Source organism: Micromonospora sp. NPDC049204 (assembly GCF_040647935.1).
Classification (GTDB): domain Bacteria; phylum Actinomycetota; class Actinomycetes; order Mycobacteriales; family Micromonosporaceae; genus Micromonospora.
The window spans coordinates 1-111,268 of the sequence record NZ_JBEZDC010000001.1; the positions used below are offsets into that span (position 1 = coordinate 1).

General features: G+C 71.2%; 114 protein-coding genes (1 of these 114 cut by a window edge). 51 read left to right on the plus strand and 63 right to left on the minus strand.

The window, feature by feature from the left end; all coding sequences use genetic code 11:
• Positions 1–101: 101 nt before the first annotated feature.
• The 5 genes from AB0A90_RS00005 to AB0A90_RS00025 all read left to right on the plus strand — a co-directional run bounded on the left by AB0A90_RS00005 (position 102) and on the right by AB0A90_RS00025 (position 2,565).
• Positions 102–818, plus strand: coding sequence for a DUF899 family protein (locus tag AB0A90_RS00005; protein ID WP_357238992.1), 717 nt, complete (start codon positions 102–104; stop codon positions 816–818).
• A gap of 113 nt (positions 819–931) precedes the next feature.
• Positions 932–1,339, plus strand: coding sequence for a hypothetical protein (locus AB0A90_RS00010; protein WP_357238997.1), 408 nt, complete (start codon positions 932–934; stop codon positions 1,337–1,339).
• Positions 1,340–1,496: 157 nt separating this feature from the next.
• Positions 1,497–1,874 carry a DUF2089 domain-containing protein gene (locus AB0A90_RS00015; protein WP_357239000.1) on the plus strand — a complete coding sequence of 126 codons (378 nt, stop codon included), beginning with the start codon at positions 1,497–1,499 and terminating at the stop codon, positions 1,872–1,874.
• Positions 1,874–2,131 (plus strand): hypothetical protein, encoded by a 258-nt coding sequence (locus AB0A90_RS00020; RefSeq protein ID WP_357239003.1) that lies wholly within the window; start codon positions 1,874–1,876, stop codon positions 2,129–2,131. Before AB0A90_RS00015 ends, AB0A90_RS00020 begins: the two co-directional genes overlap by 1 nt.
• 11 nt (positions 2,132–2,142) lie before the next feature.
• A complete protein-coding gene (locus AB0A90_RS00025) occupies positions 2,143–2,565 on the plus strand; it encodes a hypothetical protein (protein WP_357239006.1) in 423 nt (140 codons plus the stop codon).
• A 56-nt stretch (positions 2,566–2,621) separates the two neighbouring features.
• On the opposite strand, the gene AB0A90_RS00030 is transcribed toward AB0A90_RS00025, so the two are convergent.
• The 3 genes from AB0A90_RS00030 to AB0A90_RS00040 form a co-directional block, all read right to left on the minus strand.
• Positions 2,622–2,963 (minus strand): GlsB/YeaQ/YmgE family stress response membrane protein, encoded by a 342-nt coding sequence (locus AB0A90_RS00030; protein ID WP_357239009.1) that lies wholly within the window; start codon positions 2,961–2,963, stop codon positions 2,622–2,624.
• A gap of 165 nt (positions 2,964–3,128) precedes the next feature.
• Positions 3,129–3,791: a tetratricopeptide repeat protein gene (locus tag AB0A90_RS00035; protein WP_357239012.1), complete on the minus strand. Its 663-nt coding sequence runs from the start codon at positions 3,789–3,791 to the stop codon at positions 3,129–3,131.
• A gap of 95 nt (positions 3,792–3,886) precedes the next feature.
• Positions 3,887–4,015 (minus strand): RICIN domain-containing protein, encoded by a 129-nt coding sequence (locus tag AB0A90_RS00040; protein WP_357239015.1) that lies wholly within the window; start codon positions 4,013–4,015, stop codon positions 3,887–3,889.
• Between the two features lie 71 nt (positions 4,016–4,086).
• Between AB0A90_RS00040 and AB0A90_RS00045 the strand changes: the two genes are divergently transcribed.
• Positions 4,087–4,740 carry a hypothetical protein gene (locus AB0A90_RS00045; protein WP_357239018.1) on the plus strand — a complete coding sequence of 218 codons (654 nt, stop codon included), beginning with the start codon at positions 4,087–4,089 and terminating at the stop codon, positions 4,738–4,740.
• A 3-nt stretch (positions 4,741–4,743) separates the two neighbouring features.
• Positions 4,744–5,997: a DUF6357 family protein gene (locus AB0A90_RS00050; RefSeq protein ID WP_357239021.1), complete on the plus strand. Its 1,254-nt coding sequence runs from the start codon at positions 4,744–4,746 to the stop codon at positions 5,995–5,997.
• Here AB0A90_RS00050 and AB0A90_RS00055 read toward each other — a convergent pair.
• The 3 genes from AB0A90_RS00055 to AB0A90_RS00065 all read right to left on the minus strand — a co-directional run bounded on the left by AB0A90_RS00055 (position 5,947) and on the right by AB0A90_RS00065 (position 7,556).
• Positions 5,947–6,660: a GDSL-type esterase/lipase family protein gene (locus AB0A90_RS00055; RefSeq protein WP_357239024.1), complete on the minus strand. Its 714-nt coding sequence runs from the start codon at positions 6,658–6,660 to the stop codon at positions 5,947–5,949. The two genes, AB0A90_RS00050 and AB0A90_RS00055, sit on opposite strands and share 51 nt — an antisense overlap.
• Positions 6,661–6,701: 41 nt before the next feature.
• A complete protein-coding gene (locus AB0A90_RS00060) occupies positions 6,702–6,902 on the minus strand; it encodes a hypothetical protein (protein WP_357239027.1) in 201 nt (66 codons plus the stop codon).
• A 102-nt stretch (positions 6,903–7,004) separates the two neighbouring features.
• Positions 7,005–7,556, minus strand: a complete 552-nt coding sequence (locus AB0A90_RS00065; protein WP_357239030.1) for a helix-turn-helix domain-containing protein — start codon at positions 7,554–7,556, stop codon at positions 7,005–7,007.
• Positions 7,557–7,648: 92 nt separating this feature from the next.
• Here AB0A90_RS00065 and AB0A90_RS00070 point away from each other — a divergent pair, with 92 nt between their 5' ends.
• From AB0A90_RS00070 to AB0A90_RS00085, 4 genes are all read left to right on the plus strand, one after another.
• A complete protein-coding gene (locus tag AB0A90_RS00070) occupies positions 7,649–8,662 on the plus strand; it encodes an aldo/keto reductase (protein ID WP_357239033.1) in 1,014 nt (337 codons plus the stop codon).
• Positions 8,663–9,040: 378 nt separating this feature from the next.
• Positions 9,041–12,175, plus strand: coding sequence for an RICIN domain-containing protein (locus tag AB0A90_RS00075; RefSeq protein ID WP_357239037.1), 3,135 nt, complete (start codon positions 9,041–9,043; stop codon positions 12,173–12,175).
• Between the two features lie 114 nt (positions 12,176–12,289).
• Complete coding sequence (locus AB0A90_RS00080) at positions 12,290–13,765, plus strand: RICIN domain-containing protein (RefSeq protein ID WP_357239040.1); 1,476 nt, start codon at positions 12,290–12,292, stop codon at positions 13,763–13,765.
• 739 nt (positions 13,766–14,504) lie between these two features.
• A complete protein-coding gene (locus AB0A90_RS00085) occupies positions 14,505–15,296 on the plus strand; it encodes an SDR family oxidoreductase (RefSeq protein WP_357239043.1) in 792 nt (263 codons plus the stop codon).
• 189 nt (positions 15,297–15,485) lie between these two features.
• On the opposite strand, the gene AB0A90_RS00090 is transcribed toward AB0A90_RS00085, so the two are convergent.
• Both AB0A90_RS00090 and AB0A90_RS00095 read right to left on the minus strand, forming a co-directional pair.
• Positions 15,486–16,724, minus strand: a complete 1,239-nt coding sequence (locus AB0A90_RS00090; protein ID WP_357239046.1) for a helix-turn-helix domain-containing protein — start codon at positions 16,722–16,724, stop codon at positions 15,486–15,488.
• Positions 16,711–16,869: a hypothetical protein gene (locus tag AB0A90_RS00095; protein ID WP_357239049.1), complete on the minus strand. Its 159-nt coding sequence runs from the start codon at positions 16,867–16,869 to the stop codon at positions 16,711–16,713. The genes AB0A90_RS00090 and AB0A90_RS00095 overlap by 14 nt, the downstream gene beginning before the upstream one ends.
• 215 nt (positions 16,870–17,084) lie before the next feature.
• Here AB0A90_RS00095 and AB0A90_RS00100 point away from each other — a divergent pair, with 215 nt between their 5' ends.
• From AB0A90_RS00100 to AB0A90_RS00110, 3 genes are all read left to right on the plus strand, one after another.
• Positions 17,085–18,443 (plus strand): hypothetical protein, encoded by a 1,359-nt coding sequence (locus AB0A90_RS00100; RefSeq protein WP_357239052.1) that lies wholly within the window; start codon positions 17,085–17,087, stop codon positions 18,441–18,443.
• Positions 18,444–18,483: 40 nt separating this feature from the next.
• Complete coding sequence (locus AB0A90_RS00105; RefSeq protein WP_357239055.1) at positions 18,484–18,978, plus strand: NUDIX hydrolase; 495 nt, start codon at positions 18,484–18,486, stop codon at positions 18,976–18,978.
• 311 nt (positions 18,979–19,289) lie between these two features.
• Positions 19,290–21,293 (plus strand): hypothetical protein, encoded by a 2,004-nt coding sequence (locus tag AB0A90_RS00110; protein ID WP_357239058.1) that lies wholly within the window; start codon positions 19,290–19,292, stop codon positions 21,291–21,293.
• A gap of 88 nt (positions 21,294–21,381) precedes the next feature.
• On the opposite strand, the gene treZ is transcribed toward AB0A90_RS00110, so the two are convergent.
• Genes treZ through glgX form a run of 3 tightly spaced genes read right to left on the minus strand, consistent with a single transcriptional unit; the run spans position 21,382 to position 27,528 of the window.
• The gene (treZ, locus tag AB0A90_RS00115) at positions 21,382–23,106 is read right to left on the minus strand and encodes a malto-oligosyltrehalose trehalohydrolase (protein WP_357239061.1); all 1,725 of its coding nucleotides are present in this window, start codon (positions 23,104–23,106) and stop codon (positions 21,382–21,384) included.
• Positions 23,103–25,409 carry a malto-oligosyltrehalose synthase gene (treY, locus tag AB0A90_RS00120; RefSeq protein WP_357239064.1) on the minus strand — a complete coding sequence of 769 codons (2,307 nt, stop codon included), beginning with the start codon at positions 25,407–25,409 and terminating at the stop codon, positions 23,103–23,105. Before treY ends, treZ begins: the two co-directional genes overlap by 4 nt.
• A gap of 1 nt (position 25,410) precedes the next feature.
• Positions 25,411–27,528 (minus strand): glycogen debranching protein GlgX, encoded by a 2,118-nt coding sequence (gene glgX, locus AB0A90_RS00125; RefSeq protein ID WP_357239067.1) that lies wholly within the window; start codon positions 27,526–27,528, stop codon positions 25,411–25,413.
• Between the two features lie 484 nt (positions 27,529–28,012).
• On the opposite strand from glgX, the gene AB0A90_RS00130 reads away from it, so the two are divergent.
• From AB0A90_RS00130 to AB0A90_RS00140, 3 genes are all read left to right on the plus strand, one after another.
• On the plus strand, positions 28,013–29,284 hold the full coding sequence (locus tag AB0A90_RS00130; RefSeq protein ID WP_357240622.1) for a glycosyltransferase family 4 protein: 1,272 nt from the start codon (positions 28,013–28,015) through the stop codon (positions 29,282–29,284).
• Between the two features lie 216 nt (positions 29,285–29,500).
• Positions 29,501–30,145: a maleylpyruvate isomerase N-terminal domain-containing protein gene (locus tag AB0A90_RS00135; protein WP_357239070.1), complete on the plus strand. Its 645-nt coding sequence runs from the start codon at positions 29,501–29,503 to the stop codon at positions 30,143–30,145.
• Positions 30,146–30,231: 86 nt separating this feature from the next.
• Positions 30,232–31,011, plus strand: a complete 780-nt coding sequence (locus AB0A90_RS00140) for an SDR family oxidoreductase (protein WP_357239073.1) — start codon at positions 30,232–30,234, stop codon at positions 31,009–31,011.
• Positions 31,012–31,019: 8 nt separating this feature from the next.
• Here the strand turns inward: AB0A90_RS00140 and AB0A90_RS00145 are convergent, their stop codons facing one another.
• The 5 genes from AB0A90_RS00145 to AB0A90_RS00165 all read right to left on the minus strand — a co-directional run bounded on the left by AB0A90_RS00145 (position 31,020) and on the right by AB0A90_RS00165 (position 36,402).
• Complete coding sequence (locus AB0A90_RS00145; RefSeq protein WP_357239076.1) at positions 31,020–31,205, minus strand: hypothetical protein; 186 nt, start codon at positions 31,203–31,205, stop codon at positions 31,020–31,022.
• A 105-nt stretch (positions 31,206–31,310) separates the two neighbouring features.
• A complete protein-coding gene (locus AB0A90_RS00150; RefSeq protein ID WP_357239079.1) occupies positions 31,311–32,594 on the minus strand; it encodes a citrate synthase in 1,284 nt (427 codons plus the stop codon).
• A gap of 166 nt (positions 32,595–32,760) precedes the next feature.
• Positions 32,761–34,812 (minus strand): sulfatase-like hydrolase/transferase, encoded by a 2,052-nt coding sequence (locus AB0A90_RS00155; RefSeq protein ID WP_357239082.1) that lies wholly within the window; start codon positions 34,810–34,812, stop codon positions 32,761–32,763.
• Positions 34,805–36,235: a class I SAM-dependent methyltransferase gene (locus tag AB0A90_RS00160; protein WP_357240625.1), complete on the minus strand. Its 1,431-nt coding sequence runs from the start codon at positions 36,233–36,235 to the stop codon at positions 34,805–34,807. Before AB0A90_RS00160 ends, AB0A90_RS00155 begins: the two co-directional genes overlap by 8 nt.
• Positions 36,236–36,252: 17 nt before the next feature.
• Positions 36,253–36,402, minus strand: a complete 150-nt coding sequence (locus AB0A90_RS00165) for a hypothetical protein (RefSeq protein ID WP_007459587.1) — start codon at positions 36,400–36,402, stop codon at positions 36,253–36,255.
• 201 nt (positions 36,403–36,603) lie between these two features.
• Here AB0A90_RS00165 and AB0A90_RS00170 point away from each other — a divergent pair, with 201 nt between their 5' ends.
• A complete protein-coding gene (locus AB0A90_RS00170) occupies positions 36,604–37,452 on the plus strand; it encodes an arginase family protein (RefSeq protein ID WP_357240628.1) in 849 nt (282 codons plus the stop codon).
• Positions 37,453–37,475: 23 nt separating this feature from the next.
• Here AB0A90_RS00170 and AB0A90_RS00175 read toward each other — a convergent pair whose 3' ends face one another.
• The 3 genes from AB0A90_RS00175 to AB0A90_RS00185 all read right to left on the minus strand — a co-directional run bounded on the left by AB0A90_RS00175 (position 37,476) and on the right by AB0A90_RS00185 (position 40,048).
• Positions 37,476–38,927, minus strand: coding sequence for a HAMP domain-containing sensor histidine kinase (locus AB0A90_RS00175; protein WP_357240631.1), 1,452 nt, complete (start codon positions 38,925–38,927; stop codon positions 37,476–37,478).
• 31 nt (positions 38,928–38,958) lie between these two features.
• Positions 38,959–39,705, minus strand: coding sequence for a response regulator transcription factor (locus AB0A90_RS00180; protein ID WP_357239085.1), 747 nt, complete (start codon positions 39,703–39,705; stop codon positions 38,959–38,961).
• A gap of 112 nt (positions 39,706–39,817) precedes the next feature.
• A complete protein-coding gene (locus tag AB0A90_RS00185) occupies positions 39,818–40,048 on the minus strand; it encodes a hypothetical protein (RefSeq protein WP_357239088.1) in 231 nt (76 codons plus the stop codon).
• A gap of 188 nt (positions 40,049–40,236) precedes the next feature.
• Between AB0A90_RS00185 and AB0A90_RS00190 the strand changes: the two genes are divergently transcribed.
• From AB0A90_RS00190 to AB0A90_RS00200, 3 genes are all read left to right on the plus strand, one after another.
• Positions 40,237–41,202: a serine/threonine-protein kinase gene (locus tag AB0A90_RS00190; protein WP_357239091.1), complete on the plus strand. Its 966-nt coding sequence runs from the start codon at positions 40,237–40,239 to the stop codon at positions 41,200–41,202.
• 70 nt (positions 41,203–41,272) lie between these two features.
• Positions 41,273–41,698 carry an OsmC family protein gene (locus AB0A90_RS00195; protein ID WP_357239095.1) on the plus strand — a complete coding sequence of 142 codons (426 nt, stop codon included), beginning with the start codon at positions 41,273–41,275 and terminating at the stop codon, positions 41,696–41,698.
• A 326-nt stretch (positions 41,699–42,024) separates the two neighbouring features.
• Positions 42,025–42,876, plus strand: a complete 852-nt coding sequence (locus AB0A90_RS00200; protein ID WP_357239098.1) for a hypothetical protein — start codon at positions 42,025–42,027, stop codon at positions 42,874–42,876.
• A gap of 30 nt (positions 42,877–42,906) precedes the next feature.
• Here the strand turns inward: AB0A90_RS00200 and AB0A90_RS00205 are convergent, their stop codons facing one another.
• From AB0A90_RS00205 to AB0A90_RS00225, 5 genes are all read right to left on the minus strand, one after another.
• Positions 42,907–43,428: an ATPase gene (locus AB0A90_RS00205; RefSeq protein ID WP_357239101.1), complete on the minus strand. Its 522-nt coding sequence runs from the start codon at positions 43,426–43,428 to the stop codon at positions 42,907–42,909.
• A 111-nt stretch (positions 43,429–43,539) separates the two neighbouring features.
• Positions 43,540–43,986, minus strand: coding sequence for a response regulator (locus tag AB0A90_RS00210; RefSeq protein WP_357239103.1), 447 nt, complete (start codon positions 43,984–43,986; stop codon positions 43,540–43,542).
• A gap of 68 nt (positions 43,987–44,054) precedes the next feature.
• A complete protein-coding gene (locus AB0A90_RS00215; protein WP_357239106.1) occupies positions 44,055–44,402 on the minus strand; it encodes an STAS domain-containing protein in 348 nt (115 codons plus the stop codon).
• 115 nt (positions 44,403–44,517) lie between these two features.
• Positions 44,518–45,582, minus strand: coding sequence for a cobalamin-dependent protein (locus tag AB0A90_RS00220; protein WP_357239109.1), 1,065 nt, complete (start codon positions 45,580–45,582; stop codon positions 44,518–44,520).
• Positions 45,579–47,369 (minus strand): PP2C family protein-serine/threonine phosphatase, encoded by a 1,791-nt coding sequence (locus AB0A90_RS00225; RefSeq protein WP_357239111.1) that lies wholly within the window; start codon positions 47,367–47,369, stop codon positions 45,579–45,581. Before AB0A90_RS00225 ends, AB0A90_RS00220 begins: the two co-directional genes overlap by 4 nt.
• Before the next feature lie 210 nt (positions 47,370–47,579).
• Here AB0A90_RS00225 and AB0A90_RS00230 point away from each other — a divergent pair, with 210 nt between their 5' ends.
• A complete protein-coding gene (locus AB0A90_RS00230) occupies positions 47,580–47,912 on the plus strand; it encodes an STAS domain-containing protein (protein WP_357239114.1) in 333 nt (110 codons plus the stop codon).
• 73 nt (positions 47,913–47,985) lie between these two features.
• On the opposite strand, the gene AB0A90_RS00235 is transcribed toward AB0A90_RS00230, so the two are convergent.
• On the minus strand, positions 47,986–48,300 hold the full coding sequence (locus AB0A90_RS00235; RefSeq protein ID WP_357239117.1) for a hypothetical protein: 315 nt from the start codon (positions 48,298–48,300) through the stop codon (positions 47,986–47,988).
• Positions 48,301–48,502: 202 nt separating this feature from the next.
• Between AB0A90_RS00235 and AB0A90_RS00240 the strand changes: the two genes are divergently transcribed.
• From AB0A90_RS00240 to AB0A90_RS00250, 3 genes are all read left to right on the plus strand, one after another.
• The gene (locus tag AB0A90_RS00240; RefSeq protein ID WP_357239120.1) at positions 48,503–49,480 is read left to right on the plus strand and encodes a DUF2267 domain-containing protein; all 978 of its coding nucleotides are present in this window, start codon (positions 48,503–48,505) and stop codon (positions 49,478–49,480) included.
• Positions 49,481–49,595: 115 nt separating this feature from the next.
• Positions 49,596–50,384: a fused MFS/spermidine synthase gene (locus AB0A90_RS00245; RefSeq protein WP_357239123.1), complete on the plus strand. Its 789-nt coding sequence runs from the start codon at positions 49,596–49,598 to the stop codon at positions 50,382–50,384.
• A gap of 86 nt (positions 50,385–50,470) precedes the next feature.
• Complete coding sequence (locus AB0A90_RS00250) at positions 50,471–51,565, plus strand: AI-2E family transporter (protein WP_357239126.1); 1,095 nt, start codon at positions 50,471–50,473, stop codon at positions 51,563–51,565.
• A gap of 24 nt (positions 51,566–51,589) precedes the next feature.
• Here the strand turns inward: AB0A90_RS00250 and AB0A90_RS00255 are convergent, their stop codons facing one another.
• Positions 51,590–52,891, minus strand: a complete 1,302-nt coding sequence (locus AB0A90_RS00255; protein ID WP_357239129.1) for an NAD(P)/FAD-dependent oxidoreductase — start codon at positions 52,889–52,891, stop codon at positions 51,590–51,592.
• 120 nt (positions 52,892–53,011) lie between these two features.
• Between AB0A90_RS00255 and AB0A90_RS00260 the strand changes: the two genes are divergently transcribed.
• Positions 53,012–54,460: a M20/M25/M40 family metallo-hydrolase gene (locus AB0A90_RS00260; RefSeq protein WP_357239132.1), complete on the plus strand. Its 1,449-nt coding sequence runs from the start codon at positions 53,012–53,014 to the stop codon at positions 54,458–54,460.
• 57 nt (positions 54,461–54,517) lie between these two features.
• Here AB0A90_RS00260 and AB0A90_RS00265 read toward each other — a convergent pair whose 3' ends face one another.
• The 8 genes from AB0A90_RS00265 to AB0A90_RS00300 are packed head-to-tail and all read right to left on the minus strand — an operon-like array spanning position 54,518 to position 63,799.
• A complete protein-coding gene (locus AB0A90_RS00265) occupies positions 54,518–54,880 on the minus strand; it encodes a CU044_2847 family protein (protein WP_357239135.1) in 363 nt (120 codons plus the stop codon).
• A 15-nt stretch (positions 54,881–54,895) separates the two neighbouring features.
• Positions 54,896–56,296, minus strand: a complete 1,401-nt coding sequence (locus AB0A90_RS00270) for an extracellular solute-binding protein (protein ID WP_357239139.1) — start codon at positions 56,294–56,296, stop codon at positions 54,896–54,898.
• Positions 56,297–56,298: 2 nt separating this feature from the next.
• The gene (locus AB0A90_RS00275; RefSeq protein ID WP_357239142.1) at positions 56,299–57,453 is read right to left on the minus strand and encodes a hypothetical protein; all 1,155 of its coding nucleotides are present in this window, start codon (positions 57,451–57,453) and stop codon (positions 56,299–56,301) included.
• Entirely contained in the window at positions 57,450–58,874 is a 1,425-nt protein-coding gene (locus AB0A90_RS00280) for a VWA domain-containing protein (protein WP_357239145.1), read from the minus strand. The genes AB0A90_RS00275 and AB0A90_RS00280 overlap by 4 nt, the downstream gene beginning before the upstream one ends.
• 30 nt (positions 58,875–58,904) lie before the next feature.
• Complete coding sequence (locus AB0A90_RS00285; RefSeq protein ID WP_357239148.1) at positions 58,905–61,181, minus strand: tetratricopeptide repeat protein; 2,277 nt, start codon at positions 61,179–61,181, stop codon at positions 58,905–58,907.
• Positions 61,178–62,848, minus strand: a complete 1,671-nt coding sequence (locus tag AB0A90_RS00290; protein WP_357239151.1) for a serine protease — start codon at positions 62,846–62,848, stop codon at positions 61,178–61,180. Before AB0A90_RS00290 ends, AB0A90_RS00285 begins: the two co-directional genes overlap by 4 nt.
• 43 nt (positions 62,849–62,891) lie before the next feature.
• Positions 62,892–63,413 carry a GNAT family protein gene (locus AB0A90_RS00295; protein ID WP_357239154.1) on the minus strand — a complete coding sequence of 174 codons (522 nt, stop codon included), beginning with the start codon at positions 63,411–63,413 and terminating at the stop codon, positions 62,892–62,894.
• Positions 63,410–63,799 carry a helix-turn-helix domain-containing protein gene (locus AB0A90_RS00300; RefSeq protein WP_357239157.1) on the minus strand — a complete coding sequence of 130 codons (390 nt, stop codon included), beginning with the start codon at positions 63,797–63,799 and terminating at the stop codon, positions 63,410–63,412. Before AB0A90_RS00300 ends, AB0A90_RS00295 begins: the two co-directional genes overlap by 4 nt.
• A 97-nt stretch (positions 63,800–63,896) precedes the next feature.
• Between AB0A90_RS00300 and AB0A90_RS00305 the strand changes: the two genes are divergently transcribed.
• Positions 63,897–64,571 carry an NAD(P)H-binding protein gene (locus AB0A90_RS00305; protein WP_357239160.1) on the plus strand — a complete coding sequence of 225 codons (675 nt, stop codon included), beginning with the start codon at positions 63,897–63,899 and terminating at the stop codon, positions 64,569–64,571.
• Between the two features lie 52 nt (positions 64,572–64,623).
• Here the strand turns inward: AB0A90_RS00305 and AB0A90_RS00310 are convergent, their stop codons facing one another.
• Together AB0A90_RS00310 and AB0A90_RS00315 are read right to left on the minus strand one after the other, a co-directional pair.
• Positions 64,624–65,349, minus strand: a complete 726-nt coding sequence (locus AB0A90_RS00310; RefSeq protein ID WP_357239163.1) for a VOC family protein — start codon at positions 65,347–65,349, stop codon at positions 64,624–64,626.
• A gap of 121 nt (positions 65,350–65,470) precedes the next feature.
• Positions 65,471–66,079: a TetR/AcrR family transcriptional regulator gene (locus AB0A90_RS00315; RefSeq protein WP_357239166.1), complete on the minus strand. Its 609-nt coding sequence runs from the start codon at positions 66,077–66,079 to the stop codon at positions 65,471–65,473.
• Positions 66,080–66,211: 132 nt separating this feature from the next.
• Between AB0A90_RS00315 and AB0A90_RS00320 the strand changes: the two genes are divergently transcribed.
• On the plus strand, positions 66,212–67,129 hold the full coding sequence (locus tag AB0A90_RS00320) for a TIGR03620 family F420-dependent LLM class oxidoreductase (RefSeq protein ID WP_357239169.1): 918 nt from the start codon (positions 66,212–66,214) through the stop codon (positions 67,127–67,129).
• Positions 67,130–67,167: 38 nt separating this feature from the next.
• Entirely contained in the window at positions 67,168–67,917 is a 750-nt protein-coding gene (locus AB0A90_RS00325; RefSeq protein ID WP_357239172.1) for an SDR family oxidoreductase, read from the plus strand.
• A 68-nt stretch (positions 67,918–67,985) separates the two neighbouring features.
• On the opposite strand, the gene AB0A90_RS00330 is transcribed toward AB0A90_RS00325, so the two are convergent.
• Positions 67,986–68,540 carry a WHG domain-containing protein gene (locus tag AB0A90_RS00330; RefSeq protein WP_357239174.1) on the minus strand — a complete coding sequence of 185 codons (555 nt, stop codon included), beginning with the start codon at positions 68,538–68,540 and terminating at the stop codon, positions 67,986–67,988.
• A gap of 110 nt (positions 68,541–68,650) precedes the next feature.
• On the opposite strand from AB0A90_RS00330, the gene AB0A90_RS00335 reads away from it, so the two are divergent.
• Positions 68,651–69,367: an MBL fold metallo-hydrolase gene (locus tag AB0A90_RS00335; protein WP_357239176.1), complete on the plus strand. Its 717-nt coding sequence runs from the start codon at positions 68,651–68,653 to the stop codon at positions 69,365–69,367.
• An 18-nt stretch (positions 69,368–69,385) separates the two neighbouring features.
• Here the strand turns inward: AB0A90_RS00335 and AB0A90_RS00340 are convergent, their stop codons facing one another.
• From AB0A90_RS00340 to AB0A90_RS00360, 5 genes are all read right to left on the minus strand, one after another.
• Complete coding sequence (locus AB0A90_RS00340) at positions 69,386–69,679, minus strand: DUF6510 family protein (protein ID WP_357239179.1); 294 nt, start codon at positions 69,677–69,679, stop codon at positions 69,386–69,388.
• 35 nt (positions 69,680–69,714) lie between these two features.
• Positions 69,715–70,479, minus strand: a complete 765-nt coding sequence (locus AB0A90_RS00345) for a ferredoxin reductase (protein ID WP_357240634.1) — start codon at positions 70,477–70,479, stop codon at positions 69,715–69,717.
• Positions 70,480–70,486: 7 nt separating this feature from the next.
• Positions 70,487–71,086: a sulfite oxidase-like oxidoreductase gene (locus tag AB0A90_RS00350; protein WP_357239182.1), complete on the minus strand. Its 600-nt coding sequence runs from the start codon at positions 71,084–71,086 to the stop codon at positions 70,487–70,489.
• 76 nt (positions 71,087–71,162) lie between these two features.
• Positions 71,163–72,188 carry a TerC/Alx family metal homeostasis membrane protein gene (locus AB0A90_RS00355; protein WP_357239185.1) on the minus strand — a complete coding sequence of 342 codons (1,026 nt, stop codon included), beginning with the start codon at positions 72,186–72,188 and terminating at the stop codon, positions 71,163–71,165.
• 204 nt (positions 72,189–72,392) lie between these two features.
• Entirely contained in the window at positions 72,393–72,803 is a 411-nt protein-coding gene (locus AB0A90_RS00360) for a DUF2267 domain-containing protein (RefSeq protein ID WP_357239188.1), read from the minus strand.
• Positions 72,804–72,960: 157 nt separating this feature from the next.
• Here AB0A90_RS00360 and AB0A90_RS00365 point away from each other — a divergent pair, with 157 nt between their 5' ends.
• Complete coding sequence (locus AB0A90_RS00365; protein WP_328654669.1) at positions 72,961–73,233, plus strand: DUF2795 domain-containing protein; 273 nt, start codon at positions 72,961–72,963, stop codon at positions 73,231–73,233.
• A 42-nt stretch (positions 73,234–73,275) separates the two neighbouring features.
• Positions 73,276–73,956: a DUF1345 domain-containing protein gene (locus AB0A90_RS00370; protein WP_357239192.1), complete on the plus strand. Its 681-nt coding sequence runs from the start codon at positions 73,276–73,278 to the stop codon at positions 73,954–73,956.
• A gap of 271 nt (positions 73,957–74,227) precedes the next feature.
• Here AB0A90_RS00370 and AB0A90_RS00375 read toward each other — a convergent pair whose 3' ends face one another.
• From AB0A90_RS00375 to AB0A90_RS00390, 4 genes are all read right to left on the minus strand, one after another.
• Positions 74,228–74,893, minus strand: a complete 666-nt coding sequence (locus AB0A90_RS00375) for a hypothetical protein (RefSeq protein WP_357239195.1) — start codon at positions 74,891–74,893, stop codon at positions 74,228–74,230.
• 53 nt (positions 74,894–74,946) lie between these two features.
• The gene (locus AB0A90_RS00380; protein ID WP_357239198.1) at positions 74,947–75,921 is read right to left on the minus strand and encodes a pirin family protein; all 975 of its coding nucleotides are present in this window, start codon (positions 75,919–75,921) and stop codon (positions 74,947–74,949) included.
• Positions 75,922–76,421: 500 nt separating this feature from the next.
• The gene (locus AB0A90_RS00385; RefSeq protein ID WP_357239201.1) at positions 76,422–76,985 is read right to left on the minus strand and encodes a hypothetical protein; all 564 of its coding nucleotides are present in this window, start codon (positions 76,983–76,985) and stop codon (positions 76,422–76,424) included.
• Between the two features lie 623 nt (positions 76,986–77,608).
• Complete coding sequence (locus tag AB0A90_RS00390) at positions 77,609–77,920, minus strand: MazG-like family protein (RefSeq protein ID WP_357239204.1); 312 nt, start codon at positions 77,918–77,920, stop codon at positions 77,609–77,611.
• Between the two features lie 214 nt (positions 77,921–78,134).
• Between AB0A90_RS00390 and AB0A90_RS00395 the strand changes: the two genes are divergently transcribed.
• Positions 78,135–79,505 (plus strand): hypothetical protein, encoded by a 1,371-nt coding sequence (locus tag AB0A90_RS00395; protein ID WP_357239207.1) that lies wholly within the window; start codon positions 78,135–78,137, stop codon positions 79,503–79,505.
• Positions 79,506–79,599: 94 nt separating this feature from the next.
• Positions 79,600–81,228, plus strand: a complete 1,629-nt coding sequence (locus AB0A90_RS00400) for an alkaline phosphatase D family protein (RefSeq protein ID WP_357239210.1) — start codon at positions 79,600–79,602, stop codon at positions 81,226–81,228.
• Between the two features lie 65 nt (positions 81,229–81,293).
• On the opposite strand, the gene AB0A90_RS00405 is transcribed toward AB0A90_RS00400, so the two are convergent.
• The 3 genes from AB0A90_RS00405 to AB0A90_RS00415 all read right to left on the minus strand — a co-directional run bounded on the left by AB0A90_RS00405 (position 81,294) and on the right by AB0A90_RS00415 (position 83,797).
• Positions 81,294–82,013 carry a hypothetical protein gene (locus tag AB0A90_RS00405; protein WP_357239212.1) on the minus strand — a complete coding sequence of 240 codons (720 nt, stop codon included), beginning with the start codon at positions 82,011–82,013 and terminating at the stop codon, positions 81,294–81,296.
• Positions 82,014–82,245: 232 nt separating this feature from the next.
• The gene (locus tag AB0A90_RS00410) at positions 82,246–83,358 is read right to left on the minus strand and encodes a DUF3626 domain-containing protein (RefSeq protein ID WP_357239215.1); all 1,113 of its coding nucleotides are present in this window, start codon (positions 83,356–83,358) and stop codon (positions 82,246–82,248) included.
• Positions 83,342–83,797, minus strand: a complete 456-nt coding sequence (locus tag AB0A90_RS00415; RefSeq protein WP_357239218.1) for a VOC family protein — start codon at positions 83,795–83,797, stop codon at positions 83,342–83,344. Before AB0A90_RS00415 ends, AB0A90_RS00410 begins: the two co-directional genes overlap by 17 nt.
• 58 nt (positions 83,798–83,855) lie before the next feature.
• Between AB0A90_RS00415 and tsaA the strand changes: the two genes are divergently transcribed.
• The gene (tsaA, locus tag AB0A90_RS00420) at positions 83,856–84,284 is read left to right on the plus strand and encodes a tRNA (N6-threonylcarbamoyladenosine(37)-N6)-methyltransferase TrmO (protein ID WP_357239221.1); all 429 of its coding nucleotides are present in this window, start codon (positions 83,856–83,858) and stop codon (positions 84,282–84,284) included.
• A 27-nt stretch (positions 84,285–84,311) separates the two neighbouring features.
• On the opposite strand, the gene AB0A90_RS00425 is transcribed toward tsaA, so the two are convergent.
• Together AB0A90_RS00425 and AB0A90_RS00430 are read right to left on the minus strand one after the other, a co-directional pair.
• A complete protein-coding gene (locus AB0A90_RS00425) occupies positions 84,312–84,941 on the minus strand; it encodes an MBL fold metallo-hydrolase (protein WP_357239224.1) in 630 nt (209 codons plus the stop codon).
• On the minus strand, positions 84,941–86,026 hold the full coding sequence (locus tag AB0A90_RS00430; RefSeq protein ID WP_357239227.1) for an S-(hydroxymethyl)mycothiol dehydrogenase: 1,086 nt from the start codon (positions 86,024–86,026) through the stop codon (positions 84,941–84,943). The genes AB0A90_RS00425 and AB0A90_RS00430 overlap by 1 nt, the downstream gene beginning before the upstream one ends.
• Before the next feature lie 185 nt (positions 86,027–86,211).
• Here AB0A90_RS00430 and AB0A90_RS00435 point away from each other — a divergent pair, with 185 nt between their 5' ends.
• The 3 genes from AB0A90_RS00435 (at position 86,212) to AB0A90_RS00445 (ending at position 89,360) form a co-directional block, all read left to right on the plus strand.
• A complete protein-coding gene (locus tag AB0A90_RS00435; protein ID WP_357239231.1) occupies positions 86,212–86,631 on the plus strand; it encodes a hypothetical protein in 420 nt (139 codons plus the stop codon).
• Positions 86,632–86,651: 20 nt separating this feature from the next.
• Positions 86,652–87,830 carry a low temperature requirement protein A gene (locus tag AB0A90_RS00440; protein WP_357239234.1) on the plus strand — a complete coding sequence of 393 codons (1,179 nt, stop codon included), beginning with the start codon at positions 86,652–86,654 and terminating at the stop codon, positions 87,828–87,830.
• A gap of 78 nt (positions 87,831–87,908) precedes the next feature.
• The gene (locus AB0A90_RS00445; protein ID WP_357239237.1) at positions 87,909–89,360 is read left to right on the plus strand and encodes a cryptochrome/photolyase family protein; all 1,452 of its coding nucleotides are present in this window, start codon (positions 87,909–87,911) and stop codon (positions 89,358–89,360) included.
• A 12-nt stretch (positions 89,361–89,372) separates the two neighbouring features.
• On the opposite strand, the gene AB0A90_RS00450 is transcribed toward AB0A90_RS00445, so the two are convergent.
• The 4 genes from AB0A90_RS00450 to AB0A90_RS00465 all read right to left on the minus strand — a co-directional run bounded on the left by AB0A90_RS00450 (position 89,373) and on the right by AB0A90_RS00465 (position 92,815).
• Positions 89,373–90,278 (minus strand): SDR family NAD(P)-dependent oxidoreductase, encoded by a 906-nt coding sequence (locus AB0A90_RS00450; RefSeq protein ID WP_357239240.1) that lies wholly within the window; start codon positions 90,276–90,278, stop codon positions 89,373–89,375.
• 23 nt (positions 90,279–90,301) lie between these two features.
• Entirely contained in the window at positions 90,302–91,804 is a 1,503-nt protein-coding gene (locus AB0A90_RS00455; protein ID WP_357239243.1) for an NAD(P)/FAD-dependent oxidoreductase, read from the minus strand.
• A 67-nt stretch (positions 91,805–91,871) separates the two neighbouring features.
• Positions 91,872–92,336 carry a hypothetical protein gene (locus AB0A90_RS00460; RefSeq protein ID WP_357239246.1) on the minus strand — a complete coding sequence of 155 codons (465 nt, stop codon included), beginning with the start codon at positions 92,334–92,336 and terminating at the stop codon, positions 91,872–91,874.
• The gene (locus tag AB0A90_RS00465; RefSeq protein ID WP_357239249.1) at positions 92,336–92,815 is read right to left on the minus strand and encodes a hypothetical protein; all 480 of its coding nucleotides are present in this window, start codon (positions 92,813–92,815) and stop codon (positions 92,336–92,338) included. Before AB0A90_RS00465 ends, AB0A90_RS00460 begins: the two co-directional genes overlap by 1 nt.
• Before the next feature lie 44 nt (positions 92,816–92,859).
• Here AB0A90_RS00465 and AB0A90_RS00470 point away from each other — a divergent pair, with 44 nt between their 5' ends.
• From AB0A90_RS00470 to AB0A90_RS00480, 3 genes are read left to right on the plus strand one after another with little or no spacing between them, the layout of a single operon-like run.
• Positions 92,860–93,867: a WYL domain-containing protein gene (locus AB0A90_RS00470; RefSeq protein ID WP_357239252.1), complete on the plus strand. Its 1,008-nt coding sequence runs from the start codon at positions 92,860–92,862 to the stop codon at positions 93,865–93,867.
• A gap of 46 nt (positions 93,868–93,913) precedes the next feature.
• Complete coding sequence (locus tag AB0A90_RS00475; RefSeq protein WP_357239255.1) at positions 93,914–94,531, plus strand: ABC transporter ATP-binding protein; 618 nt, start codon at positions 93,914–93,916, stop codon at positions 94,529–94,531.
• Positions 94,528–95,949, plus strand: a complete 1,422-nt coding sequence (locus AB0A90_RS00480) for a DUF6297 family protein (RefSeq protein ID WP_357239258.1) — start codon at positions 94,528–94,530, stop codon at positions 95,947–95,949. The genes AB0A90_RS00475 and AB0A90_RS00480 overlap by 4 nt, the downstream gene beginning before the upstream one ends.
• Positions 95,950–96,049: 100 nt before the next feature.
• On the opposite strand, the gene AB0A90_RS00485 is transcribed toward AB0A90_RS00480, so the two are convergent.
• The 3 genes from AB0A90_RS00485 to AB0A90_RS00495 form a co-directional block, all read right to left on the minus strand.
• Positions 96,050–96,958 carry an LLM class flavin-dependent oxidoreductase gene (locus tag AB0A90_RS00485; protein ID WP_357239261.1) on the minus strand — a complete coding sequence of 303 codons (909 nt, stop codon included), beginning with the start codon at positions 96,956–96,958 and terminating at the stop codon, positions 96,050–96,052.
• 153 nt (positions 96,959–97,111) lie between these two features.
• Positions 97,112–97,594 carry a MarR family transcriptional regulator gene (locus AB0A90_RS00490; RefSeq protein ID WP_357239264.1) on the minus strand — a complete coding sequence of 161 codons (483 nt, stop codon included), beginning with the start codon at positions 97,592–97,594 and terminating at the stop codon, positions 97,112–97,114.
• Between the two features lie 14 nt (positions 97,595–97,608).
• Positions 97,609–99,159, minus strand: coding sequence for a PLP-dependent aminotransferase family protein (locus AB0A90_RS00495; protein ID WP_357239267.1), 1,551 nt, complete (start codon positions 99,157–99,159; stop codon positions 97,609–97,611).
• A 64-nt stretch (positions 99,160–99,223) separates the two neighbouring features.
• Here AB0A90_RS00495 and AB0A90_RS00500 point away from each other — a divergent pair, with 64 nt between their 5' ends.
• Entirely contained in the window at positions 99,224–99,835 is a 612-nt protein-coding gene (locus AB0A90_RS00500; protein WP_357239270.1) for a LysE family translocator, read from the plus strand.
• Between the two features lie 7 nt (positions 99,836–99,842).
• Complete coding sequence (locus AB0A90_RS00505) at positions 99,843–100,583, plus strand: phenylalanine--tRNA ligase beta subunit-related protein (protein ID WP_357239274.1); 741 nt, start codon at positions 99,843–99,845, stop codon at positions 100,581–100,583.
• Here the strand turns inward: AB0A90_RS00505 and AB0A90_RS00510 are convergent.
• Entirely contained in the window at positions 100,556–101,158 is a 603-nt protein-coding gene (locus AB0A90_RS00510) for an MBL fold metallo-hydrolase (protein WP_357239277.1), read from the minus strand. The genes AB0A90_RS00505 and AB0A90_RS00510 overlap by 28 nt on opposite strands.
• Before the next feature lie 79 nt (positions 101,159–101,237).
• Here AB0A90_RS00510 and AB0A90_RS00515 point away from each other — a divergent pair, with 79 nt between their 5' ends.
• Entirely contained in the window at positions 101,238–102,044 is an 807-nt protein-coding gene (locus AB0A90_RS00515) for an SDR family oxidoreductase (RefSeq protein WP_357239280.1), read from the plus strand.
• Positions 102,045–102,062: 18 nt separating this feature from the next.
• On the opposite strand, the gene AB0A90_RS00520 is transcribed toward AB0A90_RS00515, so the two are convergent.
• Entirely contained in the window at positions 102,063–102,671 is a 609-nt protein-coding gene (locus tag AB0A90_RS00520) for a hypothetical protein (RefSeq protein WP_357239283.1), read from the minus strand.
• Positions 102,672–102,850: 179 nt separating this feature from the next.
• On the opposite strand from AB0A90_RS00520, the gene AB0A90_RS00525 reads away from it, so the two are divergent.
• From AB0A90_RS00525 to AB0A90_RS00535, 3 genes are all read left to right on the plus strand, one after another.
• A complete protein-coding gene (locus AB0A90_RS00525; protein ID WP_357239286.1) occupies positions 102,851–103,948 on the plus strand; it encodes a DUF5919 domain-containing protein in 1,098 nt (365 codons plus the stop codon).
• 73 nt (positions 103,949–104,021) lie between these two features.
• Positions 104,022–104,906: a pentapeptide repeat-containing protein gene (locus AB0A90_RS00530; RefSeq protein WP_357239289.1), complete on the plus strand. Its 885-nt coding sequence runs from the start codon at positions 104,022–104,024 to the stop codon at positions 104,904–104,906.
• A 72-nt stretch (positions 104,907–104,978) separates the two neighbouring features.
• The gene (locus tag AB0A90_RS00535; RefSeq protein ID WP_357239292.1) at positions 104,979–105,215 is read left to right on the plus strand and encodes a preprotein translocase YidC; all 237 of its coding nucleotides are present in this window, start codon (positions 104,979–104,981) and stop codon (positions 105,213–105,215) included.
• Between the two features lie 7 nt (positions 105,216–105,222).
• Here the strand turns inward: AB0A90_RS00535 and rnhA are convergent, their stop codons facing one another.
• From rnhA to AB0A90_RS00550, 3 genes are read right to left on the minus strand one after another with little or no spacing between them, the layout of a single operon-like run.
• Positions 105,223–105,696 carry a ribonuclease HI gene (rnhA, locus tag AB0A90_RS00540; protein WP_030491933.1) on the minus strand — a complete coding sequence of 158 codons (474 nt, stop codon included), beginning with the start codon at positions 105,694–105,696 and terminating at the stop codon, positions 105,223–105,225.
• A gap of 10 nt (positions 105,697–105,706) precedes the next feature.
• A complete protein-coding gene (locus AB0A90_RS00545) occupies positions 105,707–106,987 on the minus strand; it encodes a lycopene cyclase family protein (RefSeq protein ID WP_357239296.1) in 1,281 nt (426 codons plus the stop codon).
• Positions 106,988–107,041: 54 nt separating this feature from the next.
• A complete protein-coding gene (locus AB0A90_RS00550; RefSeq protein ID WP_357239299.1) occupies positions 107,042–108,313 on the minus strand; it encodes an MFS transporter in 1,272 nt (423 codons plus the stop codon).
• 139 nt (positions 108,314–108,452) lie between these two features.
• On the opposite strand from AB0A90_RS00550, the gene AB0A90_RS00555 reads away from it, so the two are divergent.
• The 4 genes from AB0A90_RS00555 to AB0A90_RS00570 form a co-directional block, all read left to right on the plus strand.
• Positions 108,453–109,280 (plus strand): metalloregulator ArsR/SmtB family transcription factor, encoded by an 828-nt coding sequence (locus AB0A90_RS00555; protein WP_357239302.1) that lies wholly within the window; start codon positions 108,453–108,455, stop codon positions 109,278–109,280.
• Positions 109,281–109,581: 301 nt separating this feature from the next.
• On the plus strand, positions 109,582–110,067 hold the full coding sequence (locus AB0A90_RS00560) for a hypothetical protein (protein WP_357239305.1): 486 nt from the start codon (positions 109,582–109,584) through the stop codon (positions 110,065–110,067).
• Positions 110,068–110,183: 116 nt separating this feature from the next.
• Entirely contained in the window at positions 110,184–110,768 is a 585-nt protein-coding gene (locus AB0A90_RS00565) for a class F sortase (protein WP_357239308.1), read from the plus strand.
• Between the two features lie 110 nt (positions 110,769–110,878).
• Positions 110,879–111,268, plus strand: the beginning of a protein-coding gene (locus tag AB0A90_RS00570; RefSeq protein ID WP_357239311.1) for a magnesium and cobalt transport protein CorA. It continues 711 nt past the right edge of the window; only the first 390 of its 1,101 coding nucleotides appear in the window; its start codon is at positions 110,879–110,881; its stop codon lies beyond the right edge, outside the window.

Consider the following 111,268-nt stretch of genomic DNA (forward strand, 5'->3'; position numbering starts at 1 on the left):
TCCTTCGGAACCACCACGGGCAAGCAGCCATCAGCCACACCCCACCGCTCCGGGCATCCGAGACATCGATCCCGGACATCAACAATCTTATGGAGACAGCCATGACGGCAACCCCCGCGTCCAGCGCAGCCACGCCCCCGGTCGTCGACCGGGAGACCTGGCTGCGCGAGCGCAACGAACTGCTGGTCCGGGAGAAGGCCCATACCCGCGAAGGAGACGCGATCGCAGCCGCTCGTCGTCAGCTGCCGATGACGTTGATGCCGACGGTGACGGTCCAGGGCCCCGGCGGGGACACCCCGCTGGTGGAGGTTTTCGAGGGCCGCCGGATGCTCATCGCCTACTTCCACATGTGGCACGACGGCAAGCCGCACGAGCATCAGTGTGAGGGGTGCACCTTCTCGACCTGTCACATGCAGACGCTGGACTACCTGCATGCCCGGGACGTCACCTACGCCGTGTTCTGCCAGGGCCCCTACGACGAAAGTGCCCCGTTCGCGGAGTTCATGGGCTACCCGTTCCCCTGGTATTCGGCGAAAGACTCCGACCCGGCTCTGGCCGACGGTCGTGACTTCGGGTTCATCGCCTGCTACCTGCGCGACGGCGACCAGGTCTACGAGACCTACTGGACCACCGGGCGGGGCGTGGAGGCGCTGATGACCAGCTACCACGCCCTGGACCTCACCGTGTACGGCCGGCAAGAGGACTGGGAGAACTCACCCCAAGGTTGGCCGCGGGTCAGTGGTCACCCGTGGCGGCTCAACGGCCGCCCCACCGCCCAATGGTCACGCCCCGGCGTTACCTCGGCGGTGACGTCCTGACACTCGAGATGATCATGCTCGGGTCGGCCGCGGTGTCGGCCTGCTGCTGCGTCGCGCCGCGGGCGGGCGCGTGCCGCAGGGCCCGGATGCTCGCGGGTGCGATGGTGGCTGTCATGGTCGCGGTGACCCTCGACGCCGCACCGGTTGTGCAGTACGCGGGCGCGCTGCTGCTCCTCGCCTTCGCGGTCGCACTCGTCACCAGCGGTCCGACCGAGCGCGGCCCGGAGGTGGAGTGGCACCGTACGGCCGGGGCCGTGCTCATGGCGCTCGCCGTGCTGATGCATCAACACGGCGGGTCGATGGCCATCCACCACCTGGCCGCCGGGCCCCGGATGGACCACGGCACCGTCACCGGCCATGACGGGGCGCTCGTGTTGCTACGCGCCGCCACGGCGGCTTACCTCTGCTGGATGGCGGCCGCACTCGTCCGGCTGCGCAATCGACCGATCACGGACCTGCTCCGTTGGGAGCACCTGGCCATGGGGGCAAGCCTCGCGGCCATGATCTTCTTCATGAGCTAGCCGAGTAAGCCAGCCGGCAGATCACGTGACGTTGGAGTATCAGGCCGTGCTCACGAGCCTCGCGCTTCGGACCGTCGTGGCGCAGCTCGCGGCCCTGCTTAAGAAAATTAAGATCAACCTCTTGGAAGTTGAGGATTTCTGAGCTAGAACTTCAGGTATGACAGATCAGGCGATGGATTGGCAGGACCTCACCAGCCTGACGCGAGGGCAGCCGTTCGTCGTCGAGCGGGTGCGCCTGGCGAGCAACGGCGTCGCGATCGAGGGCGAGTTCGAGCCGCCGCAACTGGCTCAGCTCAACGTCGAGGATCAGGTCTTCGTCACGGCGTTCGTGCGCTGCCACGGTTCGATCAAGGAGATGGAACGCATCTTCGGGGTGAGCTACCCGACGATCAAGTCACGACTCAACCGGATCACGCAGATGCTCGACTTCGTCGAGACCGACCCGGCGCCCTCGCGGGCCGACATCATCGACCGGCTGCGCCGCGGTGAGATCACCGCACAGCAGGCGTTGGCCGAGCTGGACGGCCGGACGTGATGCCGCAGCTGGTGACCGTCAAGGTCAACCGCCCGGACCGCCGACCCGTCCGCGTCTGGGTTCCGGTGCTTCCCGTGGCGCTCGTGCTCTTCCCGGTCGTGGTCCTGGTCGTACTGGCGGCGATCGTGGCCTGCCTTGTGTTCCGCATCGGTGTGGTGCGGGCACTCGGCGCCGCCTGGCGTGTCATCTGCGCGCTACCCGGCGCCCGCTTCGACATCGAGCAGGGCCGCACGGCCGTGCTCGTGGCTATCCGATAGGAGACGTTCGCGTGACCGAACAACGCAAGGACATCCTCGACCTGCTGGCCGCCGGCAAGATCACCGCCGAGGAGGCGGAGCAGCTCATCGCCGCCCTCGAACGCGACCAGGCACCGGCGACAGCGGGTCACGACACCCGACCGAAGGGCAAGGTGAAGTACCTGCGGGTGCTGGTGGACGCCACCGACAACGGCGAGCCGTCGCGGGTCAACGTGCGGGTGCCACTGCAACTGCTGCGCGCCGGCGTACGGCTGGCGGCTTTGGTCCCGCCGCAGGCCCTGGTCAAGGCCAACGCCTCACTCAGCGACTCGGGTGTGCCGATCGACCTGACGCAGCTCAAGCCCGAGCAGTTGGAGGCGCTCGTGGAGCACCTCGACGAGGTGACCGTGGAGGTGGACTCACCCGATGCCACCGTGCGGGTCTTCTGCGAGTAGGCGCGGCTACGACGTCCCGCGGTGTTCCAGCCCGCCACCTGGACGGGTGTCCTCAGTCAGCCCTTGGCCGGCCTGCGACGAGCCCGCCGACGGGGGTTGTCGTCGCCGCCGGCAAGCCTGGTGAAGGTGAGCATGTTCGCCAGCGCCACCACGACGATCGCGACGCCGACCTGGATCGCGAGCACGACCCAGTCCCACCGCAGCACCCACACCCGCATGCTGGCTCCGTCGTCGATGTCGAGCGCCCTGGCGACCACTGTGCCCAGCACCGCCGAGCCGACGCCGATGACGAACGTGGCGAAGAGGCCGATCCGCTGCCTCCCCGGCAGGATGAGTCGGCCGAGCAGGCCGACGAGGGCACCGATGAGCACCGCGCCGAGATAACCAGTCACCAGCATTGCTGTCTCTCCCCTCCAGCAGTGCCGAAGTACATGCCCGGATCTCACGTTCCCGGAAACCCCGCTCCCGGCCGTCGCCGGACGCGGGTGGTTCGCGGTGGCCTCGGGTGGCGGTCGTGGTCGGGCCTGGGTCGGCAGGTCGGGTTACCTGGCGTCATCGCGTGCCTAGATCTGCGTCCGTGCGTGCTCGATCTGCCGCACGATGGCGTGGGCGCCGTTCGCCTGGGCGAGGGCGTCCGCGCGGTCGAGTGTCGCGAGCGCGTCCTCGTGGCGGTCCTGGGCGGCGGCGACGTAGGCCAGGCCGACCATGTTGGCGGCCACGCTGCCCAGCGCTCCCTGCTCTCGGCGCAGCCGCGACGACTCCTCCAGCCGCTCGCGTGCCTCGTCCAGTCGACTCGCAGCGTGCGCCGCGATGCCCAGGTGTCGCAGTGCCTCGGCCTGGGTCGTCTTGTCGCCGACCTGCGCCGCCATCTCGCGGGATCTTTCCAGGTGTGGAACCGCGGTCTCGTTGTCACCTCGGATGACCTGATGCAGGCAGCCGATCCAGAACGACGTCTCGGCCTGGCCGCGGACGTCGCCCAACGCCTCGTACAGCTCGATCGCACGCTCGAACAACGGCAGCTCAGCCGGGTCCTCGACGGCAGGCGAGCCGCTACTGGCGCGTGCGATGAGAAACCGCGCGTGCAGGATCCGCCCACGGGCCAGCGCAGTGTCGGCCTCCACCCCGTCCAGGTCCCGATCGGCGTCGGCCAGCGCGCTCGCATCGCCACCCAACACGGCTTGGTCGTAGAGCGTCCTGGTTCGTTCGATGCGATCTTCGGCGTTCATCGCCGCCCCCGTCCTGGCATCACCACCGAGTACTGGGGCAGCAGTTTAGTGGTGCAGCACCGGACCGCGTGGTTCCCAGTGCCCGCCGATCGGTTCTACCAACCGCGCAGGTTCCACTGCTGGGCGGCGGTGCTGTTGCAGGTCCACTGCTTGTTGGCCGTGCCATCGGCGGTGCTGGCGTACGACACGTCGATACACAAGCTGCCGTACGGCTGCACGCTCATGATCAGGCCGTGGGCGTGTCAGCTCGATCCACTACGCTGGCGGAGCTGTCACACGTGAACGAAGGACACACATGGCCCGCCCCTACAGTCCCGGACCGAAGCTGTTCGTCTTCACTGCCGGTGCTGGCAACGATCAACACGTCTCGGTGGGCGACCCGCAGGAGGCGTACGTGGCGTTCTCTGCGTTCTTCCGAGGTCGAGAGTCTGACACCTACACCATCAGGGACGAAGCGGCGAAGCAGAGTGTGGTGCTCAGGCCCGGTCGCGGTGCGATCTCCCGGATCAAGGATGCGGACCAACCTCGGTCCGAACATCTCCTGGTCGACAGGGGCAACCGCTACCTTCCGAGCGCGATGCTGTTCTTCGAGAACGGATACGCCGGCCTCGACCACTTCGGCCAGTGGTTTCCCGACCTCTCCGATCTCGACGCGTCACCGGAGACCCGCGGTGCCGCCCGCGCCGCCACGTTCACGACGGAAGCGGCGGCAGTCGAAGAAGTCGCCCGGATCTGGGCAGATTCCGGCATCGTCGACCCGAGCGACAGGTACTACGTCTTCTTCGACTCGCATGATGTCGACGAGGACCGAGCCGAACGAGCCGAACTGCTCCAGTTGATCGGTTTCCTCGGCCTCGAACAGGTCGACGCCCCGGCCGACGCCGCCGGGGGCGAAGTCTGGGTGCGGACGGACCCACGCCTCGACGTCGAATGTGCACGGTGGTCGTGAGCCGTGCGGGACATCGTCTTCACGCGTAGCGGCAGCGGCTGGATCCCGACGGTGATCCGCGAGGACGGCGAACTGAGACTGATGCTCGCCGCCGGGGCCGACGCCAACCACGACCCTCGTACGTTCGCGTTCCCGATCGGGGAAGCCCACCTCGCGGTGATCCGGGACGACCTGGCCAGACACCTGCTGCTGTGGAGTGCGGTCCTCCCACTGTGCGACGCCGCCGGCACTCGGGGCCAGCTCGACGAGGACGCTGCCGTCGCGCTCCTGGATCCGGTCCTGCTCTCCCCACCCGCGGACGTCGACGCGCTCTTTCGGCGCATCCGGTGGGACCGGAGCCGACTCGTTGCCCATGGTGCCGACATCGCGCTACTTGGGCGCGGTCAGGTCTGCGCGGCGATGCGCACGGCGACGGAGGGGTCGGATGAGAAACGTGCGCAGGAGTATCACGCGCACCGCCGTCGCGCCGAGCGCGGAGTGGTCCTCGGGCCACTCGATGCGGAGATCCTGAGGTACACGGGCCGGTACCTGCATGGCGCGACGGTGCCACGGCGCAGCCCCGACGCCGTCGCCCCCGCGCTGCTGCCCCAGGTCATGCGTGTGATCGCCACCGCGGAGCAGGCGTGCGCCGGGATGCGGATCGACCTCGATCCGCGGCGGGGAAACCGGGCCACGGACAAGCGCGACTGGGATCGGATGGCGGCGACGGTTGACGCGGCCGTGCGCCGCGCACACCCCGAACTCGTCGATGACGCGGTCCGTACGGTGAGCTTCCTGATGTGCTCGGAGGCGGCGGACCGCTCCCGGAGCACCCCTGCGGACGATGACGAGGAGGCCGCCGACGTCGGTGCGAGTGCGGGAAAGGCGGCCCTGTCGTTCACCGATGACAAGGGCGGCGAGAAGACGTGGGTACGGGACGGTTCTCGCACCGCCTCCGCCGAGTTCTGGGAGTTCGTCGCCGATCGCTCCGCCGGGGACAACGAAGTGTTCACCATCGAGGACGAGGAACTGGGCGAGGGGATTCAACTGCACTTCTACGCGGACTCCATCGCCCGGATCACGACGGTGCGGCACGGGGCAGCCGGGTCGGATCCGCAGTACCAGGTCGAGTACCGCCTGGTCGACGGGATCGGCGAGTATCGAAGTCTGGTGACCGCCTTCGTGCGTGGCGGCTGTGCCGCACTCGAACAGCACGGTCCCTGGATGTCAGATGTCGCCGAATTCGAGCGCGCGCGTCGTCGGCGCGACGCCCGCTAGTCCCAGAGAGTGCCTCAGGTCGGCCTGCATGCCGGCCAGCCACCGCAGGAAACCCGGCTCTACCAGGGCGGCGAGGCGGGTATAACCAGCCGCGAACGGATGATAGGCATCACCCGCAGCGATTTCCTGGCACCAGACCGGGTCCGCGGAGAGCTCCGTGACATCGACGAATGGCACGCTTCGGGTGGTACAAACCCGCGCCATCGCGGCGGCGAGATCGGCTGCCCGTTTGCTTGCCTGCGGGTCCAGCACCGGCGGCGGCCCCACGACAAGCGTGTGCCACCGTGCGGCGTGGGCGTCGTCGAGCATCGCGGCGAGCAGCGCGAGTGATCGGCCCGGCGGGACACGAACCTGGTCGAGCTGCATGTCCACGTCGTTGGTCCCGAACGCGAACACGACCCCGAAAGCCTGCCCGTCCTTGAGGCGGACACGGGCTTCAGGAAGCCAGCGTTGGGCCACGTCCAGGGATGTGTCCCGGCGAACCCCCATGTTGTAGACGGTCAGATCATGGCCTTGCGCGCGGGCGGCAGCAGCCACGTGCCCCACCCAGCCCACACCGGACGGATCGCCAACCCCCGTCGTGAACGAGTCACCGAAGAAGCACACCCGCAGGTCGCACCGCGATCCCGTCGCGCCGGGCTCCTCCGAATAGGCGGATAACATACCTCCAGCATATCCATTCACTTGAACGCATCACAATGCGTTCAAGTGTCGATCTCCCTGACCTCAGACTGCGGATTCTGCTGGCCGGTGCGGCGCGGTGACGTCTCCAGGTCAGTGAGCATCGCCGCGGCCTGCGCAAGCTGTCCCTGGTGGAACACCGGCATGCCGTGACGGAGCAGTTCCTCTGCGGCTACTCCCCGTCCGGGCACGGTACGGCCGGTGAACGAGCCGTCATAGATCACGCTGCTGCCGTTGTACCGCAGCGCCTGCCCCTGCAAGCATCCGCTGACAAGTACCTTCAGCCCGGGCCGAACCGTAGCACCGCCGATGGCTGCGTTATGCCGTTAATGCGGGCGCAGGCCGTCGAACAGAACGGCGAGGGTCCGGTCGATGACGGGGCCGGAGTAGTCACCGGTTTCGGCCGCCATGCTGGCGCCCCTTAGCAAGGCGAGTATCTCGGGCAGGCCGACGTCGGGGCGTACGGCGCCGACGTGTTGGGCGTCGCGCAGAAGCTCTGCCAACGCTTCACGCATCCGCGTACGCTGGCCCGCCTGCTCTGCTTTGACGTCGATCCCCGCGCTGCGCAACGCGTCCGTCAGGGTCTTCTTGCCCGCCGCGTCCGCGACGACCTGCGCGAAGAATCGGAAGAACCCGGTCTGTGGCTCCGCGGCGGCGCGCAACCGGGCGGCCTCGTCGAGCAGCAGGTCCACACGCGCCGAGACGATCGCCGCGTAGAGGGCTTCCTTGGTCGCGAAGTGCCGGTACAGGGTGCCGACACCCACTCCGGCTCGGCGTGCGATCTCGTCCATGCGGGCGGTCGGTCCCTGCTCGTCGAGCACGATCTCGGCCGCTTCGAGCACCTTCGCGCGGTTGCGCGCCGCATCCGAGCGGATCATGCCGGCCTCCTCCGATCGAATACCGTTGACAATCGGAATCCAGATTCCGTATGTTGAAGCGGAATGCTAATTCCGATTGTACGAGGGGTGGCATGCGGTACGCGACACTGGGCCGATCCGGCCTCCACGTCTCCCGGGCATGCCTGGGCACGATGAACTTCGGCACCGATCCGCAGGCACCGACGCCGGCCACCGAGGCCCGCCGCGTCATCGGCGAGTTCCTCGACGCCGGCCACAACTTCATCGACACCGCGGACACCTACCGGGGTGGCACCAGCGAAGAGGTCGTCGGCCGAGCCATCGCCCACCGCCGCTCCGAGGTCGTCCTCGCCACCAAGGGGGCGGCACCGCAAGGCGCCGGACCCAACAACCGGGGCCTGTCCCGCGCCCACCTGACTCGCGCCCTGGAGGCGAGCCTGCGCCGACTGGGCACCGACTACGTCGACCTGTACCAGTGCCACGTGCCCGACCCGGACACCCCGATCGACGAAACCATGGCAGCGCTCGACGGCTTCGTACGCTCCGGCAAGGTCCGCTACGTCGGCTGCTCCAACTTCACCGCCGCCGGAATCGTCAGCGCCCAATGGGCAGCGCAACGCCTGGGCGGCACACCCTTCATCAGCCTGCAAGCCAACTATTCGCTGATCGCGCGCGCGATCGAGGCCGAGATCGTGCCCACCTGCCAGCAATACGGGCTCGGCATCCTCGCCTACAGCCCGCTCGGCAGCGGTCTGCTCGCCGGTCGATACCAGCGCGGCACCGCGCCGGCCGCCGGATCCCGACTCGCCGAGTGGGCGGCCATGCCCAGCCCGATGGCACGCGCATTCGTGACCGGCCTCCTCGCCGAGCGGCATTTCGACATCGTCGACGAGGTCACCACCGTCGCCGCCGAACTGGCAACGACCACGCCAACCGTGGCGCTCGCCTGGCTCGGCAGCCGCCCCGAGATCAGCTCGGTGGTCCTCGGCCCTCGCTCCGCCGATCAACTGAACGCCAACCTGGCCGGCCTCGCATTCGAACTGCCGGAAAGCGTGTCCGCCCGGCTGGATGCGGCGAGCCGGTGCACCATCAGCCCTCCGGTCAACGGCCAGCACAACGCCGCCTGATCCAGCGACGAGCCGCTCCCTCGTCGTCCGCGTCCACAAGCGCGAGACCTTGTCCCCAGCGTGGCCCCCGACCGCTGGGTGGATAAATCGCGGCCCTCCAGCATGACGGCCGAATGATCGAGTCTGAACGTTCTTGAACGCCTCGGTCCGTTTCATGGCATCTCTTGATCCGGATCGTATAAATATGATTCGATGCGATCAGACGATGGCGTGCCACCTCTGGACACCGCAGGCCGGCGAGCCCGAGGCGTCGCCTGCCACCACCACCCTGACCGGTTGACTGGAGATCTCATGACCAGCCCTCGATCCGCTCCGCCTCGGCAGACTCCGGGAGTAGCCCGCCCGCGCCGTGCCCGCGTCAGACCCACCGCGCTGAGCATGCTGTCGATCGCAGCGCTTGCCCTGGCGTACGTGGTAGCCATGCCGGCCGCATCCACCCCAGTGGGCCTGACCATGGAAGTAGCCGCCACCTACGTCAAACTGGGCAACCGGACCACCGGCAAGTTCATCGACGGCATGGGCCGGACCACCAACGGCGCCGCAGTCGGCCAGTACTCCTCGTCGTCCAGCGACAACCAGCAGTGGACGATCGATGCCGTCGGCGACTACGTCCGGATCAGGAATCGGGCCACCGGCCTGTACCTGGACGGGATGGGCCGCACCACGGGCGGATCCATCTGCGGCCAGTGGAGTGACAGCGGCAGCACCAACCAGCAGTGGACCCGGGAGGACTCCGGCGGCTACGCCAAGTTCAGGAACCGGGCCAACGGGCTGTACCTGGATGGCGGGGGCAGCACGTCCGACGGCGCCAACCTCGTCCAGTACGCGAACAGCGGCAGCACCAACCAGCAGTGGATCGTCACTGACGTGTCGACTCCGGGATCGGGCACGATCACGGTGGACGGCAACAACATCCGCGCCGGCAACGTCAACGGCCTGACGTTCAAGGGCTTCGGTGCGCTCAGCGCCAACAGCACCAGCGAGTTGCTGATGGATTACAAGGCCCAGAGCCCGACCGCGTACGCGCAGCTGCTGCGGGTCCTCTTCGGCGGGGAGAGTCCGGTCTTCACCAACGTGAAGATCGAGATGGGCAACGACCGCAACAACTCCACCGGACCGGACCCCTCGACCATGCGTTGGGAGTCCGAGACCCCCAACGTCAAGCGTGCGCAGGGCTTCCAACTCGCGGCCGACGCGAAGAAGGTCAACCCCAACGTCAAGGTGTCCCTGCTGCGCTGGAACTCCCCCGGCTGGGCGAACAGCAACGACAAGGTCTACACCTGGTTCAAGAAGACCATCCTGAGCGCGTACCGGACCTACGGGTTCATGGTCGACTACGTCAACCCGGGTCTCAACGAGCGCGGGGCGGACCTGAACTGGACCAAGACCTATGCCAACCGGGTCAGGACCGACAGTGCCGACTTCGCCAACTCGACTGAGCAATCCCGGTACAACCAGCTCAAGGTCGTCATCTCCGACGAGGTCGGTGTCGGGTCGTTCGGCGGCAGCATGATCAGCGACGCCGGCCTGCGCGACCTGGTGGCGGCGGCCGGCTACCACTACAGCCCCGACGACGACAGCGCCGGCAACTTCAAGCGCCTGGCGATGGACTACGACAAGGAGATCTGGAACAGCGAAGCACAGGCGACCTTCGGCAACTCCGCCTTGCGCCCCAACAACAACATGCGGTCCCCGTCGGTGGTCGGAACCGGCATCGGCGGCACCAACAGCGCCCTGGAGATGGGAAACACCATCATCAAGGGATTCGTCAACTCGCGCCGGACCAACTTCATCTACCAACCGGCCATCGGGTCCTTCTACGAGGGTGGGCAGTACTCCTACAAGGAGGTCGTCAGCGCCCGTGATCCCTGGTCGGGCTGGCTGCACTACGACGCCGCCATCGACGTGCTGCGGCACTTCAGCTGGTTCGCCAAGACCGGCTGGGAGAACTCCAGCAACACGGCCGGCATCTGGCGCGCCGTCCCCGAATCCAGCTACACCGGAGCGACCGGGACGAACCCGGTGGTCGGACGCAACGGCACGCCCAGCTATCTCACGCTCGCCGCGCCCGACCGGCGCAACTTCTCCACGGTCTTCATGAACGACAGCGAGTACACCCAGTCGTACCGCCTCCAGCCGGTGAACATGGCCTACTCCGGCACTCCGGCCCTACAGCTGTGGGAAACCCGCGCGGCCGACCCCGGCCAGCCGTTCAACGCCAACTACCTGAAGCACCTCGGCAGCGTCCCGGCCGGTGACGGCGGGGTGTACACCGTGACGGTCAGGCCGAACTCGGTCGTCACCGTGACGACGCTGGCCAACCACACCAAGCCCGAGTACCTGGAACCCCTGCCGGTGGAGGGCCAGCGCACCGTGCTGGACACCGACATCTCCGGCGACGTGCAGAGCACCGGCGACAACATCCTCTACGCCGACGGCTTCGACTACACCGGCAAGACGGTCCCGGTGATCGGCAGCGGCGGCACCATCACGGGCACCGAGGACTTCATCACGTCGCGGGGCGGCGCCAAGAGCGTCATCCCGCGCTACGCCAGCGACCGCAACGGCGCCTTCGAGGCATACCAGCCGGACGGATCGACCAATTACGTGCTGCGCCAGCAGCTGGACAGCCCGAGCCAGGGCCTGGGCGGTGCGTGGAACGGGGGGGACGCGGTCACCAGGATCGGTGACAGCCGGTGGCTCAACTACAAGGCCAGTGTCGACGTCTCCTTCGAGAACAGCAGCACCCAGAACGGCGCCAACCACGCCCGGCTGAGCATCCGCGAGCAGCACGGTGACAACGGTGCGCCGTACTCGGTGAGGTTCACCTTCGACGGGGGCTGGCAGTTGCTGGTCAACAACAACGCGGTCGCCAGCGGCAACGTGGTCAGCGGCGCCGGCGGCGTGCGGATCAGTGGGTTCAACACCGCTCACAACGCGTGGCACAACATCGCGCTGAAGGGCGTCGGAAGCACGGTGACCGCCTACCTCGACGGCGTCACACTGGCCACCTACACCGACCCGAATCCCAAGCTGTCCGGCCGGATCACGCTGGGCAGCGGCTACTACTTCACCCGGTTTGACAACCTCAAGGTGGAGACGGTCGACGGAAGCCCGCCGTACTACTCCGAGGTGCTGGACAACCTGGAGATGTCCGACCTGGCCAACCCGCCCGCCCGGAAGCTGGTGTACGGCGGGTCCTGGGCGCACGAGAACGGTAAGGGTATGTACAACGTTCAGCGGAGCCTGTCGACCAGCCAGGGCAGCGGCTCGACGCTTACCTACACGTTCGCCGGCACCGGACTGGACATCATCGGGCCGAACAACGGCTCGGCCGTCCTGCAGGTCACGGTGGACGGCACGGTGGTCAATTCCGCAGCGAGCACCCTCGCCTCTCCCGAGTTCTCTCAGACGTACGCCCTGCGCAACCTCGGCGCCGGCACGCACACCGTGCAGATCATGGTGCGCAGCGGCAGTCTCGTCGTGGATGCCGTCGGGGTCGTCCGGCCGTGATGCCGCTCGCGCCGGACGACCAGTAGGACCCGCATCGTCCCGTCCCCGTCCCCGTCCCCCAACAGAAAGGACGACGCAATGCGACCTGCCATGTTCAGCCGCCCCCTGTCGCGAATGGCCAGGCTCGTGGCCACCAGTGCGGTGATGGCGACCACGGCTGCCGCGGCGGCAATCGCCATCACCGCTACCGCCGGCCCAGCCGCTGCCGCCACCAGCCAGTTCAGAGGCATGAACTGGGCTCAGCTGGGTGACAACTTCAGCACCAGCCCGCTCGTCGTGCAGGGCCTGAGCCAATCCGACAGCTACGCGACGGTGCAGGCCAAGGCCAACGCCCTCTACGACGACATGGCCTCCACCATGGGGATCAACACCGTCCGGCTGCCCATCAACACTCAGACGGTGGCCAACACCACCTGGTGGAACGCCTACCGGGGCGCCATTGACGCCGCCACCGCCCGTGGATTCAAGGTCATCCTCGCCTTCTGGACGGACCACAACTCCGGCGCGAGGATCGCGAACCTCGCCGCGTGGAACACGATGTGGTCCAGCGTGACCAGCGCCTACGGCTCGAACACCAACGTGTACTTCGAGCCAATGAACGAGCCGGGCGGTTACAGCTCGGCACAGTGGCGCGACATCGCAGCCACCTGGCTCAGCACCCACTACTCGGCCGTGCCCAGCCGGGTGCTCATCGGCGGCACTGGCGCAAGCCAGGACCTGCGCGACGTCTGCAACGACAGCCGCTTCAACGGCACGCTGCTGTCCTTCCACCACTACGCCTTCTTCTACGGCTCGATGACCTACGACGCCTGGCGAAGTCACATGCAGACGCGTCTGGGCAACTGTGCCTCCCGGGCGGTCGCGACCGAGTTCGGCGGTCCCATGGACAACGGCCTCAACTACGCCGACGCGAACAGCACCGACAACTTCGTGCGCCACATCCGTGCCATGGCTCAGGTCATGCGTGACAACCAGATGGGCGGCACCTACTGGCCCGCCCTCGGCGGCAAGAACTCCGGCTCCGGCCACGACTGGTATTCGATGTTCGCCCTCAGTGGCAGCGGCACCAATCTCAACCTGACCATCCGCAACACATCTGGCGCCGACCGGATCCGCTATGCCTTCGGCGACACCATCGGCGGCGGCGACCCGACGACACCTCCGCCATCGGGGACCCATTACCGGATCAACAACGTCAACAGCGGCAAGGCGATGGACGTGATCGGGCAGTCCACGGCCGACAGCGCCGAGATCAAGCAATGGAGCTACCTGGGCGGCAGCAACCAGAAATGGCGCTTCGAGGACGCCGGTAGCGGCTACTTCCGCATCGTGAACCAGAACAGCGGCAAGTGCCTCGACGTCGCCTCCGCCTCCACCGCAGACGGCGCGAACATCGTCCAGTGGACGTGCGGCAGCGGCCAGAACCAGCAGTGGCAATGGCAGTCCCAGGGCAGCAACTTCCGGCTCGTGGCCCGGCACAGCGGCAAGTGCCTGGACGTGTACCAGTCGGGAACCGCAGACGGCGCGGACATCCAGCAGTGGACCTGCGGAAGCGCCAACAACCAGCGCTGGACAAGAACCGCGGTCTGACCGGGGCTCAGCAAGGCGGGGTGGCAGACCGTGCGGCACGGTCTGCCACCCCCGTTTGTTGACAACCGTGACCGCACAGGCGTGGGAAGGCGAGCCCGGAGGACGGTCACCGCGTTGATCATCGGTGGTTTGTGAGGACAACCGAAGATCGTGCGGTGGCCGCGTGCCACAGCGTGGACCCGACCGGGTGGCGGGTCGTCCTGGACGAGGCCGCAGCCGCACCACCGGCGAGCTGGCTTTCTACCTGTGCTGGTCACCCGGCCCGGTGCCGCTGCACACAATCGTCACCGTCGCCGGCTCCCGCTGGAGCATCGAGGAACTGTTCCGTCGCCAGTCGCGCCACACCGGCCGGCGCCGGCTGCGCGCGGGCGACCTCGACGTCCGCGGTACGCCCCAACGACCGGCACCGAACCTCAGCCGGCGCGACGCTGCCCGCGTCGACCAGCGGCCGTCGCCCGGTCGGGGGCCAGCGATGATCGATCCGGCCAAACCGTCGTCGTGCACAACGGCTCCGACCCACACTGTGGGGTGCGGAGGCGGTATCGGCAGCTGACGTGCGGATCGTCCGGTTGGGGTGGCCGCAGGCGCCAACGGTCCCGACCACACCAGCGTCCGCCACTGACGCGGTGCTCATCAGATGCTCATCGGTCTGCGGCAAGGTCGAGAGGAACGCCGGCCGACGTCCGGCAGGTGCAGCGTTCTGGCACCAATCGGCGACCACTCACGAGGAGAACAGCACGTGGACCTGCAGCTCAGCGGCAAGACCGCATTCATCAGCGGATCCAGTCAAGGCATCGGTTACGCAACCGCGAAGGCCCTGGCCGGCGAGGGTGTCAACGTGGTCCTCAACGGCCGCGACCCGGCAAAGCTGGCCGAGGCTGTCGACGTGTTGCGTCGGGAAGCGCCCGGCGTATCCGTCACTGGTATCCAAGCCGACTTCTCGGTTGTCGAGGACGTCGACAGGCTGTGCGACGAACTGCCCAGCGTCGACATTCTCATCAACAACGTCGGGCTCTTCGAGCTCAAACCCTTCGACCTCATCTCCGACGAGGAGTGGCGGCTCTACTTCGAGGTGAACGTACTCAGCGGGGTCCGGCTTGCGCGGCACCTCATGCCGGGAATGCTCGATCGGGGGTGGGGCCGGGTCGTGTTCGTGAGCAGCGAGTCGGGCGTCAACATTCCCGCCGACATGATTCATTACGGCACGTCCAAGACGGCGATGCTCGCAGTGGGCAACGGCCTGGCGAAGCTGACGAAGGGCACTGCGGTGACCGTCAACTCGGTGCTGGGCGGCCCCACCTATTCCACTGGCGTCGCCGAAACGGTCAGGTCGCTGGCCGATGCCCAATCCCTCCTTGAGGATGACCTGAAGGTGGCGATCATTGGCGCCAACCAGACCTCCCTACTGGGACGCTTCATCGAACCGAGTGAGATCGCAAACACCGTGACCTTCCTCGCCAGTCCCGCCGCGTCCGCAATCAACGGATCGGCGGTACGCGTCGATGGCGGTGTGCTGACGACGATTCTGTGAGTCCGCTGCGGGGTTACCCCGCCGAAGCCGGTACCGGTGGCTGGGGCGGCGCAGCTGCTTCCGTCGCGGGTCGAGCAGGCCCCGGGCTGCGGTCCTGATCGCGATGCCGGGCATCGGGGTCAGGACCGCGCGTCCTGACGCCCCGGCGTGGTCACGCGCCATCGTCCTGGGCCCGGAGCAGCCGGCCAGTCAGCGGGTGAGGCCGACGAGCGTGGCCAAGCGCGCCACGCCGGCCGGTGCCGGCTGTGCGCGGGCGACATCGGCGATCACGGTACGCGCCAGGGGCCGGCACCGAACCTCGGCCGGCGCGACACTGTCCGCGTCCACCAGGGCGCGGGCAGCCCCGCGCAGGTCACCAACCTGGAGGTACGCCCGCGCGACGTCCACCAGGTACGCGCCCCGATACTCGGCCGGCAACCGCCGCCACGCCTCCCGCCGCACCACGGCCGAGTGCCGCCGGAGCGCCTCCTCGGCGTCACCCCGCTGCGCCGCCAGCACCACCCGAGCCACCTCGACGACAACCGGAGCGAAGCCGGTGCGGTGCTGATCGTCGTACCCCCGAAGGTGTGCGGCGACCCCCGCGGCCCGGTCGGTCAGCTCCCCGGCGCGGTGGTGGTCGCCGCAGCCGGCGGCGGCCAGCGCGGCCTGGACCAGCAGCGTCCCGCCCACAGCCCACTCCGCCGCCGACCACCCCCGCCCCACGCCCTCGTGATCAAGAGGTTTGCGGGCGGTTTGATCTCCAACAGTCCCGCAAACCTCTTGATCACCTAGGCCGGGCAGGGAGGGGAGGATGCGGTTCGCGGCCGTTAGGGCCGCTGTTAGGGCCAGGTGGTCGCGGTTGGACGCGCGGAGCGCCTGGGCTACCGCGATGGTTGCCGTTGCCGCCAGGATCTGGTTGTCTCCGGCGGCGGCCATCGCCCGGTCGGCCGCCAGCCAGGCCAGGTCGGCCTCGCCGAGCTTCACCAGCAGCGACGAGGTGATCCGGTACGCCGGCACCAGCACCTCCGCCGACCGCGCGCCCTGGACAGCGTCCAGCAGACCCGGCAACACCCGCACCAACTGCCCGTAGTGCGCGTGCTGGTAGGACAACCAGGCGTACCCGATCTGCCTTCGCAGCTCCTCCGGCGTCTGCGCCGGGGCCTGCGGGACGTCGTAGCGGGCGAGCGCGGCCCGGATGTCGTCCACCCCGTCCGGCGTGCCCGCCGGAGTGCTCGGCTGCTGCCCGAGCAGCACCTCCGGATCGACCCGCAGGACGTGGGCGAGTTCCTGGATCACCGAGTACCGGTCCAGGGCGCGCACGCCCCGCTCCACCTTGTCCACCCAGCTCTTCGACCTGCGCAGCCGGTCGGCAAGCATCTGCTGCGTCATCGACCGCCGCACGCGCCAGCGGGCAACCCGGCGGCCGATCGGGAGGTCATCGTTGGTCACGCCGCCACCGCCGGTCCGGGACCGCGCGGGTCGTGTCGTCCACGGGTACGCGCTCCGCCTCGGCCTGGGCGAGGAGACGCTGTTTGGCAGCCTCCCGCTCGGCCGCCTCCAACTGCTCGCCCTTGTTCGCTGACTCGCCCTGCATCGACACCTCCGCTGGCCGGGGGTGACGTTTGCCGTCACTCAGGACCCCTGCGATCAGCGAAGCGGGCTGCCGGTCGACGGACCAGATGGCAAGCAATGCGCCCAGTTGCGCTGCTCAGGACGTGGGTTGCGCAGGGTTGCGCGGGTCCCCATAGGACTTCGACAACCCATAGGCTCGTCACTGTTGGTAGCTGACCGATGCCTGGAGGCGGAGCGATGGCGCGACCGGTGACGAACGCGGCATTCGAAGGACTTCTGCTGACTGCTGGTTACGCCAACTCCCACGCTGCCTTCGCCCGACAGCTCAATCACACCGGCCGCAACGAGGGCGCCTGGCGCTACGACGCCGCCAGCGTCTACTGGTGGTTACGCGGTCGCCGGCCTGGCGAGCACGTCCAGGCCGCGATGGCCGAGACCCTGGCCCGCAAGCTTGGTCGCCCGGTCGCCATTGCCGAGTTGGGCTTCGGCGCGGGCGACAGCATTGGTATGTGTGTCTATCCTGCGACCGTTGATGGCGCGATCGAGACCGCCGAGCAGGTCTGGACGAGGCTGGCCAAGCGCCTCAACCAACAGGACACTGGGGCGTTCGACAGCGGCAAAGCGCTTGAGGCGGCGCTTGGCTGGCGGTATGACCTGCCCGACGAGGCGGTCAGCCGGAACGGCCGGCAACAGGTCACCTCCACCGATGTTCAATCGCTGTACGCGCTGGCGGACCATTTCACCGACCTTGACCGACGTCATGGCAGTGGCTCTCCGCGTACCCGTGCTGTCATGGCCGACTTCCTGGTGCGTCAGGTCGCGCCGATGCTGAAAGGCACCTACACCGATGCCGTTGGACGCGATCTCATGCGCGCAGCGGCAACGCTCTCCGGCCAACTCGCCTTTATGTCATACGACGCGGGCGAACATGCCGTGGCCCAACATCATGTGACGCTCGGTCTGCGGCTTGCCAAGGCCGCTGACGATCGCCTCTATGGCGCTCACCTGCTGGCCAACCTTGCCACCCAGGCGGTGTTCCTAGGCCATGGTCGGGAGGCGGCCCGGCTCATCGAAGCAGCCATCGACGGCGCCGGCCGGGCACCCGCCGCAGTCCTCGCTCGGCTGTATGCCACCGCCGCTACCGCGTACGGACAGTCGGGCGAGAGACGTGCCTGCCAGCTCGCTCTAACTAAGGCTGAGCGTGCTCTCGACCGGACGGGCACTGACCCCGGCCCGCGCTGGGTTGACTACTTCAGCGCTGCCCACCTGGCCGGGGCTTCAATGAGGTGCCTGGGTGACCTACATCTGTACTCACAGGCCCTTCGACACGCCCCCGAAGCGCTCACCCTCGAAAGCCAAAACACTCGAACGCGTGCCCTGCACACCGCCCTAGTCGCCATGACTTATGCACGTACTGGGGACACCGACGCCGCCTGTGAATGGGCCAACAAACTCGGGCAGCATGCTGCGGGCATCCACTCGGCGCGTGTCCGACAGCGCGTCCGCGAACTCGCTACCACGTTCAGCCCGCAGCAAGCATCACCCCAGGTCAACGAGGTTTTGCATACCCTCGCGGCCACGGCGGGAGCCATCTAGAGCAAGAGCGCACCTAGACACATCCGCTAGCGTCACCGAGGTGACCTGGACGGAGCCCGCCACGTGGTACGCGAACTTGGCTTCCTTCTACGCCGCCGCCGCGGCCTTCATTACCGACCCGACGGGCAACGTGCTGCTCGTCAAGCCCACGTACCGCGACCACTGGGCCTTCCCCGGCGGTTACGTGGACGAGGGCGAATACCCGCACGCGGCCTGCGCCCGCGAAATCCATGAGGAGTTGGGGATGCCTGTGGTCGTCGGGGATCTTCTCGTGGTGGACTGGGCACCACCCGCTGGGCACCGCCCGCGTGCCATCGTCAGCTTCACGTTTGACTGCGGATCCATTGCCAGCCTTGACGGCTTCGCGCTGCCCAGACAGGAACTGGAGGACGTCGCTTTCTTTCCAATCAAAGAGGCTGTACAGCATCTTCCCGAAAATGTCGCCATACGAGTTCAAGCGGCGATTCGCGCCCGTGACCGGAGCGCCCCGGTCTACCTCCCTAGCAGCTCGGCCTATCCATCGTCCGCTGCATGAGCAAGCCGATCAAAGCGCTAGGCTTACATAGGAGAGTGAGACCGTAGCCTGACATGCGGTTGCTCGTCGGTCCCCTACCAGGTCAGCTGTCCGTGTCGGTCACTGGCTCGTCGCGTCTCGGGTGCGGCAGGGTCCGCCCTGGGTGCCCCTCAGCCGGCCCACTGACGGCCTAGACGGCCCATGGAGGTGCCCGACCACGCGCCAGTGTTCGTCGTTCAGCGGATGGCCAAAGGGACGATCCCTGGAAGACTCTCGCAGCCCACCGCCACAGCAACGCACCGTTGTGGATGCGTACGTCTATCGTAATGGTGATGCCCTTTGATCTCACCAGACTGCGCCGCGACCATCGCTGGCCGTGGCGAGGGCTCGCGTTTCTAGCCATACTCGGACTATCTGGGTGGTGGTGGACACCCACCGTAGTCGATGCCATTGCCAGCTTCACGGACGCCGACCTGGCCGTTAAGGACAGTGTTAGCAGCGTCGTGAGCGTAGCAATCGGACTTCTGTCCTTCCTGACGTCGACTTACCTCGGCTGGCTCCAGCTTTCCAACAAGCGCCAGATGGCGATCACGGCGGAAGCAACCTCGGACGAGCAGCGCGATAGCCACACCTATAACCGGTTGAAGAACCACGTCGGAAGAATCGGCAGCCTTCCTCGAATGGATGCTGCCGATGCGCTTTCTCTACGGGTACATCCAGCGATCAGCCTTGTATCGGCTAGGCCGAGGGACAACGAGCCTGAAACGGAATCTGCAGGAAGGCTAGGTTGGCTGCGCAAGAGGGCGATGAGCGAACCATTTAGCATCGACCCTGATCTGCCGCTGTTCGTGCCCCGTGAGAAATTCGATATAGTTTGCCGCGCCCTGATCAACTCAGCGAAGGACGGCGGGTTCCTGCTGTTAGTGGGAAACTCAAGCGTGGGGAAGACGCGCCTTCTTTATGAGGCTAGCCGCAAGACACTTCCTGACTTCTCACTTCTAGCACCGGACTTGGGCGACGGAGAATTAGTTAATCGGATTGCTAACGCGGACTTCAAGTTACCACCCATCATCATTTGGCTCGACGAGTTTCAGCGCTTTTTGGAGGGACCATACCTAACTCCAGGACATACCACGATTACGGCGGCTGCCATCCGGAAGCTGCTGGAAGCACCGAGCCCCGTAGTCATCGTGGCAACACTATGGCCGGAATACGCTAATCAGCTTCGTAGTACTGAATTCGACGTGACCCATGGACTTCACCGTCCACGGTATCCGTCGGCCCTCGACATCCTCGATGACCGACGCTTAACGGAAATATCCCTAGACAGTTTTACGCCGGAAGAGCGCTGGGAGGCTGCCCGCCTCGCGCCGGCCGACCCCCGACTTATGCTCGCATTGGAGAATGCTGATTATAACCTCACGGAAGTTCTTTCAGGCGCACTGGAGATCGTTCGGCGCTACGAGCGAGGAACGAAGGAGCAGCGCGCAATTGTCGACGCCGCCGTCGATGCCCGCCGCCTCGGGATTCAAGGCCCGCTGGATTCCGCTCTCCTGCTGGGCGCGTCTCGAGCCTATTTGACGGGCTACTATCCGGACGACTCTTGGTTTCAATCCAACCTTGACGAGTTAACTTCTACGGATCGACCCCAGGATCGAGGAACCGCACCCGTAATTGTCATCACTAGCTCTGATCGTCGGACAGTCCTCGGATACTCGGTAACCGACTTCCTCCTGCAACGACTGAGCAAAATGCGTACAAGCCATACGGTGCCAAACCTCGCGTGGGCGGCCCTAACGGCCAGAACTGTGAGTCCACATGATCAGCTGCGACTAGCCGATACCGCCTACGAGAAAGGGATGGCACATCACGCTGAATCGCTTTACCGGAAGCTGGTAGAAGCCGATTCCGATAATTGGCAGGCGGCTAGGAGGCTTTCTTTCGTGCTGGTAGCACTGGGACATATCGATGAGCTTAGTATGCGAGCCGATAATGGCGACACGATCGCAGCCGAGGCATTGGTGGGACTTCTGGTGTCGACAAATCGCATTGGTGATGCGCTCGAAAAATTGCGGTTATATGCGCAGACTGGCGAAACTCAAGCCCTGCAGAGACTCGCTGCATTCCTGGAGCTTGGCAGGAAAGAGCATGAAGCGATAGAGGTTTTAAGGAAGCTGACCAGCAGAGGGGACCTCTACGCCGAGCGACGCTTACTCCAGTTGTTAGTGGCTAATGGCCGGATGGATGAGGCTGCTCTGATTGTCAAAGCGGACAAGAGCTGGAGTTGGCTCGGGGCTTACGGCCTAGGACACTTGAAGGCAGCGGTTGATGATTAGGGGTCCAATTCCTTCGTCAGGGCTGACGGCTGCGGCAAGACGGCAGCTCGTCAAGAGCACAAGCAGCCGGGCCTAAAGTACGTGCACTTTATAGAGCAACAATCGCCGCAGTCTCCGCCGGCAACTGGATCCGGTCCCGCATCACGGTGACCCCCTCCCCGGTAGCCAGCAGCACCCGTCGAGCCACCCCAGGCAGCGACACCCCCTGCCCCCGCCCAGCCAGGTTGGCGACAACCAGCGTGTCCCCCCGCCGCATCACCAAAAACTGATCCCCATGCTGCACAGACACCGCCTGCAGTCGAGGATCCGACAGATCAGGGCAGGACCGCCGCAGCTCAATCAACCGCTGGTAAAACGCCAGCATCGAAGCATGCTCCGGCTTGTCCAGCTCCGCCCAGTCCAACCGCGACCGCGTGAACGTCTCCGGGTCCTGCGGGTCCGGCACATCCCCCTCCGGCCACCCGTGCGACGCGAACTCCCGCCGCCGCCCGGTCCGCACCGCAGACGCCAACTCCGGCTCCGGATGCGAGGTGAAGAACTGCCAAGGCGTAGAGGCAGCCCACTCCTCCCCCATGAACAGCATGGGAGTGAACGGAGCCGTCAACAGCAACGTAGCCCCAACACGGAGCAGCGAAGGCGACAGCGAAGCCGAGATCCGATCCCCGGTAGCCCGATTCCCGATCTGATCGTGGTTCTGCAAGTACGCCACGAGCCGATGACCCGGGACGCGGGAATCCAGAGGCCGCCCATGATGACGGTTACGGAAGCTCGACCAGGTCCCCGCGTGGAAGAACCCACCCGTCAGCACGTCAGACAGCGTCTCCAAGGAGCCGAAGTCCCCGTAGTACCCCTGCCGCTCCCCGGTAAGGAGAGTGTGCAGCGCGTGGTGCGCGTCGTCGTTCCACTGCGCGTGCAGCCCGAACCCGCCCGCCTCCCGGGGCGTGATGAGCCGCGGGTCGTTGAGGTCGGACTCGGCGATCAGCGACAACGGCCGCCCCACGTGCGTCGACAGCGACTCGACGGCAATGGCCAGCTCTTCCAGGATGGGCACCGCCCGTGAGTCGGGCAGCGCGTGCACGGCGTCCAGGCGGAGGCCGTCGACGTGGTAGTCGCGCAGCCACATGAGCACGCTGTCGATGATGTAGCGGCGTACCTCGTCGGAGTGCGGGCCGTCCAGGTTGATCGAGCGGCCCCAACTGTTGCTCTGCTCGGCCAGGTAGGGGCCGAACTGCGGCGCGTAGGCCCCGGAGGGCCCGAAATGGTTGTAGACAACGTCGAGGATCACCCCCAACCCCTTGGCGTGGGCGGCGTCGACGAACCGTTTCAGGCCGTCGGGGCCGCCGTAGGGCTGGTGGGGGGCGTACCAGCAGACGCCGTCGTACCCCCAGTTGTGTTCGCCGTTGAAGGCGTTGACCGGGAGCAGCTCGATCAGGTCGACGCCCAGCGACACCAGGTGGTCGAGGCGGTCGATGGCCCCGTCGAAGGTGCCTTCCGGGGTGAAGGTGCCGATGTGCAGCTCGTAGAGGATGCTGCCGGGCAGTTGCCGGCCGGTCCACGAGGTGTCGGACCACGCGAAGGCCGAGTGGTCGTAGCGGCGGCTGGGACCGTGCACACCAGCAGGCTGCCACGGTGACCGGGGGTCGGGCAGCGGGGTCTCGTCGTCGTTCAGCAGAAAGGAGTAGTCGAGGCCGGCGTTGGGGACGTCGACGCGCCACCAGCCGTCGGCGGCGGCGCGCATCTCGTGGTCGGCGTCACCGGTCAGGCGCAGCCGCACGCGGGTGGCGTCCGGTGCCCACACGGAGAATTCGGTCATGACGCAGCCTCCACGGCAGCGGTGGGTGGAGCCAGCAGTGCGACGGGATAGTCGGACAGAAGGTCGTCCAGAGGGGTCTCCCCACCACTGTAGACCCGGCCGGTGAACAGGTCCTTCATCTCGTGAACGGGAAGTGACAGGGCCGTGTCGCACCAGCCGCCGGCGCGGGCCAGGCCCAGCGGCAGGCGGGTGGCGACGGTGATCGCGCCGCCCCGGTCGAACGCCACCGCGTGCCGGCCCAGCCGCCCGTGCGCCGGCACCGGCCGGTAGCCGGTGAACAGCTCCGGGTGCGCCCGCCGCAGCCGCAGGGTCCGCGACACGACGAGCAGCTTCGCCGCTCCGTCGGTGTCGATCGGGGGACGCCAGCCGGCGTCGAGGCGTGCCAGCAGCTCTCGGCGTACGTCGAAGTCGACCGGGCGCCGATTGTCCGGGTCGACGAGGGAGTTGTCCCACAGCTCGGTGCCCTGGTAGGTGTCCGGGACGCCGGGCATGGTCAGTTGCACGAGTTTCTGCCCGAGGGAGTTGCTCCAGCCGGCGGGGGTGATGGCGGCGGCGAGTTCGGTCAGCTCGTCGTGCAGGCTCGGGTCGTCGTACATCCGGTCGATGAGCGCGTGCATGGCTTGTTCGAAGGCCGGGTCGGGGTCCGCCCAACTGGTCGAGGCCGCGGCCTCCCGGGCGGCCTTCTCAGCGTACGCGTGCAGCCGTTCCCGTTCGATCGGCCACGCGCCGACGGCGGTCTGCCACAGCAGGTGGGCGAACGCCGGGTCGGGCAGCGGCGCGTACTCCGTCCAGGTCTTGACCTGCTCGGCCCAGCGGCCCGGCAGCTCGCTGAGCACGGCGAGTCGGGCGCGGACGTCCTCGCCGCGTTTGGTGTCGTGGGTCGAGAGGGTGGTCATGGTGGCGGGCCAGCGGACCTGCTGGGCGGCGGCGAAGCGGTGGAACTCCGCCGGCGGCACCCCGAAGTGGGCGGGGCTGTCGCCGACCTCGTTGAGCGCCACGAACCGGGTCCACCGGTAGAACGCGGTGTCCTCCACACCCTTGGCCATCACCGCGCCGGTGAGCTGCGGGAACCGTTGCGCCAGTTCGTCGTCGGGGTCGCGCAGTCGGCGGGTGATCGCGTCCAGGGCGCCGGCCAGGTCAGGGCGGCGGCGGCCGGCCTCGGAGCGGGCGGCGGCGAGGTGCCGGGCGCCGTGCGGCGGGTAGCCCCGGTAGACCTCGAACGCGGCGGCCAGCTCGGCGAGCGCCACGCGGGCCTGCTCGGTGGGCACCTCGGGGGCGAGCGCGGCCAGCCGGGTCAGCTCGGCGGCGAGCAGCCCGGTGGCGGCGGCCAGCTTGGTGGCGTGGGTCAGGTCCTCCCAGGAGGTGTGGCGCCCGACGAGCTGGGTGTCCAGCACCGTGAAGTCGCCCTCGGCGTCGGTGTCGACGAACAGCCCGCCGACCGCGGCCAGCGCCTCGTAACCGGTGGTGCCGTCCACCGGCCAGTCCGGCAGCTCCTCGCCGTACTCCAGGATCTTCTCCACCACGAGCCAGGCGTCCGGCGCGGCGGCCCGCAACCGGGTCAGGTAGCCGCCGGGGTCGCGCAGGCCGTCCGGGTGGTCGACGCGGATGCCGTCGACCTCCCCGGCGGCGGCCCAGCGCAGGATCAGCTCGTGGGTGGCGGCGAACACCGCCGGGTCCTCCACGCGCAGGCCGGCCAGGCCCGCGATGGCGAAGAACCGGCGGTACGTCAGCTCGGCGTCACCGCGCCGCCAGGAGACCAGCTCGTAGCGCTGCCGGTCGTGCACCTGGCGGGCGGTGCCGTCGCCGGTGCCGTCGGCGATCGGGAAGCGGTGCTCGTGGTAGCGCAGCTCGTCGTCGACCACCTTGAGGTCGTCCAGGGCGGCCGGGTCGTCGGCGAGCACCGGCAGCAGCAGCCGGCCCCGGTCCCAGTCGATGTCGAACCAGTCGGCGTACGACGAGTCGCGCCCCCGGCGCAGCACGTCCCACCAGGCCGGGTTGGCCGGTGGTACGGCGACACCGGCGTGGTTGGGCACGATGTCGACGACCAGGCCGAGCTGCTTGGCGCGCAGCGCGCCCAGCAGTCGCTGCCGGGCGGCCTCGCCGCCGAGCTCCGGGTTGACCGCCCGGTGGTCGACCACGTCGTAGCCGTGCTGCGAACCGGGGGTGGCGGTCAGCAGCGGGGCGGTGTAGAGGTGGCTGACGCCCAGGTCGGCGAGGTAGTCGAGGATCGCGGCGGTGGCGTCCAGGTCGAAGCCGGGGCGGACCTGGATGCGGTAGGTGGCCTTCGGAGGGGTGGCCGGCATGTCAGATCGTCCTCTCCAGCACGACGAGGGAGCGGTCCGGCACCCGGATGGTGCCGCCCGCGCTGATCACCGTGGCGTCGCCCGGCTCGGGTTCGGCCGTGCTGATCACCCGTTCCCACTTCTGGCCGTACTCGCTGCCGGGCATGGTGAAGTCCAGCGGCGCGTCGTGGGCGTTGAAACAGAGGAGGAACGAGGCGTCGTGGTGTTTCTGGCCGTACTGGCCGCGCTCGCGGATGCCCTCGCCGTTGACGAACAGCGCCACCGAACGGCCGAAGTCGTTGCCCCAGTCCTCGCCGGTCATCTCCCGCCCGTCCGGGGTGTGCCAGGCCAGGTCGGGCAGCGGCTCGTCGATTCCGCGCCCGTTCACCGGCAGGCCGGTGAAGAACCGGCGACGGCGGAACACCTGGTGCCGTTTGCGGAACGCGGTCAACGTCTGGACGAACTCCAGCAGCTGCTCGTCGACGTTGTCCCAGTCGACCCAGGCCAGCTCGCTGTCCTGGCAGTAGACGTTGTTGTTGCCGTGCTGGGTGCGGCCCAACTCGTCGCCGTGGCCGATCATCGGCACGCCCTGCGACAGCATCAGGGTGGCCAGGAAGTTGCGCCGCTGCTTGGCGCGCAGGGCGAGCACCGCCTCGTCGTCGGTGTCGCCCTCGACGCCGCAGTTCCACGAGCGGTTGTGGCTCTCGCCGTCGCGGTTGTCCTCGCCGTTGGCCTCGTTGTGCTTGTCGTTGTACGACACCAGGTCGTTGAGGGTGAATCCGTCGTGCACGGTGACGAAGTTGATGCTGTGGAACGGGCGGCGGCCGTCGTCCTGGTAGAGGTCTGCGGAACCGGAGATCCGCGACGCGAACTCGGCGAGGGTGGCCGGCTCACCACGCCAGAAGTCCCGCACGGTGTCGCGGTACTTGCCGTTCCACTCCGTCCACAGCGGCGGGAAGTTGCCCACCTGGTAGCCGCCGGGGCCGACGTCCCACGGTTCGGCGATCAGCTTCACCTGGCTGACCACCGGGTCCTGCTGCACCACCTCGAAGAACGTGGAGAGTCGGTCCACCTCGTAGAACTCGCGGGCCAGGGTGGCCGCCAGGTCGAAGCGGAAACCGTCGACGTGCATCTCGGTCACCCAGTAGCGCAGCGAATCCATGATCAGTTGCAGGGAGTGCGGGCTGCGCACGTTGAGGCTGTTGCCGGTGCCGGTGTAGTCGACGAAGTAGCGGCGGTCCTCCTCGCTGAGCCGGTAGTAGCTGGGGGCGTCCACGCCCTTGAAGCTCAGCGTCGGGCCGAGGTGGTTGCCCTCGGCGGTGTGGTTGTAGACCACGTCGAGGATGACCTCGATGCCGGCCGCGTGCAGCGCCTTGACCATGCCCCGGAACTCCTGCACCTGCTGGCCGGTGCGGCCCAGCGCCGAGTAGCCGTGGTGCGGGGCGAAGAACCCGATGGTGTTGTAACCCCAGTAGTTGCGCAGCCCGAGGTCGACGAGGCGGTTGTCGTGGATGAACTGGTGCACCGGCATCAGCTCGATCGCCGTCACCCCGAGCCGGGTCAGATAGTCGATCATCGGCGGGGAGGCGATGCCCGCGTACGTGCCGCGCAGTTCCTCCGGGATGTCCGGGTGGCGCATGGTCAGCCCGCGCACGTGCGCCTCGTAGATCACCGAGTGGTGGTAAGGGGTGCGCGGCGGCTTGTCGTTGCCCCAGTCGAAGTACGGGTTGACCACCACCGACTTCGGCATGAACGGCGCCGAGTCGGTCTCGGACATCGTCTCCGGCTCGTTCATGTCGTAGTCGTAGACCGCCGGGTCCCACTGGACGTCACCGTCGATGGCCTTCGCGTACGGGTCGAGGAGCAGCTTGTGCGGGTTGCAGCGCAGCCCGTTGGCCGGGTCGTACGGGCCGTGCACCCGGTAGCCGTAGCGCTGCCCCGGCTCGATGCCCGGCAGGTACGCGTGCCACACGTAGGCGTCCACCTCACGCAGCTCGACGCGGCGTTCCGCGCCGGTGTCCCACTCGTCGAAAAGGCAGAGCTCGATCCTGTCGGCCACCTCGGAGAAGATGGCGAAGTTGGTGCCCATCCCGTCGTAGGTGGCGCCCAGGGGGTACCGCTCGCCCGGCCAGACCTGCATGTTGCTCCTTAGACCATGGTTGTGCCCGCACCGGCCGACGCATGCCCGCGCGCACGCAGGTATTGCCCCCCGCCCGGCAGCGCCAATCCATCCTTTCAGGCGGTGACGGAAATCCGCCCGTCTGATGCGGGCAACACCCTCAGGTGTCCTCCGTCACGATGACCCTTTTTGAGGTGCGTTCTCGGGCGCGATGCCCTTTCCTTGATCGGGGACAAGCGTTCGCGCGTGTTCCGCCAGGCCACTCGGCCACCCCTTACACCTCACTCCGCCGCCACTGACGCCGGCGTACCACCATGCATGGACGGAGATTGATGTGACCCTGCGGGTCGACGAGCAGCACACAGCCACCAAGGACCGGGCCCACCGGCCCACCCTGACCTCCCGGTCCCCGCTCCCGACCCAGCCCGGTCTCACCGCGCAGCCCGGCGCGGCCGTGCCGGCGCAGCCCGGCGCCGGGGTGCCCCCGCAGACCCAGCGCATCCTGATGCTGTCCTGGGAGTACCCGCCGGTGCTCGTCGGCGGCCTCGGCCGGCACGTGCACGCGCTCTCCGTCGCCCTCGCCGCCGCCGGCCACGAGGTCACCGTCGTCACCCGCCACACCGAGGGCGCGCCCATGGAGGAGTACGCCGACGGCGTCCGCGTCCTGCGCGCCCCCGAGGACCCGGTCACCTTCCCCCTCGCCACCGACTCGCTGCTGGCCTGGACCATGGCCTTCAACCACACCCTCACCCGCACCGCGCTGCGTGCCACCCAGGCCGGCTCGTACGACGTCATCCACGCCCACGACTGGCTCGTCGCCCACACCGCGATGACATTGCGCGACCACCTGGACATCCCGCTGGTCAGCACGATCCACGCCACCGAGGCCGGGCGGCACCAGGGCTGGCTGCCGGAGGAGATGAACCGCACCATCCACGGCGTCGAGCAGTGGCTCACCAGTGAGTCCGGCCGGGTGATCGTCTGCTCCGGGTACATGCGTGAGCAGGTGAACGCCCTGTTCGACGTACCGACCGCCCGGGTCGACGTGGTCGCCAACGGCGTGGAGCCGCACCGCTGGCGGGTGCCGGCCCGCGCGGTGGCCGCCGCCCGCGCCCGGTTCGCCGGGGACGGCCCGCTCATCACCTTCGCCGGCCGCCTCGTCTACGAGAAGGGCGTCCAGCACCTGATCGCCGCGCTGCCCCGGCTGCGCGAGCGGCACCCCGGGCTGCGCGCCGTGATCGCCGGCGACGGCCCGTACCGCGCCGAGTTGGAGGCCGAGGTGCACCGCCGCGGCCTCGGCGGGATGGTCACCATGCCGGGCTTCCTGGGCGGCACCGACCTGCCGGCGTTGATGGCCGCGTCCGACTGCTTCGCCGTGCCGAGCATCTACGAGCCGTTCGGCATGGTGGCCCTGGAGGGCGCGGCAGCCGGCGCACCGCTGGCCGTCGCCGCCACCGGTGGCCTCGGCGAGATCGTGGAGCCGGGCGTGACCGGGATGACCTTCCGCCCGCACGACCCCGACGGACTCACCGACGCAATCGACGCGCTGCTGTCCGACCCCGACCGGGCGCGCGTCATGGCCCGCCGCGCCCGCCGGATGGTCCACGACCAGTACGGCTGGTCGGCGATCGCCCAGCGCACCGCCGCCAGCTACGCCGCCGCCATCGCCACCGACGCCGCGTTCACCTCCCAACGCGCCGAGCAGCGCATGTCCCAGGGCCGGGCGCTTCCGGCGCTGCCCGAGGGCAACCTGCTCGCCGCCGCCGGCCTGCGCTGACGCTGCGTGATCGGCGGCCTGGCCCGTTTGCGCGTGATCGACGGCCTGGCGCTTGATCGACTCGGTTTCCTTGACGTGGGGGTGTCCCAGCGCCCGCGACACCCCGACGTCCCGGAAGCCGAGTCGATCACGCCGCGCCAGCCGGCACCGCGCCGCTCGGCACCGGTCGGTCGGCGCACGCCAGCCCGACCGGCCGGCGCCTGTCAGAATGTGCGGATGTCTCGCCCTGTCGACGCCCTGGACGCCAGCTTTCCGATCGCCGCCTCGATCGCGCTGGACCTGATCCACCGTGCCGAGGTGACCGGGCGGTGGTCGAGCCCGAGCGCCCTGCCGCACCTGTCCGTGGGTGGTCTGGCGTGCCACCTGGGACGTCAGGCGGTCCGTGCGGCGGAGCTGCTGCCGATGCCGACCGACCTGCCCGTGTTGCAGTCGGCCGACAACCATTACGAGCGGGCCTCCTGGGTCTCCGAGGGGTCCCCGGACAAGGGCACCGTCGCCTCCAGCAACGACGAGGCCGACGCCGTCCGCGGGCCGGAGGACCTGCACGGCCGTTCCGCGCAGGCGGTGGAGGAGGTCGGCGATCTGCTCTCCGGAGGTGGCGCTCGTGACGTCGTGCCGATCCCGTGGCAGGGCTGGGCGCTGCGTCGCGGCGACTTCCTGCTCACCCGCCAGTTGGAGATCGTGGTCCACTCCGATGACCTGGCGGTGAGCGTCGGCGTACCCACGCCAGTTTTCCCCGCGGAGGTCTTCGATCCGGTACGCGACCTGCTGGTGCGCCTGGCCGTACGCCGCCGGGGTCAGTCCGCGTTGATCAGCGCCCTGAGCCGCAGCGAGCGCGCACAGGACATCTCCGCCTTCTGACGCCTGGGCTTGGGCGCGGCCGCCGTGGGTGCGCCGTTCTGAGGCATCGGCCCGAATCCGGAATTTTGTCCATTACGGTGAACCGTATGTACAGGACCGTCACCTCACCCGACTCCACTGAGTTCGCCGGCAAGCGCGCGATCGTCACGGGAGGCAGTCGTGGGATCGGCGCGGCCATCGTCCAGCGGCTGCTCGACGGTGGCGCGACAGTCGTCACCACGGCGCGCAACGCCTCCGACGAGACACCGAAGGCCGCCACCTTCATTCAGGGCGACATCGGCACGCTCGCGGGCGTGCAGGCCTTCACCGCGGCGGCGCTCGACACACTCGGCGGCGTCGACATCGTGGTCAACAACGCGGCGGCGGCACGTGCTCACCTCGGGGGCATCTCATCCATCCCCGATGAGGAATGGCTCGACGCGCTCTACCTCAACTACCTGTCCGCCGTGCGCGTCAACAACGCGGTGCTGCCGGCGCTGCGCGAGGCCGGGGCGGGCGCCGCGATCGTCAACATCTCCTCCGGAGCGGCGCTCACGCCGGCGCCGCCGCTGGCGCACTACGGTGCCGCCAAGGCCGCCCTCAACACCTACGGCAAAGCGCTCGCCAGCGAGCTCGCGCCTGCCGGAATCCGCGTCAACACGATCATCCCCGGCAACGTGCTCACCCCGGGCGCCGACGCGATCCGCCAGAACTTCGCCGACGCGATGAACGTCGCGCTCGCCGCCACCACGGCGGGCATCCCCCTGGGTCGTCCCGGAGACCCACGCGACATCGCCGAGGCGGTCGCCTACCTCGTGTCGGACCGGGCGCAGTGGGTCACCGGAACAAGCCTGGCAGTCGACGGCGGTGAACTCCCCGTCGTCTAGCGCCTTCCTCAGCTGCTCCCCCGCAGCTGCTGGCGTAGGTCGGTGTGTCGGACCGTGTCCACGACGATCAGCGCCGCGACGATCAGCACCAGCAGCGCGAGCGCGGCCAGCGGCGGCACCAGGGCCGCGAGCGGGATGCCGGCCAGCAGCACGCCCACGGCGACCAGCCGTACGCCGTTGAGCGCCATGTGCATGCGCTGGACGAACAGCAACTGCCCGGCCCGATCAGCGCCGGGAAAGGCCGCAGGCCGCCGACCCGAAAGGGGTCGACGGCCTGCTGGTGAAGCGAGGAGCGGGTGTCAGCGCTCGGCGAAGGGGACGTAGTCCCGCTCGGGCGCGCCGACGTAGACCTGCCGAGGACGGCCGATCTTGGTCTCCGGGTCGCTGATCATCTCGCGCCACTGGGCGATCCAGCCGGGGAGCCGGCCGAGCGCGAAGAGCACCGTGAACATCTTCGTCGGGAAGCCCATGGCCTTGTAGATCAGGCCGGTGTAGAAGTCCACGTTCGGGTAGAGCCGACGGGAGACGAAGAAGTCGTCGGCGAGGGCGATCTCCTCCAGCTCCATGGCGATGTCCAGCAGCGGGTCGGGCTTGGCCATCCGGCCCAGCACGTCCTGCGCGGCCTTCTTGACGATCGCCGCCCGCGGGTCGTAGTTCTTGTAGACCCGGTGGCCGAAGCCCATCAGCTTGACGCCGTCCTCCTTGTTCTTCACCTTGCGGACGAAGGAGCGGACGTCGTCGTCGCCGGCGTGGATCTTCTGGAGCATCTCCAGCACCGCCTGGTTGGCACCGCCGTGCAGCGGGCCGAACAGCGCGTTCACGCCGGCGGAGACCGAGGCGAACAGGTTGGCGTTGCTGGAGCCGACCAGGCGGACGGTCGAGGTGGAGCAGTTCTGCTCGTGGTCGGCGTGCAGGACGAACAGCATGTCCAGCACCTTCGACATCACCGGGTCGACCTCGTACGGCTCCGCCGGCACGCCGAAGGTCATCCGCAGCAGGTTGTCCACGTACCCCAGCGAGTTGTCCGGGTACAGCAGCGGCTGCCCGATGGACTTCTTGTACGCGTACGAGGCGATGGTGGGGACCTTCGCCATCAGCCGGACCGTGGAGATCTCCACGTGCTCGGAGTCGAACGGGTCCAGGCTGTCCTGGTAGAACGTCGACAGGGCGCTCACCGCGGACGACAGCACCGCCATCGGGTGGGCGTCCCGGGGGAAGCCGTCGAAGAAGCGGCGCATCTCCTCGTGCAGCAGCGAGTGCCGCCGGATCCACTCGGTGAACTCGGTCAGCTGCTGCTCGGTCGGCAGCTCACCGTAGATGAGCAGGTACGAGACCTCCAGGAAGGAGGACTTCTCGGCCAGCTGCTCGATCGGGTATCCCCGGTACCGCAGGATCCCCGCGTCGCCGTCGATGTAGGTGATCGCCGATGAGGCGGCCGCGGTGTTGACGAAACCGGGGTCGTATGTCGTCATCCCGGTTTCCTTCAGCAGCTTGCTCACCCCGATACCGGCGGGGCCGTCGACCGCTGGGTGTACCGGCATCGACAGCTGCCCACCGGGGTGATCGAGCTTGACTTCCGTCATGTGGTTCCTCGCTTCGCCGGCAGATCTACGTTGAATTGCCTTCGCTTCTACCGTAATTGCGGCTCGGGGGACAACGCCCGCCGTGGTTCGGCGGTGAGGTATGCGTCACCCGATTCCCGACCGGGCCACCGGGAAACCCGGCTTCCCGGTGGGCGGGACGACCGGTTCAGGACAGTGCGAGGCGTCGCAGCGTACCGTCCGTCGCGACCTGGTAGACGTCGAGCTGGTTGCTACCGGCGTGGAACAGCTTGTCGTCGGTGAGCAACGCGGCGAACCGACGACCGCCGGGGTCGGGCGGCACCACCGGGACGACCGCCCCGATCCGGCCGTTGACGGCCACCGCCAGCAGCGTGCCGTCCGGGATCCGGTCCGGGACGTCGCCCCAGACGAGCGCCGGGAGGGTGCCGGTGTCCGGGTCCATGGCCGTGAACGCGGCCAGGTCGGCCACCCGGGCGTTGCCGCCGGCCGGTCCGGCGCGCACCTCGGTGCCGACCAGGGGGTGCGGTGTCGGCGGCGGCGGTGGGGCGGGCACCCCGCCGGGGAAGGTGACCGGAACGCCCGGGCGGTCGTAGAAGTGTTTCGTGCCGTCGGCGCGGGGGGCCTGCCGGGCGGAGCGGCCGTCGACCGGCCAGGGCAGCCGGAGGTTGGCCTCGTCGGCGACGGTCGGCAGCAGGTCGACGTGTTCCCAGTTGCGGTCGTCCACCCGCCCGGTCCGCTGCCGCGGCTCCTTGACGAACGTCGGCACCCAGGCGACCTCACCGGCGGCGGCCTTGATCGCGTCCATGCCCCGGCCCTGCGCGCCGGGGCGGAAGCTGACGCCGTGGTCGGCGGTGACCACGACGAGGGCCTGGTCGTAGAGGCCGCTGGCGCGCAGCGTCCGCAGGGTCTCGCCGATCAGCCGGTCGGTGTAGCCGAGTTGGGCGAGGTGGCGTTGCCGGGCGAGGTCGATCCAGCCGGCGCCGTCGTTGGGCAGGTCCTCGGGGGCGTCGTAGCGCGCCCCGGAGGGCAGGTAGGCCCACGGTGAGTGCGGCATCAGCAGGTGCAGGAAGTGCAGGGTGGGCCGGGACGTCGGTTTCAGCCCGGCCAGGAAGGTGGTGAACCGGGCCGGTTGGTTGTCGTCCAGGCTGTCCCAGCGGAACGTCGGGTCGGCCGGCACCGGCTCGGCGGCGTCCAGGCCGGCCTCGGCCCGGGTCTGCTCCCGGTAGGAGTCCTCCGGGTCGACGGCGCTCTCCGTCGGCCCGGCGAGCTGGCCGAGCAGCCTGCCGGTCTGCCGGGCCAGCACGCCGAGCCCCTGTTCGGGGGCGACCGCCTGTTCGCAGCGACTGGGCGGGCACAGTCGGGTGATGCTCTCCTCGGCGCGGATGTCGTACAGGCCGCCGAAGGCGGTGAAGATGTTGTCCGGGTACTGCGAGTAGTGCGGGGCGACGGGCTTCGCCGGGTACCGGCCGGTGAGCATGGCGGGCAGCGCGTTGGGCGTCCAGCCGCTGACCCCGGTGGCGTTGCGGTACCAGGTCGAGCCGGCGGCCAGCTCGGCGAAGTGCGGGTACCGCGTGGCGTCGATCCGTCCGTCCGTCCCGAGCAGGCTGACCAGCGGCAGCTCGTCGAGGATCAGCATGACCACCGGCGGGTGTACGCCGGTGCCCTGCGCGGTGCCGGCCGCGCCGCCGTCGCCGCGCGGCAGCACCACCGCCGAGGTGGGTGAGACGAGCAGGAACAGCGCCACGAACGCCACCGGCCCGGCGGCGGCCAGTCGCAGCGCCCGGCCCGGCGCCCGCCACCGCCGGTGCGCGGCCGCGCCGCCGGCACCGGCCAGCACGGCCACCAGCAGCAGGGGTACGCCCCGAAGCGGCGTCACGTGCCGGCCCACCTGCACGGCGAGGGCGGCGAGCAGCAGCCCGACCAGGCCGGTGTGGGTGAGGGCGCGGGCGGTCCGGCCGGCCAGTCGACTGAGCGCGCCGAGCAGGGCCACCGCAGTCGTGGGCAGCACCGCGACCAGGGCGGTCAGCAGCAGGATCTGGGCCGGGTCGGCACGGTGGAACAGGAAGAAGTCGGGGCTGCGCCCGAGTACGTCCAGCAGGGGCTGGGTGACGACCAGCCCGACCAGGGCGACCACCTCCAGCAGCCGGCCCAGCTCGCCCCGCCAGCCCCGGTACCAGCGGGTGGCGGCCGGTCGCGACCGGGCGTCCGGGGCTGGTGGGTGGGCGGCCGGGTCAGCCACCCACCACCGTCCGGTAGAGCGTGCGGGTGCCCGAGGGCAGTTCCAGCCGGTCGGTGATCCGGCCCCGGGCGGCGAGCAACGCCTCGAACGTGTCGCGTCGGTAGTCCGGGAAGAGGCCGGCGGGTTTGTTGGCGAGCAGTCGGGTCGCCATCGGGTCCTGCGGGTCGACGAACTCCACCACGACCGCGCCGCCGGGCGCGGTCAGCCCGGTCAGCCAGTCGACGACCTCCGGCAGCGGCACGTTGCGCCCGATCGCCAGGTGGTGCACCACGGCCAGGGCGAGCACCACGTCGGCGGACGCCCGTTCGGCGAAGCCGGCCCGCTCGACGCCCCGCCAGCCGCCGCCGGGCGACGGGTCGGCGAGGTCCAGCACCAGCGGCAGGATCCGGCGCTGCCCCTCGGCGCGCAGGGTCCGGTACAACTGGTCGACCACCGCCGGGTCCTGCTCGACGGCGACCACGTAGTCGGCGTGCCCGGCGGCGAGTCGGGAGTACCGGCCGTCGTTGGCGCCGAGGTCGAGCACCAGGCGGGGGCGGGCGCCGGCGGCCACCGCGGCGGCGACGAACTGTTCCTTCGCCACGCGGTCGCGGGCCGAGTAGCCGCAGGTCTGCTGGTAGTCCGACCAGTGGGTCTCCGCCGGACGGTGGTCCAGCTTACGGACCAGTTTCCGCATGCCGCGTACGGTGGCCAGCAGCAACTCCCGGGAGAAGCCGGCGGCCCGGAGCTGGTCGCGGACGTCGGTGGTGCTGGCGGCGGCGTTGCGGCGCTGCATGGCGCCGTGCAGGTGCAGGTGGGTCAGCACGCCGGGGCGCAGCCGACGGGTCCCGCCGAACAGGGGCCGTAGTTCGTCGGCCTCGATGCCGTCGACCCGGGCGCGCAGCCAGGGCTGGAAGTCGACGCCCAGGTGGGCGGTGAGCATCAGCGGGTAGAGCACGGTCTGGCAGAACTGCCGGTAACCGGCCCACGGCTCGCCGTCGTGGACCGGCTCGAAGGAGCCGATGTCGATGAAGACCGGCTCGGCGCCGCGCCACTGCAGGTTGTACGCCGAGCCGTCCTTGGTGGTGAAGCCGTCGGTGAGCGCGGCGTGCAGAATCTCCAGGTGCAGCAGGGCGGCGTCGCGCAGCATGCCGAACGACCACTCGTACGGGTGGGAGACGAACGGGATGCGCTCGTGGCGCAGCACGGCGGCCCACGGCGCGCCGGTCGCGGCGGGCACCAGTGTCGACGGGGCGTCCTCGGTGGCGCAGACCTTGCGGGCGGCGACCAGGGCCGGGAAGAACGTGCTGCCGGTGAGGGCACGCCAGTGCTCGGCGGCCTGCGGGTCCAGCCCGCGCAGCACCTCGTCGCCGACGTGGAAGACGCGGTTGGCGGGGTCGCGGAAGGAGGCCGGCTCGGGTCGTACCTCGGTGGGTGAGATCGCCATCGTCGGGACCGGTCCGCTCACCGCTGGTCGGTCGGTTGCCGGCGGAACCGGTCGACGAGGCGTCGCCAGTAGAGCTTGGCGGCGACCGCTGCGCCGGCCACCCCGCCGACGACCGCCTGCACGATCAGGCTGCCGGATCCCGCGTCCAGGTAGGCCAGATGTATCACCGATCGCTCCTTGCGCTCGCCGTTTCGACACCGGCGTCCCGGCCGCAATACCGGTGAGGCTTTTGACCCAGAAAGCCGGACTTGTCCCACACCGTACGCCGCTCGTCATCGCCGTCGCGGGCACATCGGCGTACTCCCAGCCTCGCCACAGAATGTGGTCGAAACGCCCGACCGCACCGGTACGCTGCGGACGTGCGCTGGATGATCGTGGACGCGCCGCTGGACTCCTCCGGCGCTGGGCGCGGCGAGGAACGGGCCCCCGCCGCGCTGCGCCGGGCCGGCCTGATCGACGCCCTGTCCGCCGACGACGACGGGCAGATCGACGATGCCCGGTTGCGCGACCCGGTCCGGGACCCGGCCAGCGGGGTGATCGGCGCCGCGGGCCTGGTCCGGGCCGGTGGCGCGATCGCCGCGCGGGTCGGCGCGCTCCTGGCGGACGGCCACCGACCGCTGGTGCTCGGCGGGGACTGCGCGATCCTGCCCGGCATCTGCCGTGCCCTGCCGCCGGGAACCGAGCTGTGGTTCGTCGACGCCCACCCGGACTTCCTCGACGGCGCGACCTCCCCCACCGGCGAGGCCGCCGACATGGACCTCTCGGCGGTCACCGGGCACGGCCCGGCCGCCGCCGTCGGCCCGGACGGCACGCTGATCGCGCCGAGCCGCGTCTGTCTGCTCGGGCACCGCCCGGCCACCGACGAGAGCAGCCGGGTCGAGGCGGCCCGGATCGACCCGGCGATCCGCCAGGTGAACGCCGCCGAGGTGCTGCGCCGAGGCGCCGCGACGGTCGGGGCGGGCCTGGCCACCGACTCTGACGGGCCGGCCTGGCTGCACCTCGACCTGGACGTGGTGGATCCACGCGATCTGCCCGCGGTGACCTACCCCGAGCCGGACGGGTTGCGCTGGGCCGACCTGATCGCGCTTGTCACCCCGCTGGCCCGTGCCGACCGGCTGCTCGGAATGAGCGTGACCGACCTGAACACCGACGAGGACCCCGACGGACATTCCACGCGACGCGTCGTCGAGGTCCTCGCCGAGGTGCTGCGCGGCTGACCGAGGGTGTCCGCGCGGACCGATCAGGTGTCCGTGCTGGGACCGGGCAACCGGACGGTGAACACGGTCCGGCCGGGGCGGCTGTCCACCGCGACCGTGCCGTGGTGGGCCTCCACCACGGCCGCCACGATCGCCAGGCCGAGGCCGGTGCTGCCGTGCTCCCGGGACCGGGAGCTGTCGCCGCGGGCGAACCGTTCGAACATCTCCGGTCGCAGCTCCGGCGGCACCCCGGGTCCGTCGTCGGCGACGGTGAGCACGGCGCTGTCGGCGTCGACGGCCAACGTGGTGACCACCGTGCTGCCGGGCGGGGTGTGCACCCGGGCGTTGCCGAGCAGGTTCGCCACCACCTGGTGCAGTCGCGCGGCGTCGCCGGGCACCCGGATCGCCACCTCGGGCAGGCCGAGCTGCCAGCGGTGGTCGGGGCCGGCGACGTGCGCGTCGCTGACCGCGTCCACCAGCAGGGCGGTCAGGTCGACCGGGTCCGCCGCGAGCGGGCGACCGGAGTCGAGGCGGGCCAGCAGCAACAGGTCGTCGACGAGGCTGGTCATCCGGGTGCTCTCCGACTCCACCCGGCGCAGCGCGTGCGCCACGTCGGCGGGAACCTCGTCGCGGCCGCGCCGGGCCAGCTCCGCGTAGCCGCGGATCGCCGCGAGGGGCGTACGCAGCTCGTGGCTGGCGTCGGCGACGAACTGGCGTACCCGGGTCTCGCTGGCCTGCCGCGCGGACAGCGCGTCGGCGACGTGGCCCAGCATCCGGTTCAGCGCCGCGCCGACCTGGCCGACCTCGGTACGCGGATCGGTGTCCGCCGTCGGGACGCGGACGGCGAGTGCCACCTCGCCGCGGTCCAGGGGCAGTTCGGTGACCCGGGTGGCGGTGGCGGCCACCCGGCTGAGCGGGCGCAGCGTGACCCGCACGATCAGTGCCCCGGCGGCGCCCGCGACGAGCAGCCCGAGGGCGACCACCGCGGCCTGTGCGGCGAGTTGCCGCTGGACGGTCTCCCGCACCCCGGCCAGGGGGACGGCGACGACGCGTACCCGGCCGTCCCAGTACTGCCGGGCCACGGCCCGGTAGTCGCCGCGGGCGCCCAGGTCGACGGTGCGCGGTGTGGCGTCGACCGGCAGGTCCGCCAGTGCGGCGACCTCCCCGACTGCGACGGTCTGCTCGTCGGGGAACGGGTCGTCGCCCGACGGGCTCTTGGTCAGGGTCCGGGCGCTCGTCACCCGGCCGTCGGTGATCTCGGCGACCACCGTGCCGGACGGGGACCCGGGTGGGATGGCCGGGCCGCTGCCCGGGAACGCCGGCCGTCCCGGGCGGTCACCCCGCATCACCGTGGCGGGCGCCAACTCGGCGTCCAGCCGGTCGATCAGGACGTGCCGCAGCGCCACGGTGGTCAGGCCGGCGACGGCGACGCTGACCACCGCCAGCAGCGCGAGAAGGGCAAACACCAGTCGGGTACGCAGGGAGCGGCCGGCCAGCCACCGGCGGACGGCCCGCAGGGGGTGGCGGCTACTCGACGGGCTTGAGGACATAGCCGGCGCCGCGCAGCGTGTGGATCATCGGCGCGCGACCGGCGTCGATCTTCTTGCGCAGGTACGAGATGTACAGCTCCACGACGTTGGCCTGGCCACCGAAGTCGTAGTGCCACACCCGATCGAGGATCTGCGCCTTGCTGAGCACGCGACGCGGGTTGCGCATCAGGTACCGCAGCAGCTCGAACTCGGTTGCGGTGAGGGTGATCAGCTGGCCGTCCCGGCGGACCTCGTGGCTGTCCTCGTCCAGGCTGAGGTCACCGACGGTGAGGACCGCGTCCTCCCGGGCGGCGACGGCGAAGCCGGAGCGGCGCAGCAGCGCGCGCAGCCGGGCGATCACCTCCTCCAGGCTGAACGGCTTGGTCACGTAGTCGTCGCCGCCGACGGTCAGGCCGGCGATGCGTTCCTCGACGGCGTCGCGGGCGGTCAGGAAGAGCACCGGGACGGTGGGGGCGTGCTCACGCAGCCGGCGCAGCACCTGGAAGCCGTCCAGGTCGGGCAGCATCACGTCGAGGACCACGGCGTCCGGCTGGAACTGTCGGGCGGCGCTCAACGCCGCCATGCCGTCGCCGGCGCTGCGGACCTGCCAGCCCTCGTAGCGCAGCGCCATCGACAGCAGGTCGGTGAGCGTCGCCTCGTCGTCGACCACCAGCACCCGGACGGGCTCGCCGTCGGGACGACGCAATTCGATCCGGCTCAGCGCGGCCTGCCCGTTGGTGCCCATGGGTCCCATCGTGGCCGCGACGCCTGTGCCACGCCCCTGCGGGAGCTGTGCGCCAGCTGTGCGGTCGACCCGACGGGACGCCGGCCTCACCACCGTCAGCCCCGCCTCGTGGTCACTCGGACACCCCGTACGCGTCGGTGCGCACGAACCGCATGCTCCAACCGCCCGCGTCGTCGGGTTGGCCGCGTTCGTAGAGGTGGTCGGGGCCGGGCTGCACCGGCCCGGTGCCGTCCGGGTGCCGCATGATCCAGCGCTGCGGTGGGGCGCCGTCCGACCCGGCCGGCAGCAGGCGGACCAGGCCGTCCGCGGGCCCGCCGACGAAGCGTACGGTGACCTCGCTCATCGCGGCGCCCCCTCGGGTGACCGTGCCGGCACAATCGGTGACGCCGGCTCTGGCTCGCAAGCTACCGCACCCGCCACCGTCGGCGCAGCGCCGATCGCCCCGAACACCGCTGCGGTTTGCCCAGCTTGACGCTCGGGTACCGCGATCGGAGCACCCGCCGTCGGCGGAGCGAGGGCGAGGAGTGGTCGATGCGCACACTGGACGGGCGGTATCAGCTCGAGCAGCGCATCGGTGTGGGTGGGATGTCGGAGGTGTGGCGGGCGCACGACCAGGTGCTGGACCGGCCGGTCGCGGTGAAGCTCATCCTTCCCGGCCCGGACGACCAGGACGGCCGGCACCGCCAGGGCGGCCCGGTGGACCGGATCCGCGCGGAGGCCCGGTCGGCCGCCCGCCTGGTGCACCCGAACGTGGCGAGCGTGCACGACTTCGGCACCGCCTCCACCTGGCCGGGCCGTGCCGTGCCCTACATCGTGATGGAGCTGGCCGAGGGCGAGACGCTCGCCGCGCACCTGCGGGCCGGGCCGCTGGACTGGCGGATCGCGGTACGGGTCTGCGCGGAGGTCGCCGCGGCGCTGGCCGCCGCGCACGCCGAGGGCATCGTGCACCGCGACGTCAAACCCGCGAACGTCATGCTCACCCCGTCGGGCGTGAAGGTGCTCGACTTCGGCATCGCCGTCCCCGCCGGCGCACCCGATCCGACCCCGACCGGGATGGTGTTGGGCACCCCGGCCTACCTCGCGCCCGAGCAGTTGGAGCGGGCGCCGGCCACCCCCGCCGCCGACATGTACGCCCTCGGCGTCCTGCTCTACTACAGCCTCACCGCCCGTCTGCCGTACCACGCGGCCACCCTCAACGAACTGCTCGGCGTACGCCGCTGTCAGCCACCGGAGCCGCTGCCCGAGATCGACGGGCTGCCGCCGGAGGTGGCCGAGTTGTGCCGCTCCTGCCTGGCCGACGATCCCGCGCTGCGCCCGAGCAGCATGGTCGCGGCGCTGCTGCTGGCCGAGGCCGTGGACGCCCGGGTGTACGTCCCGATGACGACCCCGACGCCCCGCCGGCCGGTGCCGACATCGGAATGGACCGAACGGGCCGCCACCGAGGCGACCGAGGCGGTGGTCCTGCTCGACGAGCCGGAGGGGGCCTCCGGGCGCTGACCGGGGGCGCACGGGCGTTTCGGCGGGCGGCGGCCGGGTAGCCGACCTGCCGAGCGACGGGAGAAACGCGATGCCGGATCAGAGTTCCTGGCTGCGTGAGGCCACCGCGACCGCCGAGGGTGGTCACGTACGCACCGACGATGGCGGGCTCTCCACCCCGCTGGCCTCGCCGCTGGCGGCGCACTGCACGGGGCTGAGACCAGAGCAGTTGCTGGCCGCCGCCTTCGCGTCCTGCCTGCATCACGCGGCGGTGGAGGCGGCCGGGGAGATCACCAACGAGGCGCACACCGTGCAGGTGCGGGCGGAGGCGAAGCTGGGGCGCGACGACGACGGGCTGTACCGGGCCGACGTGCACGCCTCGATCTCGTCCGCCGGCCTGAGCCGAGATCAACTGGCCGACCTGGTGGAGTACGCGGACCGGCTCTGGCCGTTCTCCAGCGGCGACACGAGCCGGCATCGGCTGACCGTCACGCCGGCGGAGAACGGTCGACACTGAGGTCTGGCCGGACGATTCAACGTCAGGCGACGCGTGGGGAGACCTCTATCCCTGCGGACCGGGCGGGCAGACCGGACTGGCCCGTTCCGTCGAGGGGGGCTCACCCGAAGAGGTGAGGCCCCCGAGACGGCACGCTTCGACGCGGCGACTCGGTCAATTGACCGCCTTCGCCCAGCCAATCGGAAATGCCGGTCTGGCCCGATCCGCGAGGTTGGTAGGCCTTGCACTACCTTCGCCCCTGGAAATCCCCCGGATCGGGGCAAATTGTGGCGCAGGCCACCCCACGGGCCGGCGAATTCGAGCAATTGGGTCTTTAACCTCGTCAGGTGCATCCCGACGACCCCTCCGACCAGAAGCTGACCGACGCGCATCCGAGCACCCCATCGGGCGATGTCGCATCAACCGAACGGACGATCGGCCGGCACCGCGTCCCCGAACCGCCCCGGCGGCCCCTGCTGGGCTCGACCCCGATCCGGGTAGCCCTGGCCACCGGCGTCACCTGCTGTCTCAGCCTCGTCGCGGTCGCCACCGCCCGGGGCAACGACGACGAGTCGGCCCGCTCGGTGGAGCCGCTCGCCGAGGCGGTGGCCGACCGCGCCGCCATCGCCGACGAGCGCGCCTCCCGGTCGCTGGACCGTGAGCTCGCCCCCGCGCGGGTCCTGCCCAGCCCGACGGCGACGCCGACCCCCGCGCCCACCGTCGCCCGCAAGGCGCCGAAGAAGCCGGTCAAGCCCCGCCGACCCCGTCCGGTGGCCGGTCTCGACCAGGCACAGATGGACAACGCGAAGATCATCGTGGACGTCGGCCGGGACATGAAGATGCCGCGTCGCGCCCTGGTGGTGGCCCTGGCCACCGCGATGCAGGAGAGCAACCTCTACAACCTGGCCAGCGACGTCCTCCCCGAGTCGGCCGACTACCCGAACCAGGGCAGCGGCTCCGACCACGACTCGCTCGGGTTGTTCCAGCAACGGCCCAGCAGCGGCTGGGGCACGGTGGCCGAGCTGATGCGCCCGTCGTACGCCGCGCGGGCCTTCTACAGCGCGCTGAACGAGATCCCCGGCTGGCAGGACATGAGCGTGACCGCCGCCGCCCAGGCCGTGCAGATCTCCGCCTACCCCGACGCGTACGCCCAGCACGAGGATCGGGCGTCCACCGTCGCGGCGGCGCTCACCACCTGAGCCGACAGCTCAACTCCGCGCCGACCGCTCTCAGCGACGGCCCGAGGGCGGCTCCGCACCCGCGTCCAGCCCGCCGACTCCCACCCGGCGCCCCGCCAGGCCGGCAGCCGCGGTCGGGGTGTCGGCGGGCACCTGATCCTCGGTCACCTGACCGAGGATCAGGTCCACCTGCGCCTCGCGCCGCCGCCGGACGTACAGTGCCGCCTCGAAGTCGCGCCGGGCCTGCACCGCCTCCTCGTACGCCTGCTCGCGCACCTGTCGTGCCTCCGCGCGGGCCTCATCCAGTTCGGCGCGGGCCTGGGCCAGGATCTGGGCGGCCGCCCGTCGCTCGCCGGCGGAGGCGTCCCGGGTGACGGCGGTGTCGCCGAGGTCCAGCCGCTGGAGGAGCCCGCTGAGCCACGCCGCTTCCTGCCGGATCTCGTCCCACTCGCCGGAGGCGTCGGCGGCACCCTCGGCGCGCGCCGCGAGCCGGGACAGCCGGATCCCCAACTCGTCCAGGCAGGAATCCACCTGCCGCGTGTCGTAACCGGTCTCAACGATGGAGAACCTCATCCCGTCGCCCCCCAGGCAGCCGCTGTTACTTCCCCTTCTGGATCCTCGGCCGCGACGGTGACGACCGAGGGGGTTCGGGAAAAATGTTCAGCATGCGCGCACGGGGGCGCGTCAGGCGCGCTTGGGCAGCACGACCACCCGGCCGAAGAACTCGTCGATGCGGCGGACCACGTCGTTGAAGTCGTCCAGGTCGATCGGCTTGGTGACGTACGCGTTGGCCTGCAACGTGTAGCTGCCGACGATGTCGGTGTCGGCGTTGGACGTGGTCAGCACCACGATCGGGATGGTCCGGAGGTCCTCATCCTGCTTGACCGCACTGAGCACCTGCCGACCGTCCATCCGGGGCATGTTCAGGTCCAGCAGGATCACGTCCGGCCGGCGGGCCTGCTCGTGCCGGCCCTCGGCGCGGAGAAACTCCATCGCCTCCTCGCCGTCGCTGACCACGTCGATGACCTTGTCGACGTCGGAGTCCGCCAACGCCTCCTCGATCATCAGTACGTCACCGGGGTCGTCGTCGACCACCAGGATGCGTACCGGCTGCGGGCTGTCTGCGCCCATCACTACCTGCCTCGGGTCGGCGGGGACGGGACCTGACGGTCACCGCGCTGGCGGGGAAATCTAGCCCATCAGGAGGCGCTGCGGGACGCGGGGTCGACCGATTCCGGTTCGTAGCTCAACACGTCGGCCAGACCGGTCATCCGCAACACCCGCTCGACGCGGCCGTTGGCGCCGACGAGCCGGAGCCAACCACCGTCGGCCGCAGCCTGATTGTCCCCCCGGACGAACACGGCCATCCCGGTGGAATCGCAGAAGGTGAGGTCGGTGAGGTCGAGCAGCACCCGGCACTCGCCGGCGGCCGTGAGCCGGTCGATCGCGGCGGTCAGCTCGGGGGACGTGCTCATGTCCAGCTCGCCCGCCAGGCGCAGGCAGGCGCCACCGCCGTCGCGCTCGACGTAGCTGACGCTGAACGTCACCGTTCTCCCCCTCGCTCCACCCGCAGGTGGACATTTGCGGTGCGGCAAGTATACGCAGGGTCGCCGCGTCGGCCGTAGGGCGCGGTGATCGACAGCGACGTCGGCGGGTGGACCCTCAGCGGTCGGCGGCGGGCAGCCCGGCGCGCCCCAGGGCCACCATGCGCTGCGCCCGGGGGAAGTCGCGCAACGCGCCGGCGTAGTGCTCCAGGGACCGGGCGAGCGCCGACCCGGGAACCCCGCGACTCGACAGGATCCCCGCCAGCCACTCGACGAACTCCGTGAACAACGAGGCGTCGTCGACATAGACCGCCGCGGCCAGGAAATCCACCAGGTGGCCCAGGTCGCTCACCGTGGAGTCGAGCTGGCTGACGGTGTAGGTGCGCGTCGCCGGCACCCGCTCCCGCAGGTCGCTCAACGCGCTGTCGATCAGCTCGCCACGACGCCGCACCAGGCTGGCGTACTCGTCGTCGGCCAGGTGGCCCAGCCGCGCCGGCGGCACCCTGCGCAACGCCCGCTCGTCGGAGATCAGCTCAGCCGCCGAGGGCGCGTCCGGCGCCCAGGCCACGCCGAGCCGACGCGCCCACCGGCCGTCCGCACCGAACCCGCGCCCACCGACCACCACCGGCACGTCCGAGCGGCGGCAGGCCTCGATCATCCGGTGGGCGTGCGGCAGCCGCATCGGCAGCGCGCACGCCAACGCGACCGCGTGCGCGTCATAACGGTGCAGGTACGACACGAGGTGGGCCGCCGGCACGCTGGCGCCCAGGAACGTCACCTGCCAGCCCCGCAACCGCAGCACCTCGGCCACCAGCCGGGGCGGCAGGGCGTGCCACTCGCCGTCCATGCACGCGACGACGACCCGTCCGCCGGTCGGGCGCGGGTTGACGTGCCCGGCGACCGCCGCCACCACCCGCTCGCTGATGTGGGTGGCCGCGTGCTCCTGGGCGACGCTCCACTCGTTGCGCGCCCACCGCTCACCCACCTCGGCCTGGGCGGGCGCGACCAGGTCGAGCAGCACCCGCTCCGCCGGCACTCCCGCGTCGAGCAGACCGATCGCCAGGTCGATCGCGGCGTCCTCGTCGGCGTCGGCGAGGCAGTCCAGGTAACCGACGTAGGCGTCGCCCGGGTCGGTGGCGTCGGCTTCGCCGCGCTGGTCGGAGCGGGCCGGGGCGGCGGTCACGCCTCGACCTCGCCGCGCTGCTCGGAGAGGGCCGGTGCGGGCACCGAGTGCAGGTGCCGCGACGCGCGCCCACCCGGGCCGGCCGCCCGCAGCGCCAGCACCGCGATGTCGTCGTGATCGCCCTGCGCCAACCAGTCGCAGGTGACCTGCTCGACCCGCTCGGCCAGGGCCGGCGCCGGCATCCGTTGGCAGCCGGTCACCGTGGCGACCAGCCGCTCGGTGCCGAACTGCTCGTCGCCACGGCGGCCACCGCGGGCCTCGGTCACCCCGTCGCTGTAGAGCAGGCAGGTCTCGCCCGGTGCCAGCCGGACGGTCACCTCGCCGACGCGCGGGTCGGGCACGACCCCGATCAGCATGCCGCGCAGCGGCACCGACTCCACCTCGCCGGAGGCGCGCAGCACCAGCGGCGGCAGATGCCCACCGCCGGCCATGGTCAGGGTGAGGCCACCGTCGCGGTGGGGACGGGCCACGCCGAGCACGATCGTGGCGAAGCGGCCCTGACCGTGCGCCTGGGTCGTCTCCAGCAACGCGTCGTTGAGCAGCCGCAGCAACCGCCCGGGGTGCGACTCCAACCGGTGCAGCGCCTGGAGGCACTGGCGCAGCTGGCCGGTGAAGACGGCCGCCTCGACCCCCTTGCCCGACACGTCGCCGAGGAAGAACACCGAGCCGCCGTCGGCGAGCCGGTGCGATCCGTAGAAGTCGCCACCGATGCGGAGCCCCGCCTGCGCGGGCCGGTACGCGGCGCCCCACTGCACGCCCGCGGCCTCGGCCGGCTCGACCGGCAACAGGCTGGCCTGGAGGGTGTCGGCGACCTCCGTCTGGTCGCGGTAGAGCAGCGCGGTGGTCATCGCCGCGCCGGCGCGGGCCGCGAACGCGCGGATCAGCTCCGCGTCGGCCTCGTCGTACGAGTCGGGGGCGCGACGGGCGACCAGCAGCACACCGACAGGCGCGTCCCGGCCCGGCAGTGGGACGACCCGCGCCGCGGTCGCGACGCCGGCGAACTCGGGCAGCCAGCCGGCGTCGACCGCCTGCTCGACCAGCCAGTCCAGGGCGTGCGGCTCGACCCCGGTCAGCCCGTCGGCGATGGCGGCGGGCAGCTCGTCGGCGGCCAGCACCCCGTTGTCCACCGACGCCTGCTCGTCGGGAGTGCTCGCGGCCCGCCACCAGCCGGCCCGACCGGCGCGCGGTGCGAGAACCAGCACGGCCACCTCGGCCAGGGTCGGCACGGCGAGTCGGACGATCGCGGCGGCGGCCCGGGCGGGGTGCAGCGGGTTGCCCAGCTTGTCACCGACCACGGCCAGGAAGGTCGAGCGGGCCCGCTCGGCGAGCAGCGCGTCGGCGCGGCCGAGGCGGTCGGTGACGTCCTCGACGTACCAGCAGCAGTGACCGCCGGAGAGCGGCACCTGGCGGGCGCTCAGTCGACGTCCGCGATGGGTGAAGCCGCCGGGGTCGCCCTCGCTCAGACCGGGAACACCAGCCGCGCTGAGCGGCTCGCCGGGCGTCACACCGGGCAGCAACCGCTCGGCCACCGGGCTGACGTACCGCACGACGCCGTCGACGTCGCAGACCACCAGGCCCTCGCGGAGGTGCTCGGCGACCTCGAACCAGTCGGACGCGGCGCCATCGCGGTCGAGGGCCGTCGGCGGTAGGCCCGGGGCGGATCGGGGCGGCGGGGCCGCAGCGGGCCGGGGCGACATGTCGGCGCTCCACCCCGGAGACTGTGTCGTGCTCGGCGTGAAGATCCGTCCGTCGCCCGGGTCCCAGTCCCTGACGTCGGATGCAGTCACCAGCTGAGCCTCACTCCTTGTCGTCCACCCGAACCCGTTCCGGAACCGGCGTCCATGGTCCAAACTCTCCCGCCCACCCTACGCCGGGACGCGCGAAGCGGCATCTCACCGTGGCTGGCGAGGTGCCGCCACCAGCGGCTGGGCGAGCGCGAGCGGGCGTGTCGCCGGCCCCCGATTTGCATTCGCCCACCCGGCTGGGAACATGGTGGGATGTCCGACCAGCTGTTGATCATCGAGACCACCCGGCTCGACGCCGGGCACGTCCGACTGCGGCTGAGTGGCGAGCTCGACTACGCCTCCGCGCCCGAGCTGATCGCCGCCGCCGCCGATCTGCGCGGCGACCAGCAGGTGCTGGTCGACCTGACCGGCGTGAGCCTCTGCGACTCCTCCGGACTCAGCGCGCTGCTGGTGGTGCACCACGCCGCCGGGGCGATCCGGCTGACCGGGGCCGGCCCGCAACTGCAACGGATGCTGGACCGCACCGGTCTGACCGAGTTGCTGACGGTGGAGCACGCCACCGACGACCTGCGCGCCATCGGCTGATCCGCGGCCGCCTCCGGGCAGCCGGGGTGGCCCCCGACCCTGGGACCTGGGGTCGGGGGCCGGAGGAATGTCTCTAGGGTGTCGTCATCGGCTGGAGTCGAGGCCCGTTCTCGCGCAGCTCGCCCGGCGGGGCCGGATCGACGTCGTCGGGCTCTCCCGAATCGGGCGTCTGGTACAGGTAGCGGACGAACTGCCCACCCGCCTCGTTGTCGTCCGCGCCAGGCCACTGGCCGATGCAGTCCATCCCGATGACCTCACGGCCGGTCCCGTCGGCCTCCTCCAGCAGCGCCCACAGGCTCACCGGGTAACACCTGGTGACCTCGGGTGTGAGCTGCCAGCGGGCATACCAGCCACGTCGGGCGGGGACGATCTCGACGATCTGCTTCATGACGACCTTCCTTCCGCGTACCTCGGAAGAACTTCGGTCCTGACCCGATCGTGCGCGCCGAGCGGGTGAGCACCCCTCACCCCCGCCGGATGAAGCGTCGCGGACACCGGGCCGCGCCGCCCCGGCGGCGCCCGTTTCGGCTCCCGGGGCGGCGGGAACGCGACTGACACAGCCCACGATCCCCAGCGGAAGGGGTGCCACCATGCGTAAGCAGATGGAGGGCGACAACCAGCGGCGTCGGGCGCTGGCCCGGCAGGCCCGCGAACAGGGTCGCCAGCCCAGTGAGATCGGTGCCAGCCTGAGCGCTTCCAAGCAACTCACGAGCCTGGACCAGAGCAGGCGATCCGGTCCACCGGCGGCCGGACCGCACAAGCCGGACAGTACGCGCGGCGGGCCGGCGCCGCCGCCGGTCGGCAGCGCCGACAATCCGAGACCGCAGCCGTCCCCGCCGACCGGCGCGGCCGGGGTCAGCAGCATGGGTTACCACGACCTGGTCGACGAGGTCCGGCGTCGGGCCGGGGTCGACTTCAAGACGGCGAAGGTCGGCACCGAGGCGACCGTGCTGGTCCTCGCCTTCGCCCTGGAGGCCGCCGAGCGGCAACGCCTGCTCGCGGCGGTGCCGGCGTCGCTGCACGACGTGCTGCCCGTCGACGGCATCGAGCGACACCGTGACCTGCCCGGCTTCCTCGCCGAGGTGGGCCGGATCAGTGGCAACACCCCCGAGCAGGCCCGATATCAGGCGGAGGCGACGATGGCCGCGCTCGCCGAGCAGGATGGCGACCTCGTCGAGTCGTTGCACGTACCCGACGGGTTGCGTGACCTACTGAACCCACCGGAGGCTGGCGGCGGCCTGGTGGGCGCCTCCACCACCACGCCCACCCTGGACCCGGACGCGGTCGACGCGGCGCTGGACGACCTGCCCTACTGGGCCGGCGACACCCAGGGTCTGTACCGGGTGGTCGCGCTGCCGCCGGACAACCTGGACCGGGTGCTCGACCGGCTCGACCGGATGCGCCAGGACAGCGGACGCGGACCGAGCATCGGACGTCCGGGAGACACCGCCGCCGTCCTGACCGTGCGCACCAGTCAGGCCAACGGGGTGACCGCGCTCGACGTGGACCTCGCCCACCGGATCGACGACGCGATCGACGAGGTGGGTGCCGGGATGGCCGGCAGCTGATCGGCTACGGCGGCACCGACGGGCCGGCGGACGCGGGACCTCCCGCTCCGCCGGCCCGTCGGCCGTGCCGGGCCGCGCGCCGGCTGGATCGTCCGCCTGGGCTAGCGTGCCCGTCATGAACCGCGCCGCCGACCGGCTGGAGCTGGTCGCCGACCCGGTCCGGCGGACCGGGCGGATCCTGCTGTCCGCCGGGGTCGAGCAGTCGTACGTGGATGTCGATGATCCCCGCCACCTGCACTTCGAGTACGTGCGACGGATCGCCGCCGCGGTCGAGCTGGCCGCCCCGACGGGCGTCCCGCTGAGCGTGCTGCACCTGGGCGGTGGCGCGTTGACGTTGCCTCGCTGGCTGGCCGCCACCCGCCCCGGCTCCCCGCAACGCGTCGTCGAGCGGGACCCGGCCGTGGTCGAGCTGGTGGCCCGGGAGTTGCCGCCGCTGCCGCCGCAGGTACGGGTGGAGGTCGCCGACGCCCGGGACGCGCTCAGCGCCACCCCGGCCGGTTCCCACGACCTGGTGATCGCCGACATCTACCGGGCGGCCCGGATGCCCCCGCACGTACGCACCGTCGAGTTCGCCGCCGAGGTGGCCCGCGTCCTGCGCCCCGACGGCATGTTCCTGGTCAACGTCACGGACCTACCGCCGCTCGTCGCCACCCGGGCGCAGGTGGCCACCCTGCGGGCGGTCTTCGCCGACGTGTGCGTACTCGGCGACCGGCGGATGCTGCGAGGTCGTCGGTACGGCAACCTGGTGTTGGCCGCGACGTCCCGACCCGCCGGGCTGCCGGTCGGCCGGCTGGCGGTGGCCGCCCTGCGAGACCCGGTGCCGGGCGGGCTGCTGCACGCCGCCGCGCTCGACACGTTCGTCGCCGGTGCGCACCCGGTCACCGACGCCGACGAGCGCGGCTGAGCGGCTGACCCGCACGGAAGGACCAGAGCGGCCGTTCCGTCCGCAATGCCGGGTTTCCGACGGCGAGTGCGGGGAAGGCGCGGCGGATGAGCACCGCCGACGACCGGGCGACCGCCCGCCGAACCCTGATCGTGATCGGTCTGCTGCTCGCGACCGCGCTCGCGTTGGTCCTCGTGTACGCCACCCGGCGGGTGCTGGTCTGGGCGGTGGTCGCCGCGTTCTTCGCCGTGGCGCTCAAACCCCTCGTCGACCGCGTGCAACGCCGTCTGGTGCGGCGGCGCTCGCTGGCCACGCTGCTGGTGTTCCTCGTCGCGTTCGTGCTGCTGGCGATCCTGGCCGCGCTGATCCTGGTGCCGTTGTCCGGGGAACTGGCCCGGTTCGCCGACCGGGCGCCCGAGCTGCTGCACGACGCCCGCGCCGGGCGTGGCCCGCTCGGGCAACTGCTGGAGCGCACCGGAGCGCGGCGTTACGTCAGCGAGCACTCCGACCAGCTCCGTGATCTCGGCACCCGACTGCGGCAACCCGCGGTGGGCGTGCTGCGCGGCGTCGTCGAGACGGTAGCCGGGGTGGTCACGGTCATCGTGCTGGCGTACCTCATGGTCCTGGAGGCGCCGCGGATCACCCGCGGCCTGCTAGCGGCGGCCGGGGACGGTCAGGGTGAGCGGCTGCGCCGGGTGGGCCGGGAGGTGTCGCGCACCGTCACCGGCTACCTCACCGGAAACCTGCTGATCAGCGTCATCTGCGGGGTGTTGACCTACGTGGTGCTGGCCCTCACCGGCGTGCCGTTCGCGGCCGTGATCGCCCTGCTGGTGGCGGTGGCCGACCTGATACCGCTCGTCGGCGCCACGCTCGGGGCGGTGATCGCGGCCGGGGCCGGTTTCCTGCACTCCCCCACCGCCGGGGTGGTGGTGCTCCTCTTCTTCGTGGTCTACCAACAGGTGGAGAACCACCTGCTCCAGCCGTTCATCCTGTCCCGGGCGGTCCGGCTCAACCCGCTGACCGTACTGGTCAGTGTGCTGCTCGCGGCGGAGCTGGCCGGTCTGCTCGGCGCGCTGCTGGCCATCCCCGCCGCCGGCATCATCCAGGCCCTGCTGCGCGAGTACGGTCCGCGCCGGCTGCGGCCCGCCCCACCGGCCGGTCCCGGCGCGCGGCGACCGGCCGGTCCCGCCCCTCGGGGCTGACCGGCCGGCGCGTGGGCTCCCCGCTCAGCGGGCTCGGGACGCGACCTCGGGTGTGGTGCTCTCCAACGGCACCGCGTTCGCCGGGACCAGCCCCAACTGGACCGCCGAGCGGGTCAGCGCGGCGTCGAGCACCCAGTCGGCGCTGACCCGCGTGCGGTTGCCCGGCATCGCCATCAGGTGATACGCCCGGGTGACCGTCTTGGCCGGCAACCCGCCCAGGTTGACCTGCAACGGGTTCGCCGCCGCGTCCTTGCCCCCCAGGTCGACGACCCAACCCAGGTCGTGGTGCTTGTACGGCTTGCGCTTGCCGAAGCCGTACGAGGCGGCGATGTTGTGCGCCGCGCGCTTGCCCTGCCGCTGCGCGTGCTGAGCCGTCATCCCGCAGATCTTCCCCGGGTTCACCAGGTCGGGCACCGCGGCGGCGTCGCCGCAGGCGAACACCTCCGGGTAGCCGGGGACGTTGAGGAACTCGTCGACCACCAGCCGCCCCCGGTCGGTGCGCAGACCCAACTCGTTGACGAACGGGTCGGGCCGCACCCCCACACACCACACCAGGGTGCAGGTCGGCACGTACTCGCCGTCGGTGAGCTTCACCCCGTCGCAGGTCGCCTCCGCCACGGAGGTGCCCAGCCGCACGTCCACACCCCGGCGGTTGAGCACCCGGTGCGAGGTGTTCGACATCCGCTCGTCCATCTCGGGCAGCACCCGCGGTGCCACGTCGAGCAGCATCCACCGCGGCCGGACCGTGAGCCGGGGCCGCTGGGCGTGCAGCGCGTCGGTGAACAACTGCCCGTGCGCGGCGACCTCGGTGCCGGTGTAACCCGCTCCGACCACCACGAAGGTGGAGCGGGCCTGCTGCTCGGCCGGGTCCTCGGCCTGCTCGGCCAGTTCGACCTGACGAACGATGTGATCATGCAGGTAGACGGCCTCGGGCAGACCGCGGAAGCCGTGCGCGTACTCGGTCACCCCCGGGATGGGCAGGAGCTTGTTGACGCTGCCCACGGCGAGGATCAGCCGGTCGTACGCCAACCGGTTCTTCTCCCCCTCCGCCTGGGTGAAGCCGACCCACCGGTTCTGCAGGTCGACGTGGTCCGCCTCGCCGACCACCACGCGTACGCCCTTGAGCGTCCCGGTCAGCGGCACCGCGATCCGCTTGGGCTCGACCACCCCGGCCGCCACCTCGGGCAGCAACGGGAGGTAGAGGAAGTAGTCGGTGGAATTCAGTACCACGATCTCGGCCCGATCACGGGCGATCCGGCTCAACGTCTTCGCCGCGTGGTAACCGGCGAACCCGGCCCCCACGATCACCACACGAGGTTTCGTCATTGCGGGCCGTTTCCCGTCGAAGCCCAGGACAAACGTGGAACCGCCGCTCGGGTGCGAGCGGCGAAACATCCACGAGCAGCGATATAGACAGACACCACCGTCGATGGGCAGGATGCCGGGATGGGATCAGACGACACCGGCGCACGGCCCACGAGGCCGACCCGCCGCACCTTCCTGTCCGCTTCGGCCGCCGCCACCGCCGCGACCGCCGCCACCGTCGCGGTGCCCGCGCTCGCCGCGCCGGCCGCCGCCGACCCCGTCCCCGCCGGCCCCGGACGCCCGGCCCGCGCCCAGCGACCCGACCGTGAACTGCGCGAACTGCTCCGGCAGGTCGATCCGCGCCGAATCGAGGCGACGGTACGGCGGTTGGCCGCGTTCGGCACCCGGCACACCCTCTCCAGCCAGGACGACCCCCAGCGGGGAATCGGCGCCGCCCGGGACTGGATCCACGCCCGGCTCCAGGAGTACGCGGCGACCTCCGGCGGCCGGATGACCGTCGAACTCCAGTCGTACGTGCAGCAACCCGCGTCGCGGATCCCCACCGCCACCCGGATCACCAACGTGGTGGCCACCCTGCGCGGCCAGACGTCGCCGAACCGCACCTACGTGGTGACCGGCCACTACGACTCCCGGGTCACCGACGTGATGGACGCCGTCAGCGACGCGCCGGGCGCCGACGACGACGCCTCCGGGGTGGCCGTGGTGCTGGAGCTGGCCCGACTGATGGCCACCCGCCCCACCGCGGCCACCATCGTGTTCGCCGCGGTCGCCGCCGAGGAGCAGGGCCTGTACGGTTCGGCGTACCTCGCCGGGCAACTCAAGGCGGCCGGCGCGGACGTGCAGGGCATGTTCAGCGACGACATCGTGGGCAGCAGCACCGCCGACGACGGCACCCGCGACCCGCATGCGGTGCGACTCTTCGCGGAGGGGGTGCCGACGGCGGAAACCCCGGCGGAGGCCACCACCCGACAGTCCGTCGGCGGCGAGAACGACTCCACGTCGCGGCAACTCGCCCGGTTCGTTCGAGATGTGGCGGAGAACGACGCCACCGCCATGCGAGTACGGGTGATCTACCGCCGCGACCGCTACCTGCGCGGCAGCGACCACATCTCGTTCCTGCGCGAGGGCTGGCCGGCGGCACGGTTCACCGAGCCGAACGAGGACTTCGCCCACCAGCACCAGGACGTCCGGATGCAGGACGGCCAACAGTTCGGTGACCTGCCGGAGTTCTGCGACTTCGCGTACATCGCCCGGGTGGCCCGGGTGAACGGCGCGGCGCTCTGGTCGCTGGCCCAGGCGCCCGGGACACCCCGGGGCGCCATCATCGTGACCACCGACCTGACCAACAACACCACCCTGCGCTGGCAGCGCGGCGACGAACCGGGCCTGGCCGGCTACGAGGTGGTGTGGCGGGAGACCACGGCCGCCGAGTGGCAGCGGGTGATCGGCGTCGGTGACGTCACCGAGGTCAGCATCGACCTGTCCAAGGACAACGTCTTCTTCGGCATCCGCGCGGTGGGCCACAACAACCTCCGCAGCCCGGTGGCCTTCCCCCGCCCAGGCGCCTAGGTGTTCCCTCGATCAGGAGGCTCGCCCCCGGCCTGAGACCGGGGGCGAACCTCCTGATCACTCCGGCGAGACGGGCGCCTCGGGGTGCGGTGGGGTGGGGCCGTGTGGTGGCCGCTGCCAGCGCACCGTGACCGTCAACTGACCCTGGACGCCGGTGCGGGCGATCACCGCGCCGGCCTCCGCGGTCAACTGCACCCCGAAGGAGATCTCGACCTCGTCCGGACGGTGGGCCATCGACTGGAACTGCCCGAGCGCGGCGGAGGCGGCATCACGTACCTCCGAGAGCGCCCGGTCGAACGTCGCCCGCGCCTCACGGACCACCTTGCCGGCGTTGCCGGCCGGCGTCACGCCGGCCCGACCGTCGACCTCGACCACCACCGAGCCGCCGCCGTCCAGGTCGAATCTGCGCAGTTCCGTCATCGTTCACGTCCTCTCTCAGGCGGGCGGCACGCACGTCAGATCAAGCCACTCGGCCTTGTGCCCGGTCTCTCTGATCTTGTCGAGTTCGGCCAGCAGACCGTCCAGGCGCTCCGGTGCTTCCAGGTAGACCAGGACCGCCCGCTCGAACGCCGTGGCCATCGTCGCCGGCATCAGGTCCGACGCGTCCCAGCACAGGGTGCCGGTACGCAGTCGCTGCGCGACCGCCGCCAGGACCTCGTCCTGGTATTCGGGTGCCTGGCCGCGCCGACTGAACGCCAGGTCCTGGGTCTGCTGACGCCAGACCGTCTGAGCCTCCTCGGAGGCGAGGTAGGTCATCAACTTCCTGGCCCGCTCGGTGTCCCTGGTGCCCTTGGGCTCCTTGGGGTCACGGAACATGACCGCGACGTCGTCGGAGACCTCGCGCAGCGCCGACGTGTCCGCCGCCCCGATCGACGGTGTCGGGAAGAAGGTGAACGGCGGGGCAGTCGGACCGGTGGTCGTCGGGCTGGACGTTGCCGGCAGGTGCGGACGGTACTCGCGGACCGCGAAGGAACCCTGGTGGTCCAGGTGACAACGTGGGGCGGTCGACCCCGCGTCCGTCCTACGGGGAAACAAGCCCTTCGCCGCTGTCTGGAAGGTGGTGTAGAGGCTGGCCCGGGCCGTCCCCTCCGACGAGGCCCGCAGCAGGGTGCCCCAGGTTTCCCAGGACTCCTTGACCTGCGGGGAATCCCAGCGGAGGTCACCGCGCGTCCACTGCTCGTAGAAGGCCTGGCCGGACTGGTGCAACAGGATGTCCTCGATCCAGTCGGTGCCCGGCCAACCGGAGACCGACTGGGAACTCATGGCGAGACACCAGCGCACCTGTTGGGCGCCGATCCTGCGCTGGGTCAGGCTGACCAGCTCGTCCCACGTCGCCGGCGGATCCTGGCCGAACTTCTTCAACTCGGTCGGGTCGTACCAGACCACGCTCTTCAGGTGGGTGGCGATCGCGACCGCGTAGGCGAGGTCCCTGCCGTTGCGCGTGCCGTTCGGCCCGACCTTGGGGGCGAGCTTGATCAGCTGCGCGGCGGCGCCCGGATCGGTCGTGACAGCGCCCTCCAGCGACGCCAACTGGCCGGCATTGACGTACCGCTGCAGGTCGTTGACGCGGGGCAGGACCGCGACGTCGGGCGGACGGCCGCGCTCGATCGCCACCTGAAGCACCTGGCTGACGTCCCGGTGCCCCTGGTAGCGGGCCCGGATACCGTGCCTCTGCTGGAAGTCGTCCAACACCGCCGTGAACGCGGCCTCCTCGACGCCGGTCCACGAGCCGAAGACCGTCAGCTCCGCAGTCGGTTCGGCAGAGCAACCGCCGAGGGCGACACCAGCGAGCAGCACCGTGACCGTCGCGACCGCCATCCGTGCGCTGCGCTTCATGGTCACCGCTCCCCATATTCCGCCAGGCGGAGCTGGAAGCCCCACAGGATCAGCCCCGCGATGACGAGCGCGAGCAGGGGCAACAGGAGCTCGCCGGCGTAACTCCTGGCCGCGCCGTCGGCGGCGGTCGTGATGGCGTCGTCGGCCGCGACAGCGCCGTCGTCCATGATGGCGGAGTCGTCGGTGACGGCGGTGTCGGTCGCGACAGCCTGGGACGTCGAAGTCGGGGATGGAGACGGGGACGGGAACGAGCCGCGAAGCTCAGCGATGGTGTCGGCACAGGCCGTCCTGCCACACTGCGTCTCCACCTGACCCACGAGGCCGTACGCGGCCAGGGAACCCACGTCCATGAGCTGCGCCCGCCTGCTGCCGTCGACGACGTGGACTCCCGCGCGGGTCTGGTCCAACCGGTCCGCGGAGGAGAGGCTCACCCCGGTCAGGGCCACCATCCCCACCGCCGCGACCGAGGCCATCAGCAGGGGGATATTCACCGTCCGGCGGAAGCGGCGGGCCAGATACACCTGCGTCCGCGCCAACAGCACCCCGAGCGCGACCAGCGGCAGCAACCAGAGCGCCGCGGTCAGCGTGTTGGTCCAGGTGTTGTCCACCTGGCCGTCCAGGGCGAGCAGTTGCTTACCCCGCAGATCCTGGATCCGGACCAGGATGTCGTTCAACAGGCTCGCCGCGTCCCGGAGCGCCGCCACCCCGAGCGCCCCCAGGTCGGCGTCCCGGAAGCGCGCGTCGGCCTGGCCGATGATCCCGGTGTAGGTCACCAGCAGCGCCTCGATCGTCTGGATGTCCTGAGTGCCCTCGTCACCGGCCGCGTTGTTCTCCGCCAACAGGGTGAGGTACTGGCCGGCGGCGGCGATCTGGCGCTGGTAATCAGCCCCGGGACCGCCGAGGACGACACCACCCTTGCCGAGATTGCCCACCGCCGCGAGGTGCGCGTTGCGCAGCGCGTCCTGCGCGTCGTAACTGGCGAGGATCGCCGGCACGGATCGCTCGGCGGCCGCGTCGGCATTGCCGGCGACACCGAGGAAGACCGCCAGGCTGGTCGCCAGGGTGACCGCGGTGAGCCCGAGCAGCCACCCCCGCAGACGCACGAGGGTCCGCCGGGTGGTGCTGACCCGTGGCGGCGTCCCCGCGGCCGCCGTCATACCGGCACCCCGGCCGTCGGGCCTGCGCCGAATGGTTCACCGCAGGCCTCGCAGCTCGCCGAGCCGGCCGGTGAGGTCTCCAGACAGGCACCGCAGATCACATCCGCCACCGCCGGCACCCGTGGCGCCGGCACCTGAAGCGGGTTCTGCACCGAGTCGACGATGCTGACCCTGACGTCGGCCTGGCTGAGATCCTCCTTGAGCCGCACGAGGCCGTCCGGCTCGATGTCCACCAGGTGCCGCAGTTGCTCCAGGGCGGCCTCGTCGCGCGTCGCGGTTGCCAGCGCCACCGCCTGCGCCAACTGGGCGTGTGCCTCGACCCGGTCACCCCGGTCGAACGCGTCGCAGCCGGCGTTGATGGCCTGCCGGACGTCCTCCTGCCCGGTCACCTGGGAGACGCTGAGATCGATCCGGGCCGACTTCGCCATGTCGACGGTCCAGTTGACGAGAACGGTGGCGGTGGCGGACCGCACCTCGCCGTCGACCACCAGGTTGACCCGGGCGGCCAACCGGTCCTGCTCCAGGACGTCGTCGGGCGCCGTGACCCGCAGAGACAGGTGATAGTCCCTGCGCTCGGCACCCCACGATCCGGTGGCGAACTCCCACGTCCGCTCGTCGACCCTCTCGGCGTACTCGGTGAGGTCCTGGATGGTGGGACTGGTCTGCTTGAAGAAGACCAGCTCGGCGTACGGCATGGTCCGCAGCCGGATCCGTCCGTCCGGCAGGAGCTTGGTCAGCGCGGCGAGAACGGACTCGCGAAAGCTCGCCGCCAGATCGGCCGGGCGTCGTACCGCCTCGGCGGTGCCGTGCAGCGCGGCGGCGATCCGGAGCAGATCAGCAGGGCGCCAACCCTCTCCGATCCCTCGGGGATCGCAGACGAACCGACCGACGCAGCTGTGCAGGACGCGCTCCAACTCGTCCGCGGTCTCGTGCTCGTTGATGCCGTCGGTGAGCAGCAGCGCGTGGTTGATCGTCGACGACGGCGGCAGCAGGCCCCGGGCCGCCGCCAGCCAACTGCCCATCGCCGTACCGCCGCTGGCGCCGAGGCGGGCCACGGCGGCTCTGGCCTCCTTCCGGGTGGCCGACGTGGCGGTCGCGAGCGTCGGAGTCGCCGGGTAGACCATGGTGGCCTCGTGGGTCCCCTGGACCACCGCGTACCGGACACCGTCCGGCAACACGGCGATGGCCGCGGCAGCGGCCTGCTGCGCTGCGGCCATCTTGGTCGGTGGATCCGCCATCGACCCGGAGCAGTCGATCACCAGCACCTCGACCAGCCGGGACGGATCCGACGGGGCCCTCGGGTCGTCCTCGGCCGGGTCACCCTCTCCGGTCACCGAGAGGACCGCGTGCATCTCCCGACCGCCAACCCGCAGGAACTTGTTCTGGTTGACTTCCAGGTCGAACCGCATTGCGGTTTCCATCGATTCACGCTCCGTTCCGGGTCGGTTCGGTCACCATCGGGTGCGGGGTCGGACGGCGTTGGCTCGGTCGACGAGCAGGTCGTGGGCGGCACGCCGGCCAGCGTCGTCGGTGCGACCGGCCCGCCGAAAGCGGTTCGCGCGCACCGCCACCAGGTCCGGGAACGCGGCGTGTTGCGCCTGCTGGCCCAGGGCGCGGTAGGAACGCTCCAGCAAGGTGCGGATGGCGCGTTCGGTGGGCGGCTCACCCAGCACCGGGCCGCCGGTCAGCTTGGCGGCGTCGCCGGAACGGGCCAGCTCGAGCGCCATCTCCCGGATCGCCGTGATCAGTCGGTCGCGCGCCTCCCCGCCGACGTCCAGCGCGGCGAGCCGGTGGACGGCCTGGTTGAGTTCACCGGCGGCGGGTGGCCCACCGGGCAGCCGGGACGACAGCACCCGCACCGCGGCGACCCGCGCGGCGTCGTGGTGCCGGGAGAGCGCCGGCACCTCGTCGAGGACGGCGACGGCCCCAGCCCGGTCGGTCGCCGCCAGACGGAGCCGGGCCAACCCGAACGCGGCGCTCGCCTGGAAGGGATCGCGCTGCCAGACCGCCGCGTAGTAGCGGGCTGCCGACACGTGGTCGCCGCGTCGTTCCGCGCAGTAGCCGAGCGCGAGCTTCGGGGCGACCTCCCCCGGGATGTCGCTGTAGACCGCGTCGAACCGCTGCCCCGCATCGTCGATCCGGTCGGCGGCAAGCGCGAGCAGCCCGCGGTGCCAGGCGATCCGCCAGTCGGCGTCGGCTCGGGTGCCGATCAACGTCTCGGCGCTGACCAGCGATACGGCGGCCGAGTCGGGATCGGCCAGCGCGAGGTGCGCCCGGCACCTGCTCAGCTCGATCTCCACGGACGTCTGCTCCACCATCGCGAGCTCACCCAGGAGGGCGTGGGCGTCCGACGCGTCGACCGTGCGGAGCACGTCGACGGCCGGGTCGTCCGGGTCGGGTCGGGGCACCGCCAGACCGAGGGCCACGTCGACGGACGCGGGACGGCCGTCGTCCAGGACGGTGCTGTCGCCCGCGTCGATCCAGGTACGCAGGGGCAGGACCAGCCCGAGCCCCGCGTCCAGCAGCCGGGCGGAGGGTTGGAAGAGCGAGATCGGCTCGGGCTGACGCCGGTCCGGCTGGCCCGCCAGGATCTCCCGCAACACACCGAGAAGCTGCTCGGACATCTCGGCGGCGGAGGCGAACCGTCGGTCCCAGTCCAGGCGGATCGCGCGGGCGACGAGCCGGTTGAACGACTCGATGCCGAGGGCGTCCGGGGCCGCGCCGGGGGTGTCCGGGCCGGGCGTCCGGTGCCGGTACAGGTCTTCCAACGTACGACCGAGGGCGAACAGGTCGGAGCGCTCGGTCGGCCCCCGATTCTGGTATTCGGCCCTGCTGACCGAGAAGTCGACGGAGTGGACGATCCCCTCGCTCCCGCTGTCGGCCTTGCGGACCCCGCCCAGGTCGATCACCTTGATCCGGTCGGCGGTGCGCATCACGTTGTCGGGCTTCATGTCCGTGTAGAGCAGCCCGCGCCGGTGCAGGTAGTCGAGTGCGGCGAGGATCTCGTGACCATAGGCGAGGATGTGGTCGATCGGCAGCGAGACGTCCGGCTGTCGCGGGTCCTTCGCGGCGTTCTGCAACCTGCGCAGCGACATGCCGTCGAGATAGTCCATCACGATGTAACCGGTGGGGCCGGCGACCGGGTCGTCGTGGGTGGCGAAGTCGATGCTCCGCACGATGTTCGGGTGGTCCAGCGCGTTGAGGAACCGTCGTTCCTCGACGGCGGCCCGGAGGGAGGCCTCGTCGGCGGCGCGCAGCACGCCCTTCAGCGCGACGTCGACGTGGTCGTTGTGGGTGTCGTGGGCAAGGTAGACCCAGCCCTGGCCGCCACGGGCCACACAGCGGACCACCTCGTACCGGTCGGCGACAAGGTCACCGGGTTGCAGGCCAGGACGAAAGTTGAACGGCGTCGGGGTCGGGCAGTAGGGGCAGAACCCGCTGTCCCGACCGGGTCGACCGCCCCGGCTCCGACCGACCGGGTGACCCTTCGGGCAGAAGCGGAACTCCTCGGGCACCCGCAGGGGCTGGGTGGTCGCGCCGTCGGGCGAGAAGGTCAGCACCGGCAGCGAGACGAGGCTGGCCACCGTCCAGATGTCTCGACCGGTCGACCGGGACGGGGCCGCGGTCGGTTTGGCCGTGTCGGGAGGCAGTGGCGCCAGGCCGCAGACGTCGCAGAACCCGGTCTCGTCGACGGTGCCGGCGCAGCCCGGCCAGTTGCATGGTGTCACGACCCACCCCCGCCGCGGTGGCCACCGACCCGGTCCGCGACCGCCTCGGTGTAGTCGCGGACCGCCGCCTCGGCGGTCACCAGATCGCACGGCGCGGCCATGAGCAGGTCGTGCGCGCCACGGTACGACGTGCCGAGAACGGCGTCCTCGGCGAACCCGTGCCGTACGGCCCGCGCGCGATAGGCGCCCAGCCGGCCGCGCAGCTCCGACCAGAGATCCTCCCGCGCCACGATCTCCCGCCGGATCGACTCGGCCGTGCGGAGTGCCCGGTCGGTGGCCCGCTCGGTCGAGGCGAGCAGGACGGCCAGGGTGTCGCCGTCGGTGCTGGCCGCCGCGGCCCGCAGCTTGGTCAACTGGATGCGCAGCTCGATCGCCCTGGGCTGGAGCCGGGGCACGTCGGCGACCACGGCGGCGGCCTGGCGGTAGGCCCGGCGGGTGGCCTCCTCGGTGGCCTGGAGGCTCGCGACGCGACGCGCCAGCAGTGTGGTGCGCAGCGGGACCGACTCCGCACGGAAGGTCAGCAGCATCCGCAGATCCCGGGCGGGAGCCTGGTCGACCAGGGGAAGCACCACCTCGGACAGGAGCGTCTCGGGATCCGCGGCCTCGTCGATGTTGTTGATGATGATCGAGCGCGGCGTCGCCTCGACGGCGCGGTCGTTGTCCGGCGCCGTACTCGCGACGTCGGATTCGCCAGCCCAGTCGGCGATCCGCTGGGACACGTCCTTCGTGCTCCGGTCCGTCGCGTCCACCGCGAGGTCGATGCTGCCGATGGGTGGAGCGTCCGGGCTCTGCTCCGGGTCGCTCGACGATCGAAGCTCCCGACTGGAGAACACGGCGGCCTGGCGAACCGCCTCGGCGACGTCGGACTCGCGGTGGTTGACGACGATGACCAGCACGTTGTCGGGCGAGAGGCGACCGAAGAAGTCCGCGAGTTGGCGGAGGACCTTGAGGTTCGCCGGAATGCCGTCGGGCGACCGCAGACGCGGATCGACCGCAGGCTCACCGGGCACCCGGGGACCAAGCCACGGAAGGCGATTCAGGATCGTCTCGACCGGGATCATCCACGACAGGCCCTGGGCGGCACCGCCGACCACATCGCCGTCGCGGTCGGCATCCTCGTACGTGCTGACCACCATCCCGACGACGTGCCCGCTCCGCGCGTCGAGGACCGCCGTGCCGCTGAAGCCCTTACTGACCCGGAGATCGGTCGGCCCCGAGACCATCTGAATCCGTTCCCATCTCGCCCCGGACCGGCCCTTGAGCGTGGCCTCGACGCGTACGCCGTGTTCGACTGTTGTCGGGAAGCCGTACATGACGACGCGGCGGTCCAGAGTCTTCGTGCGGCGCAGCGGTGCGAACGGTCCCTGCGCCATCGGCTCGGCAAGCTCGAGCACCGCGATGTCGTCCCGTTCATCGTCGGTCAGTGGCCACCAGCAGCCGGGCACGACCCGGGCCGACACCGTCCGGCTGACCGGTTGGCCGACGAGGTCGAGAAGAACAGCCCAGGACGGCTCGCTGCCGGACGAACTGCTGTCGCCGCCGCCGCTGACGACGTGGGCGCAGGTCAGGACGCGGCGAGCATCCAACGCCAGGCCGGCGCCCAGAACCCGGGCATCCGTACTGCGGACGCGGACCAGCCATCGCTCGTTGTCAGGACTGACCGCCACTTCGCTGAGGGTAACGGAGCGGGACCATTTCCGTTGACCCCGGTCAGCGCGGCGCGGTGATCGCCCAGCGTTCGTGGTCGCGCCAGGCGCCATCGACGAACAGGTAGTCCGGCGAGAAGCCCTCCAGCCGGAAACCGAGCTTGCGGGCGACCCGGCGCGACGGTTCGTTGCCCGGTTGGATGTTCGCCTCCAGGCGGTGCAGTCCGACCGTGTGGAACGCGTGGTCGATCACCAGCGCCACGCCCGCCGAGGCGTGCCCGGTCCCGCTGTACGGCTGGAACGCCGCGTATCCCAGGTAACCACCGCGCAGCGCACCCAGCACGATCCCGCTGATGTTCACGTAGCCGGCGATCGCACCGCTGGCCCGGTCACAGATCAGGTAACCGGCCCCGTCGCGGCGGCGGATCCGCCTCAGGTAGTTGTCGTACTCCTGCGGGCTGGACGGCGCGACCAACCACGGGTGGTGCAGGTCCCGACTGCGCCGGGCGGCGGCGACGAACTCGTCGGAGTCGGTGGGCCGGGGCCGCCGGATCGCGGCGGGACCACCGGTACGCAGATATCTCACGGCCGACCACTCGGAGCGGCCGAGGCCGCTCGTGTCCACGCCTCCCGAGCGTCGAGCAGGGCGGGGAGGTGGTCCTTGCTCCAGGCACGCGCCGCCTCGATCAGGCTCAACAGCGTGCGCCCCAGGTCGGTGAGTTCGTACTCGACGCGCGGCGGATTTTCCGGGTACGCGGTGCGCACCACCAGGCCGTCGCGTTCCATCGCCCGCAGGGTCTGCGTCAGCACCTTGGGTGTGACGCCACGAAGGGGCACCCGGATCTCGGTGAAGCGACGCCGACCGCCCTGTAGACAGAGCACGACCATCCCGGTCCACTTGTCACCGATCTGGAAGGGCAGGGCACCGGAGGGGCACATCGGGTCGAACATCTCGGGATCCAGCTCCGCCACGGTATGCCCCCATCCATCCCGGTTTCCTTGTAGTAACCAGTATCTCGTAGATACCGTTCCCGTGGTCCGCAGCGACAGCCAGACGGGGGACGAATCCATGAACAGCATCGCCATCTTCGGTGCCGGTGGCAGAGCGGGACGGGCCATCACCGCCGAGGCCCGCGCCCGTGGACATCGGGTCACCGCCGTCGTCCGGAATCCGGACCCGAGCAACGACATCGCCGCGGACGGCGTCTCGGTGGTCCGCGGGGACGTCACGGACCCGCGCTCGACGTCCACGATCCTGCACGGTCACGACGCGGTGGTCAGCGCGGTCAGCCCCGCATCCGGACCCGAGGCCCTGGCCGCCCTCGGCCGACTCGACGACCAGTTCTTCGTCAACGCCGTCGACGCGCTCCTGCACGGCATGACCGAGACCGGAGTCCGTCGCCTCGTCCTCATCGGACTCTTCGCCAACCTCCACGACGAGCACGGCCGCCTGATCCTGGACGACCCCACGGCGTTCCCGAGTGAGCTCCGCCCGTTCGCCCTGTCGCACACCGCCGGCCTGGAGCGGCTCCGTACGGCGGACACCCCGGTCGACTGGCTGATGCTCACCCCACCGGCGATGCTGGACGTGGCGGCACCACCACGGGGCCGCTACCGGGTTGGCGGGGACACCGTGCCCCGGTCCGGATCGACCACCCTGTCGTACGCCGACCTCGCGGTCGCGGTGCTCGACGAGATCGAATCCCCTCGGCACCACCGCACCCGCGTCTCGGTCTTCGACTGACCCGGTCCGTCCGCGCCGGCCGCAGAGCCGCCGAACACGGCTCGGACCCGCGCTAGCGTGCCGTCCGAAGCCAGAACTCGCCGCCGTCCGGGTCGGCCATCAACACCCGCCCGCCGATATCGCCGCCGTCGGCGTCGAGGACTGTCGCGCCGAGCGACAGCAGGCGGTCGATCTCCGCCGGCCGGTCGGTGTCGACGCCCACGGCGACGTCGAATCGGACCCGGTCCCGGCCCCCGTTCGGCATGTACGGCGGACCGCCCCAGGAGATCTTCGTGCCCCCGCGGGGCGACTGGATGACGGTCTCCTCGTCCTGGTCCCAGACCAGCGGCCACCCCAGCGCGGCGCTCCAGAAGTAGCCGACCTGCGGCGATCCGTCGCAGGCGAGCGCGCCGATCGGCCCGGTGTCGGCGAGGAATTTGTTGCCCGGCCCGATCACGTCGAACTCGTTGCCCTCGGGGTCGGCGAGCACCACGTGATCGTCGTTCGGGTCCTGACCGATGTCGATGTGTCGTCCGCCGAGCTCGAGGGCCCTGGCCACCGACCGCTGCTGGTCGTCCAGCGAGCTGCTCGTCAGGTCGAAGTGCATCCGGTTCTGGACGACCTTGGGCTGCTGGTGCTGGGGGAAGCGGATCCGGAAGTCGGGGTCGCCGGCGGGCAGCAGCAGAACGCCGTCACGTGGATCGTCGACGATCTCTCGGCCGAGGAGCCCGGACCAGAACCGCGCGAGTCGCAGCGGCTCGCGTGCGTCGAAGCAGATCGCGAACAGGTGTGCAGTCATCGCCTCGCCCATCTCCCCTCCGACCGGACGCCGCGCCGGCCGTTGGAGCGGGAGCCTAAGGGGCGGGCCGGGTCACCCGCACCCGACTTTCCGCGCCTCGACCGGGGCGCCGAGCGTCCGGTCACCGGACGGGATACGCCGCGGCGGTGAAGGCGTGCAGGGCGATCTCGGCCGACTGTTCCAGTTGGTCACGTCGGGCGCCGGCTGCCGCATGGACGGCGTGGCCCTCGGTGACGACGCTCAGGAAGCGGGCCAGGGCGGTGGGGTCGACCTCCGCTGGGAGGTCACCCTCCTCGACGGCGCGGGTGAAGCGGGCCGCCAGGGCGTTCTCCCCCGTTCGCCGGCTGGCCGCCAGGAAGTCGGAGATGGCCGCGTTGTCGGTGCCGCAGGCGGTGCCGCCCTGGATCGAGAGGCAGCCGGCGGGACGGTCGGGGCGGGTCAGCGCCACCACGTTCTCCCGGAGCAGCACCGCCGCCACGTCCCGGGCGGTCGGCTGGTCCAGCGCGTCGCGCGCGTAGGCCATCTCGACGTCCGCGTACCGGGCCACCACTGTGCGGAACAGGCCCTCTTTATTGCCGAACGCCGCGTAGAGGCTGGGCTTGTTGATGCCCATGGCCCCGGTGAGCTCGGTCAGTGAGGCGCCCTCGTAGCCGTGTCGCCAGAACACCTCCATCGCCCGATCCAGGGCCTCGTCGGTGTCGAAACCACGCGGTCGTCCGGTCTGGGTCATCTCCTCCACCCCCTTGCCGCGCCCACTCTACCGCCCGCGGAAACCGATCGGTACAAAAGTTTGGGGAATGACCGTGGACCCTGCTAGGTTCTTTCCATACCGAGCGGTACAGATGTGTGGAGGGGGTTCGCCATGGAGCACGTGAGGCACACGCTCGGCCCGGTCGGGATCTGGAGCACGGAGCTGCGCGGAGCGGCCCGACCCGAGGTCCGCGAGGCCGCGGCCGAGCTGGACCAACTGGGCTTTCCGGCGCTCTGGATCCCCGGCCTCGACGGCCCGGGGGCGGTGGACGACGTCGAGCACCTGCTGGCCGCCGCGCCACACGCCACTGTCGCCCTGGGCGTGCTGTCCATGTGGGGCCAGGACCCGGCCGCCCTGGGGAGCCGCTGGTCCGCGCTGGACGCGACGTACGGCCCGCGCGCTGTTCTGGGCCTCGGCGTCAGCAACGCCCACTCCGCCGCCAACGCCGGCCAGGACTACGGCACACCGACGGTGTCGATGCGTCGCTTCCTCGACGGGCTCGACGCCGCACCCCACCCGATTCCGGCCGACCGGCGCCTTCTCGGCGCGCTGGGTCCAAAAATGGTCGATCTGGCCAGCACGCGTACCTCCGGTTGGCACCCGTTCCTCGTGACTCCCGAATACTCGGCGGCGCATCGGGCACGCGTGGGCGACGCCCCACTCATCGCCCCGCACCTCGCGGTCGTCCTGGACCGCGATCCCACCCGGGCGCGGGCGACCGCCCGCGCCGGCATCGGGATGTTCATCGGTTTCCCCGCCTACCGCGCCAACCTCGGCCGCCTCGGCTTCGGTGCGGAGGACCTGGTCCCGGGCGGCAGCGACCGCCTGATCGACGCCCTCGTCGCCTGGGGAGACCTCGACGACGTCGCCGACCGCATCCAGGCCCACCTGGACGCGGGCGCCGACCACGTCACCCTGCACGTCCTCCGGCCCGACGCCGGCGACGGCGACGGTCCGCCGCGGCGGCACTGGCGGGAACTCGCCACGCTGCTGCCCCACTTCACCACCCGCACACCGGGCACCAACTGACCGTTGTGCCCCACCACCCACACCAAGGAGTACGACTCATGGCTCAGCTCAATGGCAAGACCGCACTGGTCACCGGTGGCACCACCGGCATCGGCCTGGCCGCGGCCCGCCGCTTCGCGGCCGAAGGCGCACACGTCTTCGTCACCGGCCGCCGCCAGCAGCAGCTGGACGAGGCCGTCGCGGCCATCGGCCCGAATGCCACCGGGATCCGCAGCGACGTCAGCGATCTCGACGACCTCGACCGCCTCTTCGACGCGATCACGACCCACGGCAACGGACTGGACGTGCTGTTCGCCAACGCCGGTGGTGGGGAGTTCGCCGCCCTGGGCACCATCACCGTGGAGCACTACTCGGACGCGTTCGACAGCAACGTGCGCGGCACCCTGTTCACCGTCCAGAAAGCCCTGCCGGTGCTCAACGACGGCGCGTCGGTCATCCTGACCGGCTCGACCGCGGCGACGAAGGGCGGCCCCGCCTTCGGCGTCTACGCCGCCTCCAAGGCCGCCATCCGATCGTTCGGTCGCACCTGGGCCGCCGAGCTGGCTGGTCGCGGGATCAGGGTCAACACCCTCGTCCCGGGCCCGACCGAGACTCCGGGCATCACCGGGCTGGCCGCCAGCCCGGAGGAGGCACCCGCGCTGCTGCAGATGCTCGCCGCCACGGTGCCGCTGGGCCGGATGGGCCAGCCGGAGGAGATCGCGAACGCCGCGCTGTTCCTGGCCTCCGACCAGAGCAGCTTCATGACCGGCGGCGAGATCTTCGTCGACGGTGGCGCGAACCAGGTCTGATCGAGGCGTTGCCCACGAGCACGGTGCCGGCCGGCGGCGCGACGTCGGCCGGCACCGTGGACCGGTGTTCATCGGGCCAGCGCGTCGGCGAGACGGGCGATGCCGTACTCGTATGCCTGGTCCACATCGCCGCCCAGCTTGAAGGCCCCGGCCAGTTCCATGCTGACGAATCCGTTCGCCCACGCGGTGAGCGTGCGTGCGGCGTCCAGGGCGTGGTCCTCGCCGGCGAGGTTCGCGGTCACCCGCAGTACGGGTTCGACGGCGTGGGTCAGGACGATGCTGGGGCCGGCGAGGTCGGATCGCGGCGCGAAGATCAGCTGGTAGCCCCGCGGTCGGGCGTGCGCGAACGCGCGAAAGGCTCGGGCCAGCTCGGCCAACTCGCGGCGTGGGTCGGTGCCGGCGACGATCACCGCGAGCCGTTCCCCGAGGTCGCGAATGGTGGCTTCGGTGATGAGGCGCACCAGGTCGTCGCGGTTTCGCACCCGCTTGTACAGCGACGGCGCGCGCACGCCGACCCGGTCGGCGACGGCCTGCATGGTCAGGCCGGCGATACCCGCTGATTCCAGGATGTCCTGCCCGGCGCGGACGATGGCGTCGACGGAGGTCCGATCGGGCGTCGGCATGCCGCTTCCCTCCGGATCGGGGGTCGGATTCGATGGCTATTGACCATAGCCATGATGGCTACGTACCATAGCCACATGCAGACGATAGCAATCCCGACACGGGTGCGGCGATGAGGCTCGCCCCGCACCTGCGCCGCATCGGCAACGACATCGTGGCCGTCTACCTCGTCGACACGGACGAGGGTGTGACAGTCATCGACGCGGGCCTGGCCGGGCACTGGCGCGAGCTGCGGGCCGAGCTGTCGGACCTGGGCCGCTCGGTGGACGACATCCGCGGCGTCGTCCTCACCCACGGCGACACCGACCACCTCGGGTTCGCCGAACGGCTTCGGCGCGACCACGGTGTCCCGATCTACGTGCACGAGGCGGACGCCGCCCGCGCGCGAGGTGAGGTCAAGGCCGACATGTCGTGGGGCACGATGAAGCTCGGCGCGACGGCCGGCTTCTTCTGGTACGCGATGCGCAAGGGCGGACTTCGCACCACTCACCTCACCGAGGTCGTCGCCGTGCACGACGGCCAGGTGCTCGACCTGCCCGGCGCGCCACGCGTCATCGCGGTCCCCGGGCACTCGGCGGGCAGCATCGCCATCCACGTGCCGATCGCCGACGCCGTCTTCGTCGGCGACGCCCTGACCACCCGGCACGTGCTGACCGGCCAGCGGGGTCCACAACCCGCGCCCTTCACCGACGACCCCCACCAGGCGCTGGCGTCGCTGCGCCACCTCGAGGACGTTCAGGCGTCGTGGGTGTTACCGGGCCACGGCACGCCGTGGTCCGGTGGGGTCGCCGAGGCGATCCGCGCGATCAGGACGGTCGCCGACGCCTGACCCGGCCGGGGCGATCCGTCAGAGCGGGCCGGGAAACGTCTGTTCCATCGGCATCGGCACCTGGAGGTACGTGGTGCCGCGTAGGTCCAGCCAGGCCCGGTCCGGTCCACGGACCAGTCGCACCATCACCTCCTCGCAGGAGGGGCAGCGGGCGACCAGACCCGGGGCGTGCGAGTAGACGTGCAGGCTGGCCATCGAGCCGGTCGTCCCGCAGTTCTCGCAACGGCCCATCGCGGTGCTCAGGTCCACGGTGAACAGCTCACGCATCGGGCCGTCGAGCATGTTGCCGTCCAGGTACGACATCTCGGTCATCGGATCTCCTCGGCGTTACGGGAGCGGGCGGGCGGTCAGCCGGTGGGGCCGAAGCGTTCGGTCTTGACCCGCCGCGACGGATGACCCAACCCCACCAGCAGGTCGGCCACGGTCTCCACGAACGCGGTCGGACCGCACACGTAGGTGAGCGGTTCCAGGTCCGGCGGCCAGCCGTGCGTGTTGACGTCGGCCAACCCGATCCGGTGCGGCTCGCCGCGCCAGCCCTCGGGCGCCTCGCGGGTGTAGACGTACGCGATGTCCAGGCCGAAGTCGTCGCGGACCCGGCGGCGCAGCTCGTCGGCGTAGATCACGTCGCCCGGGGTGCGCACCGAGTAGATCAGCCGGAACGGCGCCTTGCTGCCGGTCGCCCGCCGCGCCCGGATCATCGCCATCAACGGCACGATGCCGGAACCACCGGCGACCAGCTGCACCGGCGCGGTCTCCTCGGGCCGCCAGATGAACCAGCCACCGAGCGGTCCGCGGACCTCCACCGGGTCGCCGGCGCCAAAGACATCGATGAGGTACGGGGACACCTCGCCGTCGTGCACCCGCTGGACGGTCACCTCGATGCGCGGGCCACCCGGGCCGTCCACCACCGGCCCGGCGATCGAGTACGACCGGGCGGCCTGGTAGCCGTCCGGGGCGGTGAGCCGCAGGTCGACGTGCTGCCCCGGCAGGTGCCCCGGCCAGTCCGGCACCTCCAGCACCAGGGTCTGCGCGCTGGGTGTCTCCACCCGGCGCTCCACCAGCCGGCCGACCTGCCACCGGTTGGGCGTCCGGCGCTGGGTGCTCGTCGCCACGGCGCGCTCAGTCACCCTGGTACCGCTGTTCGCGCCACGGGTCGCCGTAGTCGTGATAGCCGGCGGTCTCCCAGAACCCCGGCTCGTCCATCGTCTTGAGCCGGAGGCCGCGCACCCACTTGGCGGACTTCCAGAAGTACAGGTGCGGCACCAGCAGCCGGGCCGGCCCACCGTGCTCGGCGGGCAGCGGGGCGCCGTCGAAGGTGTGCACCACCCAGGCCTGGCCACCGCGCAGGTCGTCCAACGGCAGGTTCGTGGTGTACCCGCCGTAGGAGTGCGCCAGCGCGAAGTGCGCGCCGGTGTCGACGTCGGTGAGCAGCGTGTCCAGGGAGACGCCCTGCCACGTGGTGCCGAGCTTGGACCAGCGGGTGACGCAGTGGATGTCCACCTGTGGCGTCTCCTGCGGCAGGGCCATCAACTCCTGCCACGACCACCGGTGCTCGCTGCCGTTCTCGGCGGCGATGACGAACTCCCAGGTGTCCAGGGACACCCGGGGCGTCGGGCCGGCCGAGAGCACCGGGAAGTCCTCGGTCAGGTACTGGCCGGGTGGCAGGGCCGGCTCCTGCGTTCGGGGCCGACCCTGAAAGCCCGGTGACACGATTCCCATTGCACAGTCGTACCATCCGCGCCGGCCCGGCCGGGAGCTTTCCCGCGTACCTCCTGGTCGTGCCGGCGCAGTGCGGTCAGTGCCGCTCCGCGACGACCTCGCGCTCCTCGGGCACGTCGCCGCCCCGGGTGGCGCGCAGGCTGGTCAGGGTGACCACCGCCAGCACGCCGATGATCACGCCGAGCGAGGCCAGGGTGGGGATCTGCGGCACGCTGTCCCAGATGCCGTGCGCCCAGTGCAGACCGAGCTTGAGGCCGATGAACGCCAGGATGACGGCCAGGCCGTAGCTGAGGTGCACCAGCCGGCTCAGGGCCGCGTGCAGGACGAAGTAGAGCGCCCGCAGGCCGAGCAGAGCGAACGCGTTGGTGGCGAAGACCAGGTACGGGTCCTCGGTGATGCCGTAGACGGCCGGCACCGAGTCGACCGCGAAGACGATGTCGGTGGCCAGAACCGCCACCACCACCAGGGCGAACGGGGTGAGTGCCCGCTTCGCGCCCTGCCGGACGGTCATCTTCGTGCCGTGGTAGTCGTCGACCACCGGCATGACCTTGCGCAGCAGTTTCACGGAGCGCATCTTGTTGATGTCGACTTCCTGCTGGTGCCCGGAGAGGGCGTCGCGCAACAGCTTCACCGCGGTGGCGATGAGGATGATCGCGAAGAGCAGGAAGGCGAAGTCGAGGGTCTGCAACGCCGCCGCGCCGAGCGCGATGAAGATGGCCCGCAACACCAGCGCGCCAGCGATGCCGTAGAGCAGCACCCGCTGGGCGAGCACCGCCGGCACCGCGAACGCGGCCAGCAGCAGCATGAAGACGAAGAGGTTGTCGACCGAGAGCGACTTCTCCACCAGGTAACCGGTCAGGTACTCCACACCCTGCTGGGAGCCGAAGCGTGCCCAGAGCCAGCCGCCGAACGCCAGCGGCAGCGCGATATAGAAGGCCGACCAGCCGAGGGCCTCCCGCATGGACACCTCGTGCGGGCGACGGGTGACCAGGAAGTCCAGCACCAACAGCAGAAGGACGCCGATGATGGTGACCGCCCACAGCGTGGGCGTGCCCACCGACGACAGGTCACTGGCGGCGGACAAATAAGACACTTCGGTCATGGCTCTCCTCGAACACCGTCATGTTCGAGGTCTCCTTCACCCATCACCTGATGGGCAACCACCCGAGGCACGCCGGGCGTGCCGTACTGACCGGAATGGTTCGTGGGAAGTACTCCCCTCGCACGACAAGGTTAGGCCAGGCTGAATCCCCAAGCCAAGCGGGACATCAATGGTTGCCCTGGTAAACAGCTGTGTGCGCCGCGATCAGGCACGGCGCAGCGTCGCCCCCGGAGCCATCGCCTGCTCCACCAGGCCCCGATAGTCGCGCGGCAACTGAGTGACGACGTCATCGAACTCACCACCGGTGATCGCCTCCCGCAGGGTGGTGAAGACCGCCCGCGTGGCGTCCCCGGCGGCCGGCTCCTGCACCCCCGCGCGCAACGCCACCCGGGCGACGAACTCGGCCGCCCCGAACCGGTCCGCCTGCTCCGTGCTCGGGCTCGGCTTGAGCACCAGTTGCAACGGCTGCGGCAGTTGGGCGGCCAGGTCCAGGACCTCGCCGCCGGTCAGCCGCTCGGCGAACGTCTCCAGGACGGCGCGGGTCACCTCGACCGCGCGCTCCGAGGACGTCGCGGTGCGGTGGGAAACCTGGTCGATGAAGGTGTCGTAGTTCATCGCGTACTCCCTTGGGCTCGCGTCGGCGTTTGCGGGTACCCGCGGCGGCGGGGCGGAAACGGCGCCGGGATTCCTGCGTCGCTCGGGCGTGACCGGCCGGCGGGTGGGTAACCGCCGCCGGTCGTGACCACATCGATGCCCCGAGGGAGCCCACGCCATGGCGAGCTACGCCGACGTCCTGCAGTACCTGTCGAGCCTGGACTACCCGGCCGAGAAGGACGACGTGGTCCGCGAGGCCGAACGGGAGGGCGCCCCGCCGGACGTACTGAAGGCGTTGCGGGCCCTGCCGCCGGTGGACTACGCCAACGGCACCGAGGTGGCCCGGTCGGCCGGCATCGAGGCCGCGCCCGAGGTGGGTCCCGCGCAGCGCGCCGAACAGGCCCGGGACAAGACGCACAACCGGGTCTCGCAGCATCTGCGCGGCATCTGACCCGGCGGTGGCGGCCACGGCTCCGACACCGGGGCGTCGCCGATGACCCACCCCGGCCCCGCACACCGACCGTCCTCCCGACCGCCGGACGTGCGCTTTCCGGCCGCAGTGCAACTCGCCGTGGTGGCCGTGGTCGGTGTCATCGCCGGCTGCCTCTTCGCGCTGCTGCTACCCCTACCGCTCGCCGCGCTCGCGGGCTGGGACGTGGGCGCGCTGAGCTGGCTCGCCCTGGTCTGGCACAAGCTCTGGCCGATGGACGCCGAGCGGACCGCGCGGCTGGCCGTACACGAGGACCCGAATCGGGCGATCCGCGACGCGCTGCTGCTCGTCGCCTGCCTGGCCAGCCTGCTGGCCGTGGGACTGGTGGTGGCCAGCGCCCAGAGCGCGCCACCCGGGCTCGGCCGGGAGGCGCACGGCGCCCTCGGCGTCCTCAGCGTGCTGCTGTCCTGGTTCGTGGTGCACACCGTGTTCGCCGCCCGGTACGCCCGGATCTACTACACCGGCCCGGACGGCGGGGTGAACTTCAACCAGTCCGAGCCGCCGTGCTACTCCGACTTCGCGTACGTCGCATTCACCATCGGGACGACGTTCCAGATCTCCGACACCAACCTGACCAGCAACGAGATGCGTCGCACGGTGCTACGGCACTCGATGGTGTCGTACCTGTTCGGTGCCTTCATCATCGCCGTGACCGTGAATCTGCTGGCCGGCCTGGCCAACTGAGCGGGCTGCGATGGAGGGGGCCGCGCTGGCCCCGGAGGTGGCACGGAGCGGCGCGAAAGGAAGGGCCGGGACAGGCGGGCGCCCCTGGTCACGAACCGCGACCCAGGGCGCCACGCAAGCCTGCCCAGGCGGTGAACCGCGTCCGAACCGGTCGCGGGTCACCAAGCGGTGGATGCCCGCCCGAACCGAGCGGTCAGCACTGCCGGGTCCAACCATACGACAGAACATCCTCCGTTTGGTCAGATTTTGACGAAGTGTGGGCCAGGGCACGTCACGGCCGACCAGTCACCTCCGCGTACCGGTGCTCCAGGTCGACCCGGGCCAGCGCCCCCACCAGCCAGGCCAACTGCTCCGACTCGCTGGCAAGGCCGGCCAGGTCGTCCGCCGACCTGCCCAGACCGAGCCGACGGGCCGCCGCCAACGCCCGGCGGTCGGCGACCGGCGCCACCTCCCGCCACAGCGCCTGCGCCTCACGGAGAAACAACTCGACGACCTGACCATCCACGCCCGGAAGCTCGGTGAGGAGCGTCCGCTCCCGGTCCGGGTCGTGCCGCGCCACCGCCCGCAAACGGCGCAGATCCCCCCGGTACCGCTCGACCACCGTGCGGGCCAGGTCACCCAACACGTCGGCCAGCGCGTCCACGTCGCCGCGCTGGCCACTCGCGCGCAGCACCCGGACCCGGTCCTCGTGCAGTGACCGGGCCAGCCGGGCGGCGCTGTCCCAGCCCTCGTCGCGCAACGCCCGCGCCCCGTCCAACGCCCGGCGGAAGTCGCCCCGACGCGCCAGGAGCACCGCCAGGTAGAGCACCTGGAACAGGCTCGCCGGGTTGTTGGTCACCCGAAAGCCGTACTGCTCGGCGAAGCCCCGCCCGCTGCCGGCGAGGCGGCGCGCCAGACGCTTCCGGTCCGCCAGGGGCGTGATCAGAGTGGTCGGCATGCCGGCGACTACCCGCGCGACCCTCGGTCACACCCGGCCCGCGTCGGGCCGCGTCAGCTGTGCAGGCCGCCGGTGCGGTCGCGGGCCTTGAGGCGGGTGGTGGGCAGGGCGGGAGCCGGCAGCGGAGGCGCCGAATCGTCGGCGACCACGCCGAACCGTCCGTCCCCAGCCATCCAGTCCGCGCGGGCTGCCGCGATCTCCTCGTGCGAGCGGCCGACGAAGTTCCACCACATGACCAGCGGCTCCTCGAAGGGCGCACCGCCCAGCAACAGCAAGCGGGCCCCGGCCCCACCGCGCACGGTCAGCTCGCGGCGACCGGAGCCCAGATACAGCAACTCCCCCGGCTCGAATCCCACCTCGGCCGCCTCGGCGGCGCCGGACATCGCCAGCAGGGCGTACTCGAAGTCGGGCCGCAGCGTCAACGTCGTCGGCGCCTCACCGCTCAACTCCAACTGCACGCCGACCAGCGGGGTGTGCACCACCGCCGGTGACCGCTGCCCGGCGAACTCGCCCACCAGCAGGGTGAGATCAAGATCGCCGTCGCGCCACCGCGGCAGGTCGGCGTGGTGCGCGAAGTCGGCCGCCCCGGCCCGCGCCGGGTCCGGCAGCGCCACCCAGAGCTGCACGCCGTGCATCACCGGCGGGTGGACGGCCGGCGACCGCTCGGAGTGGGCGATGCCGTTGCCCGAGGTCATCACATTGAGTTGACCGGGCCGGATCGGCTGCACGTTTCCGAGGCTGTCGCGGTGCAGGATCTCACCGTCGAGGAGCCACGTCACCGTCTGCAGACCGGTGTGCGGGTGCGGCGGCACCTCCATGCCGGGCCGCTGCGCCACATCGTCCGGGCCGAAATGGTCCACGAAACACCAGGCGCCGACCATCCGACGGACCCGCTGCGGCAACAACCGCCGCACCGTGGTGTACCGACCCAACGGCACGTCGTGGCCGGGCAACAGCACACTGCCGGGATCCACGTCGGCCACGCCAGGTGGCCGGGTCTGCGCCAGCATCGATTCGGTACGCTCCACCGCCCGACTGTACGCTCACGCCCTCGGACCGTCGCGGCGCTTCCTGGTCAAGAGCTCGCCGAGAGCCGGACGACAGTTCCCGCCGCGCCCAGGTCGAGTTCGCGCCGGCAGGTACCGCATCCGCCGGGACGGCCGAATCACTCGGTGCCAGTCGCGCACTCCCCACCTCCGCCGGCGCTGTCAATCGCGCTCCCCGCCGCTGGCGGTGCGGGTCATGCTTGTCACCGCCGCCCGCGGTGCCGATCGCGCACTTCACCGCCGCAGGAACGGAGATCTTGGACAGTTACCGTTTCGCGCGAACGGTAACTGTCCAAGATCTGCGAACAACCACCGATCAGGTCGGGGTAATCAGCTCCCCGGCACGCCCGAGGGTGCGTCGGGCACCTCACCGCCCAGCCCGCCAGCCCCGACCAGGCGGCGGATACGCCGCTGGCCGGCACCCGGTTTGCGGGGTGCCGGCCAGCGGTCCGTGTAGTGCGGTAGTGCGGTAGTGCGGTGGGTCAGCTGTTCCAGTGCTGGCTGACGAGGTCGGTGGCCTGCTGCTCCCACTGGGCGTAGGCGTCGGGGTAGGCGGACACCTGGACGGTCTGCGCGGCCTCGGTCAGGGGCATGTCCTGCCAGCCGTCGACCTGCTTGAGGCCCTTGAGGAACACGGTGGTGGAGTAGGCGGGGTCGGTGATCTGCTCCGGCGTGCCCCAACCGCTGGACGGGCGCTGCTGGAACAGGCCCAGCGAGTCGTGGTCGTTCATGTCGCCCAGGTGGCCGAGGTTGTCCAGCTTCGACTCCTGCAGGCTCGTCGCGATCGAGATCACCGCAGCCCGCTCGGGCAGGCCGGCCTTCTTCGTGGCGGCGATGATCGCCTTGACGTTGGCGGTCTTCTCCTCGTTGAGGTCGATGTGCGACTGCTCGCCCTGCGGCTTCGGCGCGGTGGTCTGCACGGCCGCCGCGACGGGCTTGCCCTCAACCGGGGTGGCGGCGTGGGCGGCGATCGGGCCGGCGAACACACCACCGGCGAACGCGAGACCAGCAACGGACAGCACGCTCTTACGCATGATCGTGTTCATGGGGGTAGCTCCTTCGGGGGTAGGACACCCCGACCGCCAAAAGGGGGGAACGGCGGCAGGGTGTGAGCACCTCGTCCGGCGCTGCACGTTCACAAGGGGGAAGTCTGAGGGGTAACACCCTCGCGGGCGTCGGAGTCGGCGACCTACCGAGCGGAGGGCTCAGGGCGCCGGGGTCCAGATGTAACGACCGGGGGGCCAGGGTCATTCCGGGGGGCGGCCCATCCATCGGCACCCACGTGAAGGCGATGCCTACGGTCGTTCGTGGGGACTACAACGACCCGACCGGGTCCCGCATTCCCACCCCCGGCGGGCCGGGCGGCCGGGCGGTGGTCCTGCGATCATCAGGGTGTGTAACGACCCCGACCCCGCCACGATTCCGCCCCACGGGTGCGCCCGGCCACAGCCCAGAACCCACCCTGACCGGACAAGACACCCACATCATCTCGCGCCCATGACCTTGAGCCACCAAACGAGCACGATCCACTCGACTTCAAGAAAATCGGGCTATCCCGGACCCACAGTCACCCCGATATCAAGAGAACCGAGTCGATCATGCCCGCCTAGGCGCGCACGGCCTCCGGCCACGCCGCGCGCGGCGTACGGGGGCCTCGGCCGGGGCGGGTTCACCCGGCGAGGCGGGAGCGCACCTTCGCGGCGCAGGCGTCCAGGACGGTCTGCGCGTCCAACCCCAGGCTCTCGATGGCCACCAACGCCGTGAAGGCGACGTCCGCCAACTCCGCCGCGACGTCCTCGCGGGTGTGGGTGACACCTTTGCGAGGATTCTGCCCGAGCAGACCGATCCACGCGGCGGACGCCTCCCCCGCCTCCTCGGTCAGCTTGAGGATGCGGCAGGTCAGTTCGGTCTGCCCGGTGCCGTTCGCCGTGTCCAGCCACGTGCGCGACGCTCGGGCCGCCTCCCAGATCAACTCGTCCACGCCGACAAGTCAACCCGACCGGCCCACCCCCACCGACAACCGGGTACGTCCGGCCGACCATCCACCAGCACGCGGCGCATACCGCTTGACCAGCCGATCAGCACAGCCATTGACACGTGTCGACGGCGGTCCTAGGTTCAGGGCGCTACCGGCCGGTAGGCAACCGTCCCGCCTGGTCGCCCCCAGGGCGACATCCGTCCGATGGGGAGCATCGATGCTGTCCGCACCCGTTCGTACCCTCCGCCGGCTGCTCGCCGCGACCGTGACGCTGACCCTGGCGGTCGGGTTGGCCGGTGCCGCGCCGGCCAGCGCCACCGGTCGCGACCCGGGCGGCGGCCAACCGCTGCCCGGCTACACCATCGAGAACCCGCCGTTGGCTCCGCTGGTCGTGGGCGGCAGGTCGACGACGGTACGCCAGGGCGTGCACCGCCACGCCGGCTACATCATCGAGGTCCCCGCCCGGTGGAACGGCAACCTGGTGTTGTGGGCGCACGGTTACCGGGGCCAGGGCACGGTGCTCTCGCCGGAGCCGCCCGCCTTCGGGTTGCGCGAGCGTCTCCTGGAGCAGGGGTACGCCTGGGCGTCGTCGTCGTACGACCGCAACGGCTTCGACATCCGCTCCGGCGTGCTGGGCACCAAAGACCTCGCCGACCACTTCGGACGGACGGTTCGCCGACCGCACCACACCTACCTGGCCGGGGTGTCGATGGGCGGGTACGTCATCGGTCGTTCGCTGGAGCAGTACCCGGGCTACTACGACGGGGCGCTGCCGATGTGCGGGGTGCTCGGCGATCAGACGCTGCTCGACTTCTACCTGGACTACAACCTGGTCGCACAGGCGCTCGCCGAGGTGCCGGCCCATCCCGCCCCGGCCGACTACCTAACCAACGCGGTGCCCCGCATCCAGGCGGCGCTCGGCCTGACGGGACTGACCCCCACCGGGCCGGACACCACCACCGAGCGGGGCAGGCAACTGCGGGCGATCACGGTGAACCGTTCGGGCGGGCCGCGTCCGGGAGCTGACGCCGCGTTCGCGGTCTGGAAGGACTTCCTCTTCTCGATCAGCGTGCCCACCAGCAGCGGCAACTCCCCCGCCCAGCGACCCGGTCAGCTGTCCACGAACCTGCTCACCCGGTACACCCCGAACAGCCCGGTGAACGTCAACGCCACCGTGCGGCGGGTCCCCCCGGAGAACGTCGTGCAGCGGCTCCTGCCGACGCTGACCGAGGTGCCGCGGATCGCCGGTCGGCCCACCGCGCCGGTGCTCAGCCTGCACGGCCTCGGTGACCTGTTCGTTCCGTTCAGCATGGAGCAGGCGTACGCCACCGACGTGGCACGCAACGGTCGCGGCAGGCTGGTGGTGCAGCGGGCGATCCGGGCCACGCAGCACTGCGAGTTCACCCCGGCCGAGGCCGGCGCCGCCTGGGACGACCTGGTGTCGTGGGTACGCACCGGCAAGCGCCCGGCCGGCGACACCGTGACGGACCCGGCCGTGGTGGCGCGGCCCGACTACGGCTGCCGGTTCAGCGACCGGGACGCGTACGCCGCCGGGGTTGGCACCCGCCGCCTCTACCCCGCCTGCTGAGCGGCGGGGTAACGGGAACCCCCGTCGACGGGTCGGCGAACACTCGTCGACGGGGGCAGCGCACGAGCCACCATCGACGGTAGACACATAGACCATGACGAACACCCTTGACCGTCGTACTCTCCTGCGGGTGGCCGGCGCATCGGCTGGCACCGCCGCGCTGGCCGGCGTCACCCTCGCCGGTGGCGCGCCGGCCCACGCGGCCGACGGCGCCTTCCAGCACGGCGTCGCCTCCGGTGACCCGCTACCGGACGGCGTCCTGCTCTGGACCCGGTTGACCCCGACCGCCGAGGCGCAGCCCGGCTCCGGCCTCGGCCCCGAGGTGGGCGTGACCTGGCAGGTCGCCGCCGACCCGGACTTCACCACGGTGGTGGCCGTGGGGACACAGCACACCGGACCGGCATCCGACCACACGGTGAAGGTGGTGGTGGACGGCCTGGCACCGGCCACCACCTACTGGTATCGCTTCGGCCACAACGGCGGCTGGTCGCCGGCTGGCCGGACCATGACGGCGCCACCGGTGGAGGCGGAGATCGACCGGCTGCGCCTCGGCGTGGTGTCCTGTGCGAACTGGGAAGCCGGCTTCTTCGCGGCGTACCGGCATCTGGCCGAGCGAGGCGACCTCAACCTGGTGGTGCACCTGGGTGACTACCTCTACGAGTACGGCAGCGGGGAGTTCGACGCGGGCGGCACGGTGGTCCGGCCGGTGCGACCCGCGCACGAGGTGCTCACCCTCGCCGACTACCGGATCCGGCACGCGCTCTACAAGACCGACCCGGACCTGCAGGCGTTGCATGCCGCAGTGCCGTGGGTGATCACCTGGGACGACCACGAGGTGGCCAACGACCAGTGGTCCGGCGGCGCGGAGAACCACACGCCGGGCACCGAGGGCCCGTTCACGGATCGGCTCGCCGCGGCGCGCCAGGCGTACCTGGAATGGATGCCGGTGCGGGTCGGGGTGAACGGCGCGATCTACCGTCGGCTGCGTTTCGGCCGGCTCGCTGAGTTGTCCATGCTGGACCTTCGCACGTACCGCTCACAGCAGGCGTCCGGGACCGCGGTCGACGACCCGGGACGCACCATCACCGGTGACACGCAGATGTCCTGGCTCAAGGCTGGGCTGGCCACGTCCAGCGCACGGTGGAAGCTGGTCGGCAACCCGGTGATGATCGCGCGGGTGGACGTCGGGGCTCTGCCCGCCTGGCTGCTCGGCCCACTGGGTGCCCTGCTCGGCATCCCGCAGAACGGCGCGGCGCTCAACACCGACCAGTGGGACGGGTACAACGCCGACCGCAACGAGCTGGTCGACTACGTGCGTGCCACCGGCACCCGTGACGTCGTGTTTCTCACCGGGGACATCCACACCTCGTGGGCCAACGAGGTGACCACCCGATCCACCGGGCCGAACAACCCGGCCGCTGCCGAGTTCGTGGTGCCATCGGTGACCAGCGACAACGTCAACGACTTCCTCGGCCTGCCCGCCGGCAACGCGCTCAGCGCGCTGGGTGCCGGCCTGCTGCGTTCGACGAATCCGCACGTTCGCTGGACCGAACTGGACGGGCACGGTTACGGCGTACTGGAGGTGACCCGCGAGCGGTGCCGGATGGACTGGTATCACCTGGCCGACCGCACCCGCGCGGCCAGCACCAGCCGGTGGGTCGCCGGCTGGTCGGTGGGTGCCGGGTCGGCGAAACTGCGCAAGGAAGGCGCGCCGCTGGCCTGAGACCGGTACGACGACGCCGGCCGGCCCCCTGCACGGGGGGCCGGCCGGCGTGTGTGTCGCGGGTGTCACCACATCTGCTGGACGATGTCCGCCGCCTGCTCCTCCCACTGCGCGTACGCGTAGGGGAAGGCGGAGACCTGGACGGTCTGCGCGGCGGCGGTCAGCGGCAGGTCCTGCCAGCCGCCGACGTTACGGAGTGCGGTGAAGAACGCCGTGGCGGCGTACTCCGGGTCGGTGATCTGCTCGGGCGTGCCCCAACCGGACGACGGGCGCTGCTGGAACAGTCCCTGCGAGTCGTGGTCGTTGTACGCCCCGAGGTGGCCGAGGTTGTAGAGCTTCGACTCCTGCAACGAGGTGGCGACGCCGATCACCGCGCCCCGGTCGCCGACGCCGGTCTTCTTGGCCGCGTCCACGATCTTGCGGGCGTTGTCGAGCTGCGCGTCGTCGAGCGGGATACGCGACTGCGCGCCCTCGATGCCGTGCGGAATGAGCTGGTCGCGGCTGGGCTTGCCGGCCGGCGGCTTGCCGGTGGCGGAGCCGGTGGTCAGCCCCGACTCGACGGGCTGCTCCTCCTGGTGCGCGGGGGCAGCGGCCTTGGCCTTGCCGGTGGCCAGGTCGATGGCGGCCACGGCGCCCTCGTGGGGGCCGGAGGTGACCGGGGCGGCGGCCGCGGTCGGCGCGAGTGCCAGACCGCCGAGGGCAGCCACACCCGCCACGCTCAGCGCGGTCTTGCGGTACGAGTCCTTGGCGATGGCGGGGAGCCATCGAGTGAAGTCGGCCTTCACGATGGTTCCTTTCGATCGTCGGAACGCTCCGGGGTGAACGCTCCTCGGGAGATGACCGCGGAAGAGGGTTTGGTGCTCCGGCGGTACGGGGACACAACCAGGTTCACGTGTCGGGCATTCCGGAAATGCCGGGGCGGGGGTCCGGGGTAGTGCCCGTCACCTGGGGACGTGGGACGGTCGACGCGACCGAGGACAGGTCGGCCCGAAACAGACGATCGACGCAGCGGGCGGATCAGGTGCCGTACGGCGTGCCGTAGCGGACCAGCACGTGCCAGAGCTGCTTCAGATGCTGAAGGGTGTCCGCGATCGGGCCGCGGTCCGCCCACCGGTGCGGTTCGGCGATCACCGAGGCAGCCGCCCGGCCGATCAGCGCCGCGTCCACCGGGGCACCCGGTCGGGCAAACTCCCGGTGCAGGCGCGCCGCCAGCACCGGGATGGCCGGACCCCGGAACTCGGCGTCGACCCGGTCGACGTCCAGCGCGAAGCCGGGGTGCCACCGCAGCGGAAAACCGTACCGCTGGGCGATCGATTCCAGCGTCGCGCCGGTCGGCGTGCCGGCGAAGGACGGGTCCACCACCAGTGCCTCGACGTCGTGCGCGAGGTCGAGCGGGCCGTGGATCTGGGCCTCCACGTAGTCGTCGAGCGCGCGCCCGACCGTGCCCTGCGCGCTCGGCGGGTCCAGCAGCGTCCGCGCCAGGGTGGCGATGTCCGTTCCGGCCCGGCCCAGGCACTCGCCCGTGCTGGCGACGCCGGCCAGCAGCCCGGCGAGCACCGCCTCGAAGGCGTCGGCCGTGCCCACCACGCCAGGGTCGAGATGGCTGTCGCCGAGGCAGAAGGTCGCTCGGGCCAGCACCGCCGGGCGCAGCCGCAGGTGGCAGGAGCCGAAGCGTGGGCAGGCACCGTCCGCGTGGTCGAGCAGGTTCAGGCCGCCGTACGTGGGCCGCTGCGCCGGTGTCACGCCGGGTCGCTGGTACGCGCCGTCGAACATCCGGCGCTCCCAGCGGTCCCGGTCGCCACCGGGGTACGCGGTGAGCCCACCGTTGGAGATCCCCGTGACGAACTGGCTGCGGTACGCCCCGTCCTCGGCCAGGGCGTCGGCGACGGTTCGGCCGTCGGCACAGAGCCGGTCGGGGTGGAAGTTGACGGTCAGCTGCCCGGACCGGATGGCCGCCAGCAGGTGCTCCGGTCGGCGGTCGACGTCCGCGGCGGCGAGGTGCCGGACGATGGTGGCCAGCGCGGCGGGGCGCTCGACCACGGCCACCGACCGTACGTACGCGACGGCGGCCGCCTGCGCGGGGGTGAGAGCAGCGGCGCGCAGGCCGCCCCGCTCAGACGTCGCCGTCACGTCCAGGGCCATCGTCGTCCGACCCGGTGCGCAGCTCCTGGAAGATGGTGATGTGCAGATCGGCCGGGGCGTCGAGGCGGGAGTTGAGCGACTGCCACGGCGTGCGGGTGGGCGGAGCGACCTCGCTCGCCCCGGCGGCGACCAACCGGGCCGTGGTCGCCTCGGCGTCGTCCACCTCGAAGGCCACCCGGAGGCGGGGCGCCACCTGTCGACCCACCTCGACCTCGTCGATCATGCGCTTCTGCGCCGGGTTGGCGATCTCCAGGGTGGCGCGGCCGGCGTCCAGGATCACCACCCGGGCGTCGTCGTCGCCGCTGAACGACGCCTCCTCCGGCAGGCCGAGCGCGTCGCGGAAGAACGCCACGGCAGCGTCGTGGTCGGCGGCCTCCACCACGAGTCGCAGCTGGCGGACAACAGGGGCGGGCGGGTCGGCGGCCATGTCCGGGATCCTAGCGCCACGCAGGGGTTAGGTTGGGAGCGTCCAGAGGGGAGCGACAGTGGTCGAGGCGGCGAGCGGTGACGCGTACCTGCTGCACCCGGTCGGGCGGGTCGCCTCGCCGCTGACCGACGCGGGGAGCGCGCCACGGCAGGGTGACGAGGGTGCGCCGGCCGCCTGGCTGGTCTTCGACGCGCACGTCGCGCCGGCGCTACGGGACCTGCGCGCCGGCGCGGAACTGTTGGTGCTGACCTGGTTGGACCGGGCACGCCGCGACGTGCTCGCGGTGCATCCGCGGGGCGACGAGAGCCGGCCCGAGACCGGTGTGTTCAGCACCCGATCCCCGCACCGACCCAACCCGATCGGGCTGCACCGGGTGCGGGTCCTGACGGTGGACGGCCTGCGGGTCCAGGTGGCCGATCTGGAGGCCCTCGACGGCACCCCGATCCTGGACGTCAAGCCGGTGCTGGGCGCGGTCGACGAGCGCTGAGCCGTCGACCGCGCCGCACACCGGGTCTCAGTGGCCCCGGGCGAGCCATTCGTCAAGGTGTGGCGCCTCCGCGCCGATCGTCGTGTCGGCACCGTGGCCGGTGTGCACGACCGTCTCCGCCGGCAGGGTGAGCAGACGGGTCCGGATCGACTCGACGATGGTGTCGAAGTCGCTGTACGAGCGGCCGGTCGCGCCCGGACCGCCGGCGAAGAGCGTGTCTCCGGTGAACACCGCACCCAGCTCGGGGGCGTGGAAACTGCACGCGCCGGGGCTGTGCCCGGGGGTGTGCAGCACCCGCAGCGTGGTGCCGGCCACCTCGATGCCCTGCCCGTCGTGCAGCTCGCCGTGCGGCGGCAGGTGCGGGTGGACCATGTCCCAGAGGACCCGGTCGGCGGCGTGCAGCAGCACCGGCGCGCCGGTCGCCTCGGCCAGCTCGGGCGCGACCCGTACGTGGTCGTCGTGGGCGTGGGTGGCCAGGATCGCCCGAACCCGCCGGTCACCCACCAGGGCGAGGATCGCGGCCACGTCGTGCGGCGCGTCCAGGACGACACACTCGCTGTCGTCACCGATCACCCAGACGTTGTTGTCCACGTCGAACGTCTGCCCGTCCAGGGAGAACGTGCCGGCGGTGACCGCGTGGTCGACGCGGGCGGTCATCAGAACACCACCACCGAACGCAGCACGTCGCCCTGGTGCATCCGGGCGAAGGCGGTCTCGACCTGGTCGAGCGCGATCTCCTCGGTGACGAACGCGTCCAGGTCGAGGCGGCCCTGCAGGTACAGCTCGGTGAGCATCGGGAAGTCCCGACTGGGCAGGCAGTCGCCGTACCAGCTGGACTTCAGCGCACCGCCGCGCCCGAAGACGTCCAGCAGCGGCAGCTCGATCTGCATCTGCGGGGTCGGTACGCCGACCAGCACCACCGTGCCAGCCAGGTCCCGGGCGTAGAACGCCTGCTTCCACGTCTCCGGTCGGCCCACCGCGTCGATCACCACGTCGGCACCGAAGCCGCCGGTGGCGGCCCGGATCGCCTCGACCGGGTCGGTCTCGGAGGCGTTGACGGTGTGGGTGGCGCCGAACTTGCGGGCCCAGTCCAGTTTGCGGCTGTCGGTGTCCACCGCGACGATCGTCGTGGCGCCGGCGAGGACCGCACCGGCGACCGCCGCGTCTCCGACGCCGCCGCAGCCGATCACCGCGACCGAGTCGCCCCGGGTGACGTTGCCGGTGTTCATCGCGGCGCCCAGCCCGGCCATCACCCCGCAGCCGAGCAGGCCCACGGCGGCCGGTCGGGCGGCCGGGTCGACCTTCGTGCACTGCCCGGCGTGCACCAGGGTCTTCTCGGCGAACGCGCCGATACCCAGCGCCGGGGCCAGTTCGGTGCCGTCGGTCAGGGTCATCCGCTGCTTCGCGTTGTGGGTGTTGAAGCAGTACCAGGGGCGGCCCCGGCGGCAGGCGCGGCAGACCCCGCAGACCGCACGCCAGTTGAGGACCACGAAATCACCGGGGGCCACGTCGGTGACGCCGTCGCCCACCTGCTCGACGATGCCCGCCGCCTCGTGGCCGAGCAGGAACGGGTACTCGTCGTTGATGCCACCCTCGCGGTAGTGCAGGTCGGTGTGGCAGACACCGCAGGACTGGATCCGGACGATCGCCTCGCCGGGGCCGGGATCGGGCACCACGATGGTGGTCACCTCGACCGGCGCGCCCTTGCTGCGGGAGATGACTCCCCGGACTTCCTGGCTCACTTCGCCTCCTGCTGGTGGTGTGCGGCAGGGCCGGGCGCCGGGTGGGCAGGTGTGCCACGGGCTCGGCGGTGGGCCCCCGGCGAACCTACCGCGACCACCACGGCCAGCCCAGCCGGCCGGACGGGTTATCGCGGGCGGTCCGGGGTACGCCTGCCGCATTCGACCACGGCCAACGGGGAGTGATCATGAAGCTCGCGCACCTGCCGCTTCGAGTCAGCATCGGCGCGTACTTTCTCAACTCGGGTCTGGGCAAGCGCAACCTGGAGGGCGCCGCCGCCGAGGGCATGCACGGGATGGCGGTCGCCGCCATGCCGCAACTCGGTCAGTTCGACCCACCGCGCTTCGCGAAGCTGCTGTCGTACTCGGAGATCGCCCTGGGGGCCGCGTTGCTCGCGCCGTTCGTCCCGACCCCCCTGGTCGGCCTCGGCCTGACCGCGTTCGGCGCGGGTCTGGTGCAGCTCTACCTGAAGACGCCGGGGATGCGCGAGCCCGGCAGCATCCGACCGACCCAGCAGGGTGCCGGGCTCGCCAAGGACGTCTGGCTCGTCGGCGCCGGGCTGACCCTGGTGGTGGAGGGGCTGACCCACGGCCGCCGACGCCGGTGAGCCCCGCCTGAGGAGCGGCGGTGACGAACTCCCGTTCGGTGCGGCCGTTCTACCGGCCGATGCGGCCCCATCGTCGCGACGAGCCACACCGCGCGGCCACCCCGCTGGAACTCCTCTTCGACCTCTGTTTCGTGGTGGCCGTCGCGCAGGCGGCCAGCAGCCTGCACCACGACGTCGCCGAGGGCCACCTCGGCCACGCCGCGGCCAGCTACGCCATGGTGTTCTTCGCGATCTGGTGGTCGTGGGTGAACTTCACCTGGTTCGCCTCGGCGTACGACACCGACGACGACGTCTACCGGATCACCACCCTGGTGCAGATCTCCGGAGCGCTGATCCTGGCGGCCGGCGTGCCACGCGCGTTCGCCGACGGCGACTTCGCCGTCATCACCTACGGGTACGTGGTGATGCGACTGGCCGCCGTCGTGCACTGGACCCGAGCCGCCGCCGGAGACCCTCGGCACCGCGCGGCGGCGACCCGCTACGCGATCGGCGTGACCGTGGTGCAGATCGGCTGGCTGCTGCGGCTCACGCTGCCCGCCGAGTGGGGCATCGCGACGTTCGTGCTGCTGGCACTTGCCGACCTGCTGGTGCCGGCGGTGGCCGAACGCCCCGGGATGACCCCCTGGCATCCCGGACACATCGCCGAACGGTACGGGCTGTTCACCCTGATCGTGCTCGGCGAGGCCGTCCTGGCCATCTCGATCGCGATCCAGACCGGGCTCGACGCCGGCGAGCACGACCTCTGGTCGCTCGCGGCGGCCGGCGCGGTCATCGTGTTCGCGCTCTGGTGGCTCTACTTCGACCGGCCCATCGAGGCGCCCGACCGGATGCCGTACTCCCTGATCTGGGGCTACGGCCACTACCTGATCTTCGCCGCGATCGCCGCGATCGGCGCCGGCCTGGCGGTGTCGGTGGACGTCGAGCGGCACCTCGCGCACGTCTCCGGGAGCACCGCCGGGTACGCGGTGGCCATTCCGATCGCCGTCTTCCTGCTCACGGTCTGGGTGCTGCACGTACGCCGGCAGCAGCACGGCGCGGTGGTCGTCGCCTTCCCCGTCGTCGCGCTGTTGGCACTGCTCGCGCCGCTCGGCCCGGCCCCGGTGTACGTGCTCGCGGCGCTGCTCGTCGCCCTCGTGACGCTGACCGTGCTGTTGCGCGGCCGCGACGTCGGGCCGAGCGCCGGGATCCACCCGTCCTGACTCGCCGGCGGACATCTCGGTGCCCGACTTCCGGTGCGGCACCGGGCGCGACGGCCCGAAGGTAGGCAGAATTGCGGCATGCCTCGCCGCCGATGGTTGCTGGCCGATCAGCTCGGGCCGCACTTCCTCGACGACCCTGACCAGCCGGTGTTGCTGGTGGAGGTCCGGGACCTCTTCCGCCGCCGACCGCTGCACCGACAGAAGGCGCACCTGATCCTGTCCGCGCTGCGTCACCGTGCCGCCGAGCTGGGTGACCGGGCGCTGCTGCTGCGGACCGACACGTTCCGGCAGGCGTTCGCGCGGGTCGGTGAGCCACTGGAGGTGTGCCATCCGCACTCCCGGGCGGCGCTGCGCTTCGCCCGGTCGGTGCCGGGCCTGACCGTGCTGCCACCGCGCGGCTTCATCACCAGCCAGACCGACTTCGCCGGCTGGGCGGACCGCCCGCGACGCGGCTCGTTGCGGATGACCGACTTCTACCGGGACGCCCGCCGCCGCCACGGCGTGCTGACCACCGCGACCGGGCCGGGACGGCGGCCGCGCACCGAGAGTCGCGCCGCGCCTGTCGCACCAACCCCACCGCCGCCGATCGTCGAGGATGACATCGACGCGGAGGTGCGCCGCGACCTGGACCGGTGGGCCGCCGACGGGGTGCGGTTCGTCGGCCGGGACGGTCCCCGGCGGCACCCGGCCACCCACACCGAGGCGCAGGCCCGACTCGCGCACTTCCTGACCCACCGGCTCCCCGCGTACGGCCGCTACGCCGACGTGATGAGCGGTACGGATCCGTTGCTCGCCCACTCGACGCTCTCGTCCTCGTTCAACCTGGGGTTGCTGCACCCGGAGCCGGCGGTACGCGCCGCCGAGCAGGCGTGGCGGGACGGCACGGCCCCCCGCGCGGCGGTGGAGCCGTTCATCCGAGGGCTGCTCGGCTGGCGGGAGTTCCTCTGGCAGCTCTACTGGTACTTCGAGCCGCGCTACCGGGGGGCGAACTGGTTGGCCGCGACCGAGCCGATCCCGCAGTGGTTCGCCGAGCTGGACGCCGACGCGGTGGAGGCGCGCTGCCTGGCCGACGTCCTCGCCGCCGTCCGGGATCGGGCCTGGACACACCACACGCCCCGGCTGCTGGTGCTGGCGAACTACGCGTTGCAACGCGGCTGGCGTCCCACCGAGGTGGCGGACTGGTTCCAGCGCTGCTTCGTCGACGGCACCGACTGGGTGATGAACGCGACGGTGATCGGCATGAGCCAGTACGCCGACCTGGCCCGGGTGGACACCCGCCCGTACGCGGTGGACGGCACCGACATCGACGAGATCAGCGACTACTGCGCCGGCTGCCGCTACACCCCGGAGCGGGCGCTCGGCGACCTGGCCTGCCCGTACACCGGGGGTTTCGAGAGTTTCCTGCACCGCAACCGGGTGCGGCTGGCGACCGATGCGCGCCTCGCCGCCGAGCTGGAGCGTCGCGACGACCCGGAGCACCGCGAGGCGGTGCTGGCCCAGGAGGAGAAGCGGGGCAGCACACCGCCGTGACCGCGCCGCCGGTCAGGCCACGTCGCGGACCGCGTCGGTGTCGCCGGGGCGTTGCGCCGGCACACCGGGGGTGGCGGCCGCCCGGCGGACGACGCCCCGGTTCAGACCGGCGACCAGCAGCCGGTTGTACGAGCCCGGCAGGACCCGGGCCAGCAGGTCCGGCAGCTTCGCCGACCAGCCGATCAGCACCCGGCCCCGCCGCCGCTCGACGCCGCGCAGGATCACCTCGGCGGCCCGCTCCGGCGCGATGGTGAGCAGCTTCTCGAACTGTGCCCGGCCGGCCGCGTACTCCTCGGGTGAGACGCCGCTGCCGATCCGGGCGTTCGCCGTGATCCGGGTGCGGATCCCGCCGGGGTGCACCGAGGTCACCCCGATGCCGTCGTCGACCAGCTCGTGGCGCAGCGCCTCGGTGAAGCCGCGCACCGCGAACTTGCTCGCCGAGTACGCGGTCTGCCCGGCCGGCGCGATCAGCCCGAACAGGCTGGAGATGTTGACCAGGTGCGCGCCCGGCTCCGCCTTCAGCGTCGGCAGCAGCGCGTGGGTCAGCTGCACCACGGCCCGGAAGTTGACGTCGATCACCCAGTTGAACTCGTCGAACGTCACCTGGTCGAACCGGCCGCCCAGGCCGACGCCGGCATTGTTCACCAACAGGCGTACCCGCGGGTGCCGCCTGCCGATCTCGGCGGCCACCCGGGCGGTGGAGTCCACGTCGGCGAGATCCACCAGGTACGTGTGCGCCTGCCGGTCCGGGTGGTCGGCACGGATCACGGCGGCGACCGCGTCCAGCCGCTCGGCGTCGCGGTCCACCAGGACCAGGTCGGTGCCCCGCTCGGCCAGCGCGTGCGCCAACGCCGCGCCGATGCCGCTGGCCGCCCCGGTGACCACGGCTGTCGCGCCGGTGAAGTCGAATCTCCGCACGGTCGCTGCTCCTCCGCTGACGGTCACCGGCGAGCAGCCGGACGGGTCGGTACGGGACGGTGGGTGGGCGCGGTGGCGCGGGAGAACCGCACCCCCTCGTCGGTGAGCCGACCGTGGCGCATCAGCAGCACGTCGCGGGCGTAGTTCTGGTGCAGCCGCCAGGGTGCGCGCACACCCTGGCGGGGCAGCGCGTCGACACCGCGCAGCACGTAGGAGGAGCGCAGGTCGATCAGCGGCACGCGCCCGTCGTCGGCGGGTGGCAGCGGGGTGACGACCTGCTGGCCGGTGCGGTCCAGGTGGCGCAGCAACCGGCAGACGTACCCGGCGACCAGGTCGGCCTTGAGCGTCCACGACGCGTTGGTGTAGCCGAGGGTCAGCGCGAAGTTCGGCACCCCGGACAGCATCATGCCCTTGTAGGCGACGGTGCCCGGGAGGTTGACCTCGGCGCCGTCCACGCGCAGGGTCAGGCCACCCAGGGCGAGCAGGTTGAGCCCGGTCGCGGTGACCACGATGTCGGCGGGCAACTCCGCACCGGAGGTCAACCGGACACCGTGCGCGGTGAACGTGTCGATGGTGTCGGTCACCACCGACGCCCTGCCCGCACGCACGGCCGTGAACAGGTCACCGTCGGGCGCCACGCAGAGCCGCTGGTCCCACGGGTCGTACCGGGGCGAGAAGTGCCGGTCGACGTCGTAGCCCACCGGCAGCAGGCCGGTCGCGGTCCGCCGCAGCGCCCGCCTCACCAGACCGGGGGCGCGCCGGCTGAGCTGGAAGGTGGCGGTGGACAGCAGCACGTTCTTCCAGCGCACCACCGGGTACGCGACGGTCGCCGGCAGCCGCCGCCGTAGCGCGTCGGCGAACCGGTCGCGCGAGGGCCGGGCCAGGACGTACGTCGGTGAGCGCTGGAGCATGGTCACGTGGGCGGCCCGCTCCGCCAGGGCCGGCACCAGGGTGACCGCGGTCGCGCCGCTGCCGATCACCACCACCCGAGCGCCGGTGTGGTCGAGGTCGTCGGGCCAGTGCTGCGGGTGCACCAGCCGCCCGGCGTACGCGTCGACGCCGGGCAGGGCCGGGGTGTATCCCTCGTCGTAGCGGTAGTAGCCGGTGCAGGCGAACAGGAACGAGCAGGTCAGCACGACGGTTTCGGCGGTGTCGGTGCGGTGCGCGTACACCGTCCAGCGGGCGGCGCCGCTGTCCCACTCGGCGCGCACCACCCGGTGTCGGAAGCGGATGTGCCGCCGCACGTCGTACTCGCGGGCGGTCTCCCGCACGTACTCCCGGATGGTGGCGCCGTCGGCGATGGCCTTCGGGGCGGTCCACGGCTTGAACGAGTAGCCGAGGGTGAACATGTCCGAGTCGGAGCGGATGCCCGGGTAGCGGAACAGGTCCCAGGTGCCGCCGACGGCGTCGCGCGCCTCCAGCACCGCGTACGTCTTGTCGGGGCAGTCCCGGCGCAGGTGGCAGGCGGCGCCGATGCCGGACAGGCCGGCGCCGATGATCAGCACGTCGACGTGGTCGGAGGCCATCGAGTTCCTCCATCCGGGGCGGTGCACGGACACTAACACCGCGCCCGGACGGCCGGAAACCGTCGTGTCAACCCTGGTCGGACGCCTTGCTGAAGATCATGATCCAGTTGGTCTCCCAGGTCTGCTCGCCGTCGACGGAGAACGCCTGCTCCCAACGGGCCGTGGTCGCGCTGATGTCCGACCAGATGAACCGGCACCGCACCGGTCGGCCCTCGTGCTGGTCGTCGGCGTAGAAGTGCCCCACCCCGTCGACGAAGCGGCCCACCATCGGCGGCAACCCCAGCACCCCGTCGACACTGCTCACCCAGTAGATCGACCACTCCTGCCGCGCCGGGTCGAAGACCCGGACGGTGGCGCCCGCGGAACCCTTGGTCGGGAAGGTGATCTCGTCGAAGTGGCCGCCGCCGCCGAAGAAGCCGTGCGCGACGGACACCCCGGGAAACTCCTCCCACTCGTCGGAGCCCACCAGCCGCTTGCGCAGCCGCCGGTTCACCACGTTCCAGGTGCCCACAAAGAAGTCGAAGTCGCCCATCAGTGGCCCACCGGCCCTTCTGCTCGCGTGTCGTTGAGATATCCAGTCAGGTCGGGGGCCTCCGGCGCAAGCACGTGCCGAACCCAGGCGGCCCGCTCGTGTTCCAGCACCGCCAACTCCCACACGCACCCGATCGCGGGTCGGCGGACCGTCACGAAGTGGGTCGGGTCCTCGTCCGGGCAGTCCAGCGCCGGCTGCCCGGCCGCGGCGACCCGGACCTCCACCGCGTTGTCCCACACCCAGGAGTACGCCAGCAGGTAGGCGCCGCTGTCCGCGCCCCGGTGCAGCACCACCCACCCGGCGGCCGGGGTGCCGTCGTCGACGAGGTCGACGAGCAGCAACGGCATCTGCTCGTACGCGGCCTTCTCCACCTCCGGTTCGATCGGCTGCTCCGGCTGGTCGATGTGGTACCGCTTGAACTGTCTGCCGCCCACGGTCACCGGTCCGGGGGTGCGAAGTTCCTTGTCGCGAAATGCCATGCCGGGACGGTAGGTCAGGTCCCCTGACAACTAGTGTCAGTGAAGTGCGGGCTTCTCGACTTCTCTCGTTGCTCCTGCTGCTCCAGCAGCACGGCCGGTTGACCGCCGCACAGCTCGCCGAGCGGCTGACCGTCTCTCCCCGCACGATCTACCGGGACGTGGACTCGCTGCACGCCGCCGGCATCCCGCTCTACGGGGAGGCCGGGCACGCCGGCGGCTACCAACTGGTCGACGGCTGGCGAACCCGGCTGACCGGGCTCACCGCCGGGGAGGCCGACCGGTTGTTCCTGGCCGGGTTGCCCGGTCCGGCCGACGAGCTGGGCTACGGCGACGTGGTGGACGCGCTGCGACTGAAGCTGCACGCCGCGCTTCCCGCTCCCCTGCGCGACCGGGCGACCCAGCTCCAGCAACGCTTCCACCTGGACACCCCCGGCTGGTACGCCGACGGCGACGCCTCCCCCGAGCTGACCCGCACGGCCGAGGCGGTCTGGCAGCAGCACCGCGTCGAGGTGCGCTACCGCGGGTGGAACGGCGAGGTGACCCGGGTGCTGGAGCCGTACGGCCTGGTGCTCAAGGGCGGCCGCTGGTATGTGGTGGCCGACCAGCCCGGCCGAGGCGCTCCGGCGACCTACCGGGTCAACCAGATCCTCGCGCTGACCCCGCTGCCGCAGGAGTTCGTCCGACCGGCCGACTTCGACCTGCCGGCCTGGTGGCAGGCACACGTGGTGCAGTTCCGGGCCCGCCTGCACCGCGACGAGGCCACCGTCCGGCTCTCCCCCGCCGGCCGGCAACGGCTGCGCGAGATCGGCAGCGATCCGGTGGTGACCGCGATGGACGCCAGCGCCCAGCCGCCGGACGCGCGGGGCTGGGTGACCGCGGTGCTGCCGATCGAGTCGCTCACCCACGCCCACGGCGAGTTGCTCCGCCTCGGCGCCGACGTCGAGGTGCTGACCCCGGTCGCGCTGCGCGAACGCCTGGCGGCCACCGCCGCCGGGCTCGCCGCCCTCTACGAGACTCACCGACAGGACGACCCCGCCAACGGCGTGACGTAGGTCGCTCGCGTTGGTCGGTGGCACCGGTCTGGGAGACTCTGGCATCGTGGACGCACTCTCGGTACGGGGACTCAGCCGCAACTTCGGCGACCTGGTCGTGCTCGACGACGTGAGCTTCACGCTCCCGGCGGGCCGGATCGCCGTGGTGCTGGGCCCCAACGGCAGCGGCAAGACCACCCTGCTGCGTTGTGTGGTGGGCGCGGACCGGCCGGACGCGGGCGAGGTGCTGGTGCAGGGCCGCCGGGCCGACGAGACCGATCCGCAGGTGCGGGCGCTGGTGGCGGCCGCCCTGGACGACATCGACTTCTTCCCCGACCTGTCCGTGGTCGAGCATCTGGAGCTGGTCGCGTACGCCCACGGGAGCAACGCCGAGCCGGTCGAGGAGGTCCTGGCCGAGTTGGGTCTGGAGCCGGCCCGCGACCAGCTGCCGGTGACCCTGTCCAGCGGGCAGCGCCGCCGATTGGCGCTGGCGTCCTGTTTCGTCCGGCCACGCCGGGTGCTGATCCTCGACGAGCCGGAGCAGCGCCTCGACGTACGCGGGCGACAGTGGCTCGCCGACCGACTGCTCCGGGAACGGGCAGCGGGCACCGCCGTGCTGCTGGCCTCACACGACCCGGAGCTGATCGACGCGGTGGTCGACGAGCGCATCGAGATCGGCCGGTGAGCGCCCCACCGGCCACCATCGCCGACACGCCGACCGGGGTGCCCACCGCCCGGCAACTGCGTACCCACCTGCGCCGGGCGCGCAGCCGACACCACGATCACTCCTTCGGCGACGTGCTGGGCGACGCGTACGTCATCGTCCTGTTCACCGGCATGTACGGCTGGTTCGCGATCAGCGCCAGCCGCGACCTGCTGGATTCCCCGACCGTGGGGCAGGCGGAGCCGGGGGTGCGCTGGTGGCTGGCGCTCGCCGCGCTGCTGGCCGGCGCCGGCCTGGCCTGGCGTGGCCTGCGCGCGCTCGGCCCGCTGCTGGTCACCCCGGCCACGCAGAGCTGGGCGACGAGCGCGCCGGTCGACCGGCGGGCGTGGCTGGCGCCGCGGTTCGTCCTTCTGCTGGTCGGCGCCGCGGCGGGCACGGCGACGCTCGGGCTGGCCGTGGCGGCGCTCGGCGGGGTCAGCGATCCGGTGGCGCTGGGCTGGGCGGCCGCGGCCGGCGCGGGGTGGGGGGCTGCGGCGCTGGCGCTCAGCGTCGTCGCCCAGAGCAGCCGGGCGGGTCGGCGGTGGCCGGCGGTGGCCGGCGCGGCGCCGATGGTGGCGGCTGCCGTCGTCACCACCGCGGTGGTGCTCCTCGGTCACCTCGGTGACGGGCTGCCCCGGCCGGCGGCGACGCCGACCGTCGCGCTGTTCGCCCTCGCGCTGCCCCTCGCCGGGCTGGGCACGATCCGCGCGGTCCGCGCGCTGCCCCGGGTCGACCGGGCCACGCTGACCACCGGCGCGCAGTTCGCCAACGCCGCCGCCACGGCGACGATCCTGCTCGATCCGAGCCTGCTCACCGGCCTGGTGGAGAGCCGACGGTGGCGTCGGATCGGCCGGGTCCACAGCCGCCGGTTCCTGCCCGGCCCCGGCTGGTGGGCGTTCCTCCAGGCGGACGTGCGCCGGTTGCGCCGCCACCCGAGCGCCCTGCTGATCTGGGCGACGCTGATCGGCGTGCAGTACGCCGCCGCGCTCGCCCTGCCCGGGTTGGCCGGGGCCGCGCAGGTGGTGTTCGCCTACCTCGCCGCCAACCGGTTGACCGGTGGCCTGCGGTCGATCAGCCGGTCACCCGGACTGCGCCGGGCGCTGGGCGGCAGCGACGACCTGCTGCGCGGGGTCCACCTGGTGGTGCCGGCCGTCGGAGCGGGCCTGTGGTGGTTGCTGACCCTGCCGACCGTGGAGCCGGGGCCGTCCTGGCTCGCGCCGACGCTGGCGCTGGGAGTGGTGGCCGCCGCGTTCCGAGCGGGCACCCGCCCGCCGATCAACTACGGTGGCGCGACTGTCAACACGCCGTTCGGCATGATCCCGGTCGACCTGCTGCGGCAGGGCTCACGTGGGCCGGCGCTGCTCGCCGTGCTGGTGCTGGTGCAGCTCTTCCTGGGCTGAGCGATTCCGTTCTCGGCCCGCTCAGCCCGAGCCTGCTGGGCCGTCCAACCAGCGGACCATGGTCAGGAGAGTCTCGATCTGCGATACACGGCCCCGGTCGTCATCCTCTTTCGATCGCTTCGCGTACGGCCGGGGCGATCTCTCTGGCCCAGCGACTGAGGGAGACGATGTCCGGCGTGCCACCGCTCGGTGAGAAGAGCGTGAAGCCGGACGCCCCGTGCTCCAGTACGGCCCCGGTCAGCTCCTCGATCCACTGTCCGACCGAACCACCGGTCCAGCGGCCGTCGCGGTCACGGGTGGCAGCCATCGGCCGGTCGGTGATGCGTCCGGGAAAGTTGAAGACCGTACGGATCTCTCGCGGATGGCGGCCCACGGCCGTTGCCGCTTCGTCGATGACCGGCCGCGACACCCTGTATCGCTCGCTGAGCCAATCCGCAGCGTGGCCAGGGATCCAGCCGTCGGCCACCCGGCCGGTGGCGGCCAGGGATTTCTGGCCGACCGATCCGGTCCAGACGGGGGGCGCGGCCACCGAAGCCGGCTCGATCTGGTTCACCTGGTATTGGCGTCCCCGGTAGGTGACCGGCGGACCGCCGCCGGACAGCATCTTGACCAGGATGATCGCCTCCTCGAAGGCAACGACGGCGTCGGCCGGTGACAGCTTCGGCACTCCCATGTCGACGATTCGGTCCCACAGCCCGCCCGCTCCCATGCCGAGCACGATCCGGCCGCCGGAGAGCGCCGACAGCGACGTGACCGTCCGCGCCAGCATGGGAGCGGGCCGGGTCGGCAGGTTGGTGACGTTGGCGAAGCCCGAGATGCGCTGCGTGCGGCCGAGGATGAATCCGACGGTGGCGTACGCGTCCAGGCGCCCGCCGAGGTAGGGATGGTCCGACAGCGAGAAGATGTCCAGTCCGTCCTGGTCGGCCTGTTGGGCCATACGCAGCAACTCCGGCCCCTCATCGATGCCGCTGTGCGCGCCAAAGCCGAAGACGACCTCGTGTACCGACAATGCACTGCCTTTCATTCGAGGGGCCGGGGCAGCGAACGGACCGTCGGGAGAGGGCAGCCGCCCGACAGCGCCGGCAATTCAGTTCGCTGCACGAACCATATTGGTTCGCAACACGAACTGCAAGCAGCCTCTCATGAGCACGGGATCCCGGTTTCAGGGCTTGCGAGCGGTGAAGGCTCCGTCGCCCGGCTCCAGAAACACCACCGGAACCTCGTTGTCCAGCACGACGCGGCCGAGCAGACCGGCGAGTGTGGCGCGTTCGGCGGCACCGAGCCCCACCGGCAGGTTGCCGATCCGCCGACAGGTCTCGGCATAGAATTCCTCGGCGAGCCGGTCGCCGTGCGGAGTGAGCGCGACCCGCACCGCACGCGCGTCCTGCGGGTCTGGTTCGCGCCGGACCAGGCCGTTGCGCTCACTGCGGTCCACCAGGCCGGTAAGGCTCGACTTGGCCAGCCTCAGCACCGCACCCAATTCACCCATGCCGTATGGACGCGCCATCAGCACACACAGCAACTGTCCCTGCTGCTGCGTCAGGCCGTACCGCTGGGCCGACTCGGCGTACACGGCATTCACCAAGAACGTGGACCGCACCAGCGCGGCCACAATACCGATCTGGTCATCATCACGCTTGCCCACTCAACCAGGGTACATCAGCGCACCTGATAATTCGGGAGACGAACTGTCGGGCGTTGTGCATCCTCAATCGCCGCTGAACGCGGCCAGGACGCTTGGCGGTGGCCGACCGCGAGGGCGATCTGCGCGATGCCCTCCTCGATCTCGGTCGTCGTACGGGCCGCGTAGCCGAGCACGAGGCCCGGCCGGTAGGGACGCTGGCAGTGCCAGGACAGCGGTTGCACCTTGACCCCCCGCGCCAGCGTCGCCGCCGCCAGGTCGGTGTCGACCACGTCGTCGTCCAGCGTGATCATCAGGTGCAGACCGGCCGCCGCGCCGTGCACCGTCGCCGATGGCAACTCGCGGGCCAGCGCGGCGATCATGGCGTCCCGTCGGCGGATGTGTCGGCGGCGCAACAGCCGCAGATGCCGCTCGAAGGCGCCAGAGGTCAGCAACTCCGCCAACACCAGTTGCGGGAGTACGGCGTTGCCCAGGTCGGCGTTGCGTTTGGCGGTCACCACCGCCGCACGCAGTCGCGGCGGCACGAGCAGCCAACCGACCCGCAGGGCGGGGGCGAGCAGTTTGGAGACGCTGCCGGCATAGCAGACCTGCTCGGGCAGCAGGCCCCGCAGCGCCGGCACCGGTGAACGGTCGTAGCGGTGCTCGGCGTCGTAGTCGTCCTCGATGATCAGACCGCCGGCCCGCGCCCAGGCGACGAGGTGGCGGCGGCGGTCACCGTCGAGCACGACGCCGGTCGGGAACTGGTGTGCGGGGGTGAGCATCACGGCCGGCACACCACTGGCGGCCAACTCGTCGACGCGCAGCCCGGCGTCGTCGACGGTGATCGGCGGGGTGCCCATCCGCCAGTTGTTCAGGTGCTGACGTACGCCGAGCGAACCCGGGTCCTCGACCGCGATTCGGTCGACGCCGGCTGCGGTGAGCGCCTGGGCGAGGAGCCCGAGCGCCTGGGAGACGCCGGCCACGATGATCACCTCGGTGGGGTCGACGCTGATGCCCCGGTTGCGGGCCAACCAGGCGGCGACGGCCTGTCGCAGTGTCGGCGCGCCGCACGGGTCGCCGTAGCCGAGGTCGGACGCGGCGAGGCGACGCAGCACGGTCCGCTCGGCGCGTAGCCAGTCGGTGCGGGGAAAGGCGGCCAGGTCGGGTACGCCGGGCGTCAGGTCGATCGTCGCGCTCGCCGCGCGTACCGCGTCGAAGATGTCGCTGCCCGGCGCCGGCGGGAACAGTGCGGCCGGGGGCGGCACGGCGGCCGGGGCGGTCACCGGCGCGGCGGGCGCGGCGACGACGACCGTGCCGGCCCGGCCCCGGCCGGCCACGTGACCCTCCTCGGTCAACCGCTGGTACGCCTCGGTGACCACACCCCGGGAGACGCCGAGGTCGGCGGCGAGCACCCGGGTCGGGGGCAGCCGCTCACCGGTCGGCACCCGCCCGTCGGCGATGGCCTGACGCAACCGGTTGGTCAACCAGTCGGCCCGGCCGCCCGGCGGCGCGTCGGCGATGGCCAGGTGCAGAAAGTCCGACCCCGCCGTTATGGACCTGTCGGATGCCCTCGGTTTGGCTCTGCTCACCGGACCATCTTGGCAGCAGAGTGGACACGGGGACCCACCCCACCGAACCCATCGGAGGACGACCGTGACCATTGCCTTCCTGGTCACCACGCTGGTCGTGGTGGTCACCCCGGGCACGGGGGTGTTCTTCACCCTCTCCGCCGGGCTGTCCCGGGGCGCCCGAGCCGGCGTGCTGGCCGCGTTCGCCTGCACGCTGGGCACCCTGCCGCACCTGCTGGCGGCGATGACCGGGCTGGCCGCGCTGATGCAGACCAGCGCCGTGGCGTTCGACGTCGTCCGGTACCTCGGCGTCGGGTACCTGCTCTATCTGGCCTGGTCCACCGCACGCGACCGCGACGCCTTCACGGCGACTACCGACGCCGCGCCCCGCTCGGCGACTCGCGTGATCATCTCCGGCGTGGTGGTCAACCTGCTCAACCCGAAGCCGACGCTGTTCTTCGTCGCGTTCCTGCCCCAGTTCGTCGACACCGCCACCGTCGGCTCGACCCAGGCGATGCTCGCCTGCGGCGCGGTGTTCATGCTGCTCACCTTCGTGGTGTTCAGCGGCTACGGCATCTTCGCCGCCCGGGTGCGGGACCGGGTGCTCACCCGCCCCCGCGTCACCGACTGGCTGCGCCGATCCGTCGCCGGCACGTTCGTCGCGCTCGGCGTGACCCTCGCCCTCACCCAACGATAGGAGTTCCGTGCGGTTCGAGCATTCGGCGCAACTGCGCGCCGCGTACCCCGATCTGGTCGCCGGCGTGGTCCACGCCACCGGCATCACCGCCACGGCCGACGTGGCGCGGCGGACGGCCGGCTACCTGGCCGTCGCCCGCAGTCGGCTGGCCGGCGGACCGGAGAGCGGGTTCCCGGAGATCCAGGCGTGGCGGCGGGCGTACGCGGCGATGGGGTTGCCACCCACCCGCTACCGGTGCGCGGCGGAGGCGCTGCTGCGTCGGCTGCGCCTGGACGGCGAGTTGCCCCGGCTCCACCCGCTTGTCGATCTCTGCAACGCCGTCTCGGCCGCGTACGCCATCCCGATCGCCGCGCTCGACCTGGACCGGATCGACGGTGACCTGGTGGTCCGACCCGCGCACGGCGACGAGGAGTACCAGACCTTCGCCGGCGACACCGAGCATCCCGACCCGGGTGAGGTGACCTTCGTCGACACCGCCGGGCGGGCACACGCCCGGCGCTGGACGAACCGGCAGAGCGGTTGGTCCGCCGTGCGGGCCGACACGTCGTCGGTGCTGATCGTCGCCGAGGCGCTGCACGCCGAGGCCGAACCGACCCTGACCCGCCTGGTCGCCGCGCTGGTCAGCGAGGTGACCGACGGGTGGTCCACGCCGACGGCCAGCGCGGTGCTGACCGCCGCCGCGCCCCGCTTCACCGCCACGACCTCCGGTGGCGATCTCGGTCAGGCGGTGTCGCCGGGGACGAGGTGACGGTAGCCGGGGATCGTCTCGCCGAACCAGCCGGCGACGCTGGCCAGGCCGCGCTCGTTGAGCTGCGCGTCGTGGATCGGGTACGCGGCGGCGGCGCCCACCGCGCCGGCGAACCGGATCGCCTCGTCGAGGCGCAACCAGGACCCCTGGGCCGGGACGAGCAGGGTGTGCACCGGCTCGTCGGGCACGTGCAGCGCGTCGCCGGGATGGTAGAGCCCGTCGCCGATCAGGTAGCCGAGGTTGGGGCAGTCCGGTTGACCCCCGTGGATGGCGGCGTGCCGGCCACCGTGGGCGCTGACCTCGATGCCGGCCGCCGTGAAGCGTTGCCCGGCGCGGACCCGGGTCACCGGCAGCGGGACGAGATCCGGCAGTCGGGCGCCCTCCGGGGCGTACACGGGGACGCCCAGGCCGGCCAGGCGCAGCACGTCCACGTGGTCGGTGTGTTCGTGGGTGACCAGGACGGCGTCCGCGCCGACCAGGGCGCGCGGCTCACTCCACGTCCCCGGGTCGACGACGAGCACCCCACCCTCGTGTTCCACGCGTACGCACGAGTGGGTGAATCGCGTGATCCGCACCCCGGCGACGGTACGCGGTCGGCGGACAGGTCACGGTCCCGTGGTGGTTGGGTCGGCCCTGCCGGGGTAGTGCGGCAGCATGCCGCAGCGATACGAGAACTACCCGAGGATCGCCGTCGTCACCGGCGCGGACTCCGGCATCGGCAAGGCCTGCGCGGTCGCGCTGGCCAAGGCCGGCTTCGAGATCGGCATCACCTGGTACGGCGATCCCGACGGCGCGCAGCGGACGGCCACCGAGGTCCGCGCGACGGGTCGGCGCTGCGAGGTCGCCGAGGTGGACCTGACCCGACTGCCGGATGCGGCGGGGGTGGTGGACGAGTTGGCCGATCGGCTGGGCGGCATCGGGGTACTGGTCAACAACGCCGGCACCGGGGCCTCGACGCCGTTCGTCGACACCGGGTGGGAGCAGTGGCGCGAGGTGCTCGCCGTCGACCTGGACGCGCCCTTCCTGTGCGCCCAGCGGGCCGCACGACGGATGCGGGCCACCGGCGCGGGTGGGCGGATCATCAACATCACCAGCGTGCACGAGCACGCGCCCCGGGTGGGCTCCGCCGCGTACTGCGCCGCGAAGGGCGGGCTCGGGCTGCTGACCCGGGTGATGGCCCAGGAGTTGGCCGCCGACGGGATCACCGTCAACGCCGTCGCCCCGGGCGAGATCGCCACGCCGATGACCGGTCAGGAGGACGTCGACCCGTACACCCAGGAACGGCCCGGTGTGCCGCTGGGGCGGCCCGGCGACGCCCGGGAGGTGGCCGCCGTGGTCGCGTTGCTCGCCTCCCCCGACGCCGGCTACGTCACCGGCGCGTCCTGGCCGGTCGACGGGGGCATGTTGCTGATGGGCCCCCAGGCGGCGGCGTTGCCGAACGACGACTGGCGGTCGGTCTGACCACCACCGCGGGCGTCGTCAACGCATCGGCGCGGCCGACGCCCGGACGATGTACGCGAACTGCACACCGAACGCCACCACCGCGACCAGCACCCCGACCAGGACCGTCACCTCGCCCCCGGCCCCGACGGTCGTGGCTGCCAGCGCGATGCCGAGCCCGCCCAGCACGGCGTTGACCGCGCCCACGAGTGCGGCGGTGGTCAGCAGGAACTCCCACCGCCCCGGTCGCGTGCCGACCAGGTTCCAGGCTGTACTCATGGCATCGTCGGCCACCACCGCGTCGGCGAAGAAGTCGTGCTCCCCGGCGAGCTTGTGCTGGTAGTAGGCCCGGATGCGTTGGATCCGCCGCAGGTCCAGCGAGTTCTCCACGGTGGTCTCCACCAGCCGCAGGAACGTCAGCACCCCGATGATGACCAGGGTCGGCAGCACCGCGGCCAGGTACGGCCGGACCAGCTTGTCGTTGCTGGCCACGAAGCCGAGGCCGATCAGCGCCGCCGACAGGACGGACAGGAAGATGGTGGCGCGGCCGGTGGCCTCGGCGATGGTGCCGGCGCGGGACGTCTGCAACGCGTAGTGCTCGGTGGTCAGGACGGTGAGAAGCGCCTGCTCGCGTTCACTCTCGTCCACCCGCCACCCTCCGTGGTCGCACGACTCCGTTACCGTCACCCTATGAGCGGCGAGTCGGGTCCGAGCGGCGAACCGACCGCTCGGCGAACGGGCCAGCGCCCAGCACAGCGGGCACGTATCCTCCGAATTCCGGTGATCAGCAAGCGGTAGTGGGCCGACCGACGGCGGAAGGGGACCGGATGCCCGAGTGGGCTGGTCGGGGCGGGCGGCAACGACGCGCCTTCGTCGTCGGTGGGGCACTGCTCGGTGTCGCCGTCGTCATGCTGGTGGGCGCCTGGCGCAGCACCGGCTTCCTGAGCGACCTGCTGCTCAACCTCGGTGCCAGCGTCGTACTCGCGGCCATCTCGTACGTCATCTTCGACCCGCTGTTCGAGGAGGCCCGCAAGGCGCGGGTGCAGGAGCACCTGAGCTTCGACCAGCAGGCGTTCGTGGCCCGGCTGCACCGCTCCGGCCGCCGGGTGCGCATCCTCGACACCTGGACGATCCTGCTGGAACAGCGGCACCGCGAGGAGACGCTGAGCGCGATCCGGGCGGCGCTCGCCAACGGCGCCCAGGTGCAGTTGCTCCTGCTCGACCCGGACTGCACCGCGGCGCAGCAACGCTCCGAGGAGTTGGAGCGGCAGCGGGTGGACGTACCCCGGCAGATCCGCACCAACCTGCGCCACCTGGCCGCGTTCACCGACGCCCTCGACGCTCGGCTACGGCAGCGCCTACAGGTCCGGCTCTACGACGCGTCCCCGTCGATCCAGCTCTACCAGTGGGACGGGCGGGCGTTGATCTCGTTCTTCCCGATCGGAAAGCTGTCGTTCAACGTCCCCCAGCTCGAGGTGGACATGGACAGCCCGTGGGGCGGGTTCGTGCACGCCCGCTTCGAGGAGTTGTGGGAGCACGAACAGGCCACCCTCAACCTGGAGCGGTACTGGTCGGTCATGGTCACCCTGCTGCACGACGACTCGGACGTGGCCGAGGTACGCGTGCCGTACGTGACGGTGGACGGGCAGCACTACGTCGACTGCCGTGGGTTCCGGGTGACCGGGCAGCTGACCGCGCGCGCCATGCTGCCGCCCCGCGCACCCGGGGCGTCCCCCGCGATGTTCGCGCTGGCGGAGCCCGCCGACGGGGACCGCACACCTGCCGACAGCGTGAAACGGCACTTCGACCAGAAGTACGGGCACGACGACGGGGATCGGGCGATCTACCGGTTGGTGCCGCCACCGGGTGCCTCCCGTCCCCCGGCGCCCCGCGCGGCGGCGGCCGGCGACACCCACGGACGGTGACCCCGGCCCGACCGGTTCGCTCGGCGCGCGAAATAATGGTGGTCCCGCCCCGAACGCCCGGAGGACCCGCCACGTGTCCAGCACCGCACCGCCGACCGGGTCGGCGCAGCTTCGCGCCGACTGCGGACGCTGCTTCGGCCTGTGCTGCGTGGTGCCCGCGTTCGCCCGGTCGACGGACTTCGCCATCGACAAACCGGCCGGGCGGGCCTGCCCCAACCTGGGTCCGGACCACCGCTGCGGCATCCACACCGAGCTGCGGCAACGCGGGTTTCCCGGCTGCACCGTGTTCGACTGTTTCGGAGCCGGGCAGCAGGTCGCCCAGGTCACCTTCGGCGGGCGGGACTGGCGGGACGCGCCGGAGACGCTGCCGGCGATGGCGGAGGCGTTCGCCGTGCTGCGCCCCCTGCACGAACTGCTCTGGTACGTCACCGAGGCGCTGGCGCTGCACCCGCCGGCCGACCTGCGCGACGAGCTGACCCGCGCCCGCGCCGAGACGACAGCGCTCACCGAGGGTGACCCCACACACCTGCGGACGGTGGACGTCGCCGCGCACCGGGACCGGGTCAACCCGCTGCTGTCCCGGGCCAGCGACGCGGCCCGCTCCCCCGGGGGCGCGGACCACCGGGGAGCGCACCTGCCCGGCGTCGACCTGCGCCGGGCCGACCTGCGCCGGGCCAACCTGCGCGGTGCGCTGCTGATCGGCGCCGACCTGCGCGGCGTCGACCTGGGTCTGGCCGACGTCACCGGCGCGGACCTGCGCGGGGCCGACCTGCGCGGCGCCGACCTGCGGAGCACCCTCTTCCTGCACCAGTCCCAGCTCGACGCCGCCCGCGGCGACGTCCGCACCGGCCTGCCGGCGACCCGCACCCGACCGGCGCACTGGACGGCGCTGCCGCTCACCCCGGTCCGCCGGCCGTCCCCGTCCACCTCCTCCGCCGGCCGCCGCCGACGGCGCTGACCGCGAGGTTTCGGCCCGGACGACGCCGGGTAGCCAGCGCCGACGCGGACCGGCATCGACGGGGGGCACGGCGTGGGCTACCGAAAGCGCGACGGTGAGTTGCCGGGCGACCCGCAGCACAGCGAGGACGAGGCCGGCCAGGTGCCGCTGGTGCAGGTCGAGGCGGACACCGAGGTGCCCGCGCCGGTCGACACCGACGTCCGACCGGACATCGTGACCGAGCCCGACAACTCAGGTGTCGCCGGTGGCTCGTCCGGCAGCAGCGGCGGCGGATCGAGCATGCCCGGGCACCCCGACGCGACCCGCTGACCCCGCCTCAGCGACTGGTCAGCGCGGCCCGCGCCTCGGTCATACCCTTGTTGGCCAGCCCGTCGGCCCGCTCGTTCTCCGGGTGACCGTTGTGCCCCTTCACCCACAGCCAGGTGACCTCGTGCCGTTCACAGGCCGCCTCCAGCCGCTGCCACAGGTCGGCGTTCTTCACCGGCTGCTTCGCCGCCGTCCGCCAACCGTTGCGCTTCCAGGACGCCAGCCAACTGGTGATGCCGTTGCGCACGTACGTGCTGTCGGTGTGCAGTTCGACGGTGACCGGCCGGTTCAGGCTCTCCAGCGCCTGGATGGCCGCCATCAGCTCCATCCGGTTGTTGGTGGTCGGCGTGGCCTCGCCCCCGCACAGCTCCCGCTCGTGGTCGCCGTAGCGCAACAGGGCGCCCCAACCGCCCGGCCCGGGGTTGCCACTGCACGCCCCGTCGGTCCAGATCTGCACGCCCCTGCCGGCCGCCGCGTCCACCATGCCCGGCAACCTACCGGCAGCGCACGTCGTCCTCCCCGCTCGGGGGGCCGGCGCGCCGCGCCGTCGGCGCCGGACCCACCACCGCGGGTGGGACGGCCGGCGCGGGCCGGGTCGGGCGCAGCCGGTCGCGGACGCGGTGCGCCGCGTCGCCGGCGGTGGCGGCGATCATCGGCAGCAGCCGGGTCGAGTTCATGATCGCGACCTCCTCGGCCGGGGTGGTGACCCCGTCGAGGAAGCGCAGCACCCGCTCGGCCGGGTTGCGGTCGAAGAGCCGGTCGAAGAAGTCCGGGCCACCGACCCCGCCCCGGTCCAGCGCCCGCAGGGCCACCGCGTCCATCCACCGGTGCCGACGCGGGTACGCCGCCCGCGGCACCGGCGCCCGTCCCGCCGCGAGGGCGCGGGCCACCTGGTCGGCCTGGCGGTACATGGCGGAGAAGGTGAAGCCGGTGGAGGGTCGGGTCGCGCCGCCGGCCGTGCCGAGCCGGACCACCCGGGGTGAGGGCCGGGCCGGAAACGGCGCGTCGGTCATCGGGATCACACCGTTCTCCACCTCGCGCACCCGCAGTCCGGCCGGGTCGAGGCCGAGCAGGTCCCGGTAGCCGGCCAGCGCCGCGTCGTACCCGGCGTCGGTGAGCAGGTCGGGGGAGAACTCGGTGTACTCGACCAGGGCGTACCTGTCGCTCACCGGCAGCACGTACCCGAACGAGACGCCCCGGGGCGGCTGCGGGGTGCGGAAGTCCATCAACACCGCGCGCGCCGGGTCGAAGACGGGCCGCTCGGCCTCCAACCACCAGCCGCGGAAGTGCTGCAACCAGGTGGTCCGCCCCGCTCGCGCCGGCGGGCGGGGACGGGAGTCGAGCACCCAACCGGCCCGTACGGTCCGCCCGTCACCGGTGCGCACCAGCACCCGCGAACCGTCGTCGGTCACCGTCTCGGCGGGCGCGACGATCCGGGTGGCGTCCAGCCGGCTTTCGGCCGCGGCAGCCCGGTCGTAGACCGGGCCGGAGCGGAGCATGGCGTACCGCAGCGGGGTCAGGTCCAGGACGCGGCGGCGGGCCGTCGTGGCCACCTCGACCTGCTGCCAGCTCGCGCTGAGCAGCGGGTCCAGGTCGGTGCCGGGGTGGCCCCAGAACGCCCAGGTGCGGTCCTGACCGCGCCGGCGGACCGGGTCGACGACGGCGATGCGCAGCCCCCGGACGCCGTGCCGGTCCAGTGCGGCGAGCAGCAACGACGCCGCGCCACCACCGCCGAGCAGCGCGAGGTCGACGTCGAGCGGCGCGGAATCGGTCACCCGCACCACGCTGCCACACCGTCGCCCACCACCACCGATGGGGCGTATCGGCGCTCAGGCCACCGGGGCGGGCGACTCGATCGGGGGCGGGTCGGCGTAGGCGCGTGCGACCGTCGCGCGGTTGAAGACCCGCCAGGTGGCGGCGGCGACGCCGACGGCCACCACCAACCCGACCCAGTACGGCGTGGTGATGCCGTACCAGGCGGCGAGCAGCCCGCCCAGCAGCGCGCCCACGCAGTTGCCACCGGCGGCCACGAAGAGGGTCGTGCTGGCCACCCGCCCCTGCAACGTCGGCGGGGTGAGTCGTTGGCGCAGGGAGTTCGCCACGATGTTCCACAGCGCGCCGTGCACGCCGAAGGCGAAGAGCGCGAACCCGACCACGATGGTGCTGCGCGACGCGGCCAACGCCAGGTGCAGGCCCGCCTCGACGAGCAGGCCGATCCGGATCGTCCAGGTGGCGCTGATCCGGGCGATGATCCGGTCGCCGAGGAACGCGCCGAGCACCCCACCGGCGGCCATGCAGGTGAACAGCAGACCGTAGCCGACGGAGGAGAGTCGCAGCCGCTCGTCGGCGAGCAGCACCAGCACCGCGAGCGCGGCGGTGAGGGTCACGTTGAGCAGACCGATCAGCACGGCCATCGTGCGCAGCAACCGCTGGTTCGCCAACCACCGCAGCCCCTCGACGATCTCGCCACCCATCGAGCGGGTACGGCGTTCGTGCGGGTCGCCGGCGGAGGCCCGGAAGTCTCCGCCGATGAGTGCCGCCAGGACGGCGCTGAGGGCGTACGTGACCGCGTTGACCAGGAACGGGCTGCCCGCCGAGAGCGCGAACAGGAAGCCGCCGAGCGGGCCGGCGAGCATGCTGTGCATAAGGGTGGCGCCACCGCTGAGCCACCCGTTGGCGCGCTCCAGGCGGTGTCGCGGCACCACGCTCGGCACCATGGCCTGGCTCGCCGCACGGAACACGATCTCACCCGTGTTGACCAGGAACAACACCGCGTACAGCAGCGCCACGCCGCCGTGGCCGGTGAGGATCGCCGTGGCCAGGACGGCGAGCGCGACCACCCGGACCAGGTCGATGATGATCATCAGCCGTCGTCGGTCCATCCGGTCCACCAGCACGCCGCCGGGCAGGGCGAAGAGCAGCCACGGCAGCCACGCCACGGCGGACGCCCCGGCGACCACGAGCGGGTCGTCGGTACGCGACGCGACGAAGAGCGGAGCGGCGACGGTGGCCAGACCGCTGCCCAGGGCCGACAGGGTCGTCGCCGCCCAGAGTCGGGCGAACGTCGTGCCCAGACCGGCCGTCGTGCTGTCCTGTGTCACGGCGAGCGAACCTATCAGCGCCTCCCCCGGCTCCACCCGGATTCATCCCAGCGACAGAAGCCCGACCCCGCGTTGACAGGCAACCGCCGGGTTGCCTATGTTGACAGGCAACCGCTTGGTTGCTTTTTATGGAGGGCCGATGGACGACGCGTTCCGGGCGCTGGCCGATCCCAGCCGGCGTCGGCTGCTCGACCGGCTCAACGACCGCAATGGCCAGACCCTGCGGGAACTCTGTGCCGGGCTGGCGACGAGTCGACAGGCGGTCAGCAAGCACCTCGCGGTGCTGGAGGCGGCCCACCTCGTCACGAGCATTCGGCGCGGGCGGGAGAAGGTGCACTACCTGAACGCCGCGCCGATCAACGCCATCGCCGACAGATGGCTCAGCCGATACGACCGCGAGCGAGCCGCCGCGCTCGCCGACCTGAGCACCGCATTGGAGCGACAGCCCATGGAGAGTCCCGCGTTCGTCTACACCACCTACGTCAGGACCACCCCGCAGCGGCTCTGGGCCGCGCTCACCGAACCGGCCTTCACCCGCCGCTACTGGGGCGGGGTCGCCCTGGCGTCCGACTGGCAGGTCGGGTCTCCGGTGCTGTGGCAGGACACGCCGGACGGCGAGCCACGTGATCTCGGTCAGCGGGTGCTCGTCGCCGAGCCGTACCGTCGCCTGTCGTACAGCTGGCACGGCTTCCAACCCGAGCACGCCGAGCACTTCGGCTGGTCCGCCGAGGAGCTGGCCGCCCGGCTCGGCGAGCGCCGGTCGACGGTGACCTTCGAGATCGAGCCGCACAGCGGGTCGACCGTCCGGCTGACCGTCATCCATGACGGCTTCTCCCCGGACAGCGAGATGCACCGGGCGATCAGCGGCCAGCTCGACGGCAGCGGAGGCTGGCCGGAGTTGCTGGCCAGCCTCAAAACCCTGCTGGAGACCGGCGAGCCGATGCCCGACCCGTCCCAGGCCCACTGACCCTGACCCACCGGCCAGGGGGTGCATTTCCGCCGTGGCCGGAAATACCTCGCCATCGGCCCAGCGACGACAGCCCGGCCGCAGCGGACATCGATCGGAGCACCGGTGCCGGTCGGCCCGTCCGGGCCTTTGCGCAGCTCTCCCCGCCTTCGGGTGGACACGTGACGGCAACGAAGAATTCTCATTTTCACCTGATCGTGGGGCCAACCCACCTAGTGTTGGGCACACCGGTGCTAGTCGGAGTTGGCCACCCGAACGACGTCCCACGCAGTCAGCGGACGAAAAGTGAGGGAAGACGCGTATGAAGGTCTCAACAGCACTCTGCTCGGCGGCGCTCGGCGTGGGCCTCGGCACGCTCCTGCTGCCAGGCGCCGCACTGGCCGACACCACGGTGTCACCGGCCACCACCCCGGTCGGTGGGACCGTCGTGCTCACCGCGACGACCTGCAACCCGAAGTCGGGTGACGCCCTCTTCCGGGTGACCGGCCCCAACCGCGACCAGAACGTCCGATCCACCACTGCCGCCGCCGGCGGCGGACTGAGCGCCGAACTCTTCACCGCCGGATTCACCCTGGGTACCTACACGGTGGCGGCGACCTGCGGCGACGGCAGCTCGGCCGGCACCACGACGTTCACCGTCACCCCGATCGGCGGCGCACCGGCCGGTTCCGGTGGTGACAGCCGCGACACCGGCGCTCTGGCCGCTGGTGGCACCCTGCTCGGCACCGCCCTGGCTGGCGCGGTGGTCCTGATCCGCCGGCGACGTCCGGTGTCCACTGTCGCCTGATCGGCGACTGCTCCATCCCTGAGGACGGGTGCCCGCACCGGTGACACCGGCGCGGGCACCCCGACGATGCCCTACGGAGGTGTGCCCACGTGTGGTGGCGGCGGACCCTACCGGCCGTGGTGGCCCTGCTCGGCGTGACCGGGCTCGGGCTGATCACCGTCGGCCTCACCGCCGACCCGACGCGGCCACCACGACCGCCGGTCGACGCGCCGAGGCGCACCCACCCCGCACCCGACCTGGCGCCGCTGCCCCGCGCCGCGCCGGTCCGGGTGCGGATCCCCACCATCGACGTACGCGCCGAGGTCGTCCCGGTCGGCGCGGACGCCGCCGGGGTGCTGGAGGTGCCACCACTGGACCGGCCCACCCTCGCCGGCTGGTACCGGCACGGGGTCAGCCCCGGCGAGACCGGCAACGCCGTCCTGGTGGGACACGTCGACTCCCCCGCCGGACCGGCGGTCTTCTTCGACCTCGGTCGGCTGCGCAGCGGCGCGCAGATCGAGATCACCCGTGCCGACGCGCGGGTCGCCACGTTCACCGTGGACGACGTCCGCGCGTACCCGAAGGAGCACTTTCCCACCACGCTCGTCTACGGCCCGGCGGACGCCGCCGGACTCCGCCTGATCACCTGCGGCGGCCGGTTCGACGCCACGACCGGCAACTATGTCGACAACGTCGTCGTCTTCGCCACCCGCACCGCCTGAGCACGGCCGCCCGCCTGTCGGACGCCGGACCCCGCTCGGCAGAATGCGGTGGCACCATCCCCAGCGGGCACCGTGACCGGGGCGGTGCGCGGGCGACGGGGAGGCACGCGGTGGATCAGCGACCGGTACGGGACCGGGCCGGTCGAGGCGTACGCGCCCTGGCCCGTCGACTGCTCGGCCGGGTCGAGGACGACTCCCCCACCCCGCGCCGGTCCAACCCGGACGCGGTCGTCGACTGCGCCGTCTACGTCGACGGCCGGCGCGAACCCGGGCAGCCGCACTACGCCGACGCGTACACCCGGGCGCGGCACGGCCGCAACGCCTTCGTGTGGCTGGGCCTGCACGACCCGGGGTCGGCCGTGCTCGCCGCGGTCGGCCGGACCTTCGGCCTCGACGAGCTGACCGTCGAGCAGGCGCTCGCCGACGGGCACCGGCCCACCGTGCAGCGGCACGGGCCGGTCACGCTGCTGGTGCTGCGCACCGCCGGGTACGTGGAGCAC

Excerpts from the sequence above, each read along its gene's own strand:
- AB0A90_RS00005 (WP_357238992.1), top strand. The coding sequence starts at position 102 with ATGACGGCAACCCCCGCGTCCAGCGCAGCCACGCCCCCGGTCGTCGAC.
- AB0A90_RS00010 (WP_357238997.1), top strand. The coding sequence starts at position 932 with ATGGTCGCGGTGACCCTCGACGCCGCACCGGTTGTGCAGTACGCGGGC.
- AB0A90_RS00015 (WP_357239000.1), top strand. The coding sequence starts at position 1,497 with ATGACAGATCAGGCGATGGATTGGCAGGACCTCACCAGCCTGACGCGA.
- AB0A90_RS00020 (WP_357239003.1), top strand. The coding sequence starts at position 1,874 with ATGCCGCAGCTGGTGACCGTCAAGGTCAACCGCCCGGACCGCCGACCC.
- AB0A90_RS00030 (WP_357239009.1), bottom strand. The coding sequence starts at position 2,963 with ATGCTGGTGACTGGTTATCTCGGCGCGGTGCTCATCGGTGCCCTCGTC.
- AB0A90_RS00035 (WP_357239012.1), bottom strand. The coding sequence starts at position 3,791 with ATGAACGCCGAAGATCGCATCGAACGAACCAGGACGCTCTACGACCAA.
- AB0A90_RS00040 (WP_357239015.1), bottom strand. The coding sequence starts at position 4,015 with ATGAGCGTGCAGCCGTACGGCAGCTTGTGTATCGACGTGTCGTACGCC.
- AB0A90_RS00045 (WP_357239018.1), top strand. The coding sequence starts at position 4,087 with ATGGCCCGCCCCTACAGTCCCGGACCGAAGCTGTTCGTCTTCACTGCC.
- AB0A90_RS00055 (WP_357239024.1), bottom strand. The coding sequence starts at position 6,660 with ATGTTATCCGCCTATTCGGAGGAGCCCGGCGCGACGGGATCGCGGTGC.
- AB0A90_RS00065 (WP_357239030.1), bottom strand. The coding sequence starts at position 7,556 with ATGATCCGCTCGGATGCGGCGCGCAACCGCGCGAAGGTGCTCGAAGCG.
- AB0A90_RS00070 (WP_357239033.1), top strand. The coding sequence starts at position 7,649 with ATGCGGTACGCGACACTGGGCCGATCCGGCCTCCACGTCTCCCGGGCA.
- AB0A90_RS00075 (WP_357239037.1), top strand. The coding sequence starts at position 9,041 with ATGCTGTCGATCGCAGCGCTTGCCCTGGCGTACGTGGTAGCCATGCCG.
- AB0A90_RS00080 (WP_357239040.1), top strand. The coding sequence starts at position 12,290 with ATGGCCAGGCTCGTGGCCACCAGTGCGGTGATGGCGACCACGGCTGCC.
- AB0A90_RS00095 (WP_357239049.1), bottom strand. The coding sequence starts at position 16,869 with ATGCAGGGCGAGTCAGCGAACAAGGGCGAGCAGTTGGAGGCGGCCGAG.
- AB0A90_RS00100 (WP_357239052.1), top strand. The coding sequence starts at position 17,085 with ATGGCGCGACCGGTGACGAACGCGGCATTCGAAGGACTTCTGCTGACT.
- AB0A90_RS00110 (WP_357239058.1), top strand. The coding sequence starts at position 19,290 with ATGCCCTTTGATCTCACCAGACTGCGCCGCGACCATCGCTGGCCGTGG.
- treZ (WP_357239061.1), bottom strand. The coding sequence starts at position 23,106 with ATGACCGAATTCTCCGTGTGGGCACCGGACGCCACCCGCGTGCGGCTG.
- treY (WP_357239064.1), bottom strand. The coding sequence starts at position 25,409 with ATGCCGGCCACCCCTCCGAAGGCCACCTACCGCATCCAGGTCCGCCCC.
- glgX (WP_357239067.1), bottom strand. The coding sequence starts at position 27,528 with ATGCAGGTCTGGCCGGGCGAGCGGTACCCCCTGGGCGCCACCTACGAC.
- AB0A90_RS00130 (WP_357240622.1), top strand. The coding sequence starts at position 28,013 with ATGCTGTCCTGGGAGTACCCGCCGGTGCTCGTCGGCGGCCTCGGCCGG.
- AB0A90_RS00135 (WP_357239070.1), top strand. The coding sequence starts at position 29,501 with ATGTCTCGCCCTGTCGACGCCCTGGACGCCAGCTTTCCGATCGCCGCC.
- AB0A90_RS00140 (WP_357239073.1), top strand. The coding sequence starts at position 30,232 with ATGTACAGGACCGTCACCTCACCCGACTCCACTGAGTTCGCCGGCAAG.
- AB0A90_RS00145 (WP_357239076.1), bottom strand. The coding sequence starts at position 31,205 with ATGCACATGGCGCTCAACGGCGTACGGCTGGTCGCCGTGGGCGTGCTG.
- AB0A90_RS00150 (WP_357239079.1), bottom strand. The coding sequence starts at position 32,594 with ATGACGGAAGTCAAGCTCGATCACCCCGGTGGGCAGCTGTCGATGCCG.
- AB0A90_RS00160 (WP_357240625.1), bottom strand. The coding sequence starts at position 36,235 with ATGGCGATCTCACCCACCGAGGTACGACCCGAGCCGGCCTCCTTCCGC.
- AB0A90_RS00170 (WP_357240628.1), top strand. The coding sequence starts at position 36,604 with ATGATCGTGGACGCGCCGCTGGACTCCTCCGGCGCTGGGCGCGGCGAG.
- AB0A90_RS00180 (WP_357239085.1), bottom strand. The coding sequence starts at position 39,705 with ATGGGCACCAACGGGCAGGCCGCGCTGAGCCGGATCGAATTGCGTCGT.
- AB0A90_RS00185 (WP_357239088.1), bottom strand. The coding sequence starts at position 40,048 with ATGAGCGAGGTCACCGTACGCTTCGTCGGCGGGCCCGCGGACGGCCTG.
- AB0A90_RS00190 (WP_357239091.1), top strand. The coding sequence starts at position 40,237 with ATGCGCACACTGGACGGGCGGTATCAGCTCGAGCAGCGCATCGGTGTG.
- AB0A90_RS00195 (WP_357239095.1), top strand. The coding sequence starts at position 41,273 with ATGCCGGATCAGAGTTCCTGGCTGCGTGAGGCCACCGCGACCGCCGAG.
- AB0A90_RS00205 (WP_357239101.1), bottom strand. The coding sequence starts at position 43,428 with ATGAGGTTCTCCATCGTTGAGACCGGTTACGACACGCGGCAGGTGGAT.
- AB0A90_RS00210 (WP_357239103.1), bottom strand. The coding sequence starts at position 43,986 with ATGGGCGCAGACAGCCCGCAGCCGGTACGCATCCTGGTGGTCGACGAC.
- AB0A90_RS00230 (WP_357239114.1), top strand. The coding sequence starts at position 47,580 with ATGTCCGACCAGCTGTTGATCATCGAGACCACCCGGCTCGACGCCGGG.
- AB0A90_RS00235 (WP_357239117.1), bottom strand. The coding sequence starts at position 48,300 with ATGAAGCAGATCGTCGAGATCGTCCCCGCCCGACGTGGCTGGTATGCC.
- AB0A90_RS00240 (WP_357239120.1), top strand. The coding sequence starts at position 48,503 with ATGCGTAAGCAGATGGAGGGCGACAACCAGCGGCGTCGGGCGCTGGCC.
- AB0A90_RS00245 (WP_357239123.1), top strand. The coding sequence starts at position 49,596 with ATGAACCGCGCCGCCGACCGGCTGGAGCTGGTCGCCGACCCGGTCCGG.
- AB0A90_RS00250 (WP_357239126.1), top strand. The coding sequence starts at position 50,471 with ATGAGCACCGCCGACGACCGGGCGACCGCCCGCCGAACCCTGATCGTG.
- AB0A90_RS00255 (WP_357239129.1), bottom strand. The coding sequence starts at position 52,891 with ATGACGAAACCTCGTGTGGTGATCGTGGGGGCCGGGTTCGCCGGTTAC.
- AB0A90_RS00260 (WP_357239132.1), top strand. The coding sequence starts at position 53,012 with ATGGGATCAGACGACACCGGCGCACGGCCCACGAGGCCGACCCGCCGC.
- AB0A90_RS00265 (WP_357239135.1), bottom strand. The coding sequence starts at position 54,880 with ATGACGGAACTGCGCAGATTCGACCTGGACGGCGGCGGCTCGGTGGTG.
- AB0A90_RS00270 (WP_357239139.1), bottom strand. The coding sequence starts at position 56,296 with ATGAAGCGCAGCGCACGGATGGCGGTCGCGACGGTCACGGTGCTGCTC.
- AB0A90_RS00275 (WP_357239142.1), bottom strand. The coding sequence starts at position 57,453 with ATGACGGCGGCCGCGGGGACGCCGCCACGGGTCAGCACCACCCGGCGG.
- AB0A90_RS00280 (WP_357239145.1), bottom strand. The coding sequence starts at position 58,874 with ATGGAAACCGCAATGCGGTTCGACCTGGAAGTCAACCAGAACAAGTTC.
- AB0A90_RS00305 (WP_357239160.1), top strand. The coding sequence starts at position 63,897 with ATGAACAGCATCGCCATCTTCGGTGCCGGTGGCAGAGCGGGACGGGCC.
- AB0A90_RS00310 (WP_357239163.1), bottom strand. The coding sequence starts at position 65,349 with ATGACTGCACACCTGTTCGCGATCTGCTTCGACGCACGCGAGCCGCTG.
- AB0A90_RS00315 (WP_357239166.1), bottom strand. The coding sequence starts at position 66,079 with ATGACCCAGACCGGACGACCGCGTGGTTTCGACACCGACGAGGCCCTG.
- AB0A90_RS00320 (WP_357239169.1), top strand. The coding sequence starts at position 66,212 with ATGGAGCACGTGAGGCACACGCTCGGCCCGGTCGGGATCTGGAGCACG.
- AB0A90_RS00325 (WP_357239172.1), top strand. The coding sequence starts at position 67,168 with ATGGCTCAGCTCAATGGCAAGACCGCACTGGTCACCGGTGGCACCACC.
- AB0A90_RS00330 (WP_357239174.1), bottom strand. The coding sequence starts at position 68,540 with ATGCCGACGCCCGATCGGACCTCCGTCGACGCCATCGTCCGCGCCGGG.
- AB0A90_RS00335 (WP_357239176.1), top strand. The coding sequence starts at position 68,651 with ATGAGGCTCGCCCCGCACCTGCGCCGCATCGGCAACGACATCGTGGCC.
- AB0A90_RS00340 (WP_357239179.1), bottom strand. The coding sequence starts at position 69,679 with ATGACCGAGATGTCGTACCTGGACGGCAACATGCTCGACGGCCCGATG.
- AB0A90_RS00350 (WP_357239182.1), bottom strand. The coding sequence starts at position 71,086 with ATGGGAATCGTGTCACCGGGCTTTCAGGGTCGGCCCCGAACGCAGGAG.
- AB0A90_RS00355 (WP_357239185.1), bottom strand. The coding sequence starts at position 72,188 with ATGACCGAAGTGTCTTATTTGTCCGCCGCCAGTGACCTGTCGTCGGTG.
- AB0A90_RS00360 (WP_357239188.1), bottom strand. The coding sequence starts at position 72,803 with ATGAACTACGACACCTTCATCGACCAGGTTTCCCACCGCACCGCGACG.
- AB0A90_RS00365 (WP_328654669.1), top strand. The coding sequence starts at position 72,961 with ATGGCGAGCTACGCCGACGTCCTGCAGTACCTGTCGAGCCTGGACTAC.
- AB0A90_RS00370 (WP_357239192.1), top strand. The coding sequence starts at position 73,276 with ATGACCCACCCCGGCCCCGCACACCGACCGTCCTCCCGACCGCCGGAC.
- AB0A90_RS00375 (WP_357239195.1), bottom strand. The coding sequence starts at position 74,893 with ATGCCGACCACTCTGATCACGCCCCTGGCGGACCGGAAGCGTCTGGCG.
- AB0A90_RS00385 (WP_357239201.1), bottom strand. The coding sequence starts at position 76,985 with ATGAACACGATCATGCGTAAGAGCGTGCTGTCCGTTGCTGGTCTCGCG.
- AB0A90_RS00395 (WP_357239207.1), top strand. The coding sequence starts at position 78,135 with ATGCTGTCCGCACCCGTTCGTACCCTCCGCCGGCTGCTCGCCGCGACC.
- AB0A90_RS00400 (WP_357239210.1), top strand. The coding sequence starts at position 79,600 with ATGACGAACACCCTTGACCGTCGTACTCTCCTGCGGGTGGCCGGCGCA.
- AB0A90_RS00415 (WP_357239218.1), bottom strand. The coding sequence starts at position 83,797 with ATGGCCGCCGACCCGCCCGCCCCTGTTGTCCGCCAGCTGCGACTCGTG.
- AB0A90_RS00425 (WP_357239224.1), bottom strand. The coding sequence starts at position 84,941 with ATGACCGCCCGCGTCGACCACGCGGTCACCGCCGGCACGTTCTCCCTG.
- AB0A90_RS00435 (WP_357239231.1), top strand. The coding sequence starts at position 86,212 with ATGAAGCTCGCGCACCTGCCGCTTCGAGTCAGCATCGGCGCGTACTTT.
- AB0A90_RS00445 (WP_357239237.1), top strand. The coding sequence starts at position 87,909 with ATGCCTCGCCGCCGATGGTTGCTGGCCGATCAGCTCGGGCCGCACTTC.
- AB0A90_RS00455 (WP_357239243.1), bottom strand. The coding sequence starts at position 91,804 with ATGGCCTCCGACCACGTCGACGTGCTGATCATCGGCGCCGGCCTGTCC.
- AB0A90_RS00460 (WP_357239246.1), bottom strand. The coding sequence starts at position 92,336 with ATGGGCGACTTCGACTTCTTTGTGGGCACCTGGAACGTGGTGAACCGG.
- AB0A90_RS00465 (WP_357239249.1), bottom strand. The coding sequence starts at position 92,815 with ATGGCATTTCGCGACAAGGAACTTCGCACCCCCGGACCGGTGACCGTG.
- AB0A90_RS00515 (WP_357239280.1), top strand. The coding sequence starts at position 101,238 with ATGCCGCAGCGATACGAGAACTACCCGAGGATCGCCGTCGTCACCGGC.
- AB0A90_RS00525 (WP_357239286.1), top strand. The coding sequence starts at position 102,851 with ATGCCCGAGTGGGCTGGTCGGGGCGGGCGGCAACGACGCGCCTTCGTC.
- rnhA (WP_030491933.1), bottom strand. The coding sequence starts at position 105,696 with ATGGTGGACGCGGCGGCCGGCAGGGGCGTGCAGATCTGGACCGACGGG.
- AB0A90_RS00555 (WP_357239302.1), top strand. The coding sequence starts at position 108,453 with ATGGACGACGCGTTCCGGGCGCTGGCCGATCCCAGCCGGCGTCGGCTG.
- AB0A90_RS00560 (WP_357239305.1), top strand. The coding sequence starts at position 109,582 with ATGAAGGTCTCAACAGCACTCTGCTCGGCGGCGCTCGGCGTGGGCCTC.